Origin of the sequence: Jiangella gansuensis DSM 44835, from assembly GCF_000515395.1 — a bacterium.
Classification (GTDB): Bacteria; Actinomycetota; Actinomycetes; order Jiangellales; family Jiangellaceae; genus Jiangella; species Jiangella gansuensis.
In genome coordinates, this window is the sequence record NZ_KI911782.1 from 5,187,209 (window position 1) to 5,301,149 (window position 113,941).

Annotated in this window: 109 protein-coding genes and 2 pseudogenes (2 of these 111 cut by a window edge); 34 read left to right on the forward strand and 77 right to left on the reverse strand. The window is 71.2% G+C overall.

All coding sequences use genetic code 11. The features are described from left to right. The 7 genes from JIAGA_RS32120 to JIAGA_RS0124585 form a co-directional block, all read right to left on the reverse strand. Positions 1-587, reverse strand: partial view of a carbohydrate ABC transporter permease gene (locus JIAGA_RS32120; protein WP_084470066.1) — the 5' portion only. Its footprint begins 298 nt before the window's first position; the window shows 587 of its 885 coding nt (coding positions 1-587); its start codon is at positions 585-587; its stop codon lies beyond the left edge, outside the window. Then, positions 584-1,561, reverse strand: a complete 978-nt coding sequence (locus JIAGA_RS32125) for a carbohydrate ABC transporter permease (protein WP_157553486.1) — start codon at positions 1,559-1,561, stop codon at positions 584-586. The genes JIAGA_RS32120 and JIAGA_RS32125 overlap by 4 nt, the downstream gene beginning before the upstream one ends. Positions 1,562-1,566: 5 nt before the next feature. After that, positions 1,567-2,832, reverse strand: a complete 1,266-nt coding sequence (locus JIAGA_RS0124565; protein WP_169738933.1) for an ABC transporter substrate-binding protein — start codon at positions 2,830-2,832, stop codon at positions 1,567-1,569. A 192-nt stretch (positions 2,833-3,024) separates the two neighbouring features. After that, positions 3,025-4,077 (reverse strand): zinc-dependent alcohol dehydrogenase, encoded by a 1,053-nt coding sequence (locus JIAGA_RS0124570; RefSeq protein WP_026877714.1) that lies wholly within the window; start codon positions 4,075-4,077, stop codon positions 3,025-3,027. A gap of 203 nt (positions 4,078-4,280) precedes the next feature. Then, positions 4,281-5,936, reverse strand: coding sequence for a phosphoenolpyruvate--protein phosphotransferase (ptsP, locus tag JIAGA_RS0124575; RefSeq protein WP_051426471.1), 1,656 nt, complete (start codon positions 5,934-5,936; stop codon positions 4,281-4,283). Between the two features lie 94 nt (positions 5,937-6,030). After that, the gene (locus JIAGA_RS32130; protein WP_084470069.1) at positions 6,031-7,458 is read right to left on the reverse strand and encodes a PTS transporter subunit EIIC; all 1,428 of its coding nucleotides are present in this window, start codon (positions 7,456-7,458) and stop codon (positions 6,031-6,033) included. A gap of 53 nt (positions 7,459-7,511) precedes the next feature. Next, the gene (locus tag JIAGA_RS0124585) at positions 7,512-8,264 is read right to left on the reverse strand and encodes a GntR family transcriptional regulator (protein ID WP_026877716.1); all 753 of its coding nucleotides are present in this window, start codon (positions 8,262-8,264) and stop codon (positions 7,512-7,514) included. A gap of 165 nt (positions 8,265-8,429) precedes the next feature. Here JIAGA_RS0124585 and JIAGA_RS32135 point away from each other — a divergent pair, with 165 nt between their 5' ends. The 6 genes and pseudogenes from JIAGA_RS32135 (at position 8,430) to JIAGA_RS0124615 (ending at position 12,406) form a co-directional block, all read left to right on the forward strand. Next, positions 8,430-9,209: a GntR family transcriptional regulator gene (locus tag JIAGA_RS32135; RefSeq protein ID WP_342673674.1), complete on the forward strand. Its 780-nt coding sequence runs from the start codon at positions 8,430-8,432 to the stop codon at positions 9,207-9,209. 70 nt (positions 9,210-9,279) lie between these two features. Further along, positions 9,280-10,323, forward strand: coding sequence for an SIS domain-containing protein (locus JIAGA_RS0124595; protein ID WP_026877717.1), 1,044 nt, complete (start codon positions 9,280-9,282; stop codon positions 10,321-10,323). A gap of 21 nt (positions 10,324-10,344) precedes the next feature. Further along, positions 10,345-10,581 (forward strand): annotated as a pseudogene (locus JIAGA_RS0124600) (PTS sugar transporter subunit IIB); the annotation flags it as partial. A gap of 76 nt (positions 10,582-10,657) precedes the next feature. After that, complete coding sequence (locus JIAGA_RS0124605; RefSeq protein ID WP_026877719.1) at positions 10,658-11,143, forward strand: PTS sugar transporter subunit IIA; 486 nt, start codon at positions 10,658-10,660, stop codon at positions 11,141-11,143. Next, positions 11,140-11,781 (forward strand): HAD family hydrolase, encoded by a 642-nt coding sequence (locus JIAGA_RS32140; RefSeq protein ID WP_169738934.1) that lies wholly within the window; start codon positions 11,140-11,142, stop codon positions 11,779-11,781. Before JIAGA_RS0124605 ends, JIAGA_RS32140 begins: the two co-directional genes overlap by 4 nt. A 154-nt stretch (positions 11,782-11,935) precedes the next feature. Beyond that, complete coding sequence (locus tag JIAGA_RS0124615) at positions 11,936-12,406, forward strand: hypothetical protein (protein ID WP_026877720.1); 471 nt, start codon at positions 11,936-11,938, stop codon at positions 12,404-12,406. Positions 12,407-12,458: 52 nt separating this feature from the next. Here JIAGA_RS0124615 and JIAGA_RS33480 read toward each other — a convergent pair whose 3' ends face one another. From JIAGA_RS33480 to pyrE, 9 genes and pseudogenes are all read right to left on the reverse strand, one after another. Then, on the reverse strand, positions 12,459-13,019 hold the full coding sequence (locus JIAGA_RS33480; RefSeq protein WP_026877721.1) for a DUF4262 domain-containing protein: 561 nt from the start codon (positions 13,017-13,019) through the stop codon (positions 12,459-12,461). Positions 13,020-13,574: 555 nt separating this feature from the next. Next, positions 13,575-14,291, reverse strand: a complete 717-nt coding sequence (locus tag JIAGA_RS0124625) for an ABC transporter permease subunit (RefSeq protein WP_026877722.1) — start codon at positions 14,289-14,291, stop codon at positions 13,575-13,577. Positions 14,292-14,301: 10 nt separating this feature from the next. Further along, a pseudogene (locus JIAGA_RS0124630) lies at positions 14,302-15,153 on the reverse strand (ABC transporter ATP-binding protein); the annotation flags it as partial. 95 nt (positions 15,154-15,248) lie between these two features. After that, the gene (locus JIAGA_RS0124635) at positions 15,249-16,139 is read right to left on the reverse strand and encodes an ABC transporter permease (RefSeq protein ID WP_026877724.1); all 891 of its coding nucleotides are present in this window, start codon (positions 16,137-16,139) and stop codon (positions 15,249-15,251) included. Then, positions 16,136-17,035: an ATP-binding cassette domain-containing protein gene (locus JIAGA_RS0124640; RefSeq protein WP_026877725.1), complete on the reverse strand. Its 900-nt coding sequence runs from the start codon at positions 17,033-17,035 to the stop codon at positions 16,136-16,138. The genes JIAGA_RS0124635 and JIAGA_RS0124640 overlap by 4 nt, the downstream gene beginning before the upstream one ends. Before the next feature lie 175 nt (positions 17,036-17,210). Further along, the gene (locus tag JIAGA_RS0124645; protein WP_026877726.1) at positions 17,211-18,587 is read right to left on the reverse strand and encodes an FAD-dependent oxidoreductase; all 1,377 of its coding nucleotides are present in this window, start codon (positions 18,585-18,587) and stop codon (positions 17,211-17,213) included. Beyond that, a complete protein-coding gene (locus JIAGA_RS32150) occupies positions 18,580-19,257 on the reverse strand; it encodes a TrmH family RNA methyltransferase (RefSeq protein ID WP_245597237.1) in 678 nt (225 codons plus the stop codon). Before JIAGA_RS32150 ends, JIAGA_RS0124645 begins: the two co-directional genes overlap by 8 nt. 227 nt (positions 19,258-19,484) lie before the next feature. Beyond that, positions 19,485-20,264 (reverse strand): DUF5642 family protein, encoded by a 780-nt coding sequence (locus JIAGA_RS0124655; RefSeq protein WP_157553494.1) that lies wholly within the window; start codon positions 20,262-20,264, stop codon positions 19,485-19,487. Positions 20,265-20,378: 114 nt separating this feature from the next. Next, positions 20,379-20,918, reverse strand: a complete 540-nt coding sequence (pyrE, locus tag JIAGA_RS0124660) for an orotate phosphoribosyltransferase (protein WP_026877728.1) — start codon at positions 20,916-20,918, stop codon at positions 20,379-20,381. Positions 20,919-20,948: 30 nt separating this feature from the next. On the opposite strand from pyrE, the gene JIAGA_RS33485 reads away from it, so the two are divergent. Next, positions 20,949-21,587 (forward strand): hypothetical protein, encoded by a 639-nt coding sequence (locus tag JIAGA_RS33485; RefSeq protein WP_157553496.1) that lies wholly within the window; start codon positions 20,949-20,951, stop codon positions 21,585-21,587. A 14-nt stretch (positions 21,588-21,601) separates the two neighbouring features. Here JIAGA_RS33485 and JIAGA_RS32160 read toward each other — a convergent pair whose 3' ends face one another. Further along, the gene (locus JIAGA_RS32160) at positions 21,602-22,378 is read right to left on the reverse strand and encodes an SDR family NAD(P)-dependent oxidoreductase (protein WP_051426474.1); all 777 of its coding nucleotides are present in this window, start codon (positions 22,376-22,378) and stop codon (positions 21,602-21,604) included. A gap of 11 nt (positions 22,379-22,389) precedes the next feature. After that, positions 22,390-22,716 (reverse strand): DUF3817 domain-containing protein, encoded by a 327-nt coding sequence (locus JIAGA_RS32165; protein WP_051426475.1) that lies wholly within the window; start codon positions 22,714-22,716, stop codon positions 22,390-22,392. Positions 22,717-22,784: 68 nt separating this feature from the next. On the opposite strand from JIAGA_RS32165, the gene JIAGA_RS32170 reads away from it, so the two are divergent. The 4 genes from JIAGA_RS32170 (at position 22,785) to JIAGA_RS32175 (ending at position 26,593) form a co-directional block, all read left to right on the forward strand. Further along, complete coding sequence (locus JIAGA_RS32170; RefSeq protein WP_169738935.1) at positions 22,785-24,188, forward strand: serine hydrolase domain-containing protein; 1,404 nt, start codon at positions 22,785-22,787, stop codon at positions 24,186-24,188. 552 nt (positions 24,189-24,740) lie between these two features. Beyond that, positions 24,741-25,547, forward strand: coding sequence for a helix-turn-helix domain-containing protein (locus JIAGA_RS0124685; RefSeq protein WP_035812942.1), 807 nt, complete (start codon positions 24,741-24,743; stop codon positions 25,545-25,547). Beyond that, positions 25,544-25,753, forward strand: a complete 210-nt coding sequence (locus JIAGA_RS0124690) for a DUF397 domain-containing protein (protein WP_026877730.1) — start codon at positions 25,544-25,546, stop codon at positions 25,751-25,753. Before JIAGA_RS0124685 ends, JIAGA_RS0124690 begins: the two co-directional genes overlap by 4 nt. A 69-nt stretch (positions 25,754-25,822) precedes the next feature. Beyond that, entirely contained in the window at positions 25,823-26,593 is a 771-nt protein-coding gene (locus tag JIAGA_RS32175; protein ID WP_169738936.1) for a siderophore-interacting protein, read from the forward strand. A gap of 128 nt (positions 26,594-26,721) precedes the next feature. On the opposite strand, the gene clpB is transcribed toward JIAGA_RS32175, so the two are convergent. Then, on the reverse strand, positions 26,722-29,310 hold the full coding sequence (gene clpB / locus JIAGA_RS0124700; RefSeq protein WP_026877731.1) for an ATP-dependent chaperone ClpB: 2,589 nt from the start codon (positions 29,308-29,310) through the stop codon (positions 26,722-26,724). Positions 29,311-29,449: 139 nt separating this feature from the next. Here clpB and JIAGA_RS32180 point away from each other — a divergent pair, with 139 nt between their 5' ends. Further along, positions 29,450-29,818, forward strand: a complete 369-nt coding sequence (locus tag JIAGA_RS32180) for a DUF4333 domain-containing protein (protein WP_051426477.1) — start codon at positions 29,450-29,452, stop codon at positions 29,816-29,818. Between the two features lie 76 nt (positions 29,819-29,894). On the opposite strand, the gene JIAGA_RS0124710 is transcribed toward JIAGA_RS32180, so the two are convergent. Then, on the reverse strand, positions 29,895-30,521 hold the full coding sequence (locus JIAGA_RS0124710) for a TetR/AcrR family transcriptional regulator (protein ID WP_026877732.1): 627 nt from the start codon (positions 30,519-30,521) through the stop codon (positions 29,895-29,897). Positions 30,522-30,590: 69 nt separating this feature from the next. Between JIAGA_RS0124710 and JIAGA_RS0124715 the strand changes: the two genes are divergently transcribed. Beyond that, positions 30,591-31,001 carry a hypothetical protein gene (locus tag JIAGA_RS0124715; protein ID WP_026877733.1) on the forward strand — a complete coding sequence of 137 codons (411 nt, stop codon included), beginning with the start codon at positions 30,591-30,593 and terminating at the stop codon, positions 30,999-31,001. A gap of 25 nt (positions 31,002-31,026) precedes the next feature. On the opposite strand, the gene JIAGA_RS0124720 is transcribed toward JIAGA_RS0124715, so the two are convergent. The 18 genes from JIAGA_RS0124720 to JIAGA_RS0124805 form a co-directional block, all read right to left on the reverse strand. Next, positions 31,027-32,517, reverse strand: coding sequence for an alpha/beta hydrolase family protein (locus tag JIAGA_RS0124720; protein WP_026877734.1), 1,491 nt, complete (start codon positions 32,515-32,517; stop codon positions 31,027-31,029). Next, positions 32,514-32,747, reverse strand: coding sequence for a hypothetical protein (locus JIAGA_RS34820; RefSeq protein WP_157553500.1), 234 nt, complete (start codon positions 32,745-32,747; stop codon positions 32,514-32,516). Before JIAGA_RS34820 ends, JIAGA_RS0124720 begins: the two co-directional genes overlap by 4 nt. A 123-nt stretch (positions 32,748-32,870) precedes the next feature. After that, the gene (locus JIAGA_RS32185) at positions 32,871-33,497 is read right to left on the reverse strand and encodes a TetR/AcrR family transcriptional regulator (protein ID WP_084470081.1); all 627 of its coding nucleotides are present in this window, start codon (positions 33,495-33,497) and stop codon (positions 32,871-32,873) included. A 21-nt stretch (positions 33,498-33,518) separates the two neighbouring features. Further along, positions 33,519-34,997, reverse strand: a complete 1,479-nt coding sequence (locus JIAGA_RS0124735) for a DHA2 family efflux MFS transporter permease subunit (protein ID WP_026877735.1) — start codon at positions 34,995-34,997, stop codon at positions 33,519-33,521. Continuing rightward, complete coding sequence (gene fabD / locus JIAGA_RS0124740; RefSeq protein ID WP_035812944.1) at positions 34,994-35,983, reverse strand: ACP S-malonyltransferase; 990 nt, start codon at positions 35,981-35,983, stop codon at positions 34,994-34,996. Before fabD ends, JIAGA_RS0124735 begins: the two co-directional genes overlap by 4 nt. Beyond that, positions 35,980-37,338: an acetyl-CoA carboxylase biotin carboxylase subunit gene (accC, locus tag JIAGA_RS0124745; protein ID WP_026877737.1), complete on the reverse strand. Its 1,359-nt coding sequence runs from the start codon at positions 37,336-37,338 to the stop codon at positions 35,980-35,982. The genes fabD and accC overlap by 4 nt, the downstream gene beginning before the upstream one ends. 31 nt (positions 37,339-37,369) lie before the next feature. Next, positions 37,370-37,888, reverse strand: a complete 519-nt coding sequence (locus JIAGA_RS32190) for an acetyl-CoA carboxylase biotin carboxyl carrier protein (RefSeq protein WP_035812946.1) — start codon at positions 37,886-37,888, stop codon at positions 37,370-37,372. Then, positions 37,885-39,594 carry an acetyl-CoA carboxylase carboxyltransferase subunit alpha gene (locus JIAGA_RS0124755; protein WP_211239844.1) on the reverse strand — a complete coding sequence of 570 codons (1,710 nt, stop codon included), beginning with the start codon at positions 39,592-39,594 and terminating at the stop codon, positions 37,885-37,887. The genes JIAGA_RS32190 and JIAGA_RS0124755 overlap by 4 nt, the downstream gene beginning before the upstream one ends. A gap of 15 nt (positions 39,595-39,609) precedes the next feature. Next, positions 39,610-41,169 carry a phytoene desaturase family protein gene (locus tag JIAGA_RS0124760; protein WP_026877739.1) on the reverse strand — a complete coding sequence of 520 codons (1,560 nt, stop codon included), beginning with the start codon at positions 41,167-41,169 and terminating at the stop codon, positions 39,610-39,612. Next, positions 41,166-42,254: a 3-oxoacyl-ACP synthase III family protein gene (locus tag JIAGA_RS0124765; RefSeq protein ID WP_157553504.1), complete on the reverse strand. Its 1,089-nt coding sequence runs from the start codon at positions 42,252-42,254 to the stop codon at positions 41,166-41,168. The genes JIAGA_RS0124760 and JIAGA_RS0124765 overlap by 4 nt, the downstream gene beginning before the upstream one ends. Before the next feature lie 5 nt (positions 42,255-42,259). After that, positions 42,260-43,033 (reverse strand): SDR family NAD(P)-dependent oxidoreductase, encoded by a 774-nt coding sequence (locus JIAGA_RS0124770; protein ID WP_026877741.1) that lies wholly within the window; start codon positions 43,031-43,033, stop codon positions 42,260-42,262. Positions 43,034-43,054: 21 nt separating this feature from the next. Continuing rightward, positions 43,055-45,373, reverse strand: a complete 2,319-nt coding sequence (locus JIAGA_RS32195; protein ID WP_157553506.1) for a beta-ketoacyl-[acyl-carrier-protein] synthase family protein — start codon at positions 45,371-45,373, stop codon at positions 43,055-43,057. A 49-nt stretch (positions 45,374-45,422) separates the two neighbouring features. Next, complete coding sequence (locus JIAGA_RS0124780; protein WP_026877742.1) at positions 45,423-46,697, reverse strand: beta-ketoacyl-[acyl-carrier-protein] synthase family protein; 1,275 nt, start codon at positions 46,695-46,697, stop codon at positions 45,423-45,425. Beyond that, complete coding sequence (locus JIAGA_RS32200; protein ID WP_051426480.1) at positions 46,694-47,128, reverse strand: 3-hydroxyacyl-ACP dehydratase FabZ family protein; 435 nt, start codon at positions 47,126-47,128, stop codon at positions 46,694-46,696. Before JIAGA_RS32200 ends, JIAGA_RS0124780 begins: the two co-directional genes overlap by 4 nt. Continuing rightward, on the reverse strand, positions 47,125-48,417 hold the full coding sequence (locus JIAGA_RS0124790; protein WP_026877743.1) for a beta-ketoacyl-[acyl-carrier-protein] synthase family protein: 1,293 nt from the start codon (positions 48,415-48,417) through the stop codon (positions 47,125-47,127). Before JIAGA_RS0124790 ends, JIAGA_RS32200 begins: the two co-directional genes overlap by 4 nt. Further along, the gene (locus JIAGA_RS0124795; protein WP_026877744.1) at positions 48,414-48,860 is read right to left on the reverse strand and encodes a 3-hydroxyacyl-ACP dehydratase FabZ family protein; all 447 of its coding nucleotides are present in this window, start codon (positions 48,858-48,860) and stop codon (positions 48,414-48,416) included. The genes JIAGA_RS0124790 and JIAGA_RS0124795 overlap by 4 nt, the downstream gene beginning before the upstream one ends. Next, complete coding sequence (gene acpS / locus JIAGA_RS32205; protein ID WP_051426481.1) at positions 48,845-49,267, reverse strand: holo-ACP synthase; 423 nt, start codon at positions 49,265-49,267, stop codon at positions 48,845-48,847. The genes JIAGA_RS0124795 and acpS overlap by 16 nt, the downstream gene beginning before the upstream one ends. A 1-nt stretch (position 49,268) precedes the next feature. Continuing rightward, positions 49,269-49,679 carry an acyl carrier protein gene (locus JIAGA_RS0124805; protein WP_035812947.1) on the reverse strand — a complete coding sequence of 137 codons (411 nt, stop codon included), beginning with the start codon at positions 49,677-49,679 and terminating at the stop codon, positions 49,269-49,271. A 340-nt stretch (positions 49,680-50,019) separates the two neighbouring features. Between JIAGA_RS0124805 and JIAGA_RS36035 the strand changes: the two genes are divergently transcribed. Then, a complete protein-coding gene (locus JIAGA_RS36035) occupies positions 50,020-50,151 on the forward strand; it encodes a hypothetical protein (RefSeq protein ID WP_281172731.1) in 132 nt (43 codons plus the stop codon). Between the two features lie 17 nt (positions 50,152-50,168). Here the strand turns inward: JIAGA_RS36035 and JIAGA_RS0124815 are convergent, their stop codons facing one another. From JIAGA_RS0124815 to dnaK, 6 genes are all read right to left on the reverse strand, one after another. Next, positions 50,169-50,720 (reverse strand): RNA polymerase sigma factor, encoded by a 552-nt coding sequence (locus tag JIAGA_RS0124815; protein WP_026877746.1) that lies wholly within the window; start codon positions 50,718-50,720, stop codon positions 50,169-50,171. Positions 50,721-50,805: 85 nt separating this feature from the next. Then, positions 50,806-53,004, reverse strand: coding sequence for an MMPL family transporter (locus JIAGA_RS0124820; protein ID WP_026877747.1), 2,199 nt, complete (start codon positions 53,002-53,004; stop codon positions 50,806-50,808). A 761-nt stretch (positions 53,005-53,765) separates the two neighbouring features. Next, entirely contained in the window at positions 53,766-54,146 is a 381-nt protein-coding gene (locus tag JIAGA_RS0124825; protein WP_035815218.1) for a heat shock protein transcriptional repressor HspR, read from the reverse strand. Between the two features lie 32 nt (positions 54,147-54,178). Further along, positions 54,179-55,333, reverse strand: a complete 1,155-nt coding sequence (gene dnaJ / locus JIAGA_RS0124830; RefSeq protein ID WP_026877749.1) for a molecular chaperone DnaJ — start codon at positions 55,331-55,333, stop codon at positions 54,179-54,181. Between the two features lie 50 nt (positions 55,334-55,383). Further along, a complete protein-coding gene (grpE, locus tag JIAGA_RS32210) occupies positions 55,384-56,082 on the reverse strand; it encodes a nucleotide exchange factor GrpE (protein ID WP_035812948.1) in 699 nt (232 codons plus the stop codon). Next, positions 56,079-57,968 (reverse strand): molecular chaperone DnaK, encoded by a 1,890-nt coding sequence (gene dnaK / locus JIAGA_RS0124840; protein ID WP_026877750.1) that lies wholly within the window; start codon positions 57,966-57,968, stop codon positions 56,079-56,081. The genes grpE and dnaK overlap by 4 nt, the downstream gene beginning before the upstream one ends. Positions 57,969-58,167: 199 nt before the next feature. Here dnaK and JIAGA_RS36040 point away from each other — a divergent pair, with 199 nt between their 5' ends. Both JIAGA_RS36040 and JIAGA_RS0124850 read left to right on the forward strand, forming a co-directional pair. Further along, complete coding sequence (locus JIAGA_RS36040) at positions 58,168-58,296, forward strand: hypothetical protein (RefSeq protein WP_281172732.1); 129 nt, start codon at positions 58,168-58,170, stop codon at positions 58,294-58,296. Positions 58,297-58,300: 4 nt separating this feature from the next. After that, positions 58,301-59,494 (forward strand): heparan-alpha-glucosaminide N-acetyltransferase domain-containing protein, encoded by a 1,194-nt coding sequence (locus JIAGA_RS0124850; protein WP_026877751.1) that lies wholly within the window; start codon positions 58,301-58,303, stop codon positions 59,492-59,494. On the opposite strand, the gene JIAGA_RS32215 is transcribed toward JIAGA_RS0124850, so the two are convergent. Beyond that, a complete protein-coding gene (locus JIAGA_RS32215; protein WP_084470089.1) occupies positions 59,474-60,796 on the reverse strand; it encodes an SGNH/GDSL hydrolase family protein in 1,323 nt (440 codons plus the stop codon). The genes JIAGA_RS0124850 and JIAGA_RS32215 overlap by 21 nt on opposite strands. Before the next feature lie 255 nt (positions 60,797-61,051). On the opposite strand from JIAGA_RS32215, the gene JIAGA_RS0124860 reads away from it, so the two are divergent. The 5 genes from JIAGA_RS0124860 (at position 61,052) to JIAGA_RS0124880 (ending at position 66,445) form a co-directional block, all read left to right on the forward strand. Next, complete coding sequence (locus JIAGA_RS0124860; protein ID WP_026877752.1) at positions 61,052-61,684, forward strand: hypothetical protein; 633 nt, start codon at positions 61,052-61,054, stop codon at positions 61,682-61,684. Next, positions 61,681-62,004, forward strand: a complete 324-nt coding sequence (locus tag JIAGA_RS0124865; protein WP_026877753.1) for a winged helix-turn-helix domain-containing protein — start codon at positions 61,681-61,683, stop codon at positions 62,002-62,004. The genes JIAGA_RS0124860 and JIAGA_RS0124865 overlap by 4 nt, the downstream gene beginning before the upstream one ends. Beyond that, positions 62,001-62,888 carry an ABC transporter ATP-binding protein gene (locus JIAGA_RS0124870; RefSeq protein WP_026877754.1) on the forward strand — a complete coding sequence of 296 codons (888 nt, stop codon included), beginning with the start codon at positions 62,001-62,003 and terminating at the stop codon, positions 62,886-62,888. Before JIAGA_RS0124865 ends, JIAGA_RS0124870 begins: the two co-directional genes overlap by 4 nt. After that, positions 62,885-63,622, forward strand: coding sequence for an ABC transporter permease (locus tag JIAGA_RS0124875; RefSeq protein WP_026877755.1), 738 nt, complete (start codon positions 62,885-62,887; stop codon positions 63,620-63,622). The genes JIAGA_RS0124870 and JIAGA_RS0124875 overlap by 4 nt, the downstream gene beginning before the upstream one ends. Before the next feature lie 207 nt (positions 63,623-63,829). After that, complete coding sequence (locus tag JIAGA_RS0124880; protein WP_084470091.1) at positions 63,830-66,445, forward strand: M14 family zinc carboxypeptidase; 2,616 nt, start codon at positions 63,830-63,832, stop codon at positions 66,443-66,445. A gap of 125 nt (positions 66,446-66,570) precedes the next feature. Here JIAGA_RS0124880 and JIAGA_RS0124885 read toward each other — a convergent pair whose 3' ends face one another. The 6 genes from JIAGA_RS0124885 to JIAGA_RS33490 all read right to left on the reverse strand — a co-directional run bounded on the left by JIAGA_RS0124885 (position 66,571) and on the right by JIAGA_RS33490 (position 74,184). Continuing rightward, complete coding sequence (locus JIAGA_RS0124885) at positions 66,571-67,080, reverse strand: ferritin (protein WP_026877757.1); 510 nt, start codon at positions 67,078-67,080, stop codon at positions 66,571-66,573. A gap of 47 nt (positions 67,081-67,127) precedes the next feature. Next, the gene (gene hutI, locus JIAGA_RS0124890; protein ID WP_026877758.1) at positions 67,128-68,315 is read right to left on the reverse strand and encodes an imidazolonepropionase; all 1,188 of its coding nucleotides are present in this window, start codon (positions 68,313-68,315) and stop codon (positions 67,128-67,130) included. 37 nt (positions 68,316-68,352) lie between these two features. Then, positions 68,353-68,850 carry a helix-turn-helix domain-containing protein gene (locus JIAGA_RS0124895; protein WP_026877759.1) on the reverse strand — a complete coding sequence of 166 codons (498 nt, stop codon included), beginning with the start codon at positions 68,848-68,850 and terminating at the stop codon, positions 68,353-68,355. Between the two features lie 214 nt (positions 68,851-69,064). Further along, positions 69,065-71,299, reverse strand: coding sequence for a putative bifunctional diguanylate cyclase/phosphodiesterase (locus JIAGA_RS32220; RefSeq protein ID WP_051426483.1), 2,235 nt, complete (start codon positions 71,297-71,299; stop codon positions 69,065-69,067). Between the two features lie 18 nt (positions 71,300-71,317). Beyond that, complete coding sequence (locus tag JIAGA_RS0124905; protein WP_026877760.1) at positions 71,318-73,459, reverse strand: Rv1355c family protein; 2,142 nt, start codon at positions 73,457-73,459, stop codon at positions 71,318-71,320. After that, the gene (locus JIAGA_RS33490; RefSeq protein WP_051426484.1) at positions 73,456-74,184 is read right to left on the reverse strand and encodes a hypothetical protein; all 729 of its coding nucleotides are present in this window, start codon (positions 74,182-74,184) and stop codon (positions 73,456-73,458) included. Before JIAGA_RS33490 ends, JIAGA_RS0124905 begins: the two co-directional genes overlap by 4 nt. A 782-nt stretch (positions 74,185-74,966) precedes the next feature. On the opposite strand from JIAGA_RS33490, the gene JIAGA_RS32230 reads away from it, so the two are divergent. From JIAGA_RS32230 to JIAGA_RS0124925, 3 genes are all read left to right on the forward strand, one after another. Continuing rightward, positions 74,967-76,265, forward strand: a complete 1,299-nt coding sequence (locus tag JIAGA_RS32230) for an MFS transporter (protein WP_035812949.1) — start codon at positions 74,967-74,969, stop codon at positions 76,263-76,265. 606 nt (positions 76,266-76,871) lie between these two features. Further along, entirely contained in the window at positions 76,872-78,215 is a 1,344-nt protein-coding gene (locus tag JIAGA_RS32235; protein WP_051426748.1) for a GGDEF domain-containing protein, read from the forward strand. Positions 78,216-78,245: 30 nt separating this feature from the next. Further along, positions 78,246-79,265 (forward strand): lactonase family protein, encoded by a 1,020-nt coding sequence (locus tag JIAGA_RS0124925; RefSeq protein ID WP_035812952.1) that lies wholly within the window; start codon positions 78,246-78,248, stop codon positions 79,263-79,265. An 81-nt stretch (positions 79,266-79,346) separates the two neighbouring features. Here JIAGA_RS0124925 and JIAGA_RS0124930 read toward each other — a convergent pair whose 3' ends face one another. From JIAGA_RS0124930 to JIAGA_RS33495, 4 genes are all read right to left on the reverse strand, one after another. Next, on the reverse strand, positions 79,347-79,754 hold the full coding sequence (locus JIAGA_RS0124930) for a PIN domain-containing protein (RefSeq protein ID WP_026877762.1): 408 nt from the start codon (positions 79,752-79,754) through the stop codon (positions 79,347-79,349). Continuing rightward, positions 79,751-79,966, reverse strand: coding sequence for a ribbon-helix-helix domain-containing protein (locus JIAGA_RS0124935; protein ID WP_026877763.1), 216 nt, complete (start codon positions 79,964-79,966; stop codon positions 79,751-79,753). The genes JIAGA_RS0124930 and JIAGA_RS0124935 overlap by 4 nt, the downstream gene beginning before the upstream one ends. Positions 79,967-80,013: 47 nt before the next feature. Then, the gene (locus tag JIAGA_RS32240) at positions 80,014-81,489 is read right to left on the reverse strand and encodes a multidrug effflux MFS transporter (protein WP_084470093.1); all 1,476 of its coding nucleotides are present in this window, start codon (positions 81,487-81,489) and stop codon (positions 80,014-80,016) included. A 175-nt stretch (positions 81,490-81,664) separates the two neighbouring features. Then, positions 81,665-82,702, reverse strand: a complete 1,038-nt coding sequence (locus tag JIAGA_RS33495) for a hypothetical protein (RefSeq protein WP_051426485.1) — start codon at positions 82,700-82,702, stop codon at positions 81,665-81,667. A gap of 104 nt (positions 82,703-82,806) precedes the next feature. Here JIAGA_RS33495 and JIAGA_RS0124955 point away from each other — a divergent pair, with 104 nt between their 5' ends. Continuing rightward, entirely contained in the window at positions 82,807-83,235 is a 429-nt protein-coding gene (locus JIAGA_RS0124955) for an SPW repeat protein (RefSeq protein WP_026877764.1), read from the forward strand. Between the two features lie 113 nt (positions 83,236-83,348). Beyond that, a complete protein-coding gene (locus JIAGA_RS0124960; protein WP_026877765.1) occupies positions 83,349-83,951 on the forward strand; it encodes a nitroreductase family protein in 603 nt (200 codons plus the stop codon). Positions 83,952-83,955: 4 nt separating this feature from the next. Here JIAGA_RS0124960 and JIAGA_RS0124965 read toward each other — a convergent pair whose 3' ends face one another. The 6 genes from JIAGA_RS0124965 to JIAGA_RS0124990 all read right to left on the reverse strand — a co-directional run bounded on the left by JIAGA_RS0124965 (position 83,956) and on the right by JIAGA_RS0124990 (position 89,486). After that, positions 83,956-84,477, reverse strand: coding sequence for an SRPBCC family protein (locus JIAGA_RS0124965; protein WP_035812954.1), 522 nt, complete (start codon positions 84,475-84,477; stop codon positions 83,956-83,958). Next, positions 84,474-84,794 carry an ArsR/SmtB family transcription factor gene (locus JIAGA_RS0124970; protein WP_026877767.1) on the reverse strand — a complete coding sequence of 107 codons (321 nt, stop codon included), beginning with the start codon at positions 84,792-84,794 and terminating at the stop codon, positions 84,474-84,476. Before JIAGA_RS0124970 ends, JIAGA_RS0124965 begins: the two co-directional genes overlap by 4 nt. Positions 84,795-84,831: 37 nt before the next feature. Beyond that, positions 84,832-86,496, reverse strand: coding sequence for a urocanate hydratase (hutU, locus tag JIAGA_RS0124975; RefSeq protein ID WP_035815246.1), 1,665 nt, complete (start codon positions 86,494-86,496; stop codon positions 84,832-84,834). 52 nt (positions 86,497-86,548) lie between these two features. Beyond that, positions 86,549-88,081 (reverse strand): histidine ammonia-lyase, encoded by a 1,533-nt coding sequence (gene hutH / locus JIAGA_RS0124980; protein WP_026877769.1) that lies wholly within the window; start codon positions 88,079-88,081, stop codon positions 86,549-86,551. Between the two features lie 62 nt (positions 88,082-88,143). Then, the gene (locus tag JIAGA_RS0124985; RefSeq protein ID WP_026877770.1) at positions 88,144-89,136 is read right to left on the reverse strand and encodes a DUF1648 domain-containing protein; all 993 of its coding nucleotides are present in this window, start codon (positions 89,134-89,136) and stop codon (positions 88,144-88,146) included. Continuing rightward, entirely contained in the window at positions 89,133-89,486 is a 354-nt protein-coding gene (locus JIAGA_RS0124990; protein WP_026877771.1) for a GntR family transcriptional regulator, read from the reverse strand. The genes JIAGA_RS0124985 and JIAGA_RS0124990 overlap by 4 nt, the downstream gene beginning before the upstream one ends. A gap of 68 nt (positions 89,487-89,554) precedes the next feature. Here JIAGA_RS0124990 and JIAGA_RS0124995 point away from each other — a divergent pair, with 68 nt between their 5' ends. The 5 genes from JIAGA_RS0124995 (at position 89,555) to JIAGA_RS32255 (ending at position 93,872) form a co-directional block, all read left to right on the forward strand. Then, entirely contained in the window at positions 89,555-91,648 is a 2,094-nt protein-coding gene (locus JIAGA_RS0124995; RefSeq protein WP_026877772.1) for a S9 family peptidase, read from the forward strand. 130 nt (positions 91,649-91,778) lie between these two features. Continuing rightward, positions 91,779-92,087, forward strand: coding sequence for a YtxH domain-containing protein (locus tag JIAGA_RS32250; RefSeq protein WP_051426749.1), 309 nt, complete (start codon positions 91,779-91,781; stop codon positions 92,085-92,087). Beyond that, on the forward strand, positions 92,053-92,460 hold the full coding sequence (locus JIAGA_RS0125005) for a phage holin family protein (protein ID WP_051426486.1): 408 nt from the start codon (positions 92,053-92,055) through the stop codon (positions 92,458-92,460). The genes JIAGA_RS32250 and JIAGA_RS0125005 overlap by 35 nt, the downstream gene beginning before the upstream one ends. Further along, positions 92,460-92,756 (forward strand): DUF3618 domain-containing protein, encoded by a 297-nt coding sequence (locus tag JIAGA_RS0125010; protein WP_026877774.1) that lies wholly within the window; start codon positions 92,460-92,462, stop codon positions 92,754-92,756. Before JIAGA_RS0125005 ends, JIAGA_RS0125010 begins: the two co-directional genes overlap by 1 nt. 18 nt (positions 92,757-92,774) lie before the next feature. After that, positions 92,775-93,872, forward strand: coding sequence for a YihY/virulence factor BrkB family protein (locus tag JIAGA_RS32255; RefSeq protein ID WP_051426487.1), 1,098 nt, complete (start codon positions 92,775-92,777; stop codon positions 93,870-93,872). A gap of 57 nt (positions 93,873-93,929) precedes the next feature. Here the strand turns inward: JIAGA_RS32255 and JIAGA_RS0125020 are convergent, their stop codons facing one another. The 9 genes from JIAGA_RS0125020 to JIAGA_RS0125060 form a co-directional block, all read right to left on the reverse strand. After that, the gene (locus JIAGA_RS0125020; RefSeq protein ID WP_157553512.1) at positions 93,930-94,118 is read right to left on the reverse strand and encodes a hypothetical protein; all 189 of its coding nucleotides are present in this window, start codon (positions 94,116-94,118) and stop codon (positions 93,930-93,932) included. A gap of 38 nt (positions 94,119-94,156) precedes the next feature. Continuing rightward, positions 94,157-95,023, reverse strand: coding sequence for a DUF4097 family beta strand repeat-containing protein (locus JIAGA_RS0125025; protein WP_026877776.1), 867 nt, complete (start codon positions 95,021-95,023; stop codon positions 94,157-94,159). A gap of 21 nt (positions 95,024-95,044) precedes the next feature. Next, the gene (locus JIAGA_RS0125030; RefSeq protein ID WP_026877777.1) at positions 95,045-95,548 is read right to left on the reverse strand and encodes a hypothetical protein; all 504 of its coding nucleotides are present in this window, start codon (positions 95,546-95,548) and stop codon (positions 95,045-95,047) included. Between the two features lie 248 nt (positions 95,549-95,796). Further along, positions 95,797-97,965, reverse strand: a complete 2,169-nt coding sequence (locus tag JIAGA_RS0125035; RefSeq protein ID WP_026877778.1) for a (Fe-S)-binding protein — start codon at positions 97,963-97,965, stop codon at positions 95,797-95,799. Between the two features lie 76 nt (positions 97,966-98,041). Further along, positions 98,042-98,632: a dCTP deaminase gene (dcd, locus tag JIAGA_RS0125040; protein WP_026877779.1), complete on the reverse strand. Its 591-nt coding sequence runs from the start codon at positions 98,630-98,632 to the stop codon at positions 98,042-98,044. Positions 98,633-98,787: 155 nt separating this feature from the next. Then, positions 98,788-99,807: a glycine betaine ABC transporter substrate-binding protein gene (locus JIAGA_RS0125045; RefSeq protein WP_026877780.1), complete on the reverse strand. Its 1,020-nt coding sequence runs from the start codon at positions 99,805-99,807 to the stop codon at positions 98,788-98,790. Between the two features lie 45 nt (positions 99,808-99,852). Continuing rightward, complete coding sequence (locus JIAGA_RS0125050; RefSeq protein WP_026877781.1) at positions 99,853-100,731, reverse strand: ABC transporter permease; 879 nt, start codon at positions 100,729-100,731, stop codon at positions 99,853-99,855. Further along, positions 100,728-101,990 (reverse strand): quaternary amine ABC transporter ATP-binding protein, encoded by a 1,263-nt coding sequence (locus JIAGA_RS32260; RefSeq protein WP_051426488.1) that lies wholly within the window; start codon positions 101,988-101,990, stop codon positions 100,728-100,730. Before JIAGA_RS32260 ends, JIAGA_RS0125050 begins: the two co-directional genes overlap by 4 nt. 330 nt (positions 101,991-102,320) lie before the next feature. Continuing rightward, the gene (locus tag JIAGA_RS0125060) at positions 102,321-102,953 is read right to left on the reverse strand and encodes a trimeric intracellular cation channel family protein (protein WP_026877782.1); all 633 of its coding nucleotides are present in this window, start codon (positions 102,951-102,953) and stop codon (positions 102,321-102,323) included. 102 nt (positions 102,954-103,055) lie between these two features. Here JIAGA_RS0125060 and JIAGA_RS0125065 point away from each other — a divergent pair, with 102 nt between their 5' ends. After that, positions 103,056-103,415 carry a hypothetical protein gene (locus tag JIAGA_RS0125065; protein WP_026877783.1) on the forward strand — a complete coding sequence of 120 codons (360 nt, stop codon included), beginning with the start codon at positions 103,056-103,058 and terminating at the stop codon, positions 103,413-103,415. A 427-nt stretch (positions 103,416-103,842) separates the two neighbouring features. Here JIAGA_RS0125065 and JIAGA_RS0125075 read toward each other — a convergent pair whose 3' ends face one another. The 4 genes from JIAGA_RS0125075 to JIAGA_RS32270 all read right to left on the reverse strand — a co-directional run bounded on the left by JIAGA_RS0125075 (position 103,843) and on the right by JIAGA_RS32270 (position 108,675). Beyond that, on the reverse strand, positions 103,843-105,075 hold the full coding sequence (locus tag JIAGA_RS0125075; protein ID WP_211239846.1) for an ABC transporter permease: 1,233 nt from the start codon (positions 105,073-105,075) through the stop codon (positions 103,843-103,845). A 242-nt stretch (positions 105,076-105,317) separates the two neighbouring features. Continuing rightward, positions 105,318-106,034, reverse strand: coding sequence for an ATP-binding cassette domain-containing protein (locus JIAGA_RS32265; protein ID WP_084470453.1), 717 nt, complete (start codon positions 106,032-106,034; stop codon positions 105,318-105,320). 17 nt (positions 106,035-106,051) lie between these two features. Next, the gene (locus tag JIAGA_RS0125085) at positions 106,052-107,539 is read right to left on the reverse strand and encodes a hypothetical protein (protein WP_026877786.1); all 1,488 of its coding nucleotides are present in this window, start codon (positions 107,537-107,539) and stop codon (positions 106,052-106,054) included. After that, complete coding sequence (locus tag JIAGA_RS32270) at positions 107,536-108,675, reverse strand: hypothetical protein (RefSeq protein ID WP_157553514.1); 1,140 nt, start codon at positions 108,673-108,675, stop codon at positions 107,536-107,538. Before JIAGA_RS32270 ends, JIAGA_RS0125085 begins: the two co-directional genes overlap by 4 nt. Positions 108,676-108,776: 101 nt before the next feature. Between JIAGA_RS32270 and JIAGA_RS0125095 the strand changes: the two genes are divergently transcribed. Then, a complete protein-coding gene (locus tag JIAGA_RS0125095; RefSeq protein WP_026877787.1) occupies positions 108,777-109,481 on the forward strand; it encodes a response regulator transcription factor in 705 nt (234 codons plus the stop codon). After that, positions 109,471-111,381: a sensor histidine kinase gene (locus JIAGA_RS32275; RefSeq protein ID WP_051426490.1), complete on the forward strand. Its 1,911-nt coding sequence runs from the start codon at positions 109,471-109,473 to the stop codon at positions 111,379-111,381. The genes JIAGA_RS0125095 and JIAGA_RS32275 overlap by 11 nt, the downstream gene beginning before the upstream one ends. Here JIAGA_RS32275 and JIAGA_RS0125105 read toward each other — a convergent pair. The 3 genes in view from JIAGA_RS0125105 to JIAGA_RS0125115 are tightly spaced (at most 3 nt apart) and all read right to left on the reverse strand, a layout consistent with a single transcriptional unit that may run on beyond the window. Then, positions 111,355-112,644, reverse strand: a complete 1,290-nt coding sequence (locus JIAGA_RS0125105) for a TRAP transporter large permease (protein ID WP_026877788.1) — start codon at positions 112,642-112,644, stop codon at positions 111,355-111,357. The two genes, JIAGA_RS32275 and JIAGA_RS0125105, sit on opposite strands and share 27 nt — an antisense overlap. A gap of 3 nt (positions 112,645-112,647) precedes the next feature. Continuing rightward, positions 112,648-113,424, reverse strand: coding sequence for a creatininase family protein (locus tag JIAGA_RS0125110; protein ID WP_026877789.1), 777 nt, complete (start codon positions 113,422-113,424; stop codon positions 112,648-112,650). Next, a protein-coding gene (locus JIAGA_RS0125115) for a TRAP transporter small permease (protein ID WP_026877790.1) crosses the window boundary here: on the reverse strand, positions 113,421-113,941 show its 3' portion. Its footprint extends 43 nt past the window's final position; the window shows 521 of its 564 coding nt (coding positions 44-564); its start codon lies beyond the right edge, outside the window — the gene reads right to left on this strand; the stop codon is at positions 113,421-113,423. The genes JIAGA_RS0125110 and JIAGA_RS0125115 overlap by 4 nt, the downstream gene beginning before the upstream one ends.

The window sequence follows — 113,941 nt, forward strand, 5'->3', positions numbered from 1 at the left end:
GTGCAGCCGTCGACCTTGGCCGCGTCGATCACTTCGCCGGGCACGGAGAGGAAGTAGGGCCGCAACACCGTGATCGCCAGCGGGATCGCGAGCGAACAGTTCGCCAGGATCAAGCCGGCGTAGCTGTTCACCAGGTCCATCCGGCTGAAGATGACGAACATCGGCAGCGCGATGTTCACCGCCGGGATCATCTGCACCACCAGGAACAGCAGCATGAGCAGCGGCACGAACCTGATCTTGAGCCGGGCCAGGGCGTAGGCCGCCGGCACCGCCACCGCGAGCGTCACCAGGGTCGTGCCGACCCCGATGACCGCGCTGTTGAGCAGGCCTCGCCCGATGCCGGAGTGGTTGGCCACTGTCTCGGTGTAGGACGTCAGGCTGATCGGCGACGGGAACAGCTGCGGCGGCGTGGCGAAGATGTCCGCGGAGTCCTTGAACGACGTCGCCAGCATCCAGTACACGGGCAGGAGGTACACGACGGTGATCAGTACGCCACCGGCGCTGAGCCACCAGCGACGTCCGGACCCTTTGTTGGCCGGGCGGGGCGGTGCCGCGGTGGCGGCCGCCGGGGTCGTGGCCGTCGTCATGCCGTCTCCTCCTTACGCAGGTAGCGGAAGTAGAGGATGGACAGGCCCAGCGGCACCACCAGCATGAGCGTCGTCGAGACGGCGCCGGTGTCGAACCGGAAGAACTGGAAGGCCTCGTTGTAGGCGTAGATCGGCAGGATCATGGTCGCCTCACCCGGCCCGCCGCGGGTCATCAGGAACACGGTGTCGAAGGTCTTGAAGGTGTAGATGAAGCAGAGCAGCAGCGCGGTCAGGTTGACCGGCCGCAGCAGCGGCATGGTCACGCTGGCGAAGCGCCGCCACGCTCCGGCTCCGTCGATCTTGGCGGCCTCGTAGAGCTGCTCCGGGATGCTCTGCAAGCCGGCCAGGAGCAGGATCATGACGAACGGGGTGAACGACCACGCCGTCGCGAACACCACCGCGAACAGCGCCGGGACCGGCCGCGCCAGCCAGAACATGTCGCCGTCGATGAGCCCGATCGCCTCGAGCACCGTGTTCAGCAGCCCGTAGCTGCCGTCGAGCATCCACCGCCACACGTTGGCGCTGACGACCGTGGGCAGGATCCAGGCGAGCAGCAGCAGCGAGCGCATGACGTTGCGTCCTGGGAAGCGCTGGTTGAAGTACACCGCCAGCGCCATCCCGAGTCCGAACGCGAACGCCACCGCAAGCCCGGTGTAGAGCAGCGACGTGACCAGCGCGTGCCAGAACGCGCTACGGCCGAGCTGGTCGGCGTAGTTCTCCCAGCCGACCCATTCGGCGTCGCCGGCCACGATCTGTGCCACGCCGACGTCGCGGAAGCTCAGGTCGATGTTGAAGATCAGCGGATACAGCACGGTCGCCGCGACGAAGACGACCGCGGGTACGACGAACAGATAGACCGTCCACCGGCCGGGACCGCGACCGCGGCCTCCGCTCCGGTCGCCCGGGCGGCGGCCGCCGCGGCCGCGGCCGCTCCGGGCGGCGGCCGCGGCGTCCCGCGTTTCCGTCTGCGTCACGGCGGTCACTCGACGTTCGCCAGCGCCTCGTCGATCTTGGCTTGGGCGTCGGCGAGGGCGTCCTCCGGGCTCGACCCGCCCCCGGCGGCGGCCTGCAGCGCACCCTGGATGTGGGTGAAGACCTCGGACGAGGCCGCGGCCACCGCGCCCTCCGGCGCCCAGGCGTTCGCCAACTGCTCGGCGAAGACCGCGCGGATCGGGTCGTCGCCGCTGTCGACGTCGTCGCGGGCGGCCAGCTTGTTGCGCTCCGGGAGGTACTCGGCGAGCACCTCCGGCTGCTGCATCCAGGTGATGACGTCCCAGGCGGCGTCGGCGTTCTCCGTGGTGGCGCCGATCGTGAGGTTCTCGGCGCTCAGGAACGTCGCGGCCTCGACGTCCGACGGCAGCAGCGCGACGTTCCACTGCAGGTCGGGGTTCTCCTCCGCCAGCACGCTGACGTAGGTCGCCGAGTTGATCATCATGGCCGCCTGGCCGTTGGCGAACTGGTTCTTGGCGTCCTCCTCGTTCCAGGTGAGCACCCCGTTGGAGACCGCGCCGGCGGAGATCATGTCCGTGTACTGCGTGAGCGCGGTCGCCGCCTCCGGCGAGTCGAGGGCCGCCGGGTCGCCGCCGGCCGCGAGGATCCGGATGATCAGCGCCGTGGCGCCCTCGTCGCCCTCGATGCCGCTGAACGCCAGCCCGTAGCGGCTGCCGTCGGACAGCTGGGTGGCGACGTCCTGCATGTCGGCCCAGGTGGTGGGCGGCTCCACGCCCGCCTCCGCGAACATGGCTTCGTTGTAGTAGACGGCGTAGGCGTCGGCGACGTGCGGGATCCCGTAGGTGGCGCCGTCGACCTGTGTGGTCTCCCAACTGGTCTCGAAGTAGGCATCCTGCTCGCCCCACTCCTCGACCCGGTCGGACAGGTCCTGGATCACGCCGGCGTCGGCCATGGACTGCGTCATGAAAGCGTTGATCAGGGCGATGTCGGGCAGATCGCCGCCGGCCGCGGACTGCAGCAGCGTACGGGCGAAGTCACCGAACGGGATGTGCCGAGCCTCGATGGTGACGCCCTCGTGCTCCTCCTCATACCGGTCGAGCAGGTTCTGGAAGGCCGCACCGGGAGGCGTGTCCGGCGTGCCGTAGTAGTGCCAGAGCGAGACCGTCGTCTCACCATCGGTGTCGGCGCTGCCGCCGTCGTCGTCGCCGCTGCCACATGCGGCCAGCACCGTCGCGGCGACGAGCACGCCCGCCACCCGTGCCGTCCATGCGGCTCGCCCGCCTGTCCTACGCATGACACCTCCCTGTGTCGCGTTTCCATCTCCCGACGACGCTAGTCGGATATCCCATATCCCGTCAACGGTCATCCCCCAGATGAGCACACCCGAAATGATCACGTGGCGTTGGGGTGCTCCCGCTCCACCACGGATGCTTGCCTGGTGAAGCGGGAGAACGCCTGGTGCCGGCCCCGGACAGGCCGGCCGAACTTACGCCGGCGCGGCCGGAAAGCGCAGCACGACCTGCAGCGCCTGGGCCGGGCTCTCGTCCAGGAGCGCGAACGCCCGGGCGACCTCCGCCACCGACAGGACGTGCGAGACCAGCGGCTCCACGCCGACCCGGCCATCGGCGACCAGCGCCATGAAGACCCGCAACAGCCGATCGTGGTTCCAGCGGTCGCCGAGAGCCCGCGGTGTGCCGCCGATCTGGCTGGCCACGATCTCCACCCGGTTGTGGTGGAACTCCTCGCCCAGCCGCAGCCCGACCCCGTCACCCTGGTAGAAGCCGGCCGCGACCACTCGCCCGGTGGGCCGGACCGAGCGCACCGCCTCGTGCAGTGCCCGGTAGCTGCCGCTGAGTTCGATGGCGGTGTCGGCGCCGGCGCCGCCGGTGAGGCGCCGGAGCTCCGCGGCCGCGCCGCCGGCAACGTCCGGCCGGACCGTCTGCGCGGCGCCGAACCGGGCCGCCAGCGCCGCCCGCTCGGGCAGTGCCTCGACGGCGGTGACGGTGCCGCCGTCGAGGCCGGCCAGGCGCGTGGCGAGCAGCCCGATGACACCCTGACCGAACACCGCGAGCTGCTCACCGAGGTGCACGTCTGCGGCCAGCACGGCGTTCAGGGCGATGGCACCGGCGCGGGCGAACACGCCGTGCACCGGCGCGACCGCGGCCGGAAGCAGGCGCTCGGCGGCGATGCCGGCCGGGACCACGGCCTCGGCGCGGTGCCCCCAGATGCCGTAGACCACGTCACCGACCCGCGGGGCGGACACGTCCGCCGCGACCTCGATGACCTGCCCGACCTCCTGGTAGCCCCAGCCGGACACGGGGTACGAGAACGACGCCGCTCCGTCGGCGAACAGCCGCGCGCCGGCGTCCCAGGTCTTCGTCAGATACGGGTTGGACCCGCGGTACGCCGTCAGCTCGTGCCCGGCGGAGATGCCGGAGTACCAGGTGGCGATCCGGACCTGACCCGCACCGAGCGGCCTCGAGGGCTCGTCGGCCACACCGACCTGCCGGGTTCCGGTGAACTGCACGACGAGCGGCATCGAAGGCACCTCGATTTCGTCGACGAACGCGTTCCGCTAGGGGGTATCTCGTGGATCTTGATGGATGCGGGCGGCGTCCAGGCGTCGGTCCAGCAAGGAGGAGGAGGTCGATGCGGAGCCATCGACGACGACGACAACGCAGCTGGTCGGCGTCTGGGCGTCGATCCGCGCCGCCGAAGATCCACGAGACACCCCCTAGGAGATCACGGGGTCGGCAGTTGGGCGCGGACGGCCTCGCGTGCGGCGCGCGCGTCCGGCGCGTCCACGGCCAGCTGAGCCAGCCGGGCGCACTCGTCGATGGACACCGACAGCAGCACCTCCGCCACGTCCGGGATCGCCCGCGGCGTCATCGAGAGGCTGGTGACGCCGAGCCCTGCCAGCACGACCGCCAGCGCCGGGTCGGCCGCGGCCTCGCCGCACACGCCGACCGGCCGGTCCTGCCGGGCGCCTGCCTGCGCCGTCAGCCGCACCAGCCGCAGCGCCGCCGGCTGCCACGGGTCGTTGAGTTCCGCGACGCCGCTCAGCAGACGGTCGGCGGCCATCGTGTACTGGGTGAGGTCGTTGGTGCCGATGCTGGCGAACGCCACGTGTTCCATCACGGCGTCGGCGGTCAGCGCCGCGGCCGGGACCTCGACCATGACGCCGGCGCTGGACAGCCCGTGCGCCTCCGCGCGGGCCACAAACGAGGCTGCCTCCGATGCGGTGGAGATCATCGGCGCCATCACCCACACCTCGGCGCCGGACCGCTCGGCCGCCCGGGCGATCGCCTCGAGCTGATGGTCCAGCACGTCCGGGTGCCGGGCCGCCGTCCGGAAGCCGCGCACGCCGAGTGCCGGGTTGGCTTCGTCGGCGTCGGTCAGGAACGGAAGCGGCTTGTCGGCGCCGGCGTCGAGCGTGCGGACCACCACCTTGCGGCCTTTGAACGGTTCGAGCACGGCCAGGTACTGCTCGGCCTGTTCGTCGACGGACGGCTCCTCGGCGCGGTCGAGGAAGCAGAACTCGGTGCGGAACAGCCCGACACCCTCGGCGCCGATCCCGACCGCCGCGGCGGCGCCCTTCGGGTCGCCGACGTTGGCGAGCAACTGGACACGGGTGCCGTCGGCTGTGCGGCCGGTGCCGTCGAAGTGCCTCTCGCGGGCGGCCGCGGCCCGGACGGCGTCGATGTCGCCCGGCGACGGGTCCGTCTCGACCGTGCCCCCGGAGCCGTCGACCAGCACCACCGTCGATTCGGCGACGTCGGATATCCCCGGTGCCGCCACCACTGCCGGCAGCCCTAGCGCACGGGCCAGGATGGCGGTGTGTGACGTCGGCCCGCCCTCCGCGGTGACCAGCGCGAGGCAGGTGGACGGGTCCAGCGTGGCGGTGTCGGCCGGCGCGAGGTCACGGGCGGTCAGGACGAACGGCTCTGCCCGCTCCGGAACCCCCGGAGCCGGCCGCCCGTCCAGGACCGCGACGATGCGGTCGCGCACGTCGCCGACGTCGCGGGCCCGCTCGGCCATGTAGCCGCCCAGCGACTCGAGCATCGCGGCGACCTCGGCCGCCGCCTCCCACACGGCGCGAGCCGGAGCGATACCGTCGTCGAGCTTGCGCTGCGCGGCCGTGACCAGGGTCGGGTCGGCCGCCATCAGCGCGGTGGCTTCGAGGACCGCCGAGCCCTCACCGTGCGCCGTCGCCGCCCGCCGCTCCAGGTCGGCCCGGACCTGCTCGGCCGCGTCGGCGATCCGGGCACCCTCCGCGGCGACGTCGGCCCCGTCGGACAGCCGCGCGTCGGGGGCCGGCTCGCCCACGGGCTCCGGCATGCGCACCACCGGTCCGACCGCTCGTCCGGGACTGACCCCAACTCCGCTGATGACCGCCACGTCACACTCCTCTCGTCTGCTCAGTCTGCGCCACACAGCCGCGATCGCCGGCACGTTCGCGGTGGAACGTGCCGGCGATCACAGCCCGCGCTCGCTATTCGGGCCGCCGCCGGGAGGTGTCGTCGTCCGGCTGAGCCTCCGGTGCGCGCGTGGGCGCGGCGTCGGCGTCGGATGGCGCGGACACCACGGCCGCCGGGGTCCGCTCCTCGTGGACGATCTCCGCGGCCTCCTCACCGAGGGACGCCTGGACCGCTTCGTCGTCCTCGTCACGTCCGGGAGTGCGCAGGTTCCACTTCGTGATCACCCAGCGGAACAGGAAGTAGTAGACGACCGCGTATCCCAGCCCGATGACCACCAGCCACAACGGACCCTCGGCGATGCGGAAGTTCAACGCCCAGTCGATGAAACCGGCCGAGAAGCCGAACCCGTCGCGCAGGCCGAGCGCGTTGGTCAGCGCCAGCGCGGTCCCCGTGAGCACGGCGTGGATCAGGTACAGCGGGAACGCCACGAACAGGAAGGAGAACTCCAGCGGCTCGGTCACACCCGTGAGGAACGAGGTCAGCGCCGCCGACAGCATGATGCCGCCGACGATCTTCTTCTGCGCCGGCTTCGCGGTCTGCCAGATCGCCAGGGCCGCGGCCGGAAGCGCGAACATCATGATCGGGAAGAAGCCGGTCATGAACGCTCCGGCGGACGGGTCACCGTTGAGGAAGCGCAGGATGTCGCCCTGGACGGCCTCGCCACCGGGCGGTGTGTACTCACCGAGCTGGAACCACGGGAACGAGTTGAGGATGTGGTGCAGGCCGAGCGGGATGAGCAGCCGGTTGAAGAACCCGTAGAGTCCGCCACCGAGCACGTCGTTCTCGGTGACCCACTCGCCCAGATTCGTCAGCCCGGCGTCGAACGGCTTGTAGAGGAAGCTCATGGCGACGGCGATGAACACGGCCACGACGGCGGTGATGATCGGCACGAACCGGCGACCGCCGAAGAACGCCAGGTACGGCGGGAGCTTGATCCGGTAATAGCGCTGCCACAGGAGGGCGGCCGTGATGCCCATGATGATGCCGCCCAGGACGCCGAAGTTGATCAGCTCCTGCTCCTCGCCCTCCGCGGCCTCTCCGAGGACGTACGGCGACATCACCTCCGAGACACTCTCGTAGACCAGATAGCCGACCACGGCGGCCAGCGCCGTCGAGCCGTCGGACTTGCGTGCGAAGCCGATGGCGACGCCGAGGGCGAAGATCAGCGGCAGGTGGTTGAAGATGCCCGCGCCGGCAGCGCCCACGACTTCGGACACCGGCTGCAGCCAATGCAGCCCGTCGTACTGGGCCAGGCCTGCGGGCAGCCCTTCCGGGACGGTGCCCGGCTCGCCGCCGAGCATGTCGTTCGAGCCCAACCGCAGCAGCAGGGCCGCGGCCGGAAGCACGGCGATCGGCAGCATGAGGCTGCGGCCGATGCGCTGCAGGACCGCCAGGCCGGGGAAGCCACGCTTACCCGTCGCGGTCGCGGTGGCGGCACTCATCGCTGCTCCCTTCGGCCGGGATGGAGGGCGAGACGGTTCACGAGCCTTCTCCTCTACGTGTGCGCCGGTCCGCGGCCCGGGCCGGCATGGGGGGTGCGTTCCAGCGTCATGTGGACCTGGTAGCGGTCGGCCCGGTACCAGGAGGTGACGTGCTCCAACGGCCGGCCGGCGGCGTAGGAGGTCTTACGGAAGACGAGCAGCGGCGCCGCGGGCGGGACACGCAGCAGCCGGGCGCGCAGCGGGTCGGCGCCCTCCGCCCAGACGGTCTGCGCCGCCGAGTCGAGGACGCGGCCGTAGTCGTGCGCGAGGATGGAGTAGACAGAGCTGGTCAGGTCGCGTTCGAGCAGGCCCGGAAGGGGCGCGGCCGGCAGCCACGACACCTCATGGGCCATGGGCGCGCCGTCGGCCGATCGCAGCCGCTCGATCCGGTAGGCGCGGTCGGTGACGTCCAGGCCCAAGGCGGCCCGCGCCGGCGGCGGCGCGGCGGTCTCGTCGGCACCCAGGACGACGGTGGACGGTTTGTGCCCGCGCCGGCGCATGTCCTCGGTGAACGACGACAGGTGCATCTGCGACTCGATGCTGGCCGCCGCGACGAACGTGCCCTTCCCGCGGACCCGGTAGAGGCGGCCCTCGGCGACCAGCCGCCCGACGGCCTCGCGCACGGTGGCCCGGCTGACCTTGAATCGCGTCACCAGTTCCCGCTCGGAGGGAACCGGGGCGTCCGGCACCAGCTCGCCCTCGATCATGGCGAGGAGGATCTCCCGCAACTGCCGGTGCTTGGGCACCGGTCCGTCGACCACGTTCACGGGGCCTCTTTCACGGAGCGTCTCAGGCAGTGGTAGGAACTGGTCTAGATGTCTTGACCAGTGGGCCATACAATGTGGCTGCGCACCGCGCTTGTCAAGAGGTGAGCGACCCGAATCGACCGGTGGCCGGGATTTCCCCGGCGGCCCCGACCTGATGCGAGTCCCGTGCTGTCCTTGCGCCGTTCGACGCTGAAGTACCTCCAGGTGCGCGACTACCTGCGGAGTCTCGTCGGTAGTGAGCTACGCACCGGCGACCCGGTGCCCTCGGAGCGGATGCTGTGCGAGCGCTTCGGGGTTTCCCGGATGACCGTGCGGCAGGCAGTCGACGCACTGGTCGTCGAGGGCATCCTCGAGCGCGTCCAGGGCCGCGGCACGTTCGTCGCCCCGCCGAAGGTCGACCTGCAGATCCGGCTGGCGTCGTTCACCGAGGAGATGACCCGCCGCGGCATGACGGCCGGGGTGAGCGTCCTCTCGTCCGGTGTCGTGCCGGCCGAGCCGGACATCGCCGACGCACTCGAGGTCAAGCCCGGCAGCGACGTCATCCACCTGCACCGGCTGCGGCTCGCCGACGACGAACCCATGGCCGTCGAACACACCTGGCTGCCCGCCACCCGGCTGCCCGGCTTCCTCGACGGCGGCTCACCGTCCAGCGTCTACGTCGAGCTCGAAACCCGCGGTCTGACACCCGACTGGGGCGAGGACACCATCGACGCCGGCGAAGCCGACCACGAGGAAGCCCAGCTGCTCACCATCAAGCCCGGCAAACCGGTGCTACGCATCTCCCGGCGGGCCTTCACCGGCGACCAAGCCATCGAGTACAGCCGGTCGGCCTACCGCTCGGACCGATACACCCTGTGGGTGCCGGTGGCCCGCCCCAACCCCCCGGTGGTGCCGCGACGCCGGCAGGGCGGCATCGTTACGGAGGAGCCGCCCGGCTCGAACTGACCGCCACCCGCCCGAGGACCCGCACCACCGTCCCACTTTCGACAGGAGTTGCCGCGTGACCGAGACGATCATGGCCCGCGAGATCGCCGAGCAGCCGGAGGCGCTCGCCCGCACCATCGAGGCGCTGCGGCCGCTGCGGCCGCAGCTGCGCGCGCTGGCCGACGACCGCCGGGTGGTCCTGTTCGTCGCGCGCGGCTCGTCCGACAACGCCGCCATCTACGGCAGGTACCTGCTCGAGGTGCACGCCGGGATGCCCGGCGGGCTGGCGGCACCCAGCGTGGCCACGCACTACCACGCCGACCTCGACCTGTCCGAAGCCGTGGTGGTGTCGGTGTCGCAGTCCGGCGAGACCGCCGAGATCGTCGAGACCCAGGCCTGGGCCGCGGCACACGGCGCCCGCACCGTCGCCGTCACCAACGACGGCGACAGCTCGCTCGCCGCTGCAGCCGACCTCGCCCTCGTCACGCGCGCCGGCACCGAGCTCGCTGTCCCGGCCACCAAGTCCTACGTGACCCAGCTCGCCGCGATGGCGGTCCTGGCCGACGCGTTCGCGCCGAAATCCGGTTCGCTGGACGCCGACCTGGACCGGGTGCCCGCCGAGGTGTCGCGGCTGATCTCGGCGCGGATCGGGGTCGACGAAGCCGCCGAACGGCTGGCGTCGACACCCGAGACGCTGGTCAGCGGCCGCGGCATCACGTTCGGCACCGCGCTCGAGGCGGCCCTGAAGCTCGAGGAGACCTGCCTGCGCCCGGTGCGCGGCCTCTCCTATGCCGACCTGCGGCACGGGCCCATCGCCGTCGTCGACGCCGAGCACGTCGCCCTGCTGGTGTCCGCCGCGGACGGACCGATGGTGTCGGGCATGACGGACCTCGCTCACGATCTGCGCCACCGTGGGGCCGCCGCCACGATCGGCATCGGCGGTGACTCCGGGTTCGCCGCCGCGGTCGACGTGTGCGTGCCCGGACCCGACCTGCCTGAACTGGTGGCGCCGCTGGCGCTGGTGGTGCCGGCACAGTTGACGGTGGAGGCACTGGCACGCAGGCTCGGCCTGAACCCGGACGCCCCGCGTGGCCTCTCGAAGATCACCCAGACCGACCCCGCCACCGACGCGTAGCCCGCGACCACACCCTCCGGAGGACACATGGACAAGGCCGAGCAGATCCTGACGGCGCTGGGCGGCGCCGACAACATCGTGGAGATCGAGCCCTGCGCAACCCGGCTGCGTACCGAAGTGCACGACTCGTCGCTGGTGGACGAGAAGGCCCTCAAGGCCGCCGGTGCGTTCGGAGTCATCTCCGCCGGCAGCGTGATCCAGGTGGTGGTGGGTCCCGAGGCGGACACCATCGCCACTGACATTGAGGACCTCATGTGATCGCACCGGCGATGCACCGGCCCGGGACGGCGCCGCATCGAGCACTCGGACCGCGCGGACGCGAACCGGAGGAGACATGACCCAGCTGGACGTGCTGGCACCGGTGGCCGGCCGCGTGGTCAGCCTGACCGAGGTGCCGGACCCCGTGTTCGCGCAGGCACTGGTCGGACCCGGGCTGGCCGTCGACCCGGACCGGTCCGGGCCCGCGCGAGCCGTCGCCCCGGTGGCCGGCCGGCTGGTCAAGCTGCATCCGCACGCGTTCGTGATCCAGACCGCCGACGGCGCCGGCGTGCTCACCCACCTGGGCATCGACACCGTCCAACTGGCGGGTGAGGGCTTCGAGCTCCACGCGGCCGAAGGCGACGAGGTGACCGCCGGCGCGCCGGTGGTCACCTGGGACCCGGGGGCCGTCGAGACCGGCGGCCGTTCGCCCATGGTGCCGGTGATCGCGCTGGACGCCGCGCCCGGCTCCGTCAACCAGGCAGCCGGTCCCGCCGGCCAGGCGTCCGGTCCCGCCGGGCAGGTCGGCACCGGCGACGTGCTGTTCACGTGGTCGCGGTGACGCATTCCTGGGGCGCCGCCCTGTTCGACCTGGACGGCACCCTGGTGGACAGCGAACCGGCCAACCAGGCCGCCTACCGCGCGTACTTCGCCTCTCGCGGCTGGGAGCTCGGAGAGGACCTCGCCCGGCAGTTCGCCGGACGCCGTGGCGCGGACGTGTTCGCCCAGCTACCCGGGCCGTGGCAGGGCGAGGACATCACCGCGATCGTGGCCGGTGTGCTCGCGCACGTGAACCTCGACGACTACCCGCTGCGACCGCTGCCCGGAGCGATCGAGCTGATCCGCCGCATACACGCCGACGGGGTTCCGGTGGCGCTGGTGACCTCCGCCCAGCGGGACTGGGCCGAGTACGCCGTCGGTGACGTGCTCGGTCTCCGCGACCACTTCACAGCCTTGATCACCTGGGAATCGACCGTCGTCGGCAAGCCGCACCCGGAGCCGTACCTCGCCGGCGCGGCGGCTCTGGGCGTGCCGCCGGCACAGGCGGTGGCGTTGGAGGACACCGTGCCGGGCATCCATGCGGCGCTGGCCGCCGGGGTGGGCAGGGTGATCGGCGTGAGCTCCGGATCGTCGCCGCAGGCGCTGCTGGACGGTGGCGCTCACGAGGTGGTGGCCACACCGGCCGACCTTCTGCGCTGACGGTGCGATCACGCCGGCGCCTTGCTGGGCGTTCGTCACGGGCTGGTTCCTGCGGGCGGCCATGATCGGGCCCGTTTGCCGCCGGCCCCGCTGGGTAATCGATCATTCAGCGCATCCCTTCGACAGGCTGTCGAGGCCGGAGGAGGCCAGAGCCATGATGATCGTGCTTGGGTTGCTGTGCTTGGCTGCGGCGGCCGTCGCCGTGGCGTTCGCCGTGACCGACGGTGGCGGCACCGTGCAGATAGATCAGTTCGGAATCACCACTGACCTGCCGGTATGGGGCGTGTTCCTCGCCGGCGCGGTGGCAGCGTTGCTCGTGCTGGTGGGCATTGCCGCCCTGACCGCGGGCGTGCGCCGCGCCCGGGCCCGGCGAACCGAGATCCGCAATCTGCGCCAGAAGGTCGCTGCCCAGGAGGACGTCGGCGACGGGACCGCAGCCCCCTACTCCACTCAGAACCGACCGGTGACGGACCCCGCCACGACCGACCGAGCTGCCGCGGACGAGGCCATCACCGCCGATGACCGCCGGCGCCACGGATTGTCCGGACGCTGGCGCCGCCGGCACGCGGCCGACCCGGACACCTCCATGCGGTCGGAACCGCCGACAGGCGCCACCCGCGCCTGACCCCGGTGCCCGGCCCGGCCGGCGCTCGCTAAGGCGCCGCCCGGGCCGACCGTCAGCCCAGGAACACTCGTGGTGGAGGCTGGAGCCCGGACGGGAAGTCGTAACCGGCCTCCCACGGAAACAGGCCCTGATGGTCGTCCCAGACGCACTGCAGCGCGGGCACCGGGTCGTCAGCCGACCGGCGGTAGAAACGTTGGGCGGAGGCCAGGGTCGGGACGGCCCCGCCGTCGTGGAACGGGAAGAACCGCACCCGATGGTGCCAGCCCTCGACCGCGAGCGGCCGGCCCGGCAACAACGGCCGCCCGCGCCGGACCCGCTCGCCGAGTGCGTTGAGCACGACGCTGCCGGTCTGTTCGTCGAGGCCGAAGACCACCACCTCCGGATGCCCGAAGCCGAAGAGCCCGACAGTGTAGGCATACGGCGGTTCGCCACCGGCCGGCAGCCCGCACGGGCACCCCGGCGGCCCCCAGCACCCCTCTGCATAGATCGATTCCACGGCCCAGCCGTGCTCCCGCACGGTTTCTCGCAGCCACGCGTCCTCTTGGTCGCGCCGTTGCTGCAGCTGGATCGGGGTGACGGCGGGTGCCTCGTGGGGCGGCTCGCAGGCGAACATCGCATCCTCCCGTAGTGCTTGGACAGACGTTCGAACCATAGTCGCCGACACCGACAACGTCACGGCCGTGCGGATGCCGCCGACCGCCACCGCGCGACCGCAATAGCCGACAACGGCCGCAATAGTCGCAGCCGCGCCTGCGGGCGAGTTCCGACCTCTCGGCGTTGATCGCGATATCGCCGTCGGGCGCTGCGATCAAAGTCCGGCTGATCCGGACCCGGCCCGGCTCGACCTTTGCCGCAGGCCGGGCAGGGCCGGTCGGCACGGCGGCGCCACGGTCACCTGATCCCACCCGCCTTGATCATCGGCGATCGACCCCGCCCATCGCGCCAACCGTTGATGATCACGCCCGGAACCCCGATCGTGGGCTCATAGGGCAGGTCGGCAGGTGGTCGCTACGTGGTGACGGCGGCGGAGGCGACCGATGGCCGCACGCCCCCGGCAGGCGTCCTCCCGCTTCGGCAGGCAAGCATGCATGGGGAAGCGGGAAGACCCATGCCGAACGTGATCATTTCCATTCCGGGTCGTCGGCCGCTGGCCAACCGCGATGCGGCGTCACTCCTCGCCGGCGAGGGACAGGCTGCGCAGGCGCTGGCCGGCGTACCAGGTGGCGCCGACGATCACGACGGCCAGCAGCACGCCCGCAACCGCCAGCCGGACGTCGGACGACACCAGGTCGCGCGCCACGATGGTCTCGGCGATCGACAGGGACCACTGCTGGATACTGAGCGTGCGGGCGCCCGGCACGTACCCGCCGACGAGGCCCTCCCAGATGAGCGCGTACGCCAGCCCGTACACGACCGCGTGTCGTGTGACGACGGCGAGGAGGACGAAGACCGCGCTGTAGGCCACGGACGACACCAGGGCGGCCGCACCGAACCCGAGGGCGAGCCCGGCCTCGGTGCCGGACATGATGAGGCCGGCACCGAACGTGGGGACGGCCGCGAACAGCACCGTCGCCGCCACCGCGACGACCAGTTTGCTGAGGATGATGGTCGGCCGCGGGATCGGCTTGGACAGCACGTAGACGACGGAGCCGTCGTCGATCTCCGGGCCGATGACGCCGGTGCCGACGATCAAGCCGAACAGCGGGATCAGCGCGCCGAGCGCCACCGAACCCAGGAAGTCAGCGGTCACCTGGTGGTCGACACCGACGGACAGGCGAAGCAGCACGGCCAGCGCCAGCAGCACCGCCGACATCACCAGGAGCAGCAGGGCCCGCCGGCCGCCGAGCAGCGCCCGGGCGGTCAGCTGGGCGACCGTCGTGTTCATCGCGAAACCCCTAACTCTTCACCAGGTAGGAGAAGACGCTCTCCAGGGACTCGTCGGAGGGCGAGACCTCGTAGAGCCGGATGCCGGCGCGCTGCGCCACCCGCGGCAGCAACTCGGTGAACCGTAGGAACGTGACGGCTTCGACGCGCAGGACGCCGGCGTCCTCGTCCAGTTGCACCCCGGCGGTGGAACCGTCCGCGATCAGCGCAGAGGCGAGCGCGCGGTCGTCGTCGGAGCGAATGACGTACAGGTGCGGCCGGTCGGTCATGAGCCGGCGGATCTCGCGGTAGTCGCCGGACGCGGCGTGCCGCCCGGCCACCAGGACCTCGATCTGCTGCGCGAGCTGCTCGACCTCTTCCAGGATGTGTGAGCTGAACAGCACGGTGCGCCCCTCGGCGCCCATCTGCCGCAGCAGATCCATGAGGTGCAGCCGCTGCCGCGGATCCATGCCGTTGAACGGCTCGTCCAGGAGCAGCACGGCTGGGTCGTGCACGAGCGCGGAGGCCATCTTGACCCGCTGCTTCATGCCCTTGGAGTACTCGCCGACCCGCCGGTCCTGGGCGTACTCCATCTCCACCGTCGCCAGTGCGCGCCTGGCCGCGGCGCCGGCATCGGGCAGCCCGTGCAGTTCGGCGTTGGCCAGCACGAACTGCCAGCCGGTCAGGAAGTCGTAGGCCGCCTCGCGCTCCGGCACCAGCCCGATGGTGCGGTACACCTCGGGGTTCTTCCAGACGGTGGCGCCGTCGAGCGTGACGGACCCGGCCGACGGCGCCAGGAACCCGCTGAGCATGCCGATCAGCGTGGACTTGCCGGCGCCGTTGGGACCGAGCAGACCGGTGATGCCCGGTCCGATGGTCATGGTGACGTCATTGACGGCGACGACGTTGCCGTACCAGCGGGAGACGGCGTCGACCAGCAGCACCGAGCCCGACGGACCCGGCGACCCAGGGCTTGTGCTCATGAGGAGACCTTCCGGTAGCGCAGGTTCAGCAGCGCCCAGCAGGCGCCGATCACCCCGAACGTCACCAGCACGTACACGACGCCGCCCACCGCACCCGGCGGCGGGGCGACCGCCGACGAGGACGCGTCCAGCACCCACGTCTGGAAGCCGTCGACCAGCGTGCTCGGCGAGAACAACCCGAGCCAGCCGGCCAGGGTGGCGTCGTCCTCGACGTAGCGGATGATGCCCTGCAGTGAGCTGACGGCTGCGTAGCTGAGCGCGAAGACGGTGATGATGGCGGCGACGCCGAAGCCGCGGCGGGCGGTCAGCGACGCGATCACCAACCCGATGCCGGCGAACACCACCGCGAAGGCGAGCGCGCCGACCAGCGCCAGTGCGACGTCGGCCGTCTCGCGTCCGGCCGGGAACTCCGCCAGCAGCGCGCCGATGTACATGATCAGCAGCGGTGCGACGATCAGCAGGAACGTCGCCGTCGACAGCCCGGCGAACTTGGCCAGGACGTAGTCCGAGCGCTCCAGCGGCCGGGAGAAGTACAGCGGAACGGTTTTGAACCGCAGGTCGCGAGAGACCGCCTGGGGCGCCTGCGAGGCCAGGAAGATGGTCAGGATGCCCTGGGCGACCATGGTGTAGCGCGAGTACGGCAACGGCAACTCCGTCAGCACGGACGTGGCGTTGGCGATGACCGCGATGATGAACGCGGGCAGGCACATGACGCCGAGCAGCAGCATCGGCAGCACTTTGGCCCGCCCCGACCGGCCCAGGCCGAACGCGCCGCGCAGACTGTGCACGTACAACGCCCGGGTGACGGCGCCGCGGCCGAGCCGTGGCCCGTCGTAGCCGCGGTAGCCGATGTCGTGGATGACTCCGGCCGGCTGGTGGTTGCTCACTCCGAGCTCCTCTCCCCGAAGACCTCGGCGATGTGGTGCCGGCGCTGCTCGAGCCGGATCAGCCCGGCGCCGTGCCGCGCGACGGTGTCACGGACGGTGTCGTAGACGGAGTCGTCCTCGAGCGGCAGCAGCATGACGTGCCCGTCGCGGACGACGTCGAGCCCGGCGGCCTTGAGCGAGGCGGCGACGGCGTCCGGCTCGGCCGTCACCTCAACGGCGACGATCTGACTGGTGCGGGTGAAGTCGGAGGTCGACGAGGCGCGCAGCAGCTGGCCGGCGTCGATGACGACGACGTGATCGGAGATGCGCTCGAGTTCGCCGAGCAGGTGCGAGGTGACCAGGACCGTGATGCCGAAGTCGGTGTAGATGCGGCGGATCAGCCCCAGCATGTCGTCGCGGCCGACGGGGTCCAGCCCGTTCGTCGGCTCGTCGAGCAGCACGATCTCGGGGTCGTGGACGAGCGCCTGGGCGAGTTTGACCCGTTGTTTCATGCCGGTGGAGTAGCCGCCGATGGGCCGGTACCGCTCCTCGTAGAGGCCGACGTGGCGCAGGGTGTCGGCGGTGCGTTCGCGGGCGGCGTTTGCCGGCAACCCGGACATCCGGGCCATGTGGACGACGAACTCGGTGGCCGAGACGTCGCCGGGCAGGCAGTCGTGCTCGGGCATGTACCCGACCCGTTCGCGGATCTTCGGCCCGTCAGTCGTGACGTCGAGGCCCAGCATGCGGGCCCGGCCGGAGGTCGCCTCGGACAGCCCGAGCAGGATCTTGAGGAGAGTGGACTTGCCCGCACCGTTCGCGCCGACGAGCCCGACGACTCCGGGCTCGACGTCGATGGTGAGGCGGTCGAGCGCGGTGACCGTCGGGAACCGCTTCGTCAGTTCCTCGGTCTGGATCACAGGCACGGCACGACGCTACCGCCGCGAGGCCGTTCAGCGCGTCGGACGACGGGACGACGTCGCGTGTCGTTCCCCAGCACTACTCTCCCGGAGTGCGCCACCCCGGTTCACCCTGATGCCCGTCTCAGGGGTGGGCCCTTATCCGGCCGGCCGCGAGGTTCCTGCCCAACGACCGTCAGAGCCGGTCGGCCGCCCGGCGCGCGGCGATCTGCACCGGGTCCCACACCGGCGAGAACGGCGGTGCGTATGCCAGGTCGGTCATGGCCAGCTCGGCCGCGGTCATCTCGTTCCACAGCGCCAGCGCACAGGTGTCGATGCGTTTGGCCGACCCGTCGCGCCCGACGATCTGCACGCCGAGCAGCCGCCCGTCCGGCCGTCCGGCCACCACCTTCACGGTGATCGGCTGCGTGCCGGGGAAATACCCGGACCTGGTGGTGGACTCGGTGGTCACGGCGACGATGTCCATACCGGCCGTGCGAGCCTCGCCCTCGGTCAGCCCGGTGCGGGCGACCTCGAGGTCGCAGACCTTGGTCAACGCGGTACCGACGATGCCCGGGAACCGCTCCGACCCGCCGCCGAGGTTGGTGCCGAGCACCCGGCCCTGCTTGTTGGCATGGGTGCCGAGCGGCACGTGCACCCAGTCGCGGCGCACCCGGTCCCAGGTCTCGACGCAGTCGCCGGCGGCCCAGACGCCGTCGAGCACGCGGTCGCCGTCGGCGACGCGCATCCCGTCATCCACCCGCAGCCCGCCGGTCGGGCCCAGCGGCAGGCCGGCGGCCCGGGCCAGCTCAGTGGCCGGCCGAACGCCGGTGCCCAGCACCACGACGTCGGCGGCGAAGGTGCCGTGGTCGGTGACCACCGCACGCACGACGCCGTCGCCGTCGGTCTCGATCTTCTCGACGTCCGCGTCGGTGACGACCTCGATGCCCATGCCCTCCATGGCGTCGTGGACCTGCCGGCCGAGATCCGGGTCCAGCGTCGTCATCGGCTCGGCGGCACGGTCGACGACGGTGACGTCGAGCCCACGCCGGACCAGCGCCTCGGCCATCTCCAGGCCGATGTAGCCCGCCCCGACGACGACGGCTCGGCGTACGTCGCGCGCCAGGTACCGGATGACGGTGCCGCCGTCGTCGAGGGTCTGCACGCCGAACACCCCGGTGGCGTCGGCACCGGGGACGTCGGGACGGATCGGTGCCGCGCCCGTGGCCAGCACGAGCTGGTCGAAGCCGAGCCGCTCGCGCCGGCCGGCGGCGTGGTCGGCCACCTCGACCCAGCCGGCGTCGAGGTCCAGGTTTGTCGCCTCGGTCAGCAGCCGCACGTCGATGCCGTTGGCGCGATGCTCCTCCGGCGTGCGCGCCACCAGCTCGTGCGGCCCGCCGACATCGCCGGCCACCCAGTACGGAATGCCGCAGGCAGAGTAGGACGTCCAGTGGCCGCGGTCGACGGCGACGACGTCCAGCGAGCGCCCGGTGCGCTTCGCCGTGCGCAGCGCCTGCGAGGCCGCACTCATGCCGGCGGCGTCGGCGCCGACCACCACCACTCGTTCAGTCATGTCCGGCTCCGATCGCCGCGTGGGTGCGTATCCAGGCATGCATGGCGATGGCCGCGGCCGCGCCGGCGTTGATGGACCGGGTGGAACCGAACTGCGCGATCGACAGGACGGCGTCGACGTGGACCCGCGCGGACTCCGACAGCCCCGGACCCTCCTGCCCGAACAGCAGCACGCACGCTCGCGGCAGGACGTACGTCTCCAGTGGCACCGAACCGGGCAGGTTGTCGACGCCCAGCACCGGCAGGCCGTGCTCGTGCGCCCACCCGGCCAGCGCGGCGAGGTCCGGGTGGTGGCGCAGGTGTTGGTAACGGTCGGTGACCATGGCGCCGCGGCGGTTCCACCGGCGGTTCCCGACGATGTGCACCTCGGCGGCCAGGAACGCGTTGGCGGTGCGCACCACCGAGCCGATGTTGAAGTCGTGCTGCCAGTTCTCGATGGCGATGTGGAACGGGTGCCGGCGGCGGTCCAGGTCGGCGACGATGGCCTCGGTGGTCCAGTACCGGTAGCGGTCGACGACGTTGCGCCTGTCCCCGCGCGCCAGCAGCTCGGGGTCGTAGTGGGGGTCGTCGGGCAGGGGGCCCGCCCACGGACCGACACCGTGCGGTGCCTCCGGTTCCGCCTCCGCCTCGGGCTCGTGGAGCTCCGCGTCCCGCACCGCCTCGTCGCTCACGGGACACCACCGTAGTTCGTGCGAGCCCCGGCTGTCCGTGGCGCCCCGTACCCGTGCGGGTCGTGGAGCATCCGGAGGACCACTGGTGCGCATAGGTGCCCATTGCAAAGGCGGCCGGACACCAGGTCAGAGCGCCGGCCGGGGAACGGCGCCGAACGCACGGAGCGCCCCGGACCGGGTGGCCGGGGCGCTCGCGCGCGGCGAAGCCGCTGTCTTTCCTGGTCGGCTCAGCCCTGGGTGGCGCGCAGCTTCTCCAGCGCGGCGCCGGCCAGCGCGTCCAGGTCGAACACGGTCGACTCCGGGTTGCCCGCCAGGTACACGCCGTGGTCGCCGTCGATCAGGTAGATCAACCGGGTCGTGGTCGCCGGCAGGCCCTGCATCGTGGTCGTGTTCTCGATCGCGATGACCTCGTCGGCGTCGAGGTCCGGCGCGTCGACCATCTGCGTGCTGATCGTCATGTCCACCGTCGTGCCGCCCACTTCCCCGGACACGGCAACCTCGGCGCACTGGGCGTAGTAGTCCTCGACCGCGGCGATGCTGCTGGTATCGGCGTTGCTGTAGACGGCGTTCATCAAGACGTCGAACGAGCCGGACTCCAGGTCGCCACTGGTGGCCGTGATGGCGGCAGCCTCGACACCGTCCGCTTGCAGCGGGTCGGCGCTGTTGTCCTGGCAGTCGGCCGGCTCGAAGGTCATGCCCTCGATCATGCCCGCCGCACCGGCCATGGCGTTGCTGAGGCCAGCGACGTCGATGGGCGTGATCTCGACGCCCTCCGGCAGGTCCTCGGCGGCCAGCACGGCGGCGTTGAGGTCTGCGGCGCCTGCGCTGTCCTCGCCCTCGGCCGCATCGTCGGCTGCCTCATCGGCTGCTTCGTCGTCCGGTGTCTCCTCGCCGCCGGCGGTCTCCTCGCTGGAGGTGGTCTCGTCGGTAGTGGGTTCGTCGTCCCCGCCGCACGCGGTCAGGAAGAGCGAGGCCGCGACGAGCGCAGAGATTCCGAGCTTTCGCATGAGTGTCTGGTCCTTGGCTGTGACGTCATCGATGGACAACCCGCGACATGGTCAGTCGCGGGTCTTGTCAGCGCCAGCCGCACGTGCCCTGTGGCAATGGGTGACGGCGTCAATCTACAGGCCGAGATCGGCGCTCGTGTACGCAGCGCGGTATTCGAGCCCAGCGGCCTCGATGCGCTCGCGAGCACCGGTGTCACGGTCGACGATGACGGCGACGGCGGCGATGTCGGCGCCGGCCTCTCGCAGCGCCTCGACGGCGGTGAGCACGCTGCCGCCGGTGGTGGAGGTGTCCTCGACGGCCAGCACTCGCCGGCCGGTGACGTCGGGGCCTTCGATGCGCCGCCGCAACCCGTGCTGCTTCTCGCCCTTGCGGACCACGAAGCTGTCCAGCCGGGTGCCCCGCTGGGCCGACGCGTGCAGCATCGCGGCCGCGACCGGGTCGGCGCCGAGGGTCAGGCCACCGGCCGCGTCGAACTCCAGTCCAGCCGTGAGATCCAGCATGACCTCGCCGACCAGAGGCGCGGCTGCCCCGTCCAGGGTGATGCGGCGCAGGTCGACGTAGTAGTCGGCCTCCCGGCCCGACGACAGCACGACCCGGCCGCGCACGACGGCCTTCTCGACGATGTGGCGACGCAGTTCATCCCAGGCACTCACGAGGCACGAGCGTACGGCAGGCTGTCGGTCGTGATGCCCGGCACCGTCGTCCTCGTCCCCGCGCCGCTCGACCCCGTCTCCGCGTGGGCCGACGTCGCCGCCCGGCTGCCGTACGACACCGTCGCGCCGTCCGGCAGCGCGGAGCGGCCGCCGTACGCCGTCGGATGGGTGGCCTCCGTGGCGGGCCCGCTGCATGCGGCGGCTCCACGTGCACCGCTGGTCGTGACCGGGTCCGGCACGGCCGGCCCGCTGCTGCCGGCGCTGGCGCGAACCCAGCGGGCCGCGGGGCGGCGCATCGGCGGCTATGTCTTCGTCGATGCCACGCTGCCGCGTCCAGGTGCGCCGAGCCATCTCGACCTGCTGCGGGCGGCTGATCCCGGCAGCGCCGACGCCGCACACGACGCGCTGCACGAGTCCGGAGCTGTCTGGCCCCGCGACGCCGGCCGGCCCCGCGACCACGACTTCTGGACCGAACGGTTGCCACCGGCGCCGGACTGGCCGGACGCGCCGTGCGTCTACGTGAGCACCGGCGGGGTGGTCCCCGGGGTCGGGCCGGTGGATTTCTGGGCACGGTCGGCCCGGTCCCGCGGCTGGCCGGTTCGCGCCGTCGGCGCCGGAGACGACCTAGCGGCGGTGCTGGCCCAGGTCATCGCCGACCTGCCCGGCTGACCCCGCGGTGATCATCAACGGGACGTGGTCGGTCGACGATCCGCCGGGTGCTGCTGCCCCAGCGACCGGACCAGCCGTCGCGGCAGTCGCGGCAGCGCTGCGGCGGCGACCCGGTACACCGTCCCCGGAATCGACACCGCCTTGCCGCGGTCGAGGTCGCGGAGCGCGGCAGCGACCAGCGCGTCGGCGTCGAGCCACAGCCACGACGGCAGCCGCGACATGTTCATGTCGGCCCGGTCGTGGAACTCGGTACGCGTGTAGCCAGGCGCCAGCGCCATCACCCGCACACCGGTGCCGGTCAGCTGTGGCACCAGCCCTTCGCTGAACGCCGTCACCCACGCCTTGGCGGCGCTGTACGTGCCACGCGGCACCCAGCCGGCCACTGAACTGACGTTGACCACGGCGCCGTGGCGGCGCTCGATCATGCCGGGCAGGGCGGCGTGGGTCAGCCGCAGGACCGCGCGCACCAACACGTCGAGCATCCGCTCCTCGTCGGCGATGTCGTTGCGCAGGAACGGCTTGCCGAGGGCGAAACCGGCGTTGTTGACCAGCAGGTCCACCGGGCGTTCCGGCTCGCGCAGCCGCTTCTCCACAGGGTCGGTGTCGGCGGCCAGGTCGGCGGGCAGCACCTCGACGCCGACACCGTACGCGCCGCGCAGTTCCTCGGCCACCGACCGCAGCCGCTCCTCGTCCCGCGCGACGAGGACGACGTCGTGACCGCGAGCGGCCAGTGCCCGGGCGAACGCCCGGCCGATGCCGGCCGTGGGACCGGTGACGAGTGCCGTTGCCATGTCGACAGACCTTACGAGACGGCGACCTGTCCCGTGTCGTGGGCGGCCGCGCCGCGGGCCCGTAGGACCCGTCGCTCGAACCAGACGGTCATGAACGGCGGGATCGCCAAGACGAGGCCGAGCAGTGCCGTCGTCGTCTTCCAGCGCTCCGCCCGCCAGGCGGCGACCACCGTGACCAGGTACACCAGGAAGATCCCGCCGTGCACGGGGCCGAAGATCTGGACCCCGATCTCGTTCTCCACGACGACGTACTTGAAGAACATGCCCACCAGCAGGCCCGCCCAGGACACGGCCTCGGCGATGGCAGCGATCCGGAACCACCGAAACGCGGAACTCACATCAATTCCTCTTCCTCGGGACGATCACGGTCACACTACGGTCATTGCGGTCGATAAGGTCAGCAATCGTGACCGACCTCTCCCCCGCCGCCGTCGCCGATGCCACCCGCTACTTCGACACGTGGCTGGCGTTCCGCCAACACTACGACCGGGTCCCGGGCGTACAGGCAGCCGTGCTGCACCACGACAAGCTGCTGCTGTCGACGGCGCACGGTTTCGCGGACGACGAGCGCTCGGTCGCGCTGACGCCACAGCATCTCTTCCGGATCGCGTCGCACTCCAAGACGTTCACGGCCACGGCCGTGCTCCAGCTGGCCGAACGGGGCGTACTGCGGCTCGACGACCAAGCGGGCCAGTGGCTGCCGTTCCTGTCCGGCCGGCCGTTGGCGACGGTGACCGTCCGGGAGCTGCTCGGGCACAGCGGCGGGGTGGTGCGCGACAGCCGGAACGGCGACTTCTGGCAGCTCGCGCATGCCTTCCCGGACGAGGAACAACTGCGAGCCATCCTGGTCGACGACGCGGACGTACTGCCGGCCAACGAGCGCTTCAAGTACTCCAACATCGGCTACTCGATGCTGGGACTGATCATCGCGGCCGCGTCCGGCCGGACATACCACGACTACGTGCGGAAGAACATCGTCGACGAGCTGGGCCTGGTCAACACCGGCCCGGAGTACGACACCGCGCGCGCCGGCGACTACGCCACGGGCTACACCGCTCTGGCGTACGCGGACCGGCGGATCCCGATCGACCATGTCGACACCGCGGCGATGGCCGCCGCCACCGGCTTCTACAGCACCGCCGAAGACCTCGTCCAGTACGCGTCGGCGCACTTCCTCGGCGACACCCGCCTCGTGTCGGACGCTTCCAAGCGGCTCATGCAGCGCGCGGAGTGGAAGATCGAGGGCGCGAACTCCGAGTACGGCCTCGGGTTCGGCCGGGCCGTGGTGGGCGAGCGGCTCGTCCACGGGCACGGCGGCGGCTATCCGGGTCATATCACCCGCACCTGGTTCGATCCGGTCGACCAGATCGCGGTGTCGGTGCTGACCAATGCCATCGACGGCCCCGCCCTCATGCTCGCGGAGGCGCTGTTCCGGCTGGTGAACCTGGCGCAACGGGCCGAACGGCAGGACGGCACGGGTGTCGATCTCTCCCGGTTCACCGGTCGGTTCGCGAATCTGTGGCGAGTGTTCGACGTCGTCGACCTGGCCGGTCAGCTCTATCTGCTCGACCCCACCGACCAGGACCCCACCGCCCAGCCGGTCACCCTGGAGGTCGTCGACGAGCGCACGCTGCGGCTGCGCGACGGCAGCGGATACGGCCCCGTCGGCGAGACGATGCAGTACCGGTACGACGACACCGGAGTGTCCTCGGTGGCGGCGTTCGCGATGACGGCGCACCCGGCGGCGCGGGTGACCGAGGCCGCCAAGCGGCGCGACCGGGTATCCCCCGGCACCCCGTTGGTGAGCTGACCGGGTTCCGGCCTGCCGGCGTCAGGAGTGATGCCGGCGGCGGTCCCACGAGACGATCGCGCAGGCGATCCAGAGCAGGGGCAGAACGGATACAACGAGGATGGATGTCATCTCTCTCACCAGGTCAGCTGTGCGGTCGACTGTCGATCCCGACCGCGCTGTCACTCCATTGGCCGGCCCACGCCGCCGCCGGACACGGCCAGCGCTCTCCGCATTCCCGGCACGACGACGCCCGGTGCGGCAGCCAACGCCGGCCGCGCGCATGGGCCTGGAGGAGTCGCATCGCGTAGGCGTCCAGGTCAGCACGGCTCCAGTCGACGAGTCCGTACCCGTGCGCGCGAGCCGTGAAGCGGGACATCTCTCCTCCGTCGTGTCGCACGCCGCGGCAGCGGCAAACCCTCCGAGCGTGCCGGCTCGAGGTCGGCGAAACCCTGCGCCGCGGGCCTTGGCGAAGTATCGTGCATGAACCGAGGCCGCCGCGGGAACAATTCGGCTGTCACGCCCGCACCTTGTGACGCCGACCGCGAACTTGTGACATCGCCGGGAGATGCCGTGACAGATCATGATCCGGAATCCGCCGCCGTCTTTTTCGGTGGTGAGCTGGCGCGCGCGCGTCACCGCGCCGGTCTCACCCAAGAACAGTTGGCCGAAAAGCTCAACTACTCCCGCGGTGCCGTGGCTAATGTGGAAACTGCACAGCGTCCACCGCAGCGGGAGTTCGCGGAGCGATGCGACGAGATCCTGGGTACTGACGGCTTCCTGCTGCGAGCCTGGAAACTGGTGAGCCGCGAGTCGGTGCCCGCCAAGTATCGAGGGTTCATCGAGGAGGAAGAACGGGCTAAGTCGATACACACGTACGAACAGACCTTTCCGCCAGGACTTTTGCAAACCCAGGCATACGCGAGAGAGCTGCTGGCGGGCGTCAGGATGGCCTATGACAACCACGTCGACACCCAGGTCGAAGCTCGGATGCGACGCCAAGAGATCTTGCGTCGCGATGATCCACCCCGACTACGAGCGGTGATCGACGAGGCCGCGCTCCGTCGGATGATCGGTGGCCCGGACGTCATGCGTGATCAACTTCAACATCTACTCAAAATGGGCGACATGCGACACATCACCCTTCAGGTGATGCCTTTCAGCGCGGGCGCACATGCGGCACTAAACGGGCAGATGACGATTTTCGATCGCCTCAACGGACAACCGGTCTTGTATTACGAGGGCCCTAATGGGGGCAATATCATGACGGAGGCAGGAGTCGTGAGCGACGCCGTCGACCGGATGGATGTACTCCGGGCGCAGGCGCTGTCTCCCGACGAATCGGCGGACATGATCCGCCACGTATTGGAGGAACTATGAGCGAGGTGTCGGAGCTGGCCGGCGCCGTGTGGCGCAAGTCCAGCTACAGCAACGGGGACGGCGGTCAGTGCGTCGAGGTGACGCCCCTGACCGACGGTGGCATGGCTGTGCGCGACAGCAAGAACCCCAACGGCGGGATCCTGAGGTTCACCGCCGGGGAATGGTCGGCATTCGTGATGGGCGCGAAGGCCGGCGAGTTCGACTGAGTCCGATTCGATCCACAGATCGCCCCCGCCGCCGTCAGGCTGCGGGGGCGATCTGCTGAACTGGGTGTCGTGACGACTTCCATGAGCGTGACGGACGGTGCGGCCGGCACCGGGGGTTCGGCGGGACGTTTGCGCGTCCTCGGGTCCTCGGCGGTCACACCGGGCATGCTGCGGCTCACCCTGGCGATCGACGATCCCCACCTGCCGATCGATCCGTCGTGCCCCAACCTCGTACTCCGGCTGTCGCCACCCGCCGAGGTCGCCACCGGTGGCCCGAGCGGCGCCCGTCCGCCCAGCCGCACGTACACGATCCGGCGGCTCGACGCCGAGGCCGGCATCCTGGACGTCGACGTCGTCCTGCACGGCGACGGTCTCTTCGTGCGCTGGACCCGCGCCGCCCGGGCCGGGGACGTCATCGACTTCACCGGACCCCGCCCGCATGCCGTCCCGTCGTTCGAGGCCGACGCCCTGGTCATGCTGAGCGACGAGACCGGCCTGCCCGCGGCGGCGGCGATCCTCGAAGCGGCCCCGGCCGGGCTGCCGGTGTTAGCCGTCGTCGAGGTCCCCGACCCCGGCGAGGAGCAGCCGATCGACAGCGCGGCCGCGGTGGACCTGCGCTGGCTGCACCGCGACGGTGCTCCGGCCGGATCCACCGGCGGCCTGGAGCGGGCGGCGCGATCGCTGCCGTGGCCGGACGGCGACGTGGAGCTCTGGGTGGCCGGCGAGACCGGCGACGTCCGCGCGGTGCGCCGCTTCGCCGCCGGTGAGCGCGGCGTCACCCGCGAGCGGCTGCACGCCTACGGCTACTGGCGCCGCGGCCGCGCGGGCTCCCCCGGCTGAGGCCGGTTCCCCTCCCGCCCCGGAAATGATCACGTCCGGCATGGGTCCTCCCGCCGCACCAGGCAAGCATCCGTGGTGCGGCGGGAGCACCCATGGTCCACGTGATCATTTCCGGGGCGGCGGCCAGGTCATGTCGCGCGGCGGACGCTGAGCTTGTCGGCGCTCTCGTCGAGGTCGACCACGACGGTGTCGCCGTCGCGCACGTCGCCGGCGAGGATGGCCCGGGCCAGCTGGTCGCCGATGGCCGTCTGCACGAGGCGGCGCAGCGGCCGGGCGCCGTACACCGGGTCGTAGCCGGTCAGGGCCAGCCACTCCTTCGCGCTCTCGGCGACCTGCAGCACCAGCCGGCGGTCCGCCAGGCGGGTCGCCAGGCGGTCCACCTGGAGGTCGACGATGCGGGCGAGCTCGCCGGTGCCGAGCGGCTCGAACATCACGATGTCGTCGATCCGGTTCAGGAACTCCGGCTTGAACGACGCTCGCACCACTTCCATGACCGCGTCCCGCTTGGCCTTCTCCTCCAACGCGGGGTCGGCGAGGAACGTGGAGCCGAGGTTGGACGTCAGGATCAGGATGACGTTGCGGAAGTCGACCGTGCGGCCCTGGCCGTCGGTCATCCGGCCGTCGTCGAGCACCTGCAGCAGGATGTCGAAGACCTCCGGATGCGCCTTCTCGACCTCGTCGAGCAGCACGACAGAGTACGGGCGCCGGCGCACTGTCTCGGTGAGCTGCCCGCCTTCCTCGTAGCCGACGTAGCCGGGCGGAGCGCCGACGAGCCGGGCGACGCTGTGCTTTTCCGAGTACTCGCTCATGTCGATGCGGACCATGGCGCGTTCGTCGTCGAAGAGGAACTCCGCCAGCGCCTTGGCCAGCTCCGTCTTGCCGACACCGGTGGGGCCGAGGAACACGAACGAACCGGTGGGCCGGTCCGGGTCGGAGATGCCGGCCCGCGAGCGGCGCACGGCATCGGAGACGGCAGCCACGGCGGCACGCTGACCGACGACGCGGCTGCCCAGCTCGTCCTCCATGCGCAGCAGCTTCTCGGTCTCGCCTTCGAGCAGCCGGCCGGCAGGGATGCCGGTCCAGGCGGCGACGACGTCGGCGACGTCGTCCGGGCCGACCTCCTCCTTGACCATGGTCGTTGCGGTCTGGGTTTCTGCGGCTTCGCTGGCGGCGGCGAGCTCCTTCTCCAGCTCGGGGATGCGGCCGTAGAGGATCTCGCTGGCGCCGGCGAGGTCGCCCTCGCGCTGGGAGCGCTCCGCCTGGCCACGCAGCTCGTCGATCTGCTCCTTCAGCGCGCCGACGCGGTTGAGCCCGGCCTTCTCCTGCTCCCACCGGGCTTCCAGACCGCGCAGCTCTTCCTCGCGGTCCGCGAGCTCGGCGCGCAGCGACGCCAGCCGCTCCTGGGACGCGGCGTCGGACTCCTTCTTCAGCGCCAGCTCCTCCATCTTGAGCCGGTCGACCTGGCGGCGCAGGGTGTCGATCTCGACCGGCGAGGAGTCGATCTCCATGCGCAGCCGCGACGCGGCTTCGTCGACGAGGTCGATGGCCTTGTCCGGCAGTTGCCGTCCGGTGATGTAACGGTGCGAGAGGCTGGCCGCGGCCACCAGTGAACTGTCGGCGATCTGCACCTTGTGGTGCGCCTCGTAGCGCTCCCGCAGCCCGCGGAGGATGGCGACGGTGTCCTCGACGCTGGGCTCGCCGACGTACACCTGCTGGAAGCGGCGCTCCAGCGCGGCGTCCTTCTCGATGCGCTCGCGGTACTCGTCGAGCGTGGTCGCGCCGACCATGCGCAGCTCGCCGCGGGCCAGCATCGGCTTGAGCATGTTGCCCGCGTCCATGGCGGAGTCACCGGCGGCACCGGCCCCCACGACGGTGTGCAGTTCGTCTATGAACGTCACGACCTCGCCGTCGCTGGCCTTGATCTCGTCGAGAACGGCCTTGAGCCGCTCCTCGAACTCGCCGCGGTACTTGGCACCGGCGAGCATGGCTCCGATGTCGAGCGCGACCAGCCGCTTCCCACGCAGCGACTCCGGGACGTCGCCGGCCACGATGCGCTGAGCCAGGCCCTCGACGACGGCCGTCTTGCCGACGCCGGGCTCACCGATGAGCACCGGATTGTTCTTCGTCCGCCGCGACAGCACCTGGACGACCCGGCGGATCTCGGAATCACGGCCGACGACGGGGTCGATCTTGCCTTCGCGGGCCCGCTCGGTGAGGTCGACGCCGTACTTGTTCAGTGCGTCGTAGGTGCCTTCGGGGTCCGGGCTGGTGACCCTGGCCGAGCCGCGCACGTCGTCGAACGCCGCGCGCACCTTCTCCGCCGTCACGCCGTGCTTGTTCAGCAGGTCGCGGACCGGCGACGGCACGTGCGCCAGGCCGACCACCAGGTGCTCGGTGGAGACGTACTGGTCGTCCAGCTCGCGGGCCACCTCTCCGGCGTGCGAGAGCACGGAGTAGGTGGGGCGGGCGAGGCTCGGCGACGCGACGGTGGAACCGGCCGCCTTGGGCAACCCGTCGTACGCCGCGTCCACGTCACGACGGACCGCGGCGAGGTCGGCGCCGGCCGCCTCGAGCAACGGTCCGGTGAGGCCGCCGGACTGGATGAGCAGGGCGCGCAGCACGTGCACCGGCTCGACCGCGGGGTTGCCGGCCGTGGCGGCGCTGCGCACCGCGACGGACAGTGCCTCCTGCGCCTTGGTGGTGAGCTGGTCGTTCATCGATCTCCCCTGGGTTGATGCCTCTCACATGGTCAACGCGACCCAGAGTTGAGCCTATTCCACTCAACTCTGCTTGGCGACCACTCGGGCCAACGTGCCGTCTGGAATGATGATGCGGTCTATCGGAGGTACCCGTTTCATGAACCGCACCCGACCGGCGGTGGCACTCGCCGTCGTCGCCCTGGCCATGGCCGGCTGCTCGGCGCTCAGCGAGAAGACCGTCCCTCGCTCCGAGCTCGAGCAGGGCGTCCAGCAGCTCCTGGAGGAGCAGATCGGGGAGCCGATGGACGATGTCGAGTGCGACGACGACCTCGCCGGAGAGATCGACGCCTCGGTCCACTGCACCATCACCGCCACCGACGGCAGCACCATCGGGCTCACCGTGACGGCCACCGACGTCGACGGCAGCGATGTCCGCTACGAAGTGGTGGTCGACGACACCGCGTCGCCTTCGCCGACGCCGTCGCCGTCGCCGTCGGCGCCCACGCCGTCTCCGACCGCCGGGTAGCGCTCCGAGCGCCCACACCAGGCGTCCTGGCGCCTCACCATGCGTACATTCCTGGGGAAGCGAACACACCCATACGTCACGTGATCATTTCGGGGCCGGGCGCGGAAAGAGCCGTCCAGCCGGCGACGTTCGCGCGCACCGCGGCCTCGAAGACGCCGGCAGGGTCTCCGGCGGCCGGCGGCAGCATCTCGCCCAACTCCAGCGACACCAGGCCGTGGACATTGGCCCACAGTGCGGTGGCGATGGACTCCGGTGGCGGCGAAGCCGGGAGGACGCCGGCCCGGGCCGCGCGGCGAACCGCGTCGAGCAGCGGCTCGAAGGTCCGAGCCCCTTCCCGCGCTGCCTTCGCGCGCACGTCGCTCGGACGGACTTCGTCGCCGAACATGATGCGATAGCCGTTGGGGTCGGCCACGGCGTGATCGCGGTACGCCAGGCCCAGCCCGACGATGTCCTGGAGCGGGTCGTCGCTGACGCCGACCGCGGCGAGCCGGTCGGCGAGGCCCGCGAACGCTCGCTGGTAGAGGGCCGTGATCAGCCCGGACCTGCCGCCGAAGAGCGTGTACACCGCCGCGGTGGAGGTGCCCGCCTCGGCTGCGAGCGCCCGCAGGCTCAGCGAGCGGACACCGGCGGAGGTGACCGTCGTGGCGGCCAGCCGCAGCAGCCGGTCGCGCAGGGCCTCGTCGTGCAGTCGCGGTCTACCCACTTGACGAGGATAACCTGACGATGTTTTATAACAGTGTTCGTTTATCGGAGCGCGACGGAGGCGACCACCGTGCTAGAGCTCAGTTCCGAAGCCACCCGGCTGGCCGGCATCCTTCTGCTCGCCGCCGTCACCGTCGAGTCCGGCGGCTGGTACCTGACCCGGATCGTGCGCGGCCACGTGCCGGCGACCGACTTCCAGCGTGCGTTCGCGCGCGCCGGACACGGGCACGCCGGCATGTTCGTGACCCTCGGTCTGATCACCGTGGTGCTCACCGACGCCACCTCGCTGGACGGCTTCGCCGCCTGGGTCGCGCGCAGCGGCGTGCCGATCGCGGCCATCCTGATGCCGGCGGGCTTCTTCTTCTCGTCGATGGGTGCCGGGCGCACCACGCCGAACCGTCTCATCTGGCTGGTGTGGACCGGGGCCGTCGTCCTCGCCGCCGGCCTGGCCACGCTCGGCGTCGGCCTGCTCACAGCTTAGGAGCGCCCGACGTGGGCACGAGAGGTCACCACCGAGGCTCGAACACGCCCCAGTAGGCGACGCTGAGCACCATGAGGGCGGCCACCCCGTAGTGCGCGCCGAGCAGCAGGCGCTGCGCCCCGGCCGGCGCCCACCCGTCGCGGCGGGCACGCACCAGGGCGGCCACGGCGAGCACCGCGGCCACGACGGCCAGCACCCCGACGACCCGGACCGTGGCCCAGCCGGCCTGGAACAGCGGTTGCCAGCCGGTGCGGGTGTATCCCAGCCCGATGGCGAGGAGGACGAAGGCCCACATCGACCCGTAGGCCAGGACGCCCGCCCGCATGGCCCGCCGGGCACTGCCGCCGACCGCCGTCCAGTGCGCCGTGCCGGCCGGCAGCCGTCGCCGCGCGACCGCCGGCACCAGGACGGCCCCGACGATGGTGAGCACGAGCGTCGCCACCAGGCCGGGAGTTCCGCCGTACCAGGGCGTTCGGGGCACCGGCGTGGTGACGTAGTGCTGGACCGGGAGGGTGCCGGCGACGCGCTCAGTGGTGAGGGCGGACTGCGGCAGGCCGGTGATCCAGTCCGTCATGGTGCGCACGTAGCCGGGCGCGTACCCGCCGTCCTGGCGCAGGCCGTGGTCGGCACCGCCGAAGAAGCGGACCGCGTACGACGCGTTGCCGCCGCGGTCGAGGTCGTCAACGATCTGCCGCGAGCTCTCCGCCGGGGGCACCAGGTAGTCCTCGGTGCCGTAGATGACCAGGGCGGGCTGGGAGACCTCGGCCCACACCCCCGCCGGAGGGTCCAGGTGCAGGGTGAAGAGGTGGCCGCCGCCGAGGATGCGCACCGCGAGCCGGCCCGCGCCGGCCGGCGCTCCGGCCTCGGCCAGGCCCTCGTACACCGACCAGGCGGTGTTGCGCAGCGGGCCGCGGATCGCCCCGCCGGCGGTGACCACGAAGCCGACGTCCGTGCTTCGTGATGCCGCCAGCGGAGCCACCCGGCCGCCCTCGCTCAAACCCCAGAGCCCGGCTCGGTCCGGGTCGACGTCGTCGCGCTCGCGCATGGCGCCCACGACGGCGACGGCGTCCTCGGCCAGCTGGTCGAAGTCGCGATTGTTCAGATAGGAGTAGTCGCTGCGTTTGTCATAGGCGACGGCGACGATGCCGGCCTGGGCGAACCGCTCGGCCAGGCCGAAGAACGACGACCGGCCGCCGGCGCCCGCGCCGTGCACGAAGGCCACGGCGGGGTGCGGGCCGGGAGCGTCCGGGGCGAACACCGTGGCGCTCAGCTCGTCGCCGTCCACTGGGATGGTCGTCTCCGAGCGGACCACTTCGTACTCGTTCGCCGGCTCGGTGGCCTCGACGGTGCCCGACACCGGCGTCTGCTCGGCCAGCGGCGACGCCGTGTACGCCTCCGGCCGCCAGTCCTGCGCCGGCCCGAGCAGCCGGCCGACCACACTGAGCAGCACGACCCCGGCCACCGAGGCACCCAGCACCGCCAGCCCGCGGCGCGTCGGGAACGACGACGCCCTCACCGGCCCGCGGCGGCGCGGTCGCGGCGGCCGGACCGGGACAGGTACGAACGGATGGCCGCCTGTTTCCACAGGCACACTCCGGTGAGCGTTGCCACCGGGATGACCGCGAACATCATGATCGGCCGCATGCCGTCCGTCACGTGATCCGGCGCATAGACATAGGTCCCTATCAACAGGGCGACGGTTACATGAATTGTTCGTAAAGTAATTCTCACATTGCGCGGCGTCATCGCGATACCACCCTAGGTCTCAATTCATGTAATGGCTATAAACATATGTTCGGCGCGAAGCTGCCGTCAAGCCGCTCCCGGCGGTTCCGGGCCGGGCGGGCAGGCGGCCTGGCGGCCGGAGGGTCAGGGCTGGGCGACGCCGGAGAGGAGCGCCCGCAAGGTGGCCGCGATCGCCGCGGAGTCGTCGGAGCGGAACGTCGCCATGCCGTCGATGCGCAGAGTCGCGACGCCGTGTGCCAGCGCCCAGGCCGCTTTCATGGCGGTGCCGAGGTCGGTGCTCAACCGGCCGGCGCGTTCGGCCTCGTGCAGCGCCTGTTCCAACAACCCCAGCGCCTCCCGCCCGGCCTGTGCCGCGGGCAGCCGGTACTCCAGCGAGAACATGAGCTTGAACAGCTGCGGTTCGGAGACCGCGAACTCGACGTAGCGCACACCGAGCGCGATCACCCGGTCCAGTGGGTCGGACCACCCGCCCACCGGCACCCCCGACATGGTGGCGCGCAGCAGTTCGAAGCCGCGCTCCGCCACGCACGCCAGCAGCTCCTCGCGGCTGTCGAAATGCCGGTACGGTGCGGCGGCGGTGACGCCGGCCGCCCGAGACGCCTCGGCCAGCGTGAAGCCATGCGCCCCATGCGCGCGTACCAGCGCCACAGCGCTCTCGATCAGCGCGGTCCGGAGGTTCCCGTGGTGATAGCCGGCCTTGGTCAGCAACGGCTGTCCAGTGCCCGAGTGCGAAGCGCGGCGAGGCGTCATCACGAGCCATTTTAGGCTCCATCAGCCCGGCCGCACCTGTGTCGGCAGGGCATCGTCCGTTCCGATGGCACTGTCCGCGGCACCGCCGGGGGCGACTGCCGCCGCCGACGGGTCGCTCACCTGCCCGGCTCCCCGCGGGATCAGCAGGGCGACGACGGCCCCGGCGGCCACCACCGGCACACCGACCCACAGCGCCGCCACCACGCCGTCGACGAAGCGTTGCGGATCGTCGTACCCGCCGCGGGCCTGGAAGACCGTTCCGAGCACGGCGATGCCCAGTGCGCCGCCGAACTCACGGACGGTCGTGTTGGCGCCGGACGCGCGGCCGTGCTCTTCCGGCCGGACCGCGGCCAGCACCACGGCCGCCGTCGGCGCGAACACCAGGCCCATGCCGGTGCCGGCCACCACCATCGGCCCGACGATCTCGGCGAAGGGCTGGCCGGGCGCGGCGATGGCGGCGATCCACGCCAGCCCGGTGGCCTGCAGCGCGAGGCCGGCCGCCATCAGCCGGCCCCCGCCGATGCGTTGCGTAAAGATTCCGGCCAGCGGCGCCACCAGCATCGGCATGATGGTCCACACCATGGTCCGCAGCCCGGCGTCGAGGGGACCGTAGCCGTAGGCGACCTGCAGCAGTTGAGCCAGCAGGAAGATCGACCCGAACACGCCGAAGTGCATGCACAGCGACACCACGTTGGTGAGGGTGAACGCGCGGATCCGGTACAGCCGGGGCGGCAGCAGCGGCACGGTGGTGCGGCGTTCCCACGACACGAACGCGACCGCCAGCAGCACAGCCAGCACGCCGGTCGTCAGTACCGCCGGGTCGGTCCAGCCGCGCTCGTGCCCGTTCACCACGGCCCAGATGCCGGCGACGATCGACCCGCAGGCCAACGCCATACCGGCGATGTCGATCCGGGTCTCGGGCAGCCGGCTCTCCGGCAGCCAGCGCCGGGCCAGCACGACGGCAAGCAGCCCGATCGGCACGTTGATCCAGAACACCCAGCGCCAGTCGAGCCCGTCGGCGACGGCACCGCCGGCCAGCGGGCCGAGGGAGATGGCCGCGCCGTTGGCGGCGCTCCACAGCCCGATGGCCAGCCCGCGCCGGTGCCCGGGCACGGCACCGGCCAGGATCGTCAGCGAGAGCGGGGTGAGCATGGCCGCGCCGACACCCTGGACCGCCCGGGCCGCGATCAGCTGGCCCACCGTGTCGGCCAGCCCGCAGGCCAGGGACGCCGCGGTGAACAACACGATCCCGGCGGTGAACACCCGCCGCCGGCCCCAGCGGTCACCGAGTCCGGCGGCGACGAGCAGCAGCCCGGCGAACGCCACGATGTACGCGGTCGAGATCCACTGCAGGTGCGCCGCGTCGGCGTCGAGGTCGACCCGGATCACCGTCAGCGACGTCACGACGACGAGGTTGTCCAGTCCGGCCATGAACATCGGCAGTGAACAGGCGACGAAGATCGCCACGACCGACCGGGACGGCGCGTCGTCGCGGGTCATGCGGACCGCACCGATGCGAGCGGCTCCGGCGCCAGCTGCGCCACCAGCCGGTCCACCCGGCGCGCGTCGGCCGCCGAGTGACACTCCAGGTGCGGCAAGGACCGCCGGGTCAGACCGGTCAGCACCCGGCCGGGGCCGACCTCCACACACGCCGACACGTCGTGACCGGCGACGGTGTCCAGGCTCTGCCGCCATCGCACCGAGCCGGCCAGCTGCGCCTTGAGCGCCGCGCGGGCGTCGTCGCCGGAGGACACCACGGACGCGGTGACGTTCGCGACCACGGGGATGCGCGGCCGGGCGAAGTGGGCGGCATCGAGATCGGTCGCGAACTCGGCCTCCACCTCGCGCATGAGCGAGCAGTGGAACGGCGCGCCCACGCCGAGGCGGGTGACCTGGACGTCGTCGCCGTCGAGCAGTCCTCGTTCGGCCAGTGCCCGCTCGGTCAGGGCGTCCACGCCGGCCACCGTGCCGGACACGACGGTCTGGGTGTCGGAGTTGTAGTTGGCGACCTCGACCGACAGGGCGGCTGCGTCACTCACCTCGGCGCACCAGCGCTCGACCGCCGACGCCGGCGGCCCGACCACAGCAGCCATCGCGCCCGGGGTGCGCTCGTTGACCGCGGCCATCAGCTCACCGCGCCGGCGCACCAGCCGCAGGGCCGTGATCCAGTCCAGGACGCCGGCCGCGACCAGTGCGGTGTATTCACCGAGACTGTGCCCGGCGACGACCACCGGCGCCGGCAGCCGTGCCTCCAGCACCCGGTATGCGGCCAGGCTGGCCACGAAGATCGCCGGCTGCGTGATGTCCGTGCGGCGCAGCTCCTCCTCCGGGCCCTCCCAGCACAGCCGGGTGAGGTCGAGCCCGAGCACGTCGTCGGCGGTGTGGAAGATCGGCCGGACGAGGTCCGGGTGGCGCTCGGCGAGGTCCCGGCCCATGCCCACGCGCTGCGAGCCCTGGCCGGGGAAGAGGAAGGCGGTTCGGGTCATGTCAGGTCCTCCGGTGGGTTGCGGCTCAGGAAGTCGGTGTGCACGTCGCCGGAACGGAACTCCGGATGCCCCAGGACAGCCCGCTGGAATCCGATCGTGGTGCGCACACCCGGCCCCTCGACCTCGAACTCCGACAGCGCCCGGTCGGCCCGCTCGATGGCGCCGTCGCGGGTGGGCGACCAGACGATCAGCTTGGCGATCATCGAGTCGTAGAACGGCGGGATGCGGTCGCCCTGGCGGCAGGCGGTGTCGATGCGGGTCCACGGGCCACCGGGCGCGCGGAACACCTCCAGCCGCCCAGGTGTCGGGACGAACCCGCGGGCGGGGTCCTCGGCGTTGATCCGGCACTCCAGCGCGTGCCCGGTGATCCGGACGTCGTCCTGACCGAACGACAGCGGCAGACCCGCCGCCACCCGGATCTGCTCGGCGACGATGTCGATACCGGTGACCAGCTCGGTGACCGGGTGCTCGACCTGGATGCGGGCGTTCATCTCCATGAACCAGAACTCGCCGTCGTCGTCGAGCAGGAACTCCATCGTGCCGGCGCCGCGGTAGCCGACGGCGCGCGCGCCGGCCAGCGCGGCGTCACCCAGCCGCTGCCGCAGGTCGGCCGAGACGCCCGGCGACGGCGCCTCCTCCACCAGCTTCTGATGACGACGTTGCACCGAGCAGTCGCGTTCACCCAGGTGCACGGCGTTGCCGTGGTCGTCGCAGAGCACCTGCACCTCGACGTGCCTGGCCCGCTCCAGGTACCGCTCCAGGTAGACGTCGCGGTTGCGGAACACGGCCTGTGCGGTGGCCCGGGTCTGCTGGTAGGAGCGGCGCAGATCCTCCGGCCGGTGCACGACGGTGATGCCGCGGCCGCCACCGCCGGCGGCGGCCTTGATGACGACCGGGTAGCCGATCTTCTCCGCGATCTCGCGGGCCTCGTCGAAGGTGTGGACGGGATCGACGGTGCCCGGCAGCAGCGGCAGCCCGGCGTCGGTCATCGCCTGGCGGGCCAGGGCCTTGTCGCCGACGGCTTCCATCACCCGGGGCGGCGGGCCGATGAAGGTGATGCCATGGTCGGCGCAGATCTCGGCGAAGTACGGGTCTTCGGAGAGGAACCCGTACCCGGGATGGATCGCGTCCGCGCCGGTCTTGAGCGCGGCGCCGATGACGTTGGGGACGTTCAGGTAGCTCGCGGCCGCCGGCGCGGGCCCGACCCGCACCGCCTCGTCGGCCAGCTGGACCGCCATGCTGTTCTCGTCGGCGTCGGAGTAGACGGCGACGGTGGCGATGCCGAGCTCACGGCACGCGCGCGCCACCCGGACCGCGATCTCGCCCCGGTTCGCGATGAGGACCTTCTCGAACACCCGTTGCCTCCCTGGCGCCCGTGCCGGCACGTCAGCCGTCGACGGCCAGTTCGACGAGGACCTCGTCGAACTCGACCATCTGCCCGTCGCCGGGATGGATCGCGACCACCCGGCCGGCCCGGTCGCTCTTGATCTCGTTCATGAGCTTCATCGCCTCGACGATCGCCAGCGTCTGGCCGGCCTCGACCACGTCGTCGATCTCCACGAACGGCGCGGCATCCGGCGACGGGCGCCGGTAGAAGCTGCCGACGAGCGGTGCCCGGACGGCATGGTGATCCCCGGCTGCGTGGTCGGCGGTGTCCGGCGCGGCGACGCCGGCCGCGACAGCTCCGGCCGCGGCCGGAACCGGCCCGGCGGCGGTGGCGCCACCGGCTACGGCGACGACCGGCCGTTCGACCCGGACCGCACAGTCGCCGGCCGTCACCTCGACCACCTGCACCGGCCCGCTCGCGCCGGCCAGCAGGGCTGCCGCCTCGGACCGCAGGTGGCTGACCAGCCGTTCGCGGGCCTCGTCGGTGCCGTTGAGCACGTCCGTCTCCGGTGTCGTCATGCCGCACCCGCCCGATATCCCGCGGCGTCGGCACCGAGCCGCCCGTAGGCGTCGAACCGGGTGTAGCGCTGCTCCACCAGCTCGTCCGGGGACAGAGCGGACAGCTGGTCGAGCGCGGCCGCGACGGCCTCGCCGACCCGTTCGACCGTGCCCGCCGGGTCGCGATGCGCACCGCCGTCGGGCTCGAGCACGACCTCGTCGACGACACCCAGCTCCAGCAGATCCGGTGCGGTGAGGCGCAGCGCCGCGGCCGCCTCGGGTGCCCGGGTGGCGCTGCCCCACAGGATCGTAGAGCAGCCCTCGGGGGAGATGACCGAGTAGTAGCCGTACTCCAGCATCAGCACCCGGTTCGCGACGGCCAGCGCCAACGCGCCCCCGCTGCCGCCCTCACCGGTGACGACGCTGACGACCGGAACGCGCAGCCGCGACATCGCGGCGATGCACTCGGCGATGACGGTGCCCTGCCCACGCTCCTCGGCCTGCACGCCCGGGTAGGCGCCCGCGGTGTCGACGAACGTCAGGACCGGCAACCCGAACCGCTCGGCGTGCCGCATCAGCCGCATCGCCTTGCGGTAGCCCTCGGGGTGCGGCATGCCGAAGTTGCGCCGCACCATCTCGGCGGTGTCGTGGCCCTTCTGATGGCCGATGACGACGACGCCGCGCCCGCCGAAGCGGGCCACGCCGCCGACGATGGCCGGGTCGTCGCCGTGCGCGCGGTCGCCGTGCAGCTCGACGAACTCGTCGGCGAGACGGTGGATGTAGTCGAGGGTGGTGGGGCGGCCGATGTCGCGTGCCCGGGTCACCACCTCCCAGGGGTCGGCGGCGGCCGATCCGGCCCGCAACCGGCGCGGCTCGGCGGACCCGGCCCGCTCCGGCATCGACGAGCGGCTCGGAACCGACGGCGCGTGCAACCGCAGCAGGCCGGCCAGCGTTTCCCGCAGGCTCTCCCGCGGGACGACCAGGTCGACCAGGCCGTGTTCGTGGAGGAACTCCGCGGTCTGGAACCCGGCCGGCAGTTCCTCGCGGATGGTCTGCTGGATCACCTGCGGCCCGGCGAAACCGACCAGGCTGCCGGGTTCGGCGATGACGACGTCGCCGAGTGAGGAGAACGACGCCGTGGCCCCGCCGAAGGTCGGGTGAGTGTTGAGGTTGATCACCAGGACGCCGGCCTCGCGCAGCCGGGCGATCTCCTGCGCGGTGCGGGCCAGCTGCATGAGCGACAGGCAGCCCTCCTGCATCCGGGCGCCGCCGGACGCGGAGACGATCAGCAGCGGGATCCTGGCCTCGCCGGCCCGGCGCGCGGCGTCGACCAGCACGTCGCCGACGACGGTGCCGACACTGCCGCCCATGAACGCGAAGTCCAGCACCGCCACCACCAGCCGGTGGCCGCCGATGGCGGCGGTCCCGGCCACGGCGGCCTCGGGCCGGCCCGTCTTGCGCTGTGCCGCGGCCAGCCGCTGCGGATACGGACGGGAGTCGGCGAAGCCGAGCGGGTCGCCCGGCGTCGGCACAACGCCCAGCGGCTGGAACGACCCGTCGTCGACCAGCAGGTCCAGCCGCTCATCCAGCGACAGCCGCAGATGATGCTGGCAGTCCGGGCACACCTTCGCGTACCGGTCCAGCCGCTTGACGTACAGGTAGGACGCGCAGCTGGGGCACCTGGTCCAGGCGTCCTCGCGGATCGGTGTCGTGGTCAGCTCGGTCACGATGGTTGTTCCTCCCTACGGCGCGACAGGGGTCGCGCGGCGGTACGGCTGTACGGGGCCGGTGCGGTCCCGGAACGAGCGCGGCAGCGTTGCCCCGACGTCGTTGCCCAGCTCCTCGAGGACGGCCTTGGAGACGGCGAACCCGGACGAGACCGCCCGGAACGACGAGCAGCCCGACTCCGTCCAGTGCCCGGACAGGTACAGCCCGTCGATGGGGGTCTTGTGCGGGAGCCGCTTGTTGGCGAACTGGTTCGGCGTGTTCTCCCAGCCGTAGGTGGCGCCCTGGTACGCCCGGGTGAACCGGTGCATCGTCTCCGGGGTGCCGACCTCGCGGTACGTCAGCCGGCTGGAGAGCTCCGGCACGACCCGGTCGAACAGCCGGACAAGTGCGTCGCCGGCTGCCTCCTTGATCTCGTGCCAGGGCCGGTCCAGCTGCCAGGGCGCCATCACGTTGAGGATCGCCAGGTGCTCGCCGGCCGGTGCGAGGCCGGGGTCGAGCAAGGTGGTGTTGGACATCCATGCCGACGCGGGACGGCCGGCCAGCACGTCCTGCCAGTTGTCGTCGTGGTCGAGGTGAGGGTGCACGAACGTCTCGTGCGCGATCCCCAGCTCGGTGAGGTCGATGTCGGTGGCGGCGAACACAGTCACCACCGACAGCGACGGCTTCATCCGGTTCAGCCGCTTGAGGTATGCCTCGGGGACGTTCTCGGTGCCCACGAGGTCGTGCATCGTGTGGCGGACGTCGGCGTTGGAGATGACGACGCGCGCGGTGAACTCGGCGCCGTGCTCGGTGCGCACCCCGGTGGCCCGGCCGTCCGTCATCATGATCGTCTCGACCGGCGTGGAAGCGAGCACCGCGCCGCCGCACGAGCGCACGACCGACGCGAACGCGTCCACCATCGACTGATACGAGCCGATCGGGTACCGGGGGCCCTCCAGGTGCGTGTCGAGCATCTGGATGTAGTTGAGGAAGGACAGGCGCGACGGCGGCGAGCCGATGAACGGCCAGGCCGCGCCCGCCAGGGCTCGCACCCTCGGGCTCGGCGCGTGGTCGGCGAACACGTCGCCGACGGTGGCCATCCGGTAGCGGGAGAACGTCGGCCGGGCCGCCATCAGCTCGGCCAGCTCACGCGGGTCGATGCGGTAGGGCAGCCACGACATCTCCTCCAGCGTCGTGCGGCAGACCCCGAAGAACGCGCGCATCTCGGCCGCCTCGGCCGCCGTCAGCACGGCGGCGTGCGCCTCGATGAACGGTTCCCAGCCGTTCGGCGCCACCAGGTCGAGCCCGTCCGGGAAGACGGTGCCGTACACGTGCGGTGACTCGACGTACGGCACGCGCGCGTCGACGCCGAGGTACTCCAGCAGGTTCCAGACGATCTCGCCCGCGCTGGTGCCGTGCACGGCCGGGTCGAACGTGTAGTCGCCGCGGACGAAGGCGTGCGCCACGCCGCCGATGCCGGCGCCCTGCTCACAGACGAGCACCCGCTCGCCGCTGTGCGCCAGCAGCGCCGCGGCCGACAACCCGCCGAGTCCGCTACCGACCACGATGACGTCGTAGTCGTGGGTCGCGTTCATGTCCTGTCCTCCGTGGAAGTCCGGTTCCAGTCGACGAGCACGCCGGCGTGGACCCACTTGCTGCTCTCGATGCCCACCAGCAGGACCCGCCCGCCCGGCCGCAGCTGCCCGGCCCGGGCCGCGTCGTCGAGACAGACCAGCGGGCCGGCGCAGCCGAGCGCCCCGCGCCGCGACAGGCTGTCGACGAACTCGCCGGTGATCTTGGTCCATTCGTCCCGCTCGACGGTGCCCTCGGCCATCGCCGCTCGCATCCAGCCGGAGTTGCCCTCCGGCACGACGCAGACGTCGATCTCCTCCGGGCCGACACCGCAGGCGGCAAGGGTGTCCCCGATCGCGTCGGCGACCAGGACCGGGGCGAGATGCCCGGCGGCGACGACGTCGACCTTGAGGGTGACCAGGCGTTTGGCCGCGGCCTGCTCGTGCACCGGCGCGTGCGTTCCGCCGCCCACGACCTGGATGCCGGGCGCCCGGCCGGGCGCGATGGCGGCGGTAGCGCCGCCCACCAGGCCGCCGGTGGCGTCGGCGTCGGCGCGCACGACCACGGCGCCGGCGCCGTCGCCGAACATGTACATGGGGATCCGGTCGCGGATGCGCACCTTGCCCGGCTCGACGCCGAGGAAGATCGGCGCCAGCGCCGGTGAGGTCGTCTCGCTGCCGATCACGAGCGCCGTCGTGTGGGCACCGCTCTCCAGCAGCAGCCGGACCAGCTCCAGCGCCTGCACCGTCCCGGCACCACCGGAACGCAGCTCGAAGGTGGCGCAGCGGCCGATGCCGAGCCGGTCCTGCACGAGGTTGACGGCGGGCGGCAGCGGGTACTCGGGGGTCGCCGTCGCCAGCACGAGCAGGTCGACCTCGTCCGGCCCGACGCCCGCATCGGCCAGCGCGGCGGCGCCGGCGCGCGCGGCGATCTCGGAGTTGGCGAAGCGGTGCGCACCGGTCTCGGGGTCGATGATCCAGTGCCGCTCGGTGATGGAGATGTCCTCGGCGACCTCCGCCGGCAGTGGACCGGCCAGCCGTTCGATCAGGTCGTTGCCGATCGGCTCGCCCGGCAGGAAGCTGCCGGTCCCAGCGACGGTCGCGCGCACGCCGGTCACCACTTCAGCCGCCCGAGGCCGAGGCCGGCCATGCCGCCGCCGTCGATGTTCAGCAGGACCCCGGTCATGTACGCCGACTCCGGGCCGGCGAGGAACCGGATCGCCGAGGCGACCTGCTCGACGGTGGCGAAGTCGCGCATCGGGATCTGCCGCTTGAGGTGCTTGGCGACGTCGCCGGCGGACAGCTCGGCCACCAGGTCCGTGGGCGCGAACCCGGGAAGGACCGCGTTGACCCTGATGCCGAACCGGGCCAGCTCGATGGCGGCGCTGCGGGTGAACGCGTCGACCGCGCCTTTGGAGGCGGAGTAGTTCGACTCGCCCGTCCAGCCGCGCTCCCCCATGACCGACGACACGTTCACGATGGAGCCGTCGCGGGTGACCATGAGGTGGTCGAGGACGGCCTTCGTGCAGTTGAACACGCCGCCGAAGTTCACCTTCATGACATCGAGCCAGTCCTGCGGCTCCATGCTGTAGATCAGGTTGTCCTTGGAGATGCCGGCGTTGTTGACCAGGATGTGCAGGCCGCCGAACGCCTCCAGAACGTCGGCCACCAGCGCGGTGGCCTGCTCGTAGTCGGACACGTCGGCCTGGAAGGCCGCTGCCCGGCCCCCGGCCGCCTCGATCCGGGCGACGACGTCGAGCGCCTCGTCCTTTCCGGACCGGTAGTTGACGGCGACGGTGGCACCGTCGGCGGCCAGGGCCAGCGCCGTAGCGCGGCCGATGCCGCGGGAGGCCCCGGTGACCACCGCGACCCGTTCGTCCAGCTTCATCTGACACCTCTCACTCAGTGGTCATGGGCAAGGACGGAGGGCCAGCGACACCGCGGACCCGCCCAGCGACACGGCCTGCACGAGCGCCGCCCCGCCCTGCGGGTCGGTCCCCAGCTCGTCGGCCGCGAGTGCCGCGGTCAGGGCGCCGCCGGGGCCGACCGGCTCGCCGAGGACGACCTTGGGGGTCCGCAGCACGGGCAGCCGGTCCCCGAAGACCCGGCCGAGGCCGGCGAGCTCGGCACGGTCGGCCGGCGCGAGCCCGGCCGCCGCCGGCCAGATACGGGTGACGTCGTCCGGCCGCAGGCCCGCCGTGCGCAGGGCCTGGTCCGTGGCCCGGGTGGTCGCGTCACCGGTGAGGTCCCACGAGACCCCGCCTGGCCGCACCCGGCTCGCGCCGCCGTGGCCGGCCAGCTCGGCGAGCGGACGGCGGCCGTGCTGTCCGGCCGCGCCGCGACGCTCCAGGACCAGTGCGACGGCGGTGTCGGTGATCGCGAACCGGCGGTCGCCGGGGACGGTCGACAGCACTCCGAGGTCGCGATAGGCGCGGACGACGAGTTCGTCGACCAGGTCGACGGCGACGCAGACGATCGTGTCGGCGCGGCCGGTGCGCAGCAGTTCGTAGCCGTAGCCGAGTGCGGTGGCGCCCGAGGCATGTCCGGCGGAGACCGTCGACGTCGGGCCGTAGAGGCCGAGGTGCTGCGACACCTGGCCGGTCGCCTGGTTGTAGACCGTGTTGGGGAAGACGCCCGGGTCCGCCCCGGCGGCACCGTCGGCGATGACGCCGCGGGTGAACCGGGCCATCGACTCCACCGGCCCGGCGCTGGTCCCGAGCACCACGCCGATGCCGGCTCGCTCGTCATCCTCGATGCCGGCGTCGGCCAGTGCCTTCGCCACGGTCACGATGGCCGCCACCGTCATCCGGTCCATCCGCCGGCGCGCCTTGCGGGTGAGGTATGGCTCCGGGTCGACGGTCATGGTCGCGGCCCGGCCCTCCGGGTCGGCCGGGATCCCGGTCTCGTCGGCCAGCGCCGCCCGAGCCGCGGCCACACCGTCGCCGAACGGGCCGAGCAGGGCGAGCCCGGTGACCACCACGTCGTCCACCTCGGGCGCGGGCGGCCGCCGGTCGTCGTCGCGGCGCAGCAGCGCGAGGCTGGCGTTCGAGCCGCCGAAGGCGAAGTTGTTCGACACCGCGACCCGGGTGTCCAGCGCCCGTGCGTCCAACGGCACGTAGTCCAGGTCGCAGGACGGGTCGGGACCGAGGTAGGAGGCGGTGGGCGGCGCCGTGCGCTCGGCCAGGGCGTGGACGGTGACCAGCGCCTCCGCCGCGCCGGCCGCGCCGAGCAGGTGCCCGATGACCGACTTCGTACTGCTGACCACAGCGTCGTCGGCGGCCGGCCCCAGCGCGGTCCTGATGGCGCTGGTCTCGGCGGGGTCGTTCTTCTCGGTGCCGGTGCCGTGCCCGTTGACGTAACCGACGTCCGACTGGTCCACGCCCGCGGACCGCAACGCCTGCCCGATCGCCAGCGCGGCACCGGAGCCGTCCGGCCGTGGCGCCGTCGGGTGGTAGCCGTCGGCGGACAGCCCGTAGCCACCGACCCAGGCCAGGACGTCGCCGGGCTCGGCCAGGTCCTCGCGCACCAGCACCAGATAGGCCGCGCCCTCGCCGAGCGACAGCCCGCTCCGGCCCGCGGAGTAGGGCCGGGCCGGTTCCGCCGACAGCGCCTCCAGAGAGTTGAAACCGGCGAAGAGCACGTCGGAGAACGCGTCCGCGCCCCCGGTGAGCACCACGTCGGCCTGCCCTGAGCGGATCAGGTCCGCTGCCCAGCCGATGGCGTTCGCCCCGGACGCGCAGGCCGTGTTCACCGCGACCACCGGGCCGCCGAACCCGTACGCGCCGGCCAGCGCCTCGGCCGCCGCCTGCGGTGTCGACATCGCAGCCAGACCCGGTGCCGGTCGTTCGCCCCGGTCGACCGCGGCCAGCCACTCGCGGCCGGACAACAGCCCGGCGTTGCAGGTGCCATGGACGACGCCGCAGCGCTCCAGCCCGGCGCGGTCGATCGCCGGTGCGGCCGCGGCCACGGCCTCGTCGGCGGCGTGCAGGGCCAGCTCGACCACCCGGTCGCGGTAGCCACCCGGCCGCGGGTACGGGTGCGCGGTCTCCGGCAGCGCGTCGACCTCGCCGCCGAGCTTGGTGCGCACTCCGGTCAGGTCGATCCGCTGCACCGGCCGGATCCCGACCCGGCCGTCCCGGGCACCGGCCCAGAGCGCGGCGGCATCCGGGCCGAGGGCCGTGACGGCGCCGACGGCGCGCACCGCCACCCGGGCGTCCTCGTGGTTCATGGTTGGCTCCTGTCCATCGGCTCGCTCCGCTTCGCTGTGCCGGTTCACGTCAGGCCGCGCGCAGCGCCACGGCCACGTTCTGTCCTTCCAGGCCGCGCGCCAGCGCCAGCGCGGAACGCACCGGCAGCTCACGGCTCTCGTTCGGCACCCAGTCCAGGTCGCAGTCGGGGTCCGGGTCGGTCAGGTTGAGGGTCGGCGGCACGCCTCCGTGGTGCACCGACAGCGCCCCGATCGCGACGTTCGCGGCGCCGGCGGCAGCGACCAGGTGACCGATGGCCGGCTTGACGCTGCTGGCCGCGACCGCCCCGGAGCCGCCGCCGAACGCTGCCCGCAGCCCGGCCGCCTCGCTGGCGTCACCCAGCCGGGTGGCGCAGCCATGGGTGGCGACGTAGTCCGGCCCGGCCGTCCAGCCGGCCTCGCGCCCGGCCGCGACGACCGCGGCGGTCAGGGCGGCACCGTCGGGCTCCGGGGTGACCAGTCCGCCGATGTCGAAAGCGGAGCCGAGTCCGCAGATCTCCGCGTAGATCCGGGCGCCCCGGGCCGCCGCGGCGCCGTACTCCTCCAGGACCAGGACGGCGGCGCCCTCACCCAGCACCGAGCCGGACCGGTCGCGGTCGTAGGGCCGGAACGCCTCGGCGCCGCGCTCGTTGCGGTCGGTGAGGACGCCCAGGCCGTCCATCTTCGACATCGTCCAGAACGACACCCCGGTGTCGAAGCCGCCGGCCAGCGCCACGTCGGACTCGCCGCGGCGCACCGAGCGGTAGGCGCGGCCGATCGCGGTGGCTCCGGCGTCGGCGGTGCCGTGGAAGTAGGCGTTCGCCCCCTTGGCCTGGTAGCGCTGCGACGCGTAGAACAATGCGGCGGCCTGCAACCCCTCGACGTAGAAGAGCGGGTAGAAGCTGGAGGTCATGCGCTCTCCCAGGACCCGCTCGCGCGCCGTCCCATCGGGTTCACGGACCGAGAGCGCACCGTCGATCAGGTGCTGGGGGCGCGAGATCTCCTTGTTGCCGGCCAGGAACACGGCCAGCCGCTCCGGGTCGCCGGCGGCGAGGTCGACACCGCTGTCCTCGACCGCGAGCGCCAGCCCGGCCAGCGCCAGCTCGTCCTCACGGGTGGTGCTGCGCAGCGTGCGGCGCGAGGCATACGGCGACGGGTCGAAGCCGGTCAGCTCGGCACCGATCCGGGTGCGCAGCGACGTCGGGTCGAACCCGCGCAGCGGGCCGACGGCGGAGCGGCCGGCCAGCAGCCCGTCCCACGTGTCGGCATGACCGGTGCCCAATGCGGTGAGCAGCCCGATCCCGGTGACCGCCACCCGCCGCGTCATGCCGCCCCACCCGTGGCCGTTTCCCGGAGGGTCAGTGCGCCCACGGTGGTGACCACGGCGCCGTCTACCCGCACCGTCCCGCGCAGTACCGGGTCGCTCGCACCGGGCACCACCTCGACGCTCAGCTCGGCAACGTCGCCGGGCCGCACGTAGCGGCGGTAGCGGATCCGCGTCGCGCCGGCCAGCGACCACCGCTCCGGCGACCCGGCGCCGTCCACCACCAGGGCGGCCAGGCGGGCCAGGTCGTCCAGGATCAGCACCCCGGGCAGCACCGGGAAGCGCGGGAAGTGCGTGGCGAAGATCGCCGACGTGGACGGCACGTTGCGGGTCGCCTTGCCCCGGGCGCCGGGCTCCAGCGCGAGCACGGTGTCCAGGCCGGCCAGTTCGGCGGCCCGGACCAGATCGGTCCGGTCGAGCAGCGGGGTCGTCATCGCGAGCTCTCCTGTCCTGGTCGCGGCCCCGGGCCGGTGACCACGAAACATGCGTTGGTGCCGCCGAAGGCGAACGCGTTCACGAGCGCGGCCCGCACCGGTCTGGAGGCGGCCACGTTGGGCACGTAGTCGAGCGACAGCGCCGGGTCCGGGCGGTCGAGGTTGATGGTCGGCGGGACGAGGCCGTCCTGGATCGAGCCGAGCGCGGCAATCAGGTTCAGACCGGCCGCCGCCGAGGTCAGGTGCCCGGCCATCGACTTGGGCGAGCTCACCGCCAACTGCCCCGCCCACGGTCCGAAGACCTCGGTGATGGCGACCGTCTCGCTGGCGTCATTGCCGGGCGTGCCGGTGCCGTGCGCGACGACATAGTCGATGCCGTCGGGTTGCACGCCGGCGTCGACCAGCGCCTCCCGCATCGCGCGGATGGCGCCGCCGCCGTCCGGCGGGGAGTCGGTGATCCGGTACGCGTTCAGGCTGGACGCGTAGCCGGCGATCTCGCCGAGCACCGTCGCCCCGCGCGCGATCGCGTGCTCGCGCTCCTCCAGCACGGCCATCACCGCGCCCTCGCCGAGCACGAACCCGTTGCGGCGGGCGTCGAACGGTTTGCAGGCCCGTTCCGGCTGGTCCGGCGAGTCCTGGGTCAGCGCGCCCAGCAGCGCGAAGCCGAGCACGTCCATCCACGTGGTCAAGGCGTCGTAGCCCCCGGCCAGCATGACGTCGGCGTCGCCGTCCTGGATGCGCAGATAGGCCTCGCCGAGTGCGTGCGCCGAACCCGCGCACGCGGTGCTGACGGACACGAACGGCCCCCGGCAGTCGCCGATGTCGGCCATGACGGCGGGCGCGACGTTCTGGTCGCGTTCCAGCACCTCGGCCGGGGACTGCCGGAAGATCTGCCGGTGTCCGGTCGACTCCAGGAGCCATGACATGTCGGCCAGCTGCTGCAACTCGATGCGGCCCACGGTGCCGCCGACGGACACCCCGCGGCGGTACGGGTCGCCGTCCAGCGGCCCCGCCTGGGCGAGCGCCTCGACGGCGGCCGCCACACCGTAGCCGGCCCCACGCGAGAGGTAGCGACGGTGGCGGCGCTCCGGCACCGCGGTGGCGAGGTCGAAATCGGTCACCTGGCCGGCGATGCGGACCGGGAAGGCGGAGGCGTCGAAGGTGGTGATCTCGCGGACCCCGCTGCGCCCCTCCGCCAGCGCCTTCCACGTGCCGGTGGCGTCGTTCGCCAGTGGTGTGACGGCACCGATCCCGGTGACGACGACGCGCCGCCGGCCCTGCGCGGTCACTGCCCGGCTCCGGTCAGCGCCGCCAGTTGCCGCCGGGTCACCGCGGGGTCGTCCAGCTCAGCGGTGTCGATGAGCGCGCACATGACGTCCGTGGCCTCCAACACCGTGCGGTCGCCGACCACGACCGTGCCGGACACCACGGCCATCTCGTCCGATGCGGACTCCACCGTGGCGGTCACGTCCAGGACGTCGCCGGGACGTACCGGGCCGGTGAATCGCACGTCGGCGACCGACAGCAGGGCAGCACGCCGGGCAACGTCGGTGTCGAGCATCACCAGCCAGGCGCCGGCCTGGCACAGGACCTCGAGGACCAGCGGCGGCGGCATCACCGGGCCGTCCGGCGTCTGGCGCCAGTACGGCTCGGAGCGTGAGGTGAGCTTCCTGGCCCGGATCTCCCGGCCGGGCTCGTAGCCGACGATCCGGTCGGTCAGCTGGAAGAGCACGCGGTTCCCTCCTCGTCCCGGTGGGTCGTGCCGGTCATGACGACAACGGCGTGGGCGACGGCGTAGTCACCGGTGTGCGACAGCGAGATCTCGACCGTGCGCGTCCCGCGCTGGCTGCACACCGCGGCCACCTCGCCGTACAGCCGCACCAGAGGGCGGCCCCACGGCTCGTTCACGATCTCGACGTCCAGCCAGCGCATCCGCGGCCCCAGCCCGGTGCCGATCGCCTTCAGCACGGCCTCCTTGGCGGCGAAGCGCGCCGAGAGCCGGCTGGCCGCGGTGCGCCGGTCGCGGCAGGCCCGCAGCTCTCCGTCGGTGAAGAGCCGGGCGCCCAGCATCGGCTGCTCCGCCAGCAACCGGCGCAGCCGCGGCACATGCACGAGGTCGACGCCGACACGGACGTCCATCTCAGGCGGCTGCCGTCGCCGTCACCCGGGCGAGCACGAGGTCCACCAGGTTGTCGACGGTGAACAGGCCCATGACCCCTTCGGCCGGCAACTTCCCGCGCAGCGCCTCGACGTCGATCTGCGGCATCACCGTGGCGAGCTGGGCGAGGCCGATGTCGGAGACGACGCCCTCCGGCGTGCCGAAGTCGTCCTCGGAGATGCCGCCCTGTACGTGCTCGGCCAGGTCGGCGGCGGTGATCTTGACACCGAGCGACCGCTCCAGCCGGAACAGGATGTCCAGCAGGTCGATCGACTCCGCCTCGAGGTCGCCGAGCAGCGTCGCCTCGGCCACCACGTCCTCCTCCTCGACGCCCAGCGCGTCGACCAGTGCCGCCCGCACGGCCTCGAAGACCTCGTCCTTGACCAGCGTCATGCTGTCCTCCCGACTCGACATGTCGAATGTTCCGGAACACACCGCATTGCGGCTTTTCACATGTCTCATGACCCTGGCCAGTCGGCCGGTCGTACACTCGAAGCGAGTGACCTCGATCACATGGGCCGCAGTACGCGCGAAATCGCAGGTCAACGACACAATGAGAACCGGCGAGCGCTTCACAGCGCATTCACAGCAACGCCCGTGTAGCGTTCTGAACACGTAGGCAGGCACCGGGCACGGGCACACCTGGTCGCCGTCGCCAGTCCCGACATGCGCCCATGTGTTCACGACCACGCCACCGGCCGCACGGTGGCTCACCGCGAGGAGGCGCCTCACCGTGGACGACGCCGCGAAGCACCCCGAGCACGACGATGCCGGCGACGACCTCATCGCCGAGCTGCAGCAGCTGATCGGGCAGCTACCGCCCCACGTCGTGGAGCGGGCCGCCGACGCTCGCCGGCCGGACTGACCGCGGCCGGCTGCCGGTCAGCCCGCCTCGGCGAGCAGCGACCGCAGCTGGGCGATGCAGCGGTTACGGATCGGCCCGACCGAACCGGCCGAGACCCCGAGCGCCGTGGCGATCTCCTCGTAGCTGCGGTTCTGCGCCAGCAAGGCCAGCATGTGCTGCGAGCGTGGCGGAAGCGCCAGCATCGCCCGGGCGAGCTGGCCGGCACGCTCGTGGGACACCACACGGTCCTCGACCGACTCCGCGGTGTCGTCCGGCAGCCTGGTCAGGTCATCCGGGCTCCACGACTGCGCCCGGCGCTTGGCCGCCTGCAGGTGTCGCAGCGACTCCCGCCGGGCGATCATCGAGAGCCATTCGGTCAGCCGGCCGGGGTCGCGCAGGTCACTCAGGTTTCGCCACAACCGCACCCACGTGGCCTGGGCGACGTCCTCGCTGTCGGCCGCGCTCAGGCGATGTGCCCGGGCGATCGACCAGACCAGGGGCGCGTATCTGACGACCAGGGCCCGCCAGGCCTCGTCGTCGTCGTTCAGGCAGGCCGTCACCAAGTCGGTCGTGGTCGCGTAGCTGTGCACGTGTCCGCCCCCCGAGTTGTCCGTGTGTCGCCGTCCGGCGGTTGCGGGACAGCACCGGCCCGCGTCGCCTGAGTCGGCGGCCGACTCACACCCGTGTGGTGTCCGCGACCTCACCGGCCGCCACCGTCACCGTGTCCGGGGGCTCCGCGGCGTCGTACTCCCGCAGGCCGTGCCGGTCCCACCACCGCCGCAGCGGTCCCGGCGCCCACCAGCACCGAGTGCCCAGTAGGCGCATGGTCGCCGGGACGAGCAGCGCACGGACGATGGTGGCGTCGACGATGATCGCGACCACCAGTCCGACACCCACCATCTTGATGAACGTCACCCCGGAGGTCGCGAACGCGCCCACCACGATGACCAGCAACAACGCAGCAGCGGTGATGATCTTCGCCGTCTTCTGCACACCGGTGGCGATGGACTCCACGTGGTCGCCGGTGCGGTCCCACTGCTCCCGGATGCGGGAGACCAGGAACACCTCGTAGTCCATGGCGAGGCCGAACGCGATGGCGATCATAAGCACCGGCATGGTGGCGTCGACCAGGCCCGTCGGAGTGAACCCGAGCGGCCCGGAGAGATGCCCGTCCTGGAAGATCAAGACGATCGCGCCGAAGGACGCCGACAGCGACAGCAGGTTCATCGCGATCGACTTCAACGGCAGCACCAGTGAGCCGAACGCGAGGAACAGCAGCACCACTGAGACCACGCCGACGAACAGGCCCATCCACGGCAGCCGCTCGCTGACGCTGTCGAGCAGGTCGGCCAGGCCGGCCGGACCACCGGCGAACAACGCTTCGACGCCGTCCGGCGGCTGCACCGAGCGCAGCTCTGCCAGCAGGTCCAGCCCGTCGGCCGACTGCGGCGCGGGCGCGTACTGGATGCTCAGCGCCACGGTCTGGTCGGCGGCGCCGACTGGCGCGATGGTCTCGACGCCGGGCACCGCCGTGAGCGCCGACATGTAGTCGTCGAGGGCCGCACCACCCGCCGCGCTGTCGACGGGGTCGGGCAGGGTCACCGCGGCGGTGATGGCGTCGGCCGGGTTGGCCGGGAAGTCCGCCTCGAGGGCTTCTGCCACCTGGCGGGCTTCGGTGCCCTCCGGCAGCGCCCGGGCATCGGCCATGCCCCAGTCGACCCGCAGGAACGGCAGGCCGAGGGCGACGAGCACGCCGACGATGCCGATGGTGACGGCCACCGGCCTGCGCATCACCGCGTGGGCGATCCGGTACCAGCCGCGGCCGTCGCCGGCGCGCAGCCGCCGCGGCAGCGGGACCGGCCAGGCGTCGACCCGGCGGCCGATCAGGGCCAGCAGCGCGGGCAGCACGACGAGTGCTCCGACCAGCGCGAACAGCACGGTCGCGACCCCGCCCATTCCCATCGAGCGCAGGAACGTCTGCGGGAAGAAGAGAAGGCTCAGCAGCGAGACCCCGAGGGTCAGCCCGGAGAACGCGACGGTGCGGCCGGCGGTGCGCATGGTGCGCATCACGGCTTCGGCCGGCGTGGCGCTGGTGGGCAGTTCCTCACGGAAGCGGCTGACGATGAAGAGCGCGTAGTCGATGGCGAGACCAAGGCCCAGCATGGTCACCAGGTTGATCGCGAACACCGAGACGTCGGTGCCCATGGTCATCACGCGCAGCACGGCGAACGAGCCCATGATGCACAGGGCACCCACCGCCAGCGGCAGCAACGCGGCCACCACGCTGCGGAAGACGAGCACCATCAGGACCAGGAGAATCGGCATCGCCATCAGCTCGGCGCGGGTGATGTCGCTCTGGATCTGGCCGTTGATCTCCTGGCCCATCGGCACCTGACCGCCCAGTTGCAGGCTCAGTCCCGGAACCTCCAGCAGCTCGGACACCGCGTCGTACGCGTCGGAACGCGCGCCGACGTCGTCGCCTTCCAGCTGGATCGCCACATAGGTGCCGGCCCGGTCGGCGGAGACGAAGGCGTCGGCGCCGGTGGAGTAGTACGAGCGAACCGCGACCACCTGGCCGGAGGCGTCGAGATCGTCGGCGACTCCTGTCATGGCCGCCTCGTACTCGGCGTCGTCCACCGTGAGATCGTCGCTGTGGTACAGCGCCACGACGTCGACGGCGGTGCGGCCGATGGCTTCCTCGACGATGTCCACGGCCCGCACCGATTCGCTGTCCGGGTCGTCGAAACCGGCCTCCCCGGTCACCGTCCCGAACACACCGGTGCCCCAGACCGCGCCGACCAGCACCAGGACCAGCGCACCGACGAGCACTCCGCCGCGCCGGCGGGTGGCCATGCGGCCGATGAACGTCAACATGTCCGAGCCTCTCCCGCGCCGCCGCTCATTCGGCGGACGCCGGGCAGCAGCCAATGTAAAGGAGCTTTACATTTTCGCGTGCAGATCTCACTACTCAAGACGACTCCGGTTCCACCCTCACCCGGCACGGTCACCGGCCGACCACGCGGCCTGGCGGTAATCCAACCGTTGACCTGGTCAGACATATCAGCAATTCGCTACAGCAGAGCTGACAAACCACGACAAGCCGGTGCTTTCCGCCTTGAGTAAAACATCGTCGCAGGCAGCCGGTCAATGATCTTTCAGAGGTGACTTGGGTGACGAAGCCATGAACCGCACGCCAACGCGGAATTCCTTGACGAGGCAGATAAACCCTAGGTTAAATCACCGCTCGCGGCTTTACTGGCTCGCGGCAAGCTGGTACCTGCGAGTACTGCATCCTGTCGACACGGGCCGCGCCGCCGGGGCGCGGGCCGGCCTCGCACGCGATCCCGGTCATGACCGGTTTGGCCGTGTCACTGGAACCGTTCCCTGTCCACCACGGATCTGGCCGTCCGGGCTACCCGACGTCGTCCGCGACGGAACGATCAGGTGACCGATCACGCCGGATGCGCGTGCCGAGGTCACCTGATCGCGGCCGGTCCACATGCTGGAGAGGATCAGGCGACCGATCCACGCCGATCCCGGGTGCGGACGACACCTGATCGTTGCAATCGACCCGATCAGGTGACACATCGAAGATCAGGTGACATCCCCCGGGGCACGTCACCGCCGAGGAGGGGTCAGCGAATGGGCTCGGGGCGATAGACGGCCAGAGCCGACTGGAACGCCGGCACCGGCAGGTAGTCAGAAGCCTCCGGGACGGCGCCGGTCAGCATCGCCAGCTGGGCGCGCAGCTCGTGGACCTCGGCCTCGAGCTCCATGATCCGCTTGATGCCCACGAGGTTGACACCGTCCTCCTGGGACAGGCGCTGGACCTCGCGGAGCATCTCGACCTCGCGCAGCGAGTACCGGCGGCCGCCGCCCCCGGTGCGCCGCGGCGACACCAGGCCGAGCCGGTCGTACTGCCGCAGCGTCTGCGGGTGCATGCCGGCCATCTCGGCCGCGACGGAGATGACGTATATCGGCTCGTCGTCGCTGACCCGCCGCGCCGCGCCCGACATCGCCACGATGAACCGTGCCCCGGCCTCCATGGTCATGCCTCCTTCGCCGCCAGGTTCATGAGCTCGGCCCGGACGTCGTCGCCGGACGTCGCCGTCTGGAATTCCTCGAGAGCTTCCTTAGCCGTCCCCTTGAGGCTCTGCGGCACCGCGACCTCGACCGTCACCAGGAGGTCGCCGCGGGTGCCGTCCTTGCGCGGCGCACCGCGGCCGCGGACGCGGAAGGTGCGCCCGTTGGGCGTGCCGGGAGGTAGCCGCAGGGTCACCGCGCTGCCGCCGAGCGTGGGCACTTTGATCTCCGAACCCAGCGCGGCCTCCGGGAACGTGACCGGCACGGTGACCGTGAGGTTCTCGCCGCGGCGACCGAACACCGGGTGCCCGCCGACGTGGATGACGACATACAGGTCACCCGCCGGACCGCCACGCTCGCCCGGCACGCCCTTGCCGCGCAGCCGGATGCGCTGCCCGTCGACCACGCCGGCCGGGATGCGCACGTGCATGACCTTGCTGGTGGTGCCGCGACCGGAGCCGCTGCACACCGGGCAGGGGTCGTCGACGACCAGCCCGCGGCCCTTGCAGTCCTTGCACGGTTCGGCCATGCCGAAACCACCGGAGTCGGTGCTGGTGAAGCCGGTGCCGGTGCAGGTGGGGCACACCCGGGGCACCGTGCCGGCCCGGGCACCGGTGCCGGCGCACGACGGACAGGCCGACGAGCTGGTCAGTTTCAGCGGGATGGTCTTGCCCTCGACCGCCTCGGTGAACGTGACCGTGACCTCGCGCTCGACGTCGGCACCGCGCCGGGTACCGGTGCCACGCGGGCGGGTGCGCTGGCCGAAGATGCCGCCGAACACGTCGCCCAGGCCGCCGCCGGCGCCGGACCCTGAGAAGATGTCGCCGAGGTCGAAGTTGAACGACCCGCCGCCCGCGCCGCCGCCCGGCGTGCGGATACCACCGCCGAACAGCGTGCGGGCCTCGTCGTACTGCTTGCGCTTCTGCGGGTCCGACAACACCGAGTAGGCCTCGGAGACGTCCTTGAACCTCTCCTCAGCGACCTTGTCGTTGGTGTTGCGGTCGGGGTGGAGCTCGCGAGCCAGGGTGCGGTACGCCTTCTTGACCGTCGCCGCGTCGGCATCCTTCGAGACGCCGAGGATCTTGTAATAGTCCTTCTCGATCCAGTCCTTCGTGCTCACTCGCTCCCCCCTCCTCTCAGGTTCTGGCGGCGGGTTTCAGCCCTCCGCACTCAGCTGTCCTCATTGTCCGCCGCGGCGCGCTCGGTTGTCTCGGCGCCGTCCGCACCGGCGTCCGCGCCCGGTGAGCTCGGCAGCGCCTCGGTGGGTTCGGCGACCGCCACCCGGGCCGGTCGGATCACCCGCTCACCGACGCGGTAGCCCGGCTGCAGGATCTGCGTGCAGGTGGGCACCGCGACGTCGTCGGCGTAACCGTGCATCAGCGCCTCGTGGATGGTCGGGTCGAACTCGTCGCCCGGCTCACCGAAGCGCACCAGGCCCACCTTCGACGTCACCGCCTCCAGCGCCTCGCCGACGGACCGGAACGCGCCGGTGAGGTCACCGTGCTCGCGCGCCCGCCCGATGTCGTCGAGGACGGACAGCAGCTCGGTCAGCACCTCGGCCTTGGCGTTCTCGCGGACCAGCTCGCGATCGCGCTCGACTCGCTTGCGGTAGTTGACGTACTCCGCCTGCAGCCGGCGCAGATCCTCCAGCCGCTCGGCCGCCTCGGCGCGGGCGCCGGCGAGTTCGTCGGCCAGTGCGCCGTCGGCGACGGCCGCGCCCGCAGCCGGCGTCGCCTGCCCGGCCCCGGGATCGGTGTCGCCGGCCCGGCGCTCGCCGGTCTCGGGGTCGATGCGCCGACGATCCCGGATGACCGGCTTCAGCTCCTCCGCACCCTCCTCGGGCGTGTCAGGTCGCTCCGCGTCGGTCACTTGTCGTCCTTCTCCTCGTCCACGATCTCGGCCTCGACGACGTCCTCGTCGACGGTGTCGCCGGACGTGGCCGACGACGCGCCGTCACCGGCGGCGCCCGCGTCGGCGCCGGCGGCACCAGCGTCGGACGGGGCCTGGGCGTTGGCGTAGATGGCCGCGCCCAGCGCCTGGAACGCCGTCTGCAGGCGCTCGGTGCTGGACTTGATGGCCGCGTCGTCGTTGCCCTCCAGCGCCTTCTTGGCCTCGGCCAGCGCGGAGTCGACGTCGTCGCGGACCTCCTGCGACAGCGTCCCGACCTTCTCGGTGTTGTCGGCCAGGAACTTCTCGGTCTGGTAGACCAGGGACTCGGCCTGGTTGCGGCCCTCAGCGGCCTCGCGACGCTTGCGGTCCTCCTCGGCGTACTGCTCCGCCTCGCGGACCATGCGGTCGATGTCGTCCTTGGGCAGCGACGACCCGCCGGTGATGGTCATGGACTGCTCGCGGCCGGTGCCGAGGTCCTTGGCGGACACGTGCACGATGCCGTTGGCGTCGATGTCGAACGTGACCTCGATCTGCGGGACGCCGCGCGGCGCCGGCGGCAGACCGGTCAGGTCGAACGTGCCGAGCTTCTTGTTGTACGCCGCGATCTCGCGCTCGCCCTGGTAGACCTGGATGCCCACGGTCGGCTGGTTGTCGTCTGCCGTGGTGAAGATCTCCGACCGCTTGGTCGGGATGGTCGTGTTGCGCTCGATCAGCTTGGTCATCACGCCGCCCTTGGTCTCGATGCCGAGGGACAGCGGGGTGACGTCGAGCAGCAGCACGTCCTTGACCTCGCCGCGCAGCACGCCGGCCTGCAGGCTGGCGCCGACGGCGACGACCTCGTCCGGGTTGACGCCCTTGTTGGGCTCCTTGCCGCCGGTGAGTTCCTTGACCAGGTCGACGACGGCGGGCATGCGGGTGGACCCACCGACCAGCACGACGTGGTCGATCTGGTCGACGGAGATGCCGGCGTCGCGAACGACGTTCTGGAACGGCGACTTGGCCCGAGCCAGCAGGTCGGCCGTCATCTGCTCGAACTGCGCGCGCGACAGAGTCTCGTCGACGTGGACGGGGTTCTTCTCCGCGTCCTGCGCGATGTAGGGCAGCGAGATGGACGTCTGGGTGCTGGACGACAGCTCGATCTTGGCGCGCTCGGCGGCCTCGCGGACGCGCTGCATGGCGATCTTGTCCTTGGAGAGGTCGAGCCCGTGCGCGGACTTGACCTGGCCGATCAGCCAGTCGACGACCTTCTGGTCCCAGTCGTCGCCACCGAGGTGGTTGTCGCCGCTGGTGGCCTTGACCTCGACGACGCCCTCGCCGATCTCGAGCAGGGACACGTCGAACGTGCCGCCGCCGAGGTCGAACACGAGGATGGTCTGGTCGTGCTCACCCTTGTCGAGGCCGTACGCCAGCGCGGCCGCGGTGGGCTCGTTCACGATCCGCAGCACGTTGAGGCCCGCGATCTCGCCGGCCTCCTTGGTGGCCTGGCGCTGCGCGTCGTTGAAGTACGCCGGAACGGTGACGACGGCGTCAGTGATGGTCTCACCCAGGTACGCCTCGGCGTCGCGCTTCAGCTTCTGCAGGACGAACGCCGAGATCTGCTGCGGCGTGAACGTCTTGTCGTCGATCTGCTGCTTCCAGTCCGACCCCATGTGACGCTTCACCGACCGGATGGTGCGGTCCACGTTGGTGACGGCCTGGCGCTTGGCGACCTCACCGACCAGCACCTCGCCGTTCTTGGCGAAGGCCACGACCGACGGAGTGGTGCGCGACCCCTCGGCGTTGGCGATGACGGTGGGCTCGCCGCCCTCCAGAACAGCGACGACGGAGTTCGTCGTGCCCAGGTCGATGCCGACGGCTCGTGCCATGGCGGATACCTCCAGTGCTCGCCTTGCGTTGTTGAGTCAGTATGGCTCAAGTATCGCCGCGAGGTGGCCGGACCACAAATCCACCTTGAGTCCCCGCGACTCAACTTCTGTCAGGATCAACGAGCAACCCCGCCGGAGGATTCCCGGCACCGGCCTGCGTCTGAGGATTCCCCCAGAAACACGACGTACCCTGACCCCCATGTACCCGGACTTCGAGGACGACGACGCGCCCCGGCGGACCGATCTGCGCACCAGGCTGGTGGCCATCGTGCTCATCCTGTGCCTGGTCGCCGGCGTGGCGCCGTTCCTCATGAACCTGGTGTTCTAGCGCGATGACCGTGGAGCAGGGCACCCGCCCGCCAGCGGTACGCAGCCGCTTGCTCGGCGTGGACGCCGCACGCGGGCTGGCCCTGCTCGGCATGATGTCGGTGCACATCATCCCGGCCATCACCGACACCGGCGAACTCTCCGCGGCCCGGCTCATCGCCAGCGGCCGGTCGGCGGCCCTGTTCGCGCTGCTGGCCGGCGTCGGCCTGGCACTGGCCACCGGCGGGCGAACCCCGCTTCGCGGCCGGCCGCTGCTCGGCGCGAGCGTCGGCGTGGTCCTGCGCGCGCTCCTGATCTTCCTCGTCGGCCTGTGCCTCGGCGCCTTGGACTCCGGTGTCGCGGTCATCCTCGCCTACTACGGCCTGCTGTTCCTGGTGGCCATCCCATTTCTCGGCCTCGGGGCCCGGGTGCTGCTGCCGTTGGCTGCGACCTGGTCAGCGGTGGCACCCCTGCTCAGCCACGCCTACCGCGAGGGCGCGCCGCCGGCGTCGTACGACGTCCCCTCCCTGGACTCGCTGAGCCAGCCCGGCGACCTGCTGCGCGAGCTGCTGGTGACCGGCTACTACCCGGTGTTCCCATGGATGGCGTACCTGCTGGCGGGCCTCGGCATCGGCCGGCTGGCGCTGTCGTCGACCCGCGTGGCCGCGACGCTGTTGGCCGGCGGGGCCGCGCTGGCCGTGGCGGCCTGGGTCGCGTCCATGATCCTGCTCGAGCGCGGCCTCGAACACCTCGAGTCGGCCGGGCTCGGCGGCCACCCCGCCAGTCCGGTGAACTTCGGTGAGCACGTGCTCAACACGTCGTTCTACGGCACCGAGCCGGTCACCAGCTGGTGGTGGCTCGTCGTCGCTTCGCCGCACACGGCCACCCCGTTCGACCTGTTCCACACCATCGGCACCAGCGCCGCGGTACTCGGCCTGATGCTGCTGATCGCCGCCCGGGCCAGAGGGGTCATCTGGCCACTGGCGGCGATCGGCGGCATGACGTTCACGCTGTACAGCCTGCATGTCGTGCTGCTGTCCGGGCCCATACCGGGCGGCGAGCCGAACGCCTACCTGATCCACGTCGCCATCGTGTTCGCCGTCGCGATGCCGTGGCGGGCGTTCATCGGCCGCGGCCCGCTGGAGGCGCTGTCGGCGGCACTGGCCAGGCAGGCGCGCGAGCTCGTGGCACCCGGCCGGTCAGCGGCCCCGGGGCCATAGGACTCGCAGGTCCACGGCCTCGGCCATCGCCTGGTACCCGGCGTCGCCGGGGTGCAGGTTGTCGCCGGAGTCGTACGCGGGCAGCATCCGCAACGGGTTCGCCGGGTCGCGCAGCACCTCGTCGAAGTCGACCACGGCGTCGAACGCGCCCGATGTCCGAATCCAGGTGTTCACTGCGGACCGCACGGCCTCGCGCTCGGGTGTCCACGAGTGGTAACCCTGGAACGGCGCGAGCGTGGCGCCGACCACGCGCAGGCCGCGATCGCGGGAACGCTGGATGATCTGCTCGTACGCCGCGATCAACTTCTCCGGGTCGTACTGCGAGTTCGGCTGCTGGATGTCGTTGATTCCTTCGAACACGAACACCGTGCCCACCCCGGTCTGGGCGAGCACGTCGCGATCGAGCCGGGCGAGCGCGTTGTCGCCCTGGCCCGGGCTGTTCGCATCGAGCAGCAGCCGGTTACCGCTGATACCGGCATTGAGGATCCCGAAGCGGTGCGGGCGCGGCGCCTCGAGCATGCGGTCGGCCAGGTAGTCCGGCCAGCGCCGGTCAGCGTCGCGGGTGGAGCCGTTGCCGTCGGTGATGGAGTCGCCGAAGAACACCGCCGAGCCGGACACTGCGCCGCGCACGTCGAGCCCGTCGAGGAACCAGAACGAGGTCGTCGTGCCCGAATAGGCGCCGGCGCTCAGCGCTGTCGTCTGATCACCGGTCGCGGTCCAGCCGGTCGCATGCGCCAGCGCGTGGTAGGTCGCGGGACCCGTCGGACCAGGGACGTAGAGGCTCACGATGACGTCGCTGTCATCGGCGACACGCAGGTCGACAGGGTCGGACACCAGCTCGGCGCCGGCCGGGACGGTGACGCTCGACCGGCCCGAGAACGTCACCGTGCGCAGCGTGTCCGGATCGATGTCGCCGGCGGCCGCCCCCGGGAGCGCCAGCGTCGTCGACTCCACCACCAGGGGCGTCTCGCCGTGCACGTTGGTCAGCCGCAGCCGCACCTGCGATCCGCCGACGGAGACGTGCATCCGCTGCCGGACGGTGGTGTCGGTGAATCCGGCCAGCGCCTGACCCGACTCGGCCTCCGCGACGCCGGTGGCCCAGGTGCCTACCCATCCAGTGGTAGAGGACGATGCAGCCGTCGTGTCGGTGACATCGCTCGCCGGCTCTGCCGCCGCCGGCGGTGGTAAGGCTTCGGGTTCGACTCCGGCCGCGCCGGCCACGAGCGCCACGGTGGCCAGCACGGCGGTCGCGGGGGCGATCCAGGGGCGAAGGGTCCTCGGCAACCATCGGGTCAGGGGCATGGCGGCTCCTCGTCGAGTCCCGCGGCACCCGGCGGGGCACCGGGCGCTCGGCAGTCGTGACGCTAGGGCGCTCATTGCCCGACCCGCCAGGCATGGTGCGTTGAACGGACGTCGTTGTGCGGTAAGCGGTTTCCGGGCACCGTCGCCTTGATCCTCAAGAGTTGGCCCGGTCAGGGCCGGGTCAACTCTTGATGATCACACGCGAAGAGGGTCCTTGGTTGCTCACAAACTAGTTTGCGCTTTAAAGTGGTTGGCGTGACCGACCCGGAGTTGACGCCCGAGGAATCGCTGCGGCTGATCGCCCAAGGGCGGGCGGCGGTCGCCGTCCGGCAACGCGGTGCGATGCTGCTGTACTACCTGCCCTGGGGGCTGACCTGGTTCATCGCATTCGGCCTGTTCGCACTCGACCAGGGCCCAGGCAGCGACGGCCCGTGGATCGACCTGCCGGACACGCTCCCGCTGATCGTGCTGTTCACGCTGATGGCGGTGTCGATCGTCATCACCATCGGAGCCGGCCTGCGCGAAGCGACTCGGGTCGGCGGAGAGAGCAACCGCCGAGGCGCCATGTACGGCGTCAGCTGGATGCTGGCGTTCGGCACGATCTTCCCGATCCTCGGCCGGTTCGCCGAGTACCTACCCGACGACCACCGGGGCCTGCTGTTCGGCTCGGTCAGCATCGCGTTGACCGGCGTCTTCTTCCTGGCCGGCGGCGCCATCTGGCTCGACTGGAGCATGTTGGTGCTCGGCGGCTGGCTGCTGGTGGTGAACCTGGCCGGCGTGCTGGCCGGGCCCGGCTGGCACTCGCTGGTGGTCTCGGTCGCCGGCGGTGGCGCCATGATCGTCACCGCGCTGGTCGTGTCGGCGCCGGCCCGGCGGTCCCCGTCGTGACGCCGCAGCCACCCGACCTCGACCCCGTCATCCACGCACAGGCCAGGCTCCGCGTGGTCGCGGCGCTGTCCGCGCTACCCGTCGGCGACCACATGACCTTCCCGTACCTACGCACGGTGCTCGACATGACCGCGGGCAACCTCTCGGTACACCTCGGCAAGCTGGAGGACGCCCGCTACGTCGAGATCACCAAGACCCACCAGGGACGGAGGCCGGTCACGTACGTCGCCCTGACCACGCGCGGCCGTGCCGCATTCGACGACTACACGGCGGCCATCCGAGCACTGCTCGACGGCGCCACCGGATCGGAGCAGCCATGACCGACCCCATCGCCCGCGCCGTCGGCGTCTCCCGCCGGTACGGCGACGTGGTGGCGCTCGACCACATCGACCTCGACATCCCGCGCGGCCAGCTGGTCGGCCTGCTCGGCCCGAACGGCGCCGGCAAGACCACGCTGATCAACCTGTTCGTCGGACTGCGCCGCCCGGACCAGGGCCGTGTCGAGATCCGCGGCGGGAACCCGATGACGCCGGCCATCCGCCGGGTCCTCGGCGTGACGCCGCAGGAGACCGGGGTGCCGCTGAGCCTGCGCGTCGAGGAGACTGCCGACCTGGTGTCAGCGCATTTCGGCGATCCGGTGCCGGTGGCCGAGTTGTTCGAGCGGTTCGGCCTGACCGGGCTGGAGCGGCGGCAGTGCGGCTCACTCAGCGGCGGGCAGCGGCGCCGGCTCGCCGTGGCTCTGGCGTTCGCCGGCCGGCCCGAGATCGTGTTCCTCGACGAGCCGACCACGGGTCTCGACGTCGACGCCCGCCACCACCTGTGGGAGGGCATTCGCTCATTCCACGGCGAGGGCGGGACAGTCGTGCTCACCAGCCACTACCTCGAGGAGGTCGAGGCGCTGGCCGAGCGGGTCGTCGTCATCGACCACGGCCGCGTCATCCGTGACGGCAGCATCGCGGAGATCCGCGACGTCGCGGGCATGCGCCGGGTCAGCCTGTCGGCCGGCGACCTGCCCGAGCTGTCCGGCGTGGTCTCGACCGCGCGCGACGACGCCGGCCGCGCCCACCTCATGACCACCGATGCCGACCGGCTGGTGCGCGAGCTCGTCGCCAGCGGCGTCGACTTCCGCGACCTCGAGGTGCGCAGCACATCGCTCGAGGACGCGTTCCTCGCCCTCACCGACGAGCACCGGAGCCTCGCATGAGCCTGGCCCTGACCCACGCCCGCTACCAGTTCGCCGAGACGTTGCGCATCCCGGTCGCCGTCGTCGCCACGGTCTTCTTCCCAGCGGCGTCGATGCTGTTCTTCGTCGTCCCGAACACGGCCGACGACCCCCGCGCCGCCACCGTCGCGACCGCTTCGATGGTCGTCTTCGCCACCATGGTCACCTGCCTGTTCCAGTACGGCGCGGGGGTCGCCGAAGACCGTGCCCTGCCGTGGGAGGCGTTCGTGCGGACGCTGCCGGCCGGCGCCGGTCCGCGGTTCGCTGCCCGGGTCCTGGTCGGCACGACGTTCGTGCTCGTGGCGGTGATCCCGGTGGTGGTCATCGCGGCACTGCTCACCGAGGCCACGCTCAGCCCGGGCCGGTTTCTGGCCGCGCTCGGCGCACTGGTGCTCACGGTGGTGCCATTCACCCTGCTGGGCCTGGCCATCGGCTATTCGCTGCCCGCGAAGGCGGCCACCGCGGTGGCAACCATCTCGTTCCTGCCGCTGGCGTTCGGCGGCGGGCTGATGGGCGACCCCGAGCGACTGCCGGGCTTCATCGACACCATCGCGCCATACGTGCCGACGCGCGGCGCCGCGGAGCTGATCTGGGCAGCCGTCTCCGACTTCGCCGTCGACCCGGTGTCGATGGCGATGCTGGGGGTGTGGACGCTCGCGGCCGGGGTGGCGGCGGTCGTCGCGTACCGCCGGGACGAGGGCCGCCGGTTCCGCTGATCCGCCGCGAACGACGCCGTTGACAAGGCACACGAAGAACGGGCAATTTACCGCTTCGTTATTGACTCGTCAATGGCATCTTATTCCCTGTCATGACCATTGACCCGAAGTGGTGCTGTCGATACCGTACGTGACGCCCACCGTCCGGAATGTCCGGTGAATGTCACAGCGCCGAGCGCGACGCCGGTTCGAGCACACGGAGGTCCCATGTCAGTGAAACGCGCCCTCACGGGCATCGCCGTCACCGCACTGGCGGCAACGGCGCTGGTCATCGTCCCGGGTGATGACCAGGCCAGCACTGCGGACGCCGCAGCCGAGGACATTCCGACCCCGGAGGAGTTCTTCGGTTTCCCCATGGGAACAACAGGAGAACTCGCCGCATTCGACGAGATCAAGGACTACTTCGAACTGGTGGCCGAAGAGTCCGACAGCGTCGAGTACGAAGTGGCCGGCACGACGACGCTGGGCAACGAATACCCGATCATGCGCGTCAGCTCCGCGGCGAACCTCGCGCGGCTGGACGAGATCCTGGCCGCCAACGAGAAGCTCGCCGACCCCCGTTCCGGGCTCAGCGAGAGCCAGGCCAGGACCCTCGCCGAGCAGAGCGTGCCGGTCTACTACCTCGAGGCGACGCTGCACTCCAGCGAGGTGGGAAACCTGCCGGCACTGGTGGACGTGATCCACCGGCTCTCGACCGAGCGGTCGGAGTACGTGCAGAACATCCTGGACAACCTGGTGATCCTGGTGGTGCCGTCGGCGAACCCGGACGGCCAGCACCTCATGGTCGACTACTTCAACGAGACCGAGGGCACCGACTACGCGCGCACCTATCCGGACCTGTACCACAAGTACGTCGGGCACGACAACAATCGCGACTGGATCTTCTTCACGCAGCAGGAGTCGCGCATCCGCACCGATCTGGAGCAGCAGTACCGCCCGGTGATCCTGCACTTCATGCACCAGGCCGGCACGAACAGCCCACGGATGTGGGTGCCGCCCTTCGACGAGCCGATCGGCCCGAACATCGACTCCATCCCGATCTCCGCGGCCAACGCTCTCGGCGCCGAGGTGGCCAACGCCGCGGCCGAGGCCGGCCTCCCCGGGGTCAGCACCGACGATGCCTACGGGATCTTCTGGAACGCCGACGTGTTCGGCACCGGGCCGCATCGCGGTGCCTCTCTGTTCCTGCACGAGATCGCCTCGGTTCGCGACCTCGCGCTGCCGTTCTCGAACCCCGACGGCAGTCCGCCAGGAGCCCGCGACCGCACGATGCGCACCTTCGACCCGTACACCGAGAAGACGTGGACGCTGGAGCAGATCGTCGAGTACGCGAAGCTGTCGATGTACACCGCGCTGGACAGCGTGGCCAAGGACGCCGACGACTGGCTGTACAACAACCTGTACCAGGTCAACCAGAAGAACATGGAGCCCGACGGCGGCCCCGAGACGTACATCGTCCCCGCCGGCCAGCGTGACCCGTTCGCCGTCAAGCAGCTGGTGGAGATCTTCGACATCGCCGGTGTCGAGGTGGACCGTGCGCTGTCGACCGTTCGGGTGGGACGGCAGACCTTCCCGGCCGGCTCGCTGCTGATCCAGACACAGCAGCCGATGGGCAGCTGGGTGGACCAGGTGCTCGAGCTGGACGTGTACCCGGACTCCGCCCGCAAGTGCGGCGACTGTCCGCTGATCATGCCGTACAGCGAGACCACCGACAATCTCGCGATGCTGCTCGGCCTCACGGTGCAGGGGGTCGACGACGCCCGGGTGGCGCGTACCGAGCGGATCTCCGCCGACGACATCACCGCACCGGCCGTCCGCACCGCACCGGAGGGCGGCGCCTACCTGGTCCGGCCGACGTCCTACGGGCTCACGCACGTGCTCGCCCGGTTGCAGGAGAACGACGTCCCGGTGCTGCGGGCCACCGAGGCGTTCCAGGCCGGCGGCGCGTCGTACGACCCGGGAACCGTCATCGTCCCTGCCACCGGCCCCGCCCGCGACACGCTGGTGGAGGTCTCGGACCAGACGGCGCTGCCGGTGGCGGCGGTGCCGCAGGTACCGGAGGTGCCCGCGCTGGAGCTGAAGCCGGACACGAAGATCGGCCTGATCCGAGGTGCCAACAACATGCCCGGCGGCTGGTTGATGTGGCTGGCCGACACCTACGGCCTGAACTACGAGGTGGTGGAGGCCGACGACTATGCCGACCTCTCGCAGTTCGACACCATCCTCGTCGCGCCCGGCGTGAACAAGACCCGCATCGTCACCGGCCTCGACCCGGCCCGGTACCCGGAGGAGTTCCACTGGGCCCGCGGTGTCGGCGAAGCGGGCTGGCAGGCGCTGGCCACCTGGGTGAACGAAGGCGGCAACCTGGTGGCCGTCGGCACGGCGGCGGAGACGGCCCGCGAGCTGCTCGCGCTGCCCCTCACCAACGCCACCCCGTCGGACCGCGACGTGCTCAACGCGCCCGGCACGCTGATCAACGCCGAGTTCGACCCGGCCGCCCCGGCCACCTGGGGCATGCCGGAGTCGTGGCCGGTCTGGTTCTACAACAGCCCGGCCTACCAGGTCGGCGACGACGCCGCGACAGTGGCGTCCACCTACCCGGCCAGTGGTGAGCTACTGGCCAGCGGGTACGCGCACGGCCAGGAGGCGCTGCAGGGCCTGGCCAACGTCGTGACCCTCGGCGTGGGCGAGGGCCAGGCGACCGTCGCGGGCGCGGACATCACGTTCCGTAGCTGGCCGCGGGTGGCGTGGACGATCGTGGCGAACGCCCTATACAACGGCCCGGCCACGCCGGTGGACGCCGCGGCCAGGCTGGCGCAGTAGAGCGGTCGCAACGGTTCCGCCCCGGCCCCAGTTCATCGGGCCGGGGCGGAACCGAGCCCCAGGCGTGCTCCCGCCACACGATGCCTACATTCCTGGTGGAGCGGGAGGACCCATGCCGAACGTGATCATTTGGGGTCGTGGCCGGGGGACCGGGCGCCCAGATCGGCGTCCAGGCGCAGCAGGCCGGGGCCGTCGTCGCCGATGAGGTGCAGCCGGCCGAGGATCTCCGAGACCGTGGACTCCTCCTCGATCTGCTCCTCGATGAACCAGCTCAGCAGCGGCAAGCTGTCGATGTCGCCTTCGGCCAGGGCCAGCCGGTAGAGCGCCCGGATGGAGTCGGAGACCTTCCGCTCGTGCGCCAGCGCCGCCTCGAACGCGGCGAGCACGGTGGGGCCGGAGTCGAGCGGCGCCGGGATGTCGCCGATCTGCGGCCGGTTGCCGCGATCGGTGACGTGCTGGATGAACTTGGCGGCGTGGTCCCGCTCCTCGTCGGACTGGATGCGCATCCACGACGCCATGCCTGGCAGGTTGGCGTCCTCCAGTGCGATGGCCAGCTGCAGATAGGCGACCGACGACGCGATCTCGAGGGTTATCTGCTCGGAGTATGCCTTGGCAAGAGTGTCGTTGAGCTTCATGCGCCTGACGTTAACGCAGCTCAGAGCGCATTTCCACGAAGTCCTGCCTATCCTTGCGAAGGTTCGCCGTACCTGCCTGCGGTCCAGACGTCGGCCACCTGCGGCACACCTGGGCGGTAGGCGAGGTGCACATACGACGGCGCATCCAGCAGCACGAGATCAGCCCGGGCGCCGGGAGTCAGCCGGCCGACGTCGTCGCGGCGCAGTGCCGCCGCGCCGCCGGCGGTGGCGGCCCACACGGCCTCGGCGGGGGTCATCCGCATCTCACGGACTGCCAGCGCGATACAGAACGGCATCGACGAGGTGTAACAGGACCCCGGGTTGCAGTCCGTGGCCAGCGCGACGGTGACGCCGGCGGCGAGGAGCCGGCGAGCGTCGGGGTAGGGAGACCTGGTGGAGAACTCCACGCCCGGCAGCAGTGTGGCGACCGTGCCGGAGTCGGACAGCGCCGCGACGTCGGCGTCGTCGAGGTGAGTGCAGTGATCGGCGCTGGCGGCACCCAGCTCACAGGCCAACCTCACCCCGGGGCCAGGGCCGAGCTGGTTGGCGTGTACCCGGGCACCCAGGCCGCGATCCAGACCCGCGCTGAGAATCGCCCGGGCCGCGTCCGCGTCGAACGCGCCGCTCTCGCAGAAGACGTCGATCCAGCGCGCGTGAGGCCGGCAGGCGTCGAGCATCGGTCCCGTGACCAGGTCGACATAGCCGGCCGGGTCGTCGGCGTACTCGGAAGGCACGACGTGTGCGCCGAGGTACGTCGTCTCGTCGGTGTGTGCGCGGGCCAGCGCCAGCGCCCGCGCCTCGTCGCGCACCGTCAGCCCGTAACCGCTCTTGATCTCGACCGTGGTGGTGCCCTGCCGGCGCATCTCGCCCACCAGCCGGGCCAGGGTCGCGGCCAGCGTCTCGTCCGGTGCCTCGCGGGTGGCGGCCACCGTGGTGCGTATGCCGCCGGCGGCATACGGTTCTCCGCTCATCCGGGCGCTGAACTCCGCCGCACGATCGCCGGCGAAGACGAGGTGGGCGTGGCTGTCGACGAACCCGGGGAGCACGCACCGGCCACCGGCGTCGAGGCGGACATCGGCCGCCGGTGCCTGGGAGGACGGTCCGACCCACACGACGGTGCCGTCGGAGCCGGCTACGAGCGCGGCCTCGGGGATCGCACCCAGCGGGGAGCCGTCGCCGAGCGCGGGATCGTTGGTGACCAGCAGGCCGATCCGGTCGAGCAGGGTGGTGACCACGGGCGGCGGGGGTGCGTTTCCGGCCGGACGCCGCGGGTCAGGTGCCGCGCGGGGCCAGCACGCCCCACGTCACGAGCTTCTCGCGCAGCTCTGCCGGTGGGATCTCGTACAGCAACGCCGCCAGCGAGATGTCCTCGGCCCGGATGGTCAGGACCGGGCTGCCGAAGTCGTTGCGCTGCCGCTGGATCGAGGCGACGAAGTTGGCCAGCCGCTCGGCCTCGGGCGGCGCGTCGCGCAGCGCCTCGAGGTCGATCACGACCTTGCCCTCCTGCGACGGGACCCGGGACCGGGCGCCGTCGGACACCAGGGTGTCGACCGGGACGCCGTAGAACTCGGCCAGCTCGGCGATGCGGCGGATCGACGCGACCCGGTCACCGCGCTCGTACGACCCGACGACCACGGCACGCAGCCGGCCGCCGGACTTCTCCTCAACAGCCTGCAATGACAGCCGGCGGCGCTTGCGCAGCGCCCGTAGCCGCGCACCCACGACCTTCGCGAAGTCCTGCTCTGTCGAGTCGGGACTACCGTCGTTCATCGTCGAGCTCCCCAAGGTGCCTCGTCCTCCGTACTGATTCGCCCTCCACCAGCACGCCTGCGCCGCGCCCCCCTTGGCAGACCCGGGAAACGCTCCCGGGACAAAAGCAGAGAATACCGGGCATTCGTCGCCGATTGATCACCGGTTGTCCGCTAGGTGTTCAGCCCGCATGCTAGGTCTTTCGCATGGCAACCGCCACCATGAGTCTCCTCCGTCATGCCAAGCGCAGCGGAACGCCCGGGTTCCGGGCCTGTTCCAGGACCACCTGCGCCGGCAACGGCTTCGACATGAAGAAGCCCTGGGCCCGATAGCAGCCCAGGTCCAGCAGCGTGGTGACGGCCGCCGGGTCTTCCACTCCCTCCGCCACGGTCGTGAGGTTGAACGCCTCGGCCAGCCGGACGATCGCGGCGACGATGGCGCGATCACCACTATTCTCGGCCAGCGCCGATACGAAACTCCGGTCGATCTTCAGGATGTCAACCGGCAGCTGCTTGAGCTGAGCCAGCGAGCTGTAGCCGGTGCCGAAGTCGTCGATGGCCAGCGTGACACCGAGGCCGCGTAGGCCGTTGAGCGTGGCCTGGACGTCGTCGATCTCGCGCATCACCGTGCCCTCGGTGATCTCGATGCCCAGTTCGGCCGGTGCGAGGCCATAGCGGTTGAGCAGTGTGGCCACGAACCCGACGAAGTCGGCGCTGATGAGCTCGCCCGCGGAGATGTTCACGCGGACCACAGGCGGGGGCACGGGCGAGGTGCTCTTCCACACCGACAGCTGCCGGCAGGCTTCCTCCAGGACCCAGCGGCCCAGCTCAGCGGCGAGGTTGATCTCCTCGACGACCGAGATGAACGCCTCCGCGGCCAGCAACCCCCGTTCCGGGTGCTGCCACCGCACCAGCGCCTCGACCGCCGTCAGCCGGCCGTCGCGCAGGTCGAACTCGGGCTGGAAGTACAGCCGCATCTGGTTGTCGCCGATGGCCGTACGCAGACGCAGCTCGAGGTCAGCACGGTTGAGTAGCTTGGACCGCAGCTCGTCGTTGAACGTGACCACGGAGTCACCACCCCGCTCCTTCGCGTCCAGCAGTGCGACGTCGGCATTGCTCAAGAGCTCGTCCGCGGTGCTGGCGACGTCGCCGTTGACCACGAGACCGATGCTCGCGCTACGACTGATGGCGTGGCCGCCGACGTCGAGGGGCTCGGCGACGCGGTCCAGGATGCGGCGGGCGGCCCGCTCTGCCGCCGCGGCCGAGCCGATGCCATGCAGGACGATGACGAACTCGTCGCCGGCCAGCCGCGCCACCACGTCAAGCGGCCGCACCGACTCGCGCAGGCGCTGCCCCACCTGCTGGATGAAGCTGTCGCCGACGGCGTGACCGAGGACGTCGTTGACCGTCTTGAGCCGATCCATGTCGGCGAACAGCACCGCAAGGGGCGCGTGCGGGTCGGCCGCCAGGGCGGTGGTCAGGTGCTCGACGAAGGCCCGGCGGTTCCACAGCCCGGTCAGCTCGTCGTGGTACGCCTGGTGGTGCAGGCTCTCCTCGGCTGTGACCCGGCCGTCGAGCTGGACGAGCAGCGACGCGATCGCGCGCAGGGCCCGCACCTCCGCGCGGGTCCAGATGCGGTCGCCGAAATGGATGAGCCCCAGCACGCCACGGGTCGACTCCCCCTCGATCAAGGGGACCGTCGCCATGGAGACCTGCGGCACGCCGGAGCCCGCCTCGACCCGTTGCTGATAGCTCGACTGGCCGTCGCTGGGCCGCAGGATGAACGGCTCCCGCAGATCCTTGATCATCGCGAAGATGGGGTCGTCGGTGTCCCACGGCACCACGCCGAGTGGGTCCGGATCGGGGATGACCTCCCGGCGTGGCCACTCGTCGATGAGGATGCTGGCGCGCCGTTCCGGGTCGTTGTGCCGCAGGAGGCAGGTGTCGGCACCGAAGTAGCGGCCCAGCTCACCCAGCACCCGGTGCCGGGTCTCGGCCAGGTCGGTGGTGGAGACGCCCATGAACTCGGTCGCGACATAGGTGACGAGGGCATCGAGGCGTCCGTACTGCCCGGGCATCTCGCCGGCCTCCATGACCGCGGCGCACAGCGCGCCGGCCATCGCCAGCAGCGTGCGGTCGGTGGCGCTCCACGGCCTGTCGCCCTCGCGGACCAGGCACATCGCACCGTGGAAGTCGTGGTAGTTCAGCGGGGTGGCGAGCAGCAGGTGACCGACGGCGTCGGCGGACTCCACGACGCCGTCGCCGCCCTGCTGGACGACCCGCCCGGCGAGGTCCCGGATGGCGTCGCGCATCGTGGTGAGGTCGCGGCCGCGCACCCCGGCCGCGGCGGCGCTGCCCCACGACACCAGCGGCATGCCGCCGCCGACGGCGAGCACGTCGGCCGACATGCTGTCGGTGGCCTCTGCCAACGCTTTCAACAGCGGCTGGATGGTCTCGGGGTCCATCTTCATAGTCGCTCTCCGGGGCCCTCAGCGCGTCCGTACGGTTCGGTCGGCAGGCAGGCGGCGGCTTCGGACGCTGATCGACGGAGCGTATCCGATGCGCATGACGAGGGCGATGGCCTGGTCGGTCGTTCCGGTCAGAACGGCGAAGTCGGCGTGGAGGCGCCGCAACCGCGTCGCGAACCGGGGCGAGAGCTCCTCGTAGTCGGCGTCGTCGACGGCGAAGATGAACACCGGCGACATCGCCTGCACGGCCAGGCCGTGCCGCTCCGCCTCGATCCAGACGCGCTCGACCGCCTGTCCGCCACGGACGTAGTCGGCCGGCTCGCTGCCGTCGACGGTCACGACGATCAGGCCGGAGGCGGCGTCGATCCGGTCTCTGGTCGGCTCGCCCAGCGCCCGGCCGAGGTCCTGGTCGGCCAGCACCGCCATCACGTCGGCTCGCCTGGCGACGGCCAACTTGGCCAGGTCGGAGTCGTCCAGTTCGAGCGTGCGCACGTCGAGGCCCCACGTCAGGTCGTCGGTGCCGGGCCAACGCAGCTCGCGCATCATCTCGCGATGCAGATGCGGGGTGAGGTAGCGAAGCCGGTCGGACTCGCCCATGAGTTCGGCCAGCTCGCCCAGCCGGTCCCGCTCCGTGATCACCGCGGCATCGGCGCCTTCGGCCCGGGCGGCGTCTTCCAGCGCCGCCACCACGCCGGCGGGCAGCGGATCGGGCCGGCCGAGGTTCCGGTTGGACACCCGGTTGACCATCGCCTCGTACAGGCCGGCCAGTTCGCCCGGAGCGTCGCTGCCGAACCGCAGCCTGGCCACCGGCGCGTCCGGACCGTCGGCGCCGTCGGCGCCGTCGGGGAGGATCTGCGCCGCACCCAGGACACCGTGTCGAGCCGCGGCCACCCTGGCGTTGAACAGCGCCGCACCGATGGCCACGTGGCTGCCGCGGAACGCGACGTCGAGCGTAGATGTCTGTGCCGGGTCGAGCAGGATGTCGAGGCCCGTCGAGTCCAGGGCGAAGGTCCACGGCTGGGTGTTGCCGCCGGACGGGGCCAGCCGGGCGGCGTGCACCACCGCGTCGATGGCGGAGGACGGCGCGGGCTCCGGCTCAGCCGTCGCATCGGCGCCGTCGACGATGTCCACCGGCCGGGGCGGCTCGGACAGTTTGCCCAGCATCGCCTCGACGTCCACCCGGACGCGGCCAGACGGCAGCGGCCGGCCGAGCCCGAGGGCACGGACCGCCGCCGCCACGGTGGCCGCACCCAGGCTGACGTCACCACCCAGTTGCGGCCAGGTGTTCAGGGTCTCGTCCACCTCCGTCATCGAGGCGGCCATGATCGCGGAGAGCTCGTCCGGCTCGAGGATGCGGAGAACGTAGGGCACCTTGTCATGCGTCGACAGGCCCATCAGGGCGGCCGGCTCGACGTCACCGAGCAAGCCGTGGAAGAGCGGGCGGTCCGGTTCGAGGTCGTACCGTTCGATGTCGAGCATGCCCCGCTCGTTGGTCTCCATGACCAGCGGGACACCGCGCCGTCGGGCGGCGTCGCGCACCGCGAGCTTGAGATCGAACGCATCGCATTCCTCGACCACCACGTCCAGGCCGTCCATGAACGCGTCCGCGGTCTGCAGATCCAGCCCCCGCGGCTCGATCTCGACGTCGATGTACGGGTCGAGCTCGGCGATTCGCCGCGCGACCACGACCGCCTTGTTCAGGCCGAGGTCGAAGACCGTCCCCGGGATGCGGTTGAGGTTCGACAGCTCGATGTGGTCGAAGTCGGCCAGCCGGATGCGACCGCAGATGCCTTCCAGGGCGAGCGTGTGGGCGATGGCGTGCCCGACGCTCAGGCCGACCACGCCGACGCTCTGGCCGCGCAGCCGGCGCTGTTCCTCGGCCGTGATCTTGTTGCGGTTGCGGTCGGAACGCAGTGCCTGGAATCCGGCCGGGCCGAGCAGATGCACGACCGCGCGCCGCCATGGGTAGTAGTACCAGCGGCTGGGCTCCTCGAGATGGGCCGGATCGACCGCCGGCCGCATCCGGCGGAGATCACGCCGCTGCTGCTCGATGGTGTCGACGACGACGGTCTCCGGATCGTCGTGCAGGGCCGCCAGGTCGTCGGGATCATCGACGTGGACCGGCCGCCATGCGTCACCGGCGGAGGCCGGCTGTCCCGTCATCGACCCGCCTCTGGACCGCCGGCGAGCGCCTGCAGGCGCTCCGCCTCGAACAGTTCACGCTGTTCCGGCGTGCACAACCGCGGCGATTCGTCGATGTGCCACCACAGGAACGTCGTGCGGTACCGGTCGTCCGGGTAGGCGGCGAAGACGATGCCGTCCAGCGAGCGTGCGCCCGACTGATTCCACCGCGGCGCGGCGTGCTCGGCGGCGGTCCCGAACGCGTAGGGAACCCCGACGACGTGCAGGGCGTGCAGATAGGAGCGCGCCAGCAGGTCGGCAAGCGCCGACTTGTGCTCCGACTCCGGGTCGACCCACGCGCCCTTCATCTCCATGACGCCGGCCTCGAGCACACCGTCGATCCAGCCGGCGACCATCGCCGCGGAGAACGGCTCACTGGCGAACTCCGAGGGAGCGTGCGCGGCGCTCACGGCGCCCAGCCGGCCGTTGGTGTACCACCCGGCCCGCACGACGCCGTCGTCGTCGCTGGCCACGGCGAAGAACGGAACGTCGGTCTCGGCGGTCGCGGGTGGGATGCGCAACGCGTTCTCGACGCGATATCGCTGATAAGTCCGTTGCGCGCCCGCGACGTACTCCTGCCAGAGGTCGAACCGGCGCGCAGGGGTGTAGAAGCGCAGCCAGGTCCCGGACAGTTCGTCGCGGAACTCGTAGAGCGCGGTCGTGGCGCGCGTGGGGGTGATGGCATTTCGCGGGCTGGTACTCGTCATGAGGTCCACACCTGGCTTCACGGCTCCGTCCGGTCTGCAATGTCTGTACCGTATGCGCCGTTCACACCTTAGATGCCCCATAATGCCCGATCGCGGCGCGAGGACGACGCCGAAATGGAGAACGCGACGGGTGCCTGCCCCCCAACAGACCCGCCGCGCCTCCACCATTGCGGCGACGAGACCAGCCCGCGGAACCCGTCGCCGCCCCGTTTGGAACGTGGTGCGCACGTCCCCGGACGCGCGCACCACGTTCCCTATCGCGGCACGGCCTGTGCAGGGCGGAGGGCCGTACCGGTCCAGGGTCACGGCCGAAGCCGTGATACGCACCTCCAGGTGTCGGCTGCCCCGAGGTTGCCGCGACTGCTCGCGACGTCCCCGTCCCTCGTGGCTATCCAATCCTTTCGAATTGGACCGAGCACCTAATTGCCGGTGCGAATGGTTAGAGAATAGACAGCGAAAAGGGATCGCGCAACAACTACTTTGCGTCACAAAATGTCACGGAGAGTAGCGATCCGTGGATGACGCTCAGTGATCAATACCTCACTCTACGTCACGCTTTGTGGTGGCCGTCGCTCTGCGTGACGGTTCGCGACCAACCCGGCACGCGAATATCGGCAGGCCGCGGAACGAAATGTCGAACGGCATATTCTCCGGGCCCATTCGGTGCCTACCGGAATTGCGTGAACGTGCCCACGGCGACCCGCGGCCGGGCCGGACCGGCCACGACGCAACACCGCCGCCGATCTTGCCCACCGTCAACAAAGCGGTCAGACTCTTCGGAAATGTCTGGTTCCCCGGCCACGTACCGCGACGTCTTCGCAGCCTCGGAGTTCCGCTGGCTGTGGCTCGCGCATGTGCTCTCCGTGATCGGCGACCAGCTGGCGCGCGTGGCGCTGACGCTCCTGGTGTTCGACCGCACTGAGTCGGCCGGCCTGGCGGCGCTGACGTACGCCCTGACGTACCTACCCGACCTGGTGGGCGGGGCAGCCCTGGCCGGGCTGGCCGACCGCTACCCGCGCCGCGACGTGATGGTCGCCACTGACCTCGGCCGGGCCGTAATGGTCGTCGCGATGGCGATCCCGGCCGTGCCGCTCGCCGGGCAGATGGCCCTTCTGGTGGCGGTCCAGCTGGTGTCGGCGCCGTTCTCGGCCGCCCGGCAGGCGGTCCTGGCCGACATCCTGACCGGCGACCGGCTGACCCTGGGGCTGGGCGTGTTCTCCATGGCCTACCAGGCCGGCCTCGTGCTCGGCTTCGGTGCCGGCGCCGCCCTGGTGGCCGAGCTCGGCACGTCGGCGGCGCTGGTCATCAACGCCGTCACCTTCGTCGTGTCCGGCATCCTGATCGCCTACGGCCTCGGCCCACACCCGCCACGACTCTTCCGGCCGCTCCGAGGCGGGGCCGGCGACGCCGCCGAATCGACCATCGACTCGCCCGGCGACGGCCAATGGCAGGCCATTCGCGCAGGCTGGCGGGTCGTGGCTCACGACGCGCGGCTACGCACACTGATGGCCATCGCCTGCTGTTCCGGGTTCTACGTGGTGCCCGAGGGCATCGCGGTGCCGTACGCCGCCGAGATCGGCGCCGGCACCGCCGCCGTCGGCTGGCTGCTGGCGGCCAACCCCATCGGCACGTTCATCGGCATGCTGCTCCTGCGCCGCGTCCGGCCCGACCGCCGGCTGGCGCTCATGGGACCCCTCGCGGTGGCGAGCAGCGCCATCCTGCTCCCATCCGGCTGGGCGCCGGGACTGCCCGTCACGTTCGTCCTGTGGACGCTCAGCGGGGTGTTCTCCGCACACGACATGGTCACCCAGGCCACCTATGTCGAGGCCGTGCCAGCACACCGTCGCGGCCAGGCGGTCGGCGTAGCCATCGCCGCGCTGCGGGCAGCGCAAGGCCTGGCCATCGTGATCGCCGGTGTCGTCGCCCAGGTCCTGGCGCCGTCGACGATCATCGCCGTCGCTGCGGCACTCGGCACCGTCGCGGCAACCGTGGCCACCCTGCGGTGGCTCCGTGCAGCCTCGTCCCCCACCGCGTTGTCCAGCCCGCCGGACGAGACCGACGACATCACCGGCCGGCCATGAGACCGCCCGGGTGATTCTCGTGTCACTCAGGTCCAGGTGTTGTCACGCATCGCCGTCGACCTCCTCCCAGATCACTCGCACCACCACGTCACGCCCCACTCAGGTCCAGGTGTTGTCACGCATCGCCGTCGACCTCCTCCCAGATCACTCGCACCACCACGTCACGCCCCACTCAGGTCCAGGTGTTGTCACGCATCGCCGTCGACCTCCTCCCAGATCACTCGCACCACCACGTCACGCCCCACTCAGGTCCAGGTGTTGTCACGCATCGCCGTCGACCTCCTCCCAGATCACTCGCACCACCACGTCACGCCCCACTCAGGTCCAGGTGTTGTCACGCATCGCCGTCGACCTCCTCCCACGCTTGCCAGGTCGCCGCGGATCGCGTGAAGATCAGCTCAGGGCATGGCGAGCTGATGCGCCCACGCGGGTTCCTGGCGACCCTCCTTCCGGCGGCCTGGCACCTGTCGGCCAGGGTGCCGCACACGTCCGCTTTGCGCCTTCATTGTCCCTACTTCGCCAGGGACACAACGTTCGCTTTTCCGCTACTATGTCTCAACCCCGGCAGGACCCCGGCTATCTGCGCAGGTGGAATCCGTGAGCGGCATGATTCGACGATCCAGAGGTTGGACGGCGAGCTGGTCGCTCTGGCAGGCGCCGAAGGCCGTCCGGTTGGTCGTGCTCCTCGTCTGCGTAGTCGCCGCGGGCACCAGCCTGAGTACGGCGTTCCTGGTCCCAGTAGAGCGCGGCGACCTGACCCACTTCGCGGTGCTCGTCGTCTGCGCCGTCATCGCCATCGAGCTGACCCGACACATCGAGCGTCGGCGCGTCTACGGGCACAGCAGCTCCGTGGCGTACATCGACACGAAGGCCGTGTGGAGCTTCGCCGCGGTGATCGTCCTGCCGCCGGTGTTCGCGACCGCCATGGTCGTGTTCACGTACCTGCATTCATGGATCCGGGTGCAGCATGAAGGCCAGGGCCTGGTCTACCGGTGGGTGTTCTCGTGCGCCACCGTCCTGTGCGGCACTCAAGCGGCTGTCGCGGTATTGGCGCTCGGAATGCAGAACTACCCCGGTGTGCCGGCGTCGGCGGAGCTGGCCGGGCTCAGCGACCTCGCGGTCATCGTGCTGGCGGCTGTGCTGCGCTGGGCCATCAACATGGGCCTCGTCATGGTCGCCATCGCCCTTTCGAAGCCCACGGTCACCGTGCGCGACCTGTTCGCCAACTTCGGCGAGCAACTCCTCGAGGCCGGGGCGATGGGCCTGGGCCTGGTCGCCGCCGTGGTCGTCGTCACCAACCCCTTCGTGCTGCCCGGCATCGTCATCGCCATGGTGGCGCTGCACCGCGGCATCCTCGTGAGCCAGTACCAGCAAGCGTCCCGGGTCGACGCCAAGACCGGTCTGGCGACCGCGGGGTGGTGGCACGACTTCGCCGATCAGTCTCTTGCCCGTGCGCGCGACCGCAACGAGACCCTGGGCCTGCTCATCGTCGACCTCGACCACTTCAAGCGGCTCAACGACACCTACGGCCACCCGTACGGCGACCAGGTGCTCAAGGCAGTGGCGGATGAGCTGATCGCCGAGATCCGCGACGAAGACGCCTGTGGCCGGTGGGGCGGCGAGGAGTTCGTCGTGGTGCTCCCGGCCGTCGGGGGCGCACAGAACCTGCACAACGTCGCCGAGCGCATCCGCCGGCGCATCTTGTCGGTCGTCGTCCAGCCGCCGGCCCACGCTACCGCCGGGCCACCGCCGAGCGTCTCCGCATCGGTGGGTGGTGCCATCTACCCGTCCGACGGCATCGGCACCATCGACGAGCTGCTGCTGGCCGCGGACACCGCTCTCTACGCGGCCAAGAACTCCGGACGCAACACGGTCCGACTCAGCGGTTCCGACGTGCGCCGCACCGATCCGGTCGATCAGCTCGAAGAGCCACCGCCCGCCACGACATGACCTCGCGGTCGCGTGCGGAATGATGTGCGCATGCGTGCATACATCGGCGCCGCCACGACGGGCGGCGGAGGCAGCAGTGCGGACGGCGTCACCCTCGTCGAGGTCGACGACGGCTGGGTGAAGCCCGTCGGCGTCGGCGCTCAGGGCGTCGACAACCCCATGTACGTGGCCCGCTCCGCTGACGGCCGCGTCCTCTATGTCGTCCACGAGGTGGCCGATGGGCGGGTCAGCGCGTGGGCGGTCGACGGCGACGCTCTCAGCCCGCTGGGCGTGCCACGTCCGACCGGCGGTTCGGGCCCGTGCCATCTGTCGGTGCATCCGGGCGGCCGGTTCCTGCTCACCGCCGACTACGGCTCAGGCTCGATCAGCGTGCACCCGATCGTCGACGACGGCTCGCTCGGCGACGCGACGCACGTGGTGCAGCACACCGGCAGCGGTCCGGACGTGCCCCGGCAGCAGGGTCCGCACGCGCACATGATCGTGACCGACCCCGTTCGTGGCCACGTCCTGGCCGCCGACCTCGGCACCGACACCGTCTATCGCTACGACCTGGACGAGGGGACCGGCCGGCTGAACCCGGTCGACGAGATCCGGGTGCCGGCCGGCGCCGGGCCGCGCCACCTCGTGCTCGCGGGCGATCACGCCTACGTGGTGAACGAGCTCGACTCCACCGTCACAGTGATCGACCTCACCCGGCCCGCGGTACTGGCCAGCGTGCCGACCTACCCCGGCCCGGACCGCGGCGGCAGCCAGCCGTCGGCCATCCGTCTCGACGCCGCCGGCCGGTACCTGTACGTGGCCAACCGCGGTCCCGACGAGATCGCCGTCCTGGCGGTCGACGGCGCGAACGTCTCGCTGGTCGCCACGGTGCCGTGCGGCGGGAGACATCCCCGCGACATCGAGCTGGACCCGACCGGCCGGTACCTCTACGTGGCCAACCAGTCCTCCGACGCGCTGGTGACGTTCGTCCTGGACCCGGCGACGGGCCTCCCCGAACGGCGCGAACCGGCGCTGGAGCTCCCCAGCCCGGCCAGCATCCTGTTCGCCTGACCAGGCTTCCGCATCCCATGGTCAGGTGAGATCGCAGACCTCACCTGACCATGGGCCGGTTGCCGTAGGCACGATGGCCGGTCAGGGCACGAGCCGAAAGCGCCCGCCGTCCAAGGGCCGAAGCACCTCGAAGTGGCGGCGATCCAGGGTGGCGACAACCCGGGTCCCGAACCGCCGCGCCAGCACGACGTTGGACGAATCAGCCGCGCCGATCTGCTGGTCAGCGTACTTGCGGATGACCGTCGCGATCTGACCGAGCTCTTCCGGACCGATGCAGGGAAGCTCCCACGCCCCACCCGCAAGCTCGGTGAGCACCGCCAGTTCAGCTTGAACACCTAGGCGGGTCGCCACGAGGTAGTCGAGTTCCGCTACGACATACGGCGAAACGATCAACGGCTCGGTAGCCGCATTGATCACATCAGCCATCGCGCCGTGCTGGGGCTCGTCGGTGTCGAAGTACGCCAGCAACGCGCTGGTGTCGACGATCACCGCTCGCCGAATCCGGCCAGGAACTCGTCCGCACGCTCCGCGATGGGTTCACCACTCGCGAAGAGCCCACCCCGCGGCCGCGGACGGTCGGCCTGGACACCGGCGCGAATCGAGTCGCGGATGACTTCGGCCTCGCTCACTCCTCGTTGACGGGCCACCCGCTTCACCGCGGCCTTGAGCTCGCCCGGCAGGTAGACGGTGGTCTTCTCCATGCACGTATGGTACCACCGCTGGGTGCCACCTGCTCGCTGTCGCGGTATCAACCCGAGTGATTGCGCCCACCTGCGTGCCGGCGAGCCCGCCGCCCACCGGTGCGGGCGGCGACGCGGCGGCCGGCCGGAGCGCCGTCGGGCCCGGCGGCGGGTCGGTGTGCCCGGACCGTCAGCCGCGGCGACAGGCGACGGCGTCGTCCGGCCGGGTCGGTGGGCACGTGCGGCTGCGCGGCTGCCGGCACCGGCGCGTCGGGCTCCACCGGCACCGCGATCGGCGGGTCGGGCTCCAGGCCGCCGATTCGCGACGGCCGCGCGATCAGGAACATCGCGCCCACCGCCAGCACCGCCATCGACAGCATGACCGCGGCCATGGGTACCGCGGAGCCGGTGCCGAAAGCACCGACCAGTGGTGCGCTGACGGCGCCGACCAGGAAGTTCATGGCGCCCAGCAAGGCCGCCGCCGTTCCGGCCGATCGTCCGTGGCTGGCCAGGGCGAGGACCGGGATGTTCGGCATGGTGAAGCCGACCGTGGTGAGGATGACGAACAGCGGCACCGCCACCCCGTATATGCCGAAGAGTCCGGTCGCGGCGAAGACGACCATCAGCGTGGCGGCCGACGCGGCGGTCACCAGCGCGCCGGACACGATCCACTGTGGCCGGACCCGACGCACGAGGCGGGCGTTGACCTGCGTGGCGATGATCAGCCCGAGCGAGTTGATGCCGAACACGATGCCGTAGGCCTGCTCGGACAGCCCGTACACGTCCTGGAAGACGAACGACGAACCTGCGATGTAGCCGAACAGCGCGGCCATCATCAGCCCGCCGGTCAGCATGAGGCCGACGAAGGTCCGCTCCCGCAGGATGGACCCGTAGGTGCGCACGGTACCGACGAGGCCGCCGCGGCGGCGCCGCTCCGGCGGCAGGGTTTCCCGCAGGCCGAACACGACCACCGCGAGCAGGCCGACGCCGAGCGCGCCGAGCACCCAGAACACGCCCCGCCAGTCGGTGAAGCGCAGCACCTGGCCACCCAGGGTGGGCGCCAGCACCGGCGCCACACCGGTCACCAGCATCAGCCGCGACAGCAGCTGCACCGCCGGCAGGCCGGTGTACAGGTCGCGGACCACGGCCATCGACACGACGGCGCCCGCGGCCGCGGCCATGCCCTGCAGCACCCGGAAGGCGCCCAGCACCTCGATGGTCGGTGCCACCGCGCACAGCAACGAGGCGACGACGTGCACGGCCGTGGCGGCGATGAGCGGGCGCCGGCGGCCGACAGCGTCCGACAGCGGCCCGAGGATCAACTGTCCGACGGCGAAGCCGAGCAGAGTGCCGGTCAGGGTGAGCTGCACCTGCGCCTCGGACGCGCCGAGGTCGCCGGAGATGGCCGGGAAGGCCGGCAGGTAGAGGTCGATGGTCAGCGGACCGAGGGCGGTGAGGGCGCCGAGCACCAGAACCCGGCGGATCATCTGCTGACGGGACGGGGTCGGGGCGGCTTCGGTCGCGGTGCGAGCGCGCGCAGGCATGGAGAAAGGACCTCTTCCAGAGGTGGTGCTGGGATGTCTGGCAGACCAAGGCCCACGGCGTCGACGGCGTGAGTGTCGCCATCAACAACTGTGCCAGACGCCGCTGACATTCCGCATCCGGAAATTTCGTTCCCAGCGCCGGTGATGCGCGGGCTCAGTGCGGCGGATACGGCGCTCAGCGCAGCAGTGGCGCCACCGCGTCCCAACCAGGGTCCGGCGTCGCTTGCACGGCCGCCGTCCCGTGTGTCCAGCCCTCCAGCACCGGCCGGGCCCGGGATGGGTCCACCTCGAGACCGTCGACGTAGAAGTGCACGATGATCTGGCCGCCACCGGTGACGCGGCCGACGTGGATGACCCGCGGCCCGTCGCCGCCGAGCTCGGCCAGGACCTGTTCGCCGAGCTTCTCGGCGTCGTCGACGATGGCGACGTCCCGCGGCTGACCGTCGGAACCGGCTTCGTAGTCCAGGACGACGGCGACGTGGGTGTCGGCGAGGGGCCGCTCGACCCGGTCCAGCGGCCTGCGGACCAGGGCGACGATGGGGCCCTTCCGGCCGGTGCCGCGCAGCACCGCCCACTGCCCGCCCGCCGGGCGCAGCTGGTCGACGACGGTGCCGAGCATGGCGACCGGGATGGCGTCCATGGGGGTGTCGGCGGAGACCTCGACCTCGCCGATCCATCGCTCGGCGTCGTCTTCACCCAGCGCGGCGTCGAGGCCCATGAACGCGACCGACAGCCGGTGCTCGTGATCGAGCAGCGGGAACAGTGGGTGGTGGATGACGACGTCGAGCACCCCGTGCTGGACGTCGACGCGGGTTCCTGCGACGAGCTCACGCAGCTCGATGTCGTAGTCGTCGATCTTCATGACGGCCGACTCGAACAGCGTGGGGTCGGCGCGGCGGACCGGCGCGAACTCGACGTCGGGGTCGTCCGGCGCGGCCAGCACCCAGCGCTCGACCAGCGCGCGCAGCTCGGCCTTCCCGCCGCTGGACACCACCAGGGTGAGCCGCTTGCGCGAGCTGGGTGACAGTTCCCAGGTGAGGGAGGGGTCGAGGGCGGCGACGGCTGGACGCAGCAGCGCGATGAGCTCGTCGGAGCGCTGTTCCTGCGCCGCCGCGACGACGTCCGCCCGGTTCTCCGCCCACCACGCCCAGAAGCGGGCGATGGCCGGGCGGGGGTCAGCGGGCACGCGGGACCTGCGGCGGAAGAACGCCATGTCTGCTCGTTCTGTTCGGCGGCGGCGGTTTCGACGCGACGGGCGTCGACAGGAGCATCATAGAGGTGCGGGACCGACCCGAGTCCTCTCGAGGAGGTGGGGTCATGACCACGCCCACGCCTGACATCGAACACCACCCCGATGTCGCCGTCATGAGGCATCGCTACGACCAGATCTCCGAGACCCCCGTGGCGCAGTACGCCGATGGTCTCGCGTTCCTGGCCGGCCTGTATCTGGCGATGTCGCCATGGGTGATCGGCTTCACCGGTCACTCCGCACTCACGGCCACCAACCTGGTCACCGGTCTTGCCGTCGCCGTGCTGGCGGCGGGCTTCGTCGCCTCGTACGGTCACCTGCACGGCCTGGCCTGGATCGCGCCCGTCCTGGGTGTCTGGGCCGTCGTCGCGCCGTGGGTGGTCGCGGGCGACACACCGGACACGTCGGCAATCGTCAGCAACGTCATCACCGGAGCGGTCGTCGTCCTGTGCGCCCTCGCGATGATGTCCAGCGGTATGCGCCGCGGCCGCACCTGAGCCGACCGCGGCACGCGCACCGCACGTCTCGATCCCGCATTCGAGCGGCGGACGGCGACGGTACAGGTCCCGTACGTCGTCGTCCGCCCGGCGGATGGGCCATCATGCAGCCCATGGAGTTCGCCGACGTGGTCCGCCGCCGCCGCATGATCCGCAACTACGACCAACGCCCGGTCGACCCTGCCGCCGTCGACCGCATCCTCACCGCCGCCCTGCATGCCCCCAGTGCCGGTTTCAGCCAGGGTTGGGCGTTCCTGCGGCTGGACACCGCCGACGACGTCGACCGGTTCTGGTCGGCGGCAACCCCGCCGGGGCAGGGCGACGACGAGTGGTCGCGAGGGCTGCGCCGGGCCCCGGTCGTCATCGTCCCGCTGTCGTCGAAGCAGGCCTACCTGGACCGCTACGCCGAGCCGGACAAGGGCTGGACCGACCGCGACGAGAGCCGCTGGCCGGCGCCGTACTGGGACATCGACACCGGCATGGCCAGCCTGCTGATGCTGCTGACCGTGGTCGACGAGGCCCTGGGCGCCTGCTTCTTCGGCATCCCGCCGGAACGGGTCGCGGCGTTCCGCGAGGCGTTCGGGGTTCCCGGCGACTACTCCCCGATCGGCGCCATCACCGTCGGGCACCCCGCTACCGACCGGCGTTCACCGTCGCTGAGGCGCGGCCGCCGCAGCATGGACGACGTGGTGCATCGCGGCCGCTGGAGCGCCTGAGCTGTCAGCGGCTGGCCAGCTCGCCGTAGACCTGGGCCAGAGCCTCCCAGTCGGGAGTCAGCTCGGCCGGGTCGCCACCGTCCAGGAAAGCGCGCAGAGCGTCCAGCATGGTGTGCCAGCCGGTGCAGTAGTCCACGGCCGGAGCCTGGCGCAGTGCTCGGTGCATCAGCACCAGGACGGCCCCGTCCTCGGCCGGCCGCACTTCCCAGCGCACGGTCGACTCCGGCTCGCCCGGCCAGCGCCACGTGTGCTCGAGCGCGAACGGCGGCTCGACGCCCAGCACCACGCCGTCGGCGACGCCCTCGTCACCGAAGTCGTAGCGGACGGCGCCGCCGGCGACCGCTTCGATCCGGACGCCGGGTACCCAGCGGTCCTGCTGCTCGGGGTCGACGAGGGCGTCCCACACCCGCTCCGGGCTGTGCCGCAACCGCCGCTCGAACCGGATCTGCCAGGCGCCGTCCGGGCCCACGCCGAGGGTGCCGCGGGCGTCGTCGGCGGGCGGCGGGCTGTCGGGAGACGTGGTCACGGTTCGTCCTTCCATCGTTCGTCCAGGTGGGCTTCGAAGGCATCGAGACGGGCCGCCCAGTTGTCCCGGGTGCGTTCCACCCAGTCGCCGACCTCCGCGAGGCCGGCCGGCTGGAGCCGGTACAGGCGGCGCTGGCCGTCCCCGCGCCAGGTGACCAGGCCGGCGTCGCGCAACACTCGCAGGTGCCGCGACACCGCCGGCCGGCTGACGTCGAAGGCCGCCGCCAGCTCACCGGCGGTGCGCTCGCGGGCGGAGACCAGTTCCAGCAGGCGCCGCCTGGTGGGGTCGGCCAAGGCCTCGAAGACGTCCGTCGTCACCCGTTATTTGTAACCGATGCCTTACGTAACCGTCAAGTTACGCTTCGCTCTCGCGCATCGGGACCCGGACACCCCGCTGGTCGGCCACCTCGGCGGCATGGTCGTACCCGGCATCCACGTGGCGGATGACGCCCATGCCCGGGTCGTTCGAGAGCACCCGCGCGATCTTCTCCGCGGCCAGCGGTGTGCCGTCGGCGACGGTGACCTGACCGGCATGGATGGAACGGCCCATGCCCACCCCGCCACCGTGGTGGATGGAGACCCAGGTGGCTCCGGATGCGGTATTGACCAGAGCGTTCAGCAGCGGCCAGTCGGCGATGGCGTCCGAACCGTCGGCCATGGCCTCGGTCTCGCGGTAAGGCGAGGCGACGGAGCCGGCGTCGAGGTGATCGCGCCCGATGACCACCGGCGCGGACACCTCGCCGGACGCGACGAGCTCGTTGAACCGGAGGCCCGCCTGGTCGCGCTCGCCGTAACCCAGCCAGCAGATGCGGGCCGGAAGCCCTTGGAAACGCACCTTCTCGCCGGCCATCCGGATCCACCGGGCCAGCGGCTCGTTGTCCGGAAAGAGGTCGAGGACGGCGCGGTCGGTGACGGCGATGTCGGCGGGGTCGCCGGACAGCGCCGCCCACCGGAACGGCCCCTTGCCCTCGCAGAACAGCGGCCGGATGTAGGCGGGCACGAAGCCGGGGAAGGCGAAGGCGCGATCGAACCCGGCCAGTTGGGCCTCGCCGCGGATCGAGTTGCCGTAGTCGAACACCTCGGCACCGGCGTCGAGAAAGCCGACCATCGCCTCGACATGGACCGCCATTGACTCGCGTGCCCGCTGGGTGAAGCCGGCCGGGTCCTTGGTCCGCTCGGCCGCCCAGTCCTCGAACGCCACGCCGGCCGGGAGGTAAGCCAGCGGGTCGTGTGCGGACGTCTGGTCGGTGACGATGTCGATCTCCGCGCCACGGCGCAGGAGGTCCGGGACCACCTCGGCGGCGTTGCCCAGTACGCCGACGGACAGTGGCCGGCGGTTCGCGCGGGCGTCGCCGGCCAGCCGGAGCGCGTCGTCCACGGTCGCCGCCTGGACGTCGAGGTAGCCGTGCTCGATCCGGCGGGCGATGCGCGACGGGTCGCACTCGACCACGACGGCCACCCCGCCGTTCATGGTGACCGCCAGCGGTTGGGCACCGCCCATGCCGCCCAGCCCGGCGGTCAGCGTCACCGTACCGGCGAGAGAACCCCCAAACCGCTTGGCCGCGACGGCGGCGAACGTCTCATAGGTGCCCTGCAGGATGCCCTGGGTGCCGATGTAGATCCACGACCCCGCGGTCATCTGCCCGTACATGGTCAGTCCCAGCGCTTCCAGCCGCCGGAACTCCTCCCACGTGGCCCAGTCGCCCACCAGGTTGGAGTTGGCGATCAGCACCCGCGGCGCCCATTCGTGCGTTCGCATCACGCCGACCGGGCGGCCGGACTGCACCAACATGGTCTCGTCGTCGGCGAGCGTGGTCAGCGTCCGCACCAGGGCGTCGAACGACGGCCAGTCACGCGCGGCCCGCCCGGTGCCGCCGTAGACGACGAGTTCGTCGGGGTGCTCGGCCACCGCCGGGTCGAGATTGTTCTGCAGCATCCGCAGGGCGGCCTCCTGCGGCCAGCCCCTCGCGGTCAACTGGGTCCCGCGCGGCGCGCGGACGGGTCGCGGTCCGGACGTCATGAGCGCCACCTCCGGCTGCGATCCTTTCACGCCGGCCGGCCCGTGCGCATGATCAATGCAGGGGGCCCGCAGCCTCCAGCACGGCGCCGGTTCGCACCAGATCGAGGACCGCGTCGATCTCCGGAGCCAGGTGACGATCCGGCCCCGGTCCGGCCACCCGCGTGCGGATGAGGTCACGGACGGCGCCCGTGCGGGCCGCCGGCGTCAGCGGTGCCCGCAAGTCCAGCGCCCGGGCCGCCGTGAGCAGCTCGACCGCCAGCACCCGGCCCAGGCCGTCCACCGCCCGGCGCAGCTTGCGGCCGGCCGCCCAGCCCATCGAGACGTGGTCCTCCTGCATGGCGCTGGACGGGATGGAGTCGGCCGACGCCGGCACCGCCAGCCGCTTCAGCTCCGCGACGATGCCCGCCTGGGTGTACTGCGCGATCATGTGCCCGGAATCCACCCCTGGGTCGGCGGCCAGGAACGGCGGCAGGCCGGCGTTGCGGGCGACATCGAGGAACCGGTCGGTGCGGCGCTCGGAGATCGACGCCAGGTCGGCCACCGCGATGGCGAGGAAGTCCAGCGCGTACCCGACCGGGGCACCGTGGAAGTTGCCGTTGGACTCCACCCGGCCGTCGAGGGTGACGACGGGATTGTCGATGGCGGCGGCGAGCTCCCGCTCCGCGACCGCGGCGGCGTGGGCCAGGGTGTCCCGGGCGGCACCGTGCACCTGGGGCGCGCAACGCAGCGAGTAGGCGTCCTGCACGCGAGTGCACTCCGGCCCGCGATGGCTGGCCACGATGGCCGACCCCGCCAGGAGCTCGCGCAGGTTGGCCGCGGAATCACGCTGGCCCGGGTGCGGCCGCAACGCCTGCAGGTCGTCGGCGAACACCCGGTCTGTACCCAGCAGCGCCTCCACGCTCATGGCCGCGGCGACGTCGGCCACGCGCAGCAGCCGGCCGAGATCGTGCGCTGCCAGCACCAGCATCCCGAGCATGCCGTCGGTGCCGTTGATGAGCGCCAGGCCCTCCTTCTCGGCCAGCTCGACCGGCTCGATCCCGGCCGTCGCGAGCGCTGTCGACGCGTCGGTCAGCACCCCGGCGGCGTCGCGCACCGTCCCCTCACCCATCAGGGCCAGCGCACAGTGGGCCAGGGGCGCGAGGTCGCCGGAACAGCCGAGACTGCCGTACTCGTAGACCACCGGGGTGATGCCGGCATCGATCATGGCCGCGTACGCCCTCGCCGTCTCCAACCGCACCCCGGTGCGGCCGGTGGCCAGCGTGGACAGCCGCAGCAGCATCAGCGCCCGGACGACCTCGCGCTCGACCTCCGGACCGGACCCGGCCGCGTGGCTGCGGATCAGGCTGCGCTGCAACGCGGCCCGCCGCTCGGCCGGGATGTGGCGGGTGGCCAGCGCACCGAACCCCGTGGACACGCCGTAATAGGGAAGATCGGCGACGGCCAGCCGCTCGACCACCTCGCGGCTGCGCGCGACCGCCTGGCTCGCGTCGTCGCCCAACCGCACCCGCGCACCCCGCCGGGCCACCGCCACCACGTCATCGGCGCTGACCGGGCCGGTGCCGACCTCGACCTGTTGCTGCATCATGGCGGCCATTGTCGTCCTCCGCCCGCGCTTCTCGACCGCTGGTCGTCGTCAAGCGTCCACGATCACGCGGGCGTCTGCTCGACGAGCGTGTTCAGCAGGCCGGCCGCGACGGCTGCGTCGTCGACGACGACCACGGTGCGCCGGCCACTGGTCCGCTCGATCAGCAGTGCCTCGCCGCCGTGCAGGACGTACCCGACGGCACCGCGCAGGGGGCCGAACGCGGCCACCCGGTAGCCGTAGCCGCCGAAGTGCCGGATCGGGTGCACCTCGACGACGCTCGCCCGGACGATCTCCGTCAGCGGGGTGTTCATCCGCGGCCAGCCGAGCCGGCCCCGGACGGTGAGCCCGCGGCGGTCGACGGTGACGGTGATGGAGAACATCAGCAGGACAAGCAGCGCCATGGCCAGGCTCAACAGCAGCACCCACCACTGCCGGCCGATCAGCCCGGCCACCGCGGTGACGCCGACCCCGGCGATGAGGACGGCGGCCGGCAGGCTCCCGGTGGCCACGGAACGGGTCCACATGACCCGTTCGCCGTCGCCGACCGGCAGCCGGGGCGCATCGGCGGGAACGGCCGGTGCCGTGCGCCACACGGGGACGAGCAGCGTGGCCACCAGCGCCAGGGCGGCGCCTGCCGCGAGTGCGCCCAGGATCGGCCCGGCCGACAGGTCCGCCTCGGCAGCGTCGGCCAGACCGCGCTGCTTCTCCGTGAGCCCGGCAGCCAGCACCGCCACGAAGCCCGCCGTGCCCGCCGACGTGGCCGCGACCACCCTGCTGACGACGGGTTCGAACCGGACGGCGACCACGAGAGCGAGGCCGATGGCGGCCAGACCCGCGGAGAACCCGAGGACCAACCAGGCCACCGTGGTCACGGAGCTGAAGTCGTCCGGAGACCCGGAGGTGCCCCAGTGGGTGGCCACCGTCGACGGGAGGTCGTCGCGCCACCGCAGCACCAGGCCGGCCGCGATGCCGCCCACGGCGAGCGGCAGCCCGGCGGCGGCCAGCACCGCCCGAGCGATGATCCGCGCCCCTGGCCGGGGTGTCTGGTCGTTCATCGGTACTCCTCTCGGATGAGCTCCACGAGCTCGTCTGCGGTCAGACCCAGTCGGTGAGCGACAGCGGCGACGTCTGCCACGGCCTGCCGCAGCGCGGCGAGCCCGCCCGCGGCCTCGGCGGTGACGACGGCGCCCCGGCCGCGTCGCAGCTCGACCAGGCCTTCGTCGCGCAGCTGCTGGTAGCCGTGCAGCACCGTGTGCACGTTCAGCCCGAGGGACTCGGCGAGGTCACGCGCCGCGGGCAGCCGCTCCCCGGATCGCAGTTCGCCGCGGGCCAAGGCGCCACGTATGGCGGCGGCCAGTTGCGCGAACAGCGGCTCGGGAGACGCCGGGTCCAACCTGATGAGCACGACGTCAGTCTATTGTTCTAGTTCTAATAGAACAAGTTGCATGGACGCCGCTGAGATACCGTCGCCCCATGTCCGAGATCTCCCGCCCCCCGGCCGCCAAGCAGGTCCCCCACGAGCGGACGGTGCACGGCGACACCGTCGTCGATCCGTACGCCTGGCTGAAGGACCGTGAGGACCCGGACACCATCGCGTATCTGGAGGCGGAGAACGCCCATACCGAAGCGGCCACGGCGCACACGAAAGCGCTGCAGGACGAGATCTTCGAGGAGATCAAGAGCCGCACCCTCGAGACCGACCTGTCCGTGCCCTCCCTGCACCATGGCTGGTGGTACTACGCGCGCACCATCGAGGGCAGCCAGTACCCCGTCCACTGCCGCTCCCGCACGGAACCGGCGTTGCCGGCCGACCCGTCGGAGCCCATCGTCTCCCCCGCCGACGAGCAGATCTTGTTGGACGAGAACGAGCTGGCCGGCGACTCCCCGTACTTCGCCGTCGGCACGTTCGACATCAGCCCCGACGGCCGGCTGCTCGCGTACTCCACCGACTACGACGGCGGCGAGAAATACACCCTGCGGTTCAAGGACCTCGAGTCCGGCGCGACCCTGCCCGACGAAGTGCCCGGCACCTACTACGGCTCGGCATGGTCGGCCGACGCGTCGGTGCTCTTCTACACCACCGTCGACGACGCCATGCGCCCCTACCGGGTGTGGCGGCACGTCCTGGGCACCGAGGCCGGCGCCGACACCATCGTCCACGAGGAGACCGACGAGCGGTTCTTCGCCTCTGTCGGGCTCACCCGCAGCGAGCAGTACATCCTCATCGGCCTGGGCAGCCAGATCACCAGCGAGGTGCTGATCCTGCCGGCCGCCGAGCCACTGGGCGAGTTCCGCGTCGTCGAACCGCGCGAGCAGGGCGTGGAGTACTCCCTCGATCACACCGGCGACTCCTTCTACATCGTGCACAACCGCGACGCCCTCGACTTCGAACTGGTGGTGGCGCCGGCCGAGACACCCGGCCGGGAGCACTGGCGCCCGGTGCTGCCGCACACTCCGGGAGTGCGGGTCACCGGTGTCGACGCGTTCGCCGGCCATCTGGTGGTCACCATGCGCCGCGACGGCCGCACCGAACTGCACCTCCTGCCCCTGGTGGACGGCAGCCCCCAGCCTGGCCGCGACATCGAGTTCACCGAGCCGGTCCGCACCGTCCGGCCCGGCGGCAACCCCGAGTTCGAGACCTCCGTGTACCGGCTCGGCTACACCTCGCTGACCACGCCCACCTCGGTCTACGACTACGACGTCGCCACCGGTGAGCTGCGACTGCGCAAGCGCCAGCCGGTACTGGGCGACGTCGACCTCGACGCCTACGAGTCGGTGCGCGAGTGGGCCACCGCACCGGACGGCACTCGTGTCCCGATCTCGCTGGTCAAGCGGCGCGACACCCCACGCGACGGCACCGCTCCGTGCGTCCTCTACGGCTACGGCGCGTACGAGGCGTCGATGGACCCGTGGTTCTCCATTCCGCGGCTGTCGCTGCTGGATCGCGGGTTCGTCTTCGCCATCGCGCACGTGCGCGGTGGCGGCGAGCTGGGCCGGCGGTGGTACGAGGACGGCAAACTGCTGGCGAAGCGCAACACTTTCACCGACTTCGTGGCCTGTGGTGAGCACCTGGCGACCACCGGCTGGACGTCACGTGACCGGCTGGCCGGCCGCGGCGGCAGCGCCGGCGGACTGCTCATCGGCGCCGTCGCCAACCTCGCACCCACCACGTTCGCGACGCTGGTGGGCGAGGTGCCGTTCGTCGACGCGCTCAACACCATCCTCGACCCCACCATGCCGCTGACGGTCGTGGAGTGGGAGGAGTGGGGCAACCCGGTCGAGTCGGCCGAGGTGTACGCGTACATGAAGTCCTACTCGCCGCACGAGAACGTGCAGGCGCGCGACTACCCCGCCATCCTCGCAACAGCGGGCCTCAACGACCCCCGCGTCGGCTACCACGAGCCGGCCAAGTGGGTCGCCCGGCTGCGCGCGACCGCCACCGGCACCCGGCCGCTGCTGCTCAAGACCGAGATGGGCGCCGGCCACGGCGGGCCGTCGGGGCGCTACGACGCGTGGCGCGACGAGGCATTCACCCTCGCGTTCATCATCGACACCACCACGGCCTGACCACCACCCAAGATCTCGCATACCTCACCTTCCTCGCGTTCGTGACCTGCTGGTTCACGCACGCGCGGGCTCGCATGCCCGGCGTACATTCGGGTATCTGCCGAATACCTGCAAGCCCAAGGGAGTGATCATGAGAGGCAAACTGCTCCTCCTGGCGGGAGCCGCGGTCGGGTACGTCCTGGGCACGGCGGCCGGCCGGCAACGCTACGAACAGATCAAGGGCCGCGCCGGCGCCATGTGGCACGACCCGAAGGTCCAGCAGAAGGTCTCCGAGGCCCAGGACGCCGTCATGGCGAAAGCCCCTGAGGTGCAGGAGAAGCTGGCCGAAGCGGCCACCAAAGCCACCGACAAGGTGCGCTCGACGATGCACCGGCACGAACCAGACCCGACGGAGGTGGGCGCACATGGCCACAACGGGCATTACCCGAAGCCAGGATGACCGTTCCGTAGCGGAGCTTGTCCGCCAGTTCTCCGAGCAGACGTCACACCTGATCCGTGACGAGATGCGGCTGGCCCAGGCCGAGATGTCGCAGAAGGCCAAGCATGCCGGCATCGGCCTCGGCCTGTTCGGCGGCGCCGGATTGCTCGCCTTCTTCGGCGTCGGGGCGCTGGTGACCTGTGCCATCGCGGCGCTGGCTCTGGTGCTGGAGGTCTGGGCCGCCGCGCTCATCGTCGCCGGAGCTCTCTTCCTGCTGGCCGGGCTGGTGGCGCTGCTGGGCCGCGGCGAGACCCGGCAGGCACGACCGAAGCCGGAGCGCACCGTCGCGAACGTCAAGCGCGACGTCGAAGAGCTGAAGGAGAGTAGGCACTGATGAGCACGACGCGGACCCGGGCCACGGAACCGCCCCAGGACGCCGGCCCGGAGGAGATCGAGAAGCACATCGAGCAGACCCGCAGCGACCTCGGCCACACCGTCGAGGCCCTGTCGCACAAGCTCGACGTCAAGAGCCAGGCGCAGGCGAAGCTGAGCACGGCCCGCGACCGCGCCGGTTCCATGGGCCGGCAGGCCAAGGACGTGGCGAAACGTCCGGTGACCATGATGGTGGCCGGCGCAACGGCCCTCGTGGCCGCCATCGCCGGCGCCTTCGTCTGGAAGCGCCGCCACTGAGCGTCCCGAGGTGATCGCATGGCCACGCACGCGCACCGCCACCACACCGACGCCGAGGAGGTCCAGCCGGGAAGCCCGGCTGGACGCCCGGCGCCCGAGCGGCCGGCACCCGACGACGACCGCAAGCCGAACGGGCCCACCCAGCTGACCCGTCCGTCCTGGACCTACGTCGCCCGGCGCACGTTCCGCGAGTTCATGGACGACGAATGCACCGACCTCGCGGCCGCGCTGACCTACTACTCGGTCCTGTCGCTGTTCCCCGCCCTGGTCGCCCTGGTGTCGCTGCCGGCCCTGCTCGGCCAAGGGCAGCAGACCACCGACCAGCTGGTCTCGATCGTGCAGGACATCGCGCCCTCCGCGGCGGCATCGGACCTCGAGGGGCCGATCAACCAGCTCACCAACGCGCCAGGAGCCGGCCTGACCCTGGTCATCGGTCTGCTGGCGGCGCTGTGGTCGGCGTCGGTGTACGTCGGTGCGTTCGGCCGGGCCATGAACCGCATCTACGACATCGGCGAGGGCCGGCCGTTCTGGAAGCTTCGTCCCGTGATGCTCGGCGTCACCCTGCTGGTCATGGTGCTGATCCTGGCCGCCGCGGTGATGCTGGTGGTCAGCGGCCCGGTCGCGCAGGCCATCGGTGACGCCATCGGCCTCGGGAGCACGGCGGTGACGGTATGGAACATCGCCAAGTGGCCGGTGCTCCTGTTCGTCGTCGCCTCGATCATCGCGCTCCTGTACTGGGCCACGCCCAACGTGCGCCAGCCGAAGTTCCGCTGGATCAGCATGGGCGCGGTGATGGCCATCGTGGTGTGGGCGATCGGCTCCGGGGCGTTCGCGCTCTACGTCGCGAACTTCGGCAGCTACAACCGGACCTACGGGTCACTGGCCGGCATCATCGTCTTCCTGCTGTGGCTGTGGCTGACGAACCTGGCCCTACTGTTCGGTGCGGAGTTCGACGCCGAGACCGAGCGGGCCCGGGAACTGCAGGCCGGGATGCCTGCGGAGGAGGCGATCCAGCTGCCGCCGCGCGACACCCGGCAACTGGAGAAGGCCGCGGACAAGCAGGCCACGCTGGTTCGGATGGGCCGGCGGCTGCGACGCGGCGGACATCAGGACTGAGAATGCAGCGCCGCCCGGCGTCGTCGCGCGATGGGCACCGAGCTGGCGAGACACCCCCTAGAGGAGCCGGGCCCGGCTGACGCCCGCCCGGCCCTCCAGGCGGCGGGCCAGCCGCTGCAGCCGCCGGGCGGCACCTTCGAGCCGGCGGGCCCGGCGAAGCCGCCTCGCGGTGGCGACGATGCGCGCGTCGCGCTCGAACTCGTGAGCACGGCGGCGATGCAGGGTGTCGTAGTACTCGAAACTCATGATCACCATCTCCAGGTGTGCGAGGTGCGGCCGGACCGTCAGCCGGCCCGGTGTAGTCGGACGGAGCCGCTGACGGTCTTCACGGCCAGCAACAGGGTGCGGTCGGACGCGGCGGGCGCATCGGTGGCGTCGAGGTCGGAGCGCACCGACCCGGTGACCGACGACACGTCGAGCTTGGCGGCCGTGCCGGCAGCGAGCCCGACCGTGACGTCGCCGCTGGCCGCGCGCACGGTGATGTCGCCCTCCTCCGCCCGGCGGACGGTGATGTCGCCGGACGCCGTCTTGACGGTGAGCCGGCCCGCTACGGTGCCGACGCCGATGTCGCCGGACGCGGCCGACAAGCGCGCGTCGGTGACCGGCCCGTCCACCTCGATGCCGCCGGACCCCGACTGCAGCTCCACGCCGCCGGTGACCCGGCCGATCCGGATCTCGCCGGACCCCGTCTTCGCGGAGACTCCGGCACAGCTGCCGATCCGGACGTCACCGCTACCGGCCACGACCCGGACGTCGCCGCCGGACTCGATGGACAGATCACCGGAGCCGGCCCTGCCGGACACCTCGCCGAACCGGCCCGTCAGCTGGACGTCGCCGGAGCTCGTCTCCACCTCGGCGTCGCTGCCCGCCGGCACGGTGACGACGATGTCGACGGACGCAGCCGAGGCACGCACCTCGGCCGAAGCCACAAACGACGTGGTGCTCCGCGGCACCTTGATGCGCAGCGCGCCGGGGCGGTATTCGACGGTGGTGCGCTGGGCGAGATCGTCGCCGCCGGGGCCGGACGGGTGTAGCCGCACCTCCACCTCGGTGGTGTCGGCGGCGGTGACCTCCACGTCACCGGAGCGCTGCTCGACCGAGAGGCTGATCGGCCCCTCGGCCGGGAACGTCTGCGAGATGAAGTCGGACATGAGGATTCTCCCGTTCGAAAGTCAGCGGACCCAGCCGGAGATGTTGCGGCCGATGTTGATGCGCACGCCCGACGAGCGCTCGGGCTCGAAGGTCAGCAGCACTGCCCGGATGAGCCAGGCGTTGACGGACATGCCTTCCGCGGCAGCGGCCTCCTCGACCCGGACCTTGAGCGTCTCGGGGAGCCGCAATGACACCCGGGAGGTGCCCTCGTCGGCCTCCGGCGGGGACGGCGGCACCGGTGGCGTGGGCGGGGCGGGGGGCGTGGGCGGCTGCGGTGGGATGGCGGCCTCCGTGGCGACCAGCTCAGGGTCGCCACCGCGCAGCCGGACCTCGACGACGACGCCGTCGAGCTGGTTGGTGACCTCGGCAGCGGCATCGCCGAGCGCCTCGAGCAACGTCAGCCGCAGCGACGGCTCGACGGCGTAGGAGAGCCGGTCCGCCGCAGCCCGGACGTCGTCGGCGGCAGCCTGGCCGGCCGCGGCGAGCGATCCACGCAGTGCCTCGACATAGGGCGTCAGTTCCATGACGCCATAATGGCGTCACATTGGCGCCACGTCAAGCGTCACCATGACGCCATGAGTGTGTCACCATGGCGCCAACCTCGCTCGCATTCCGTTGATCTTGGAGAAACCGCGGAATCAAACGGACAAATCCCTCCGCGATTCCGCCACTACTCCAAGATCAACGGAGCCGGGCGAGGCGCACGGGCCGGGCAAGGCCCACGGCCCCGGGCGAGCGCGCGGGGCAGGGGTGCGCGGTCAGGGGTGCGCGGTCAGGCGGGCGCGTCGGCGCGCTTGACGGCGGACAGCAGCAGCTGAGCGACGTCGACCACCTCGACGTCCTGCCCGGCTCCCTCGGACTGGGCCTGGGTCAGGCCGTCGGAGAGCATCACGCGGCAGAACGGGCAGCCCACGGCGATGGCCTCGGCACCGGTGGCCAGGGCCTCGGCGGTGCGGTCGGCGTTGATGCGGGTGCCGATGCGCTCCTCCATCCACATACGCGCGCCACCGGCGCCGCAGCAGAAGGAGGTGGACCGGCTGCGCGGCATCTCGCGCAGCTCGACACCCGGCAGGGAACCGACCAGTTCGCGCGGCGGCTCGTAGACCTGGTTGTGCCGGCCCAGGTAGCAGGGGTCGTGGTAGGTGACCGGCCGGCCGGCCACGGCTCCACCGTCGGCGGGCGCGACCGGCGTGAGCTTGCCCTCCCTCACGAGCCGGTTCAGCAGCTGGGTGTGGTGCACGACCTCGAGCTGGAGCCCGAGCTGGGCGTACTCGTTCTTGATGGTGTTGAAGCAGTGCGCGCAGGTCGAGACGACCCGCACCGCCTTCGTCTCGCGGAGGACGTCGATGTTCTGCGCGGCCAACTGCTGGTACAGGAACTCGTTGCCGGCACGGCGGGCGGGGTCGCCGGTGCACGTCTCACCGTCGCCCAGGACGGCGAACGAGACCCCCGCGGTGTGCAGCAGCTCGGCGACGGCCTGGGTCGTCTTCTTGGCGCGGTCCTCGAAGGCGCCGGCGCAGCCGATCCAGAACAGCCAGTCGACCTCGTCGAGCGACTCGACGTCCGCGCCGACCTGCCGGACCGGGAAGGACAGGTCCTTGGCCCAGTCCATCCGCTTGGAGGCATTGACTCCCCACGGGTTGCCGGCCTTCTCCAGGTTGCGGAACAGCCCGTTCAGCTCGCCGGGGAACTCCGATTCGATCAGCGTCTGGTAGCGCCGCAGGTCCAGGATGTGGTCGACGTGCTCGATATCGACCGGGCACTGTTCGACGCACGCGCCGCAGGTGGTGCACGACCACAACACGTCGGGATCGATGACGCCGCCGTGTTCGGCGTCGCCGACGATCGGGCGGTCCGCCTCCGCCCGCGCCTCGGCCGGCACCCCGGCCTGCTCATCCGCCGCCGCGTCCTCGCCGCCGGCCAGCAAGTAGGGCGCCTTCGCGTACGCGTGGTCGCGCAGGTTCATGATCAGCAGCTTCGGCGAGAGCGGCTTCTCGGTGTGCCAGGCCGGGCACTGCGACTGGCAGCGGCCGCACTCGGTGCAGGTGGAGAAGTCGAGCAGCGCCTTCCACGAGAAGTCCTCGACCTTGCCGGCGCCGAGCGAGGCGTCCTCGTCCAGGTCCTCGAGCTTCTCGAAGTCGACCGGCTCACCGCCGACGGTGAGCGGCTTGGCCGCCCCCAGCGCCGGGCCGCCGTCGGCCTCACGCTTGAGGAAGATGTTCGGGAACGCCAGCAGCCGGTGCCACGCCACGCCCATGGTCAGGTTCCACGCCAGCACGGTGAAGAACAGCCACGACACGACGATCTTCACCCCGGCCACCACGTGCACCGTGAGCTCGACACCGCTCGTGGAGACGCCGTCGAACCACGACCCGATGAACGCCGTCAGCGGGAAGTGCAGCACGTCGCCGAAGAGGCGGTACTCCAGCCCGCGCAGCAGCAGGATGCTCACCGCGATCGTCGCGATGGTGAACTCCACGTAGTACGCCTGCCAGAACGTCGAGCCGTAGAACCGCGACCACCGCCCGGACGCGCGGGGATGCTGCCGCTGCCGGGTCACCGTCAACGTCACGATCCCGGCGAGCGTCAACCAGGCGATCGCCTCGGTGAACCACTCGAACGGCACCCAGTGCCCGATCACCGGCAACGCCCAGTACGCGTCGAACAACTGCCCGTACGCCGTCACCAGCGTGAAGAACAACGCGCCGAACCCGACCATCACGAACCAGTGCGCCACGGCCACCACCGGCCGCTTCGCCATCCTCGTATGACCCAGGAACTCGCGCACCAACGTCACGAACCGGGCCCGCGGATCGGTCAGCCGTCCCGGCGCAGGCTGACCCAGCTGGATCACCCGCAGCATCCGGACCGCGGCGTCCGCCAGCACCACCAGGGACAACAGTGTGACGCCCAGTGCGACAACGATGGCGACGTACTGCATGCGTTCCGGCTCCTCACCGCCGAGACGGGCTGCTACCCCGTTCCTGGGGCACGACCCACATATTACTCCCGGGTAACTACGGTTGCGCGCCCTCCACGTGGGTGCGGTGGAAATTCAGGTAGGACCGGCTCGGCGTGGGACCGCGCTGACCTTGGTAGCGAGACCCGTGCCGCTGCGCGCCGTATGGTTCCTCCGCGGGCGAGGTGAGCGCGAAGAAGCAGAGCTGGCCGATCTTCATCCCCGGCCACAGCTTGATCGGCAGTGTCGCCACGTTGGACAGCTCCAGGGTGACGTGCCCGGTGAAGCCGGGATCGATGAACCCGGCAGTGGAGTGGGTGAGCAGCCCCAGCCGGCCGAGACTCGACTTGCCCTCCAGCCGGGCCGCGACGTCGTCGCCCAGCGTCACCGTCTCGAAGGTGGACGCCAGCACGAACTCCCCCGGGTGCAGCACGAACGGCTCGCCACCGTGCGGCTCCACCATGCGGGTGAGGTCGGGCTGCTCCTCGGCCGGGTCGATGTGCGGGTAGCGATGGTTCTCGAACACCCGGAAGTACCGGTCGAGCCGGACGTCGATGCTCGACGGTTGCACCATCTCGGGGTCGTACGGATCCAGTTGGACCCGCTTGGACTCGACGGAAGCCCGGATGTCGCGGTCGGAGAGCAGCATGTGGGGACACTACCGAGCGGGCCGCGGCCGCTGCCAGGCGACCACCGTTCTGGCCGGGACCGCACGCGGCACCCCACCTGATGCAACGACTGATGGCGGGTGGTTTGGTGGCGCTATAGGCCCACCAAACCACCCGCCATCGAGGCGAGCTCGGGTCAGATCAGCGAGCCGGCCCGCCAGTCGGCGATGAAGTCCGGGTTGGCGTCGAGCCACTGGGCGATCGAACCGGCGTTGTCCTCGCGCCCGTTCTGGACGACCATGATGTCCTCGATCTCCAGCAGCTGCTCGTTGGAGAGGTAGAGGTTCTGGATCAGCTGCGCGGCGTTCGGGAAGTCCTCGTGGAAGCCAGGACGGCCCAGGTTGTAGAGCCGCTCCGCCTCGCCCAGGGCACCCTCCGGGTCCTGCAGGTCGCGGATGTCGTAGGCGGCGTAGGCCCAGTGCGGGTGCCACAGCGTGACGGCGATGTTCTCACCGGCCGCCATGGCGTTGTCCAGCTCGGCCAGCATCGCCGGCGACGAGGACGTCGGGTAGTCCATGTCCTCCAGGCCGTAGGTCGGGATGACCTCGTTCTGGGTGGTGGTGGTCAGCCCGGCACCGGGCTCGATGCCCACGATGCGGTTGCCGTACTCGGCGGCGTTCTCGGCCAGCTCGTCCAGCGACTGCGCCGGCGAGTCGGAGTTGACCGCGATGGTCAGGTAGCCCTCGTCGAACCAGCAGCCGACGTCCTCGAGGTCGTCGCCGAACTGCTCGACGTACTGCGCGTGCGTGTTCGGCAGCCAGGCGTCGATGACGATGTCGATGTCGCCGTCGGCGACACCCTGGTACACCGCGCCCGCCTCGGGCAGTTCCTGGAACTCGACGGTGTAGCCCTGCTCCTCCAGCGCGACCTTGGCCAGCTCGGCCACGACGTAGTTCTCGTCCCAGCCGGAGAACACACCGATGCTCAGGGTCGTCTCGTCGTCGCCGGTGCCCTCCGGGTCCGGGATCTCGGCGTTGGCGTCGGCGGGGTCGCACGATCCGGTGTCGACGTCACCGATGGTCTGCACGTCCGTGCCGCCGTCGTTGCCGCCGCCGTTGCTGGTCGTGTCGTCGCCGTCGTCGTCACCGCCACAGCCGGCGAGGACGAGGGCGCTGGCGGCGAGGCCGGCCAGCACGCTGATCGTGGGCTTACGCATGTTACTCCTCTGTTTTTCGACTACTTGCGCTCAGGATTCGAGGACTCAGTCACGAACCTTCGATGCTCGGATGACGGGCGCCCGGTCGGTCAGGGCGGCCACCATCCGGTCCAGATAGATCGCGAGCACCACGACCGCCACGCCGGCTTCGACACCGCGCGCCACGTTCAGGGAGCTCAGACCGGCGACGACGTCCAGGCCGAGGCCGGCCGCGCCCACCATGGCCGCGAGCACGACCATGGACAGCGCCAGCATGATGACCTGGTTGATGCCGGCCATGATGGTCGGCAGGGCCAGCGGCAACTGGATCTGCCGCAGGATCCGCGTCGGCGAGGATCCGAATGCCTGGCCGGCCTCGACGACCTCGGCATCGACCTGCCGGATCGCCAGCTCGGTGAAACGCACGCCCGGAGGCATCGCGAACACGATGGTGGAGATCATGCCGGGGACCACGCCGATGCCGAAGGCGGCCAGGCTGGGGATCAGGTAGACCATGGCCGGCATGGTCTGCATGAAGTCGAGGACCGGCCGCAGGGTGTTGCTCACGGCCCGCGACTTCGCCGCCCAGACGCCCAGCGGCACCGCGATCAGTGATGCGAGCAGCGCCGCCACCACGACCAGTGAGAGGGTCTGCATCGCCCCGTCCCACCGGTCCATGGCCGCGACCAGGTAGAAGCCCAGGACGCTGAACACGGCGAACTTCCAGGACCGGACCAGCCAGCCCAGCGCCGCGAACAGCGCGATCATGACGAGGAACGGCGGTGCGCTCAGGGCGTCGTACAGGCCGTCGTACATGCCGGTGAGGACCGTGTCGACGACGTCCAGTACCGACTGGAACGTGTCGGTGAACCAGTCGAACGCGTCGGACACCCACGTGCCGACCTCCAGCCGCGGCTCCAGCGGGTCGAAGGCTTCGTCGCTCATCGGACACCCCCCTCGACCGGCATGGCATCGGTATCGGGGTCGGCCCCGGCTTCGGCAGCGGAAGCGTCCTCCGGCAGGGACTCCACGATGCTGGCCATCGCGGCCAGCAGGGTGACGCGCGGGATGACGCCGACGAGCTTGCCGGCGTCGTCGACCACGGCCAGTGGCAGCGGCGACTCGGCCGACGGCGCGAACAGTTCGGCCAGGAACGTGTCGGCGTGCACGGACTGGTAGTCCTCGCTGACGATGGCGTCCAGCGTCGAGTCGCCGCGGTTGACCGCCGCCACGACATCCTGGTCGCGCACCACGCCGCGCAGGACGCGGTCGCGGGACACGACGAACGTCGCGCTCATCTGCTTCTCCCGCATGCCGTGCAGCGCGACCCGGGGGCCGGCGGCGGCACTGACCTCCATCAGCGGCGGTTCCATCACGCTGGAGGCGGTCAGGACCCGGGTGCGGTCGACGTCGGCGACGAACTGCGCGACGTAGTCGTTGGCCGGATCCTTCAACACCTCCTCGGCGGTGCCGATCTGCACGATCCGGCCGTCGCGCATGACCGCGATGCGATCGCCGAGACGCATCGCCTCGTTGAGGTCGTGGGTGATGAAGACGACCGTCTTGCCGAGACGGGACTGCAGTTCGATCAGCTGGTCCTGCATCTCGCGGCGGATCAGCGGGTCAAGCGCGGAGAACGCCTCGTCCATGAGCATGATGTCGCTGCCGGCCGCGAGGGCGCGGGCGATGCCCACCCGCTGCTTCATGCCGCCGGACAGCTGCGCGGGGTACTTGTCCCCCCACCCGGTCAGTCCGACGAGCTCCAGCGCCTCGGTGGCCTTCGCCAGCCGCTCCTTCTTCGGCACCCCTTGGATGTCGAGCGCGTAGGCGGCGTTCTCGGCGACGGTGCGGTGTGGCAGCAGCGCGAAGTGCTGGAACACCATGCCGATCTTCTGTTGCCGGACGCGGCGCAGCTCGGCCTCGTCGATGGCGGAGATGTCGACACCGTCGATGAACACCCGGCCGGCGGTGGGCTCGAGGAGCCCGTTGAGCATTCTGATCAGGGTGGACTTTCCGGACCCGGACAGGCCCATCACCACGAAGATCTCGCCGGGTTGCACGTCGAAGCTGGCGTCGATCACCGCTGGGGTGGCGCCGCTGGCGACGACGTCGGCACGGCTGGCGCCGTCCTTGAGCCGCCGAACGGCCTCATCGGTCTTCTTGCCGAAGAGCTTGAACAGTCCTTCCGCGCGTACCGCGGTCACGCCTCACCTTTCGTTCGTCAGCCACGCGACGCACCGGCGAACCGGGCGGGGCTACGCCAGGCGGCTCCGCATGGGAGCAACCGGTGAGCCACGCGACGAAGCGGCGCGAGCGGGTCGAACGTGGACACGGTGGGAACCCAAGCCCACCTTCTTAGGCCACTGCCCAACCGCGCCTGTCAGGGGTCGGTCGCCTGTGACGCTAGCCGACCTCGGCGTGTCGGTGCGAATCCAGGACTCTCAGAGCTGCGTGATTGTGATGATTGCAACGCCAAACGGTTACCTGTCGAGACACTTCGCGTCCAGAATGTGGACTACCTGTGGGGCTCATGCCTACGGGCTCAGCCGCCGATACGCCAGCGGGGCCCGCCAGCCGTACCGCACCGCCAGCGCACGCAGCGTGAACGTGGCGACACTCGCCGCCACCCCGGTCCACAGCGACAGCGCGTCCAGCCGCCACAGCAACGCCGTCGCCGCCGCACCCACCATGGCCGGCACCGCGTAGATGTCGTCGTGCCGGAACAGCGACGGCACCTCGCGGGCCACGACGTCGCGCAGCAGCCCACCGCCGACGGCCGTCGTCACACCCAACAGCGCGGCCGACACCGTCGGTACCCCCGCGTCGAGCGCCCGCACCGTCCCCGTCACGCAGAACAGTCCCAGGCCGGCGGCGTCGAACAGCAGCAACGTACGCCGGAACCGCGAGACGTGCGGGAAGTACAGGTAGACGACGGCGGCGGCAAGCGCCACCGGCAGGATGTGGATCGGCCGGTCGAACGCTGCTGGCGGCACTCCGATGATGAGGTCGCGGATCACGCCGCCGCCCAGACCGGTCATGCCGGCCAGCAGGACGCTGCCGACCACGTCGAATCCCTTGCGTGCCGCCAGCAGGGCGCCCGAGACGGCGAAGAAGAAAACACCCACCAGGTCGAGCACGAGCTGGGTCTGCGCTGCGAAGATCTGCACCCGTCCAGCATGGCGCGGGTGGGTGCGTCACGCGCCGCGAGTTCGCGCGTACGGGCGGCCGGAGTTGTGATCGGGGCAGCGAACGGTCCGCACAATGAGGCGATGACGGATGGGACGACCACACCCGCGGGTGATCCGCGACGGCACTGGCAGGAGGCCGCCGGCCGGCGGTCCGACCACCACCGCGAGCCGGCGCCGGACCTGTCGGACTTCGCCATGTTCGCGGCGCGCCTCGATCCGCGCGGGTCCAGGTGGCTGACGCCCGCGCTGCTGCTCGGGACGGCGGTGTTCTGCGCCTGGTACTCGACGGTGTCCAGCACCCGACTGTTGTTCGACGAAGACGTCATGTGTCCGGCGCAACGCGCGGTCCCGGGTACGGGCATCCCACACCAGAACCACCGGCGCGGCACCGGCGAGAATGCCGGCCAGTACCCACAGGACCGTGCGGCGGACGTCGGGTGACAACGGCACGGAACCGTCGTCGAGGCCTACCCGACGCCGTTGGACGTCGGCAACGAGTCGGCCCAGCTGGCGTGGGTGTTGATCGACTCCCGCGTGCCGGACGAACAGGCGTCACGCCTCCATGCCGCGTTCGACGGGTGGCTCACCGCGGTCCTGGCGGACGACGACGCGCACCGACGGGTCGGAGGCTGGCTCCGGGCCGGCGGGGGTTCGAGCCCAGCGAAGAGCTCTTCGGCCCGAACGCTGCCGGTGGGTACCTGGTCGGCCCGCTCGCGCAAGGGCGCTGGAAGGTGCTGATGCCCAAGATCCCCTGGTTCGCCGCCCCATCCCACTCAACAAGGGCCGATCGTGGCAGACCCTGTCGATCCGGGACCTCGAGGGATCGACCGGCTCCGTTCCCCGCACGATCGGCCCGGCCCGCTGAGCCCTAGCCGGTGCGCAGGGCCGTGATGGGTTCGACGGCGGACGCTCGCCAGGCCGGGTACGTGCCCGCCACCAGGCCGATCAGCCCGCCGAGCAGCGGCGCGACCAACGCCAGCCGGATGTCCAGCAACGGCGTCCAGTCCCGCACCAGCGAGACCCCGAGGGTCGTGAGCACGCCCACGGCCGAGCCGACCAGCCCACCGAGGAACCCGACGATCCCGCTCTCGACCAGGAACTGCCCGGCCACGTGCAGCCGCCCGGCGCCGACCGCGCGTCGCAGCCCGATCTCGGACACCCGCTCCAGCACCGACAGCAACGTCACGTTCGCGATCCCCAACCCACCGACCAGCAGCGACAACCCGCCCAGAGCCAAGAACAGCCCGTTGACGTCGGCCGAGACCGTGTCGCGCAACGATCCCGGCTCCGGCGGCGCGTTCACGTCCAACAGGTCCGGGTTGTTCGGGTCGACGGCGAGCGGCGCCTGCCGGCCGATCAGCTGCGCCGCGCCGAGCTCCGTACGGATCTCGACCGCGTCCGGCGCCTCCAGCCCATAGAAAGCACGCGCGGCACCCATCGGCATGATCACCGAGTCCTGCACTCCCGACCGATAGTCGACCGCGTCGACGATGCCGATGACCGTGAAAGCCCGGTCGCCGATGAAGATCGACGGCTGCGCGTCGACACGGCTGATCCCCAGCCGCTCCGCGGCGTACCGGCCGAGAACCACCACGGCGTCGCCGCGCGCGTCATGTCCCTCGTCGAAGAACCGGCCGGCCGCGAGCCTCGCCCCCAGCGCGTCGAACAGCCCCGCCGACGCGGCCGCGACCGGCACGACCTGGTCGATCGCGCCATACGGAACCCCGCGCACCGGCGCGCCGGCGACGTCCACCGCGGCGAACGTCCCAGCCGACTCCACCCCGGCAAGCCGGCCGATCCGCTGCGGTGCGTCCCAGGGCAGCTGAGTCAGGTCGACCTCGCCGTCAGGCCCATCCGTCTGGCCCGCCTCGATCACGACCCGGACAGCGGCGATCCGGTCGAACCGGTCGGTGATCTGACCGGCCGCCGTCTGCCCCAGACCCATCGTCGCGACCAGCGCCGCGATACCCAGCACCGTGCCGAGAGTGGTGAGCGCCAGCCGGGACGGACGCGCCGCCACCCCGGCCAGCGCCTCACCGAGCAGGTCACGCAGCGTGATCCGACGGCCCCGGCGAGTCAGCCGCAGCCGCCGGCGCCTCACCGGCGCACCTCCAGCGCGTCCGCAGCGCCGTGCACCGTTCCGTGTTGCCTGGTCACGCTCGCCCCCTCACTCGCTCCGCGGGCGCACGCTCGTCCCTCGCGGCAACCACTACACTCGCTCGTCGGCTCACCGTTCCGTGTTGCCTGGTCACGCTCGCCCCCTCACTCGCTCCGCGGGCGCACGCTCGTCCCTCGCGGCAACCACTACACTCGCTCGTCGGCTCACCGTTCCGTGTTGCCTGGTCACGCTCGCCTCCTCACTCGCTCCGCGGGCGCACGCTCGTCCCTCGCGGCAACCACTACGCTCGCTCGTCGGCTCACCGTTCCGTCGACGATGCGGACCTGGCGCTCGGCCCGCGCGCTGACGCCGTCGTCGTGGGTGATGACGGCCAGCGTGAGACCGTCGGCGTGCAGTTCGTCGAACAGCGCCAGCACCGAGAGGGCGTTGCCGCTGTCGAGGTTGCCGGTGGGCTCGTCGGCCAGCAGCAGGCTCGGCTGCGCCACCAGCGCCCGGGCGATCGCGACCCGCTGCCGCTCGCCGCCCGACAGCAGCAGCGGGTCGAAGTCGACCCGATGCGCCAGACCGACCCGCTCCAGCGTCGCCCGGGCCCGGGCGGTGCGCTCCCGGCGCGGCACACGCAGGTAGGTCATCGACAACTCCACGTTCTCCAGGACGCTGCGGTGCGGGAGCAGGTGGAACGCCTGGAAGACGAACCCGATCCGCTCGCCCCGCAGCCGGGTGCGCCGCCGCTCCGGCAGCGTGCTGACGTCGACGCCGTCCAGCCGGTAGACCCCGTGCGTCGGCCGGTCCAGCAAGCCCAGCAGATGCAGCAGGGTCGACTTGCCCGAGCCGGACGGGCCGACGATCGACACGTACTCACCGGACCGGATGGTCAGGTCGACACCGCGCACCGCCTCCACCGGAGGTGGGCCGGGGAACACCCGGCCCACCCCCGTCATCTCCACGACCGGCGGCGTCACGTCTCGGTCTCCGCTTCGGCGTCCGGGTCCGCGTCCGCCGACTCACCGACGACCACGAGGTCACCTTCGGCCAGCTCCCCGTCGACAGCGCTCACCTCGGCGTATCCCTGAGCGGTGAGCCCGACCTCGACCTCGACCAGCTCGGCCACCCCGGCACGCAGGACCTGGACCCGGCTCTCGCCCCCGGGGCCCGCGGTCAGCGCGGCCAGCGGCACGGCGAGGACGTCGCCGTCGGTGCTCTCCACCGGGATGGTGAGGCGCACGTTGGCGCCGCGCAGCTCCTCCACCTGCTCAGGAGTCAGCTCCCCGGGAGCGACGGTGACGTCGTGCCCGGTGGCACCGTCACCCTCGGCCTCCTCGATGGCCGCGATGGTGCCGGCGACCTCGGTGCCGCTGGGCAGCTCGATCGCGACCGGCATCTCCTCGGCCAGCAGCTCGCGGGCTGCGTCGTCGACGTTCGCGGTGACGACCAGGGTCGCGCCGCTCACGGACATCACCGCGCCGTTCACCTGACCGCCACGGCGCACGTGCACCTCGTCCACCCGGCGGGGCAGGCTCGGGACGAAGACTACCTCGGACGCGGGCAGCGGCGTGCCGGCGCTCGCGGCCGCGGTGTCGCGGTCCTCCCGGGCGGCGGCCAGCTGGTCCTTGGCGGTGTCCAGTGCTGCCTCCTCCACCGACGTGTCCCTGCCGTCGAGCAGGTCGTCCAGCTGCGCCTCGGCCAGCCGGACCTGGTCCTCGGCCTGGGCGATCAGGGTCCTGTCACCCTGCTTCTTCGCCGCCGCCAGGTCCCGCTTCGCCTGGGCGACGGCGTTCTCCGCGGCCACCCGTTCGGCGTCGGCCGGACCGGCGCCGGCGGCGTCGAGGGCCTGTTCGGCCTGCCGTACCGCGTCCTCGGCGGCGTCGACGGCGTCCTGTGCGGCTTCCAGCTCCGCCGCGGCCTGCGGGTCCGGCTCCGGCGGCTCGTAGCCGATGCGTTCAAACAGCTCCTCCACCGCGTCCCCGGTCGCGGCCGTGTACTCGTCGTCGACCTCGCCGGGATCCAGGCCCAACCGCTGCAGTGTGACCTCCAGCTGCTCCACGTCCGGCCCGCTCATCCCCGGCCGCAGCGACCGGTACATCGGCAGCTCACCGGCCAGGACGACGAGCGGCCGGCCGACGATCTCCAGCAGCGCCGTCCCCTCGGTGATCTCCGCACCCACCTCCGGGACCTGCCCGGTGACCACCGGCGGCGTCTCCAGCCCACCGACCTCGGGAACGACGTCGACGGCGCCGGCCGCGGAGACGTCACCGCGCGTGACGACCTCACTGTTCAGGGTCCGCAGCTCCACCGGGACGGTGACCTCGGAGGCGTCAGGCGGCGCCGTGCGCGCGGCGGCATCGGCGGGCGAGGTGATGCGCGTTCCGGCGAAAATACCGGCAACAAGGGCGGCGACGGCAACGCCGCCGACCACGAGCAGGGTCCGGCTGCGTGCCCGGCTCACCCGACGCCACCGGCGTGCCCGACCGGCCCTTCGGCCATCGCGTCGCGGTACCGCTCCAGTTCGGCGCGGTGCTCCTCGACGAACTGCTCCTCCATGTCGAACGCGACCTCGCGCTGCACCTCAACGTAGTGCTCCTGCTGGCACTCGTAGTCGGCGGTGGCGAGGGAGACCTCGTAGTCCTGCAGTTCCCGCAGCGCCGCCTCGTCGACGTCGGCGCCGGTGTTCATGACGTTGGACTCCGACGGGGTCCCCTCGTCCTGCGTGGACGAGCCGTAGAGCTCCATCATCCGTTCCATGACGTCGTTCTGCGGTTCGCTGACGGTAGCGAAACCGGAGTGCCCGGCCGCGGCGAGGCAGTCGGCCCACGCCTGGGTGGCCGCGGCGACCCTGGCATCACTCTCGATCCGCTGCCGCAGGGCGTCCATGTCCGCGAACAGTCCGTCGAACTCGCCGAGATCCGGCCCGGTCATGGGCTCCTGCTCGCCGTAGACCTCTTCGCCGGCTTCGCCGTGGCAGCCCATGTCCCGCTCACCCTCGTCGCCGGCCGGCGGGGACGCTCCGGAGATGGCCACGCCGCCGCCCTCGACCGGCTCGATCAGCTCCGCCATCTCGCCCCACAGAGCCCGGTCGTACTGCTCTCGCGCGGCGTCGGACAGACCGTCGCGGATCTCCTGGTTGGGGTCGGTGGTCTGCTCCTCATTGGCCGTATCGGCGGGAGTGAGCGTGCTGATCCCATAGCCGTACTCGCGGGCGAACTCATCCGGCGGCAGCGAGAACGCCTCCGCGAACGGGTCCTCGCGATCGCCGCCGCCGGTCGGGTCGACCGGGACGTACTCGAAGCCCTGCTCGCGCATGCATTCCGCAACCAGCTCCTCCACCTGGCGCATCCGCTGCTGGTCTTCCTCGGACAGGTCGCCGGCCGAGGTCGCCGCGACCATCATGCCGCCGCCGGAGAAGGTGACGCCGTCGCCCAGGAACTCCGCAAGCGGGCTCTGCTCTTCCGCGCCGTCGGTCTCCCCGGAACCCGCGCCATCGGTCCGGCCGTCGCCGTCGCCGTCGTCGCCACACCCGGCCAGGACCAACCCCGTCACGCAGGCGAAGGCCACCAGCCGCGCCCGTGCTCGCCAATTCGTCATGCCCAGAAGGGTGCGGAGCCGGCGATGAAGAACGCGTGAAGGAGGCGTCAGATCCGCGCTCTTCACAGCTTCCTGACAGGTTCCTGCCACACTCGATGCCCATGGGCGCCCGGATTCTCGTCGCCGAGGACGACACCAAGCAGGCCGAACTCGTCCGCCGTTACCTGGAACGCGAGGGTCACTTTGTCGCCGTCACCCACGACGGCCGGGCCGCCCTCGACGAGGCCCGCCGGCGCCGGCCGGACCTGCTGGTGCTCGACGTGATGATGCCCAAGGTCGACGGCCTCGACGTGTGCCGCATCCTGCGGTCGGAGTCCGACACCCCGATCATCATGCTGACGGCCCGGTCCACCGAGGACGACCTGCTGCTGGGCCTCGACCTGGGCGCCGACGACTACCTGACCAAGCCGTACAGCCCGCGCGAGCTGGTGGCACGGGTGCGCACCATCCTGCGCCGGGCCGGCCGGCAGCGGGGCGGGTCCGGGCCGTACCGCGTCGGTGCCCTGGTGGTCGACGCCGAGCGGCACGAGGTCCACCTGGACGGGCGCCGGGTGGACGTGACGCCCGCGGAGTTCAAGATCCTCGAGTGCCTGATCGCCGAGCCGGGCCGGGCCTTCCCGCGGCAGAAGTTGCTGGAGCAGGCGTTCGGCTTCGACCACTACGCATTGGACCGGACGGTGGACGTGCACGTGATGAACCTGCGCCGGAAGATCGAGACCGACCCGGCCGACCCCGGCTACCTGCTCACCGTCTACGGCGTCGGGTACAAGCTGGCCGACCGCCCGGGAGTGCGCGATGCGTCGTAACCTGTCCGTCCGGCTGCTCGGGCTGTTCCTCGGCGTCGCGGTGTTCTCCATCGCCGCCACCGCGTGGATCGCCACCCAGAGCACCAGTGACCGGCTGCGCAACGAGGTCGAACGCACCCTGGAGTCGGACACCTATGTCTACCAGGAGCTGCTGTTCTACGCCTCGTCGCACGACTCCTGGGACGACGTCGCGCCCGTGGTGCGGGAGCTGGCCGAGTCCGTCGGCAACCGGGTGGCCGTGACGACCCCGGACGGCGAGGTGCTGGCCGACTCCGCCGACTACGCAGGTGACGCCGGTGAGCCGCTGCCGGGCACGCCCACTGCCGACCTCGACCCGCTCGCGCCGCAGCAGACGATGAGCCTGAATGTCGCGAGCTCCCTGTCGTTCGTCTCGACTGCGGGCGGTGGGTTCGCGCTCGCGGGGGCCGCGGTGCCGCACCTCGCCCCCAGCAGCATGGAGGCCGCCGAGCGGACCGCTCTCGCCGACCAGGCGACGGTGTGTGCACGCGCCATCGCCGGCGACGAGGAGGTGATGGTCAGTGCCGACGGCCAGATCACCTACAACCCGCCGCCGCCCACGCCGACGCCGGCGAGCACGCCGGAGCCGGCCGAGCCGACAGCGGGTGAGGAGACATTCGAACCCACCACACAGGTCGAGATCCTGGGGTGTGTCCCGGAGGAGCTGACCGCGCCCACCCAGGCCACCATCGATCTGGCCCAGACCCAGACCGACCTCACCGCCGCGTGCCTGGACGACGCCGGCATCTCGTACCAGCGCGCGACCGACGGGTACGGCATGCCGTCGATCCTCCCGCCCCCCGACGACCAGGAGGCGCAGGGCGAGTGGTCGAGGTGCTCCGTCGAGGCACACCAGGAGACCATGGAGCCGTATCTTGCCGATCCGGCTCTGCTGTACATCGGCTCGTCCGACCGGTTCGACGCGTTCTCCGGCGGCGGCTGGGTGCGCACGGCGCTGACGGGGTTGGTCGTACTGGCCGCCGCGACCGGGGTGACGGTGCTGGCCGGCCGGCGGCTGACCCATCCGATCCGCACCCTCACCGAGGCCGCCCAGCGGATGGCCGCCGGTGGGCGCGGCGCCCGGGTCCGGGTGACCGGGCGCGACGAGGTGGCCCGGCTCGGGCACGCGTTCAACGCGATGGCGTCGGCCATCGAGGAGAACGAACGGCAGCGCAAGGCGATGGTCAGCGACATCGCGCACGAACTGCGCACCCCGCTGGCGAACGTGCGGGGGTACCTGGAGGCCGCCGAGGACGGAGTCGTCCCGCTGGACCCGGCGCTGGTCGAGTCGCTGCTGGAGGAGTCCAGCCTCCTCCAGCGGCTCATCGACGACCTCCAGGACCTCGCCCTCGCCGACGCCGGGATGCTGCAACTGCACCGCGAGGAGACGGATGTGGCCGCCCTGGCGCAGCAGGTGACGGCTGCGCACCAGGCCGGCGCCGCGGCCGCCGAGCTGACCCTCACCGTCGACGCGCCGGAACCCGTGGTCGTCGACGTCGACCCCACCCGGTTGCGGCAGGCACTGGGCAATCTGGTGGCCAACGCGGTTCGGTACTCCGGGGCGGGTGCGCACGTGCGAGTGCGGACGGTGGCATCGGGCACCGACGTGGTCCTGACCGTGACCGACGACGGCCCCGGCATCGCCGCCGAGCACCTCGACCGGCTGTTCGACCGTTTCTACCGGCCCGACACGTCGCGCGCCCGCGCCACCGGCGGCAGCGGCCTCGGCCTGGCCATCACCAAGCACCTGGTCGACGCCCACGGCGGCAGCGTCGAGGTCGACAGCACCGAGGGCACCGGATCGACGTTCACCATCCGGCTGCCGCTGCACGCCTCCGTCCCGGCGGCCGCTTCGTCACTCGCCGAAGGCCACCTCCGGTAGCCACGTCACCAGGTCCGGCACGAGGGCCAGCAACAGGAGCACCGCGATCATCACACCGAGGAAGGGCAGCACGGCCATGCTGAGCCGGCCGAACCTCACTCCGCTCATCTTCGTCAGTACGTACAGCAGCGCGCCGACCGGCCAGGTGAGCAGCCCGAGCATCAGGTTGACCACAACGATCACGCCGAAGTGGATCGGGTCGATGCCCAGTTCGACGGCCACCGGGAGCAGGATCGGCAGGAAGATCAGGATCGCCGGCACCGCGTCCATCGGCATCCCGACGATCAGGAAGAACAGCATCGCCAGCAGGATGAACGCCACCGGCCCGACGTTCGCCTCCTCGATGAACGAGGACAGGCTGGCCCCCAGGTCGCCCACGGTCAGGACGTAGGAGAACGCACCGACCACGGCGAAGAGGATCATGATGGTCGCGCTGAAGACCGCCCCGTCACGGAACAACGGCAGCAGGTCCCGCGGCTTCAGCGTCCGGTAGATTACCAGGCCGAGCAGCAGTACATACGCCGCGGCCAGCATCGCCAGCTCGGTGATGGTGGCGAACCCGGTGAGGATGCCGCCGATCAGCAGCACCGGGGCGCCCAGCGCCGGCAGCGCCGCACGGGTCAGCCGCCACAGGTCGCCAGGCCGGCGCTCGACCATGACGGTGCGTGGCAGCAGTCCGCGCCGGGCGTTCCACATGATCAGCAGCACCATCGACCCGGCGAGCAGCAGCGCCGGGATCACCCCGCCCAGGAACAACCGCCCCACCGACAGGTTCGTCACCAGCGCGACGAAGATCATGGGGATGCTCGGCGGCGCGATCGGCCCGATCACCGCGGCGCTGGCGTTGACGGCCGCGGCGAACTCGGGCCGATAACCCTCCTTCTTCATGGCCGGCAACATCACCGACGAGACGGCGGACGCGTCAGCAGGCGCACTGCCGGAGACTCCGGACACGGCCACGTTGACGCCGACGGAGGCGTAGGCGAGGCCGCCGCGCAACCGGCCGAGGAAGTACATCATCAGCCGCAGGATGCGTTCGGTCATGCCGGTGCGATTCAGCAGCTCACCGGTGAGGATGAAGAACGGGATGGCCAGCAGCTCGAAGTTGCCGATGCCCTTCGCCATCGCCGTCGGCAGGCTGGTGGCGTCGCCCAGTCCGAGCGCCGCAATGGTGACCAGCGCGGCCACGCCCATGGAGATCCAGACCGACAGGCCGAGCCCCATGCAGGCGAAGAGCGTGAGGAACAGGACGAGGGTCTCCACGGCTCACCCCTCGTCAGCGGGGAGCCGGGACGGCCGGGCGGCGAACTCGCGCACGAACCGCGCCGTCCGCTGGACCGCGGTCGCGACGATCTCCTCGCCGGCTTCCCGGCTGGCCAGCCGGGCGTCGCCGAAGACACCGTTGCGGGTACGCGAGCGGAACGACCGGGGCACGGTGACCGCGAACGGCTCGTAGTTGTCCTCGAACGCGCCGTAGTCGTCGATCAGGTCGCCCGCCTCGAGCGCGTCCGGACGCACCAGGTCCGGAGTGACGGCCAGCGCGACGCTCGTCTCCACCTCGCAGGCGTGACCCCAGCGGGCGGTCGAACGGTGTGCAGCCACCACGTCGGCCGCCTGGGTCATCCAGAACGCCGACGCAGCCTCGACACCGTGCGTGTACGCCAGTTCCGTCGTCAGCACGCCGAGCACGTTCTCGTTGCCGCGGTGGCCGTTGACGAACACGACCTTCTCGATGCCGTGCCAGCGCAGGCTCAGCACCACGTCGGTGAGGACGGCCCGGAACGCGTCCGCGCCTATGCTGAGCGTCCCCGCGAACGAGAGGTGGTGCGCCGACAACCCGAACGGCAGCGGCGGCGTCACGACCGCGAGCGGTGCGACCTCGGCCGCGACCCGGTCGGCGATCTCCACCGCTACTCGCCAGTCGATGCCCATCCCGAGGTTGGGCCCGTGTTGCTCGTTCGCGCCGACCGGGATGAGGGCCACGGTCGCCTGCTCGGCGAGCTCCGCGTACTCCGTGGTGGTCAGGTCGCTCAACCGGCTCATGCGACGGTCCTCTCCAGGTCGGGCTCGGGCAACGGCGGCGGGGTCCCGGCCGGCCGCAGCGGCAGGGTGACGGCCGCGACGATCAGCAACGCCCCGGCCACCGGGATGGATGCGTATGCCCACGACGTCGGCACGCCGAGCTGGACGTACGGGATGCTGTCGCGCGCCTGGGCGACCGAGATGCCGGCCGCGCAGATGATCGCGAAGAAGCCGATCTCGACCACCCGCAGCACCAGCAGGAGGGCCTGCAGTGGCCGCCCGGTCAGCTTGGTGTCCAACCAGCCGGTGGCGATGTGCTCGGCGTGGCAGTACGCGGCCACCGAACCGAGCATCACGGTCCAGATGAGCAGCAGCTGACTCACATCGGTGACCCACAACCAGCCGTGCCCGAACTGCCGCACGATCATCTGGGCCAGGTTGATGACGAGGATGCTGAGGAAGGCCAGGCCACCGGCCCACGCCGTCACCCGGCCGAGGACCGACGCGACGACGCCGAGGCGGGTCCGAGGCGCGCCGC

Coding starts and splice junctions, on each gene's coding strand:
- JIAGA_RS32195 (WP_157553506.1), bottom strand. CDS start 45,373: ATGAACCACGAGGACGCCCGGGTGGCGGTGCGCGCCGTCGGCGCCGTC.
- JIAGA_RS0125110 (WP_026877789.1), bottom strand. CDS start 113,424: ATGAGCCGGTTGAGCGACCTGACCACCACGGAGTACGCGGAGCTCGCC.
- JIAGA_RS32215 (WP_084470089.1), bottom strand. CDS start 60,796: ATGCCCCTGACCCGATGGTTGCCGAGGACCCTTCGCCCCTGGATCGCC.
- JIAGA_RS0124935 (WP_026877763.1), bottom strand. CDS start 79,966: ATGGAGAAGACCACCGTCTACCTGCCGGGCGAGCTCAAGGCCGCGGTG.
- dcd (WP_026877779.1), bottom strand. CDS start 98,632: ATGCTGCTCTCCGACCGCGACATCCGGGCTTCCGTCGAGTCCAAGCGG.
- JIAGA_RS0124985 (WP_026877770.1), bottom strand. CDS start 89,136: ATGAACGACCAGACACCCCGGCCAGGGGCGCGGATCATCGCTCGGGCG.
- JIAGA_RS0125045 (WP_026877780.1), bottom strand. CDS start 99,807: ATGCGTAAGCCCACGATCAGCGTGCTGGCCGGCCTCGCCGCCAGCGCC.
- JIAGA_RS0124645 (WP_026877726.1), bottom strand. CDS start 18,587: ATGACTGAACGAGTGGTGGTGGTCGGCGCCGACGCCGCCGGCATGAGT.
- clpB (WP_026877731.1), bottom strand. CDS start 29,310: ATGAACGACCAGCTCACCACCAAGGCGCAGGAGGCACTGTCCGTCGCG.
- acpS (WP_051426481.1), bottom strand. CDS start 49,267: ATGGACGTCCGTGTCGGCGTCGACCTCGTGCATGTGCCGCGGCTGCGC.
- JIAGA_RS32220 (WP_051426483.1), bottom strand. CDS start 71,299: ATGAAGATGGACCCCGAGACCATCCAGCCGCTGTTGAAAGCGTTGGCA.
- JIAGA_RS0125010 (WP_026877774.1), top strand. CDS start 92,460: ATGAGCACGACGCGGACCCGGGCCACGGAACCGCCCCAGGACGCCGGC.
- JIAGA_RS32230 (WP_035812949.1), top strand. CDS start 74,967: ATGTCTGGTTCCCCGGCCACGTACCGCGACGTCTTCGCAGCCTCGGAG.
- JIAGA_RS32200 (WP_051426480.1), bottom strand. CDS start 47,128: ATGACGACCCCGCTGCTCGACCGGACCGATCTGGTCCGGGCCGCCGAA.
- JIAGA_RS0124870 (WP_026877754.1), top strand. CDS start 62,001: ATGACCGACCCCATCGCCCGCGCCGTCGGCGTCTCCCGCCGGTACGGC.
- JIAGA_RS0124960 (WP_026877765.1), top strand. CDS start 83,349: ATGGAGTTCGCCGACGTGGTCCGCCGCCGCCGCATGATCCGCAACTAC.
- JIAGA_RS0124770 (WP_026877741.1), bottom strand. CDS start 43,033: ATGAAGCTGGACGAACGGGTCGCGGTGGTCACCGGGGCCTCCCGCGGC.
- JIAGA_RS36040 (WP_281172732.1), top strand. CDS start 58,168: ATGTACCCGGACTTCGAGGACGACGACGCGCCCCGGCGGACCGATCTG.
- JIAGA_RS0125005 (WP_051426486.1), top strand. CDS start 92,053: ATGGCCACAACGGGCATTACCCGAAGCCAGGATGACCGTTCCGTAGCG.
- JIAGA_RS33490 (WP_051426484.1), bottom strand. CDS start 74,184: ATGACGAGTACCAGCCCGCGAAATGCCATCACCCCCACGCGCGCCACG.
- JIAGA_RS0125050 (WP_026877781.1), bottom strand. CDS start 100,731: ATGAGCGACGAAGCCTTCGACCCGCTGGAGCCGCGGCTGGAGGTCGGC.
- JIAGA_RS0124605 (WP_026877719.1), top strand. CDS start 10,658: ATGACCCAGCTGGACGTGCTGGCACCGGTGGCCGGCCGCGTGGTCAGC.
- hutU (WP_035815246.1), bottom strand. CDS start 86,496: ATGACGTCCGGACCGCGACCCGTCCGCGCGCCGCGCGGGACCCAGTTG.
- JIAGA_RS0124825 (WP_035815218.1), bottom strand. CDS start 54,146: ATGTCGGGCGCGGCGCGGCGGGTCAGCGACGACGAGCCGATATACGTC.
- JIAGA_RS32190 (WP_035812946.1), bottom strand. CDS start 37,888: ATGACGACACCGGAGACGGACGTGCTCAACGGCACCGACGAGGCCCGC.
- JIAGA_RS0125025 (WP_026877776.1), bottom strand. CDS start 95,023: ATGTCCGACTTCATCTCGCAGACGTTCCCGGCCGAGGGGCCGATCAGC.
- JIAGA_RS32180 (WP_051426477.1), top strand. CDS start 29,450: ATGAACCGCACCCGACCGGCGGTGGCACTCGCCGTCGTCGCCCTGGCC.
- JIAGA_RS0124615 (WP_026877720.1), top strand. CDS start 11,936: ATGATGATCGTGCTTGGGTTGCTGTGCTTGGCTGCGGCGGCCGTCGCC.
- JIAGA_RS0125095 (WP_026877787.1), top strand. CDS start 108,777: ATGGGCGCCCGGATTCTCGTCGCCGAGGACGACACCAAGCAGGCCGAA.
- JIAGA_RS32275 (WP_051426490.1), top strand. CDS start 109,471: ATGCGTCGTAACCTGTCCGTCCGGCTGCTCGGGCTGTTCCTCGGCGTC.
- JIAGA_RS32265 (WP_084470453.1), bottom strand. CDS start 106,034: ATGACGGGGGTGGGCCGGGTGTTCCCCGGCCCACCTCCGGTGGAGGCG.
- JIAGA_RS32130 (WP_084470069.1), bottom strand. CDS start 7,458: ATGAGTGCCGCCACCGCGACCGCGACGGGTAAGCGTGGCTTCCCCGGC.
- JIAGA_RS0124850 (WP_026877751.1), top strand. CDS start 58,301: ATGACCGTGGAGCAGGGCACCCGCCCGCCAGCGGTACGCAGCCGCTTG.
- JIAGA_RS0124570 (WP_026877714.1), bottom strand. CDS start 4,077: ATGCCGCTCGTCGTGCAGTTCACCGGAACCCGGCAGGTCGGTGTGGCC.
- JIAGA_RS0124880 (WP_084470091.1), top strand. CDS start 63,830: ATGTCAGTGAAACGCGCCCTCACGGGCATCGCCGTCACCGCACTGGCG.
- JIAGA_RS0124895 (WP_026877759.1), bottom strand. CDS start 68,850: ATGAACGACGGTAGTCCCGACTCGACAGAGCAGGACTTCGCGAAGGTC.
- JIAGA_RS0124805 (WP_035812947.1), bottom strand. CDS start 49,679: ATGACGCTGGTCAAGGACGAGGTCTTCGAGGCCGTGCGGGCGGCACTG.
- JIAGA_RS34820 (WP_157553500.1), bottom strand. CDS start 32,747: ATGACGCCGCGCAATGTGAGAATTACTTTACGAACAATTCATGTAACC.
- JIAGA_RS32160 (WP_051426474.1), bottom strand. CDS start 22,378: ATGGCAACGGCACTCGTCACCGGTCCCACGGCCGGCATCGGCCGGGCG.
- JIAGA_RS0124885 (WP_026877757.1), bottom strand. CDS start 67,080: ATGAAGCTCAACGACACTCTTGCCAAGGCATACTCCGAGCAGATAACC.
- JIAGA_RS33480 (WP_026877721.1), bottom strand. CDS start 13,019: ATGTTCGCCTGCGAGCCGCCCCACGAGGCACCCGCCGTCACCCCGATC.
- JIAGA_RS0124760 (WP_026877739.1), bottom strand. CDS start 41,169: ATGAACGCGACCCACGACTACGACGTCATCGTGGTCGGTAGCGGACTC.
- JIAGA_RS0124565 (WP_169738933.1), bottom strand. CDS start 2,832: ATGCGTAGGACAGGCGGGCGAGCCGCATGGACGGCACGGGTGGCGGGC.
- JIAGA_RS32240 (WP_084470093.1), bottom strand. CDS start 81,489: ATGCCTGCGCGCGCTCGCACCGCGACCGAAGCCGCCCCGACCCCGTCC.
- JIAGA_RS33495 (WP_051426485.1), bottom strand. CDS start 82,702: ATGGCGTTCTTCCGCCGCAGGTCCCGCGTGCCCGCTGACCCCCGCCCG.
- JIAGA_RS0124625 (WP_026877722.1), bottom strand. CDS start 14,291: ATGAACACGACGGTCGCCCAGCTGACCGCCCGGGCGCTGCTCGGCGGC.
- JIAGA_RS0124925 (WP_035812952.1), top strand. CDS start 78,246: ATGCGTGCATACATCGGCGCCGCCACGACGGGCGGCGGAGGCAGCAGT.
- JIAGA_RS0124955 (WP_026877764.1), top strand. CDS start 82,807: ATGACCACGCCCACGCCTGACATCGAACACCACCCCGATGTCGCCGTC.
- JIAGA_RS0125065 (WP_026877783.1), top strand. CDS start 103,056: ATGACGGATGGGACGACCACACCCGCGGGTGATCCGCGACGGCACTGG.
- hutH (WP_026877769.1), bottom strand. CDS start 88,081: ATGATGCAGCAACAGGTCGAGGTCGGCACCGGCCCGGTCAGCGCCGAT.
- JIAGA_RS32235 (WP_051426748.1), top strand. CDS start 76,872: ATGATTCGACGATCCAGAGGTTGGACGGCGAGCTGGTCGCTCTGGCAG.
- JIAGA_RS32255 (WP_051426487.1), top strand. CDS start 92,775: ATGGCCACGCACGCGCACCGCCACCACACCGACGCCGAGGAGGTCCAG.
- JIAGA_RS0125035 (WP_026877778.1), bottom strand. CDS start 97,965: ATGCAGTACGTCGCCATCGTTGTCGCACTGGGCGTCACACTGTTGTCC.
- JIAGA_RS0124595 (WP_026877717.1), top strand. CDS start 9,280: ATGGCCCGCGAGATCGCCGAGCAGCCGGAGGCGCTCGCCCGCACCATC.
- JIAGA_RS32250 (WP_051426749.1), top strand. CDS start 91,779: ATGAGAGGCAAACTGCTCCTCCTGGCGGGAGCCGCGGTCGGGTACGTC.
- JIAGA_RS0124905 (WP_026877760.1), bottom strand. CDS start 73,459: ATGACGGGACAGCCGGCCTCCGCCGGTGACGCATGGCGGCCGGTCCAC.
- JIAGA_RS32185 (WP_084470081.1), bottom strand. CDS start 33,497: ATGACGCCTCGCCGCGCTTCGCACTCGGGCACTGGACAGCCGTTGCTG.
- JIAGA_RS0124690 (WP_026877730.1), top strand. CDS start 25,544: ATGAGCGAGGTGTCGGAGCTGGCCGGCGCCGTGTGGCGCAAGTCCAGC.
- JIAGA_RS0124995 (WP_026877772.1), top strand. CDS start 89,555: ATGTCCGAGATCTCCCGCCCCCCGGCCGCCAAGCAGGTCCCCCACGAG.
- dnaK (WP_026877750.1), bottom strand. CDS start 57,968: ATGGCACGAGCCGTCGGCATCGACCTGGGCACGACGAACTCCGTCGTC.
- JIAGA_RS0125030 (WP_026877777.1), bottom strand. CDS start 95,548: ATGGAACTGACGCCCTATGTCGAGGCACTGCGTGGATCGCTCGCCGCG.
- JIAGA_RS0125020 (WP_157553512.1), bottom strand. CDS start 94,118: ATGAGTTTCGAGTACTACGACACCCTGCATCGCCGCCGTGCTCACGAG.
- JIAGA_RS0124875 (WP_026877755.1), top strand. CDS start 62,885: ATGAGCCTGGCCCTGACCCACGCCCGCTACCAGTTCGCCGAGACGTTG.
- fabD (WP_035812944.1), bottom strand. CDS start 35,983: ATGACCCGAACCGCCTTCCTCTTCCCCGGCCAGGGCTCGCAGCGCGTG.
- JIAGA_RS32270 (WP_157553514.1), bottom strand. CDS start 108,675: ATGACGAATTGGCGAGCACGGGCGCGGCTGGTGGCCTTCGCCTGCGTG.
- JIAGA_RS0124780 (WP_026877742.1), bottom strand. CDS start 46,697: ATGACGCGGCGGGTGGCGGTCACCGGGATCGGGCTGCTCACCGCATTG.
- JIAGA_RS0124735 (WP_026877735.1), bottom strand. CDS start 34,997: ATGACCCGCGACGACGCGCCGTCCCGGTCGGTCGTGGCGATCTTCGTC.
- JIAGA_RS0124655 (WP_157553494.1), bottom strand. CDS start 20,264: ATGCGAAAGCTCGGAATCTCTGCGCTCGTCGCGGCCTCGCTCTTCCTG.
- JIAGA_RS0124820 (WP_026877747.1), bottom strand. CDS start 53,004: ATGTTGACGTTCATCGGCCGCATGGCCACCCGCCGGCGCGGCGGAGTG.